This window comes from Massilia pinisoli (assembly GCF_024753285.1).
GTDB lineage: Bacteria > Pseudomonadota > Gammaproteobacteria > Burkholderiales > Burkholderiaceae_D > Telluria > Telluria pinisoli.
Window position 1 is genome coordinate 171,214 of record NZ_JANUGW010000002.1, and the last position, 115,084, is coordinate 286,297.

The 115,084-nt window shown below is 67.2% G+C and carries 96 protein-coding genes, 1 tRNA gene, 1 pseudogene and 2 riboswitches (2 of these 100 running past the window's edge); of the genes and pseudogenes, 52 read left to right on the plus strand and 46 right to left on the minus strand.

Features of this window, described 5'->3' with window-relative positions:
• A protein-coding gene (locus NX784_RS03010) for a Na+/H+ antiporter (protein ID WP_258815219.1) crosses the window boundary here: on the minus strand, positions 1-1,256 show its 5' portion. Its footprint begins 370 nt before the window's first position; only the first 1,256 of its 1,626 coding nucleotides appear in the window; the start codon lies at positions 1,254-1,256; the stop codon falls past the left edge of the window.
• Between the two features lie 89 nt (positions 1,257-1,345).
• Here NX784_RS03010 and NX784_RS03015 point away from each other — a divergent pair, with 89 nt between their 5' ends.
• Both NX784_RS03015 and NX784_RS03020 read left to right on the plus strand, forming a co-directional pair.
• Positions 1,346-2,107, plus strand: a complete 762-nt coding sequence (locus NX784_RS03015) for a creatininase family protein (RefSeq protein WP_258815220.1) — start codon at positions 1,346-1,348, stop codon at positions 2,105-2,107.
• Positions 2,104-2,232, plus strand: a complete 129-nt coding sequence (locus NX784_RS03020; protein WP_258815221.1) for a hypothetical protein — start codon at positions 2,104-2,106, stop codon at positions 2,230-2,232. Before NX784_RS03015 ends, NX784_RS03020 begins: the two co-directional genes overlap by 4 nt.
• 155 nt (positions 2,233-2,387) lie before the next feature.
• On the opposite strand, the gene NX784_RS03025 is transcribed toward NX784_RS03020, so the two are convergent.
• Positions 2,388-4,616, minus strand: coding sequence for a hybrid sensor histidine kinase/response regulator (locus tag NX784_RS03025; protein ID WP_258815222.1), 2,229 nt, complete (start codon positions 4,614-4,616; stop codon positions 2,388-2,390).
• A gap of 17 nt (positions 4,617-4,633) precedes the next feature.
• Positions 4,634-5,803 (minus strand): pyridoxal phosphate-dependent aminotransferase, encoded by a 1,170-nt coding sequence (locus NX784_RS03030; RefSeq protein WP_258815223.1) that lies wholly within the window; start codon positions 5,801-5,803, stop codon positions 4,634-4,636.
• A 221-nt stretch (positions 5,804-6,024) separates the two neighbouring features.
• On the opposite strand from NX784_RS03030, the gene NX784_RS03035 reads away from it, so the two are divergent.
• Together NX784_RS03035 and NX784_RS03040 are read left to right on the plus strand one after the other, a co-directional pair.
• Positions 6,025-6,384 (plus strand): hypothetical protein, encoded by a 360-nt coding sequence (locus tag NX784_RS03035; protein WP_258815224.1) that lies wholly within the window; start codon positions 6,025-6,027, stop codon positions 6,382-6,384.
• 52 nt (positions 6,385-6,436) lie between these two features.
• Positions 6,437-7,042, plus strand: a complete 606-nt coding sequence (locus NX784_RS03040; protein ID WP_258815225.1) for an isochorismatase family protein — start codon at positions 6,437-6,439, stop codon at positions 7,040-7,042.
• A 135-nt stretch (positions 7,043-7,177) separates the two neighbouring features.
• Here NX784_RS03040 and NX784_RS03045 read toward each other — a convergent pair whose 3' ends face one another.
• The 3 genes from NX784_RS03045 to NX784_RS03055 are packed head-to-tail and all read right to left on the minus strand — an operon-like array spanning position 7,178 to position 11,428.
• Positions 7,178-8,680, minus strand: coding sequence for a tetratricopeptide repeat protein (locus NX784_RS03045; RefSeq protein ID WP_258815226.1), 1,503 nt, complete (start codon positions 8,678-8,680; stop codon positions 7,178-7,180).
• A gap of 4 nt (positions 8,681-8,684) precedes the next feature.
• Positions 8,685-10,937 carry a molybdopterin cofactor-binding domain-containing protein gene (locus NX784_RS03050; protein ID WP_258815227.1) on the minus strand — a complete coding sequence of 751 codons (2,253 nt, stop codon included), beginning with the start codon at positions 10,935-10,937 and terminating at the stop codon, positions 8,685-8,687.
• Positions 10,934-11,428, minus strand: a complete 495-nt coding sequence (locus tag NX784_RS03055; protein ID WP_258815228.1) for a (2Fe-2S)-binding protein — start codon at positions 11,426-11,428, stop codon at positions 10,934-10,936. The genes NX784_RS03050 and NX784_RS03055 overlap by 4 nt, the downstream gene beginning before the upstream one ends.
• A gap of 159 nt (positions 11,429-11,587) precedes the next feature.
• On the opposite strand from NX784_RS03055, the gene NX784_RS03060 reads away from it, so the two are divergent.
• Positions 11,588-13,975, plus strand: coding sequence for a sensor domain-containing diguanylate cyclase (locus NX784_RS03060; protein ID WP_258815229.1), 2,388 nt, complete (start codon positions 11,588-11,590; stop codon positions 13,973-13,975).
• Positions 13,976-13,996: 21 nt separating this feature from the next.
• On the opposite strand, the gene NX784_RS03065 is transcribed toward NX784_RS03060, so the two are convergent.
• From NX784_RS03065 to NX784_RS03105, 9 genes are all read right to left on the minus strand, one after another.
• A complete protein-coding gene (locus NX784_RS03065; RefSeq protein WP_258815230.1) occupies positions 13,997-14,980 on the minus strand; it encodes a CsgG/HfaB family protein in 984 nt (327 codons plus the stop codon).
• Between the two features lie 267 nt (positions 14,981-15,247).
• Positions 15,248-16,582: an erythromycin esterase family protein gene (locus NX784_RS03070; protein WP_258815231.1), complete on the minus strand. Its 1,335-nt coding sequence runs from the start codon at positions 16,580-16,582 to the stop codon at positions 15,248-15,250.
• Positions 16,583-16,589: 7 nt separating this feature from the next.
• On the minus strand, positions 16,590-17,762 hold the full coding sequence (locus tag NX784_RS03075; RefSeq protein ID WP_258815232.1) for an SRPBCC family protein: 1,173 nt from the start codon (positions 17,760-17,762) through the stop codon (positions 16,590-16,592).
• The gene (locus NX784_RS03080; RefSeq protein WP_258815233.1) at positions 17,734-18,453 is read right to left on the minus strand and encodes a phosphoribosyltransferase; all 720 of its coding nucleotides are present in this window, start codon (positions 18,451-18,453) and stop codon (positions 17,734-17,736) included. The genes NX784_RS03075 and NX784_RS03080 overlap by 29 nt, the downstream gene beginning before the upstream one ends.
• Before the next feature lie 98 nt (positions 18,454-18,551).
• Entirely contained in the window at positions 18,552-19,019 is a 468-nt protein-coding gene (locus tag NX784_RS03085; protein ID WP_258815234.1) for an Hsp20/alpha crystallin family protein, read from the minus strand.
• 264 nt (positions 19,020-19,283) lie between these two features.
• Positions 19,284-20,126, minus strand: coding sequence for an S-formylglutathione hydrolase (gene fghA, locus NX784_RS03090; protein WP_258815235.1), 843 nt, complete (start codon positions 20,124-20,126; stop codon positions 19,284-19,286).
• Between the two features lie 73 nt (positions 20,127-20,199).
• Complete coding sequence (locus NX784_RS03095; RefSeq protein ID WP_258815236.1) at positions 20,200-20,877, minus strand: chromate transporter; 678 nt, start codon at positions 20,875-20,877, stop codon at positions 20,200-20,202.
• Positions 20,874-21,476 (minus strand): chromate transporter, encoded by a 603-nt coding sequence (locus tag NX784_RS03100; protein ID WP_258815237.1) that lies wholly within the window; start codon positions 21,474-21,476, stop codon positions 20,874-20,876. The genes NX784_RS03095 and NX784_RS03100 overlap by 4 nt, the downstream gene beginning before the upstream one ends.
• A 77-nt stretch (positions 21,477-21,553) precedes the next feature.
• Positions 21,554-21,730, minus strand: a complete 177-nt coding sequence (locus tag NX784_RS03105; RefSeq protein WP_166860340.1) for a hypothetical protein — start codon at positions 21,728-21,730, stop codon at positions 21,554-21,556.
• Between the two features lie 205 nt (positions 21,731-21,935).
• Between NX784_RS03105 and NX784_RS03110 the strand changes: the two genes are divergently transcribed.
• Positions 21,936-22,154, plus strand: coding sequence for a hypothetical protein (locus NX784_RS03110; RefSeq protein WP_258815238.1), 219 nt, complete (start codon positions 21,936-21,938; stop codon positions 22,152-22,154).
• 381 nt (positions 22,155-22,535) lie between these two features.
• Entirely contained in the window at positions 22,536-24,617 is a 2,082-nt protein-coding gene (locus tag NX784_RS03115; protein ID WP_258815239.1) for an ATP-dependent helicase, read from the plus strand.
• 389 nt (positions 24,618-25,006) lie between these two features.
• Here the strand turns inward: NX784_RS03115 and NX784_RS03120 are convergent, their stop codons facing one another.
• Both NX784_RS03120 and NX784_RS03125 read right to left on the minus strand, forming a co-directional pair.
• Positions 25,007-25,831, minus strand: coding sequence for an SIR2 family NAD-dependent protein deacylase (locus NX784_RS03120; protein ID WP_258815240.1), 825 nt, complete (start codon positions 25,829-25,831; stop codon positions 25,007-25,009).
• Positions 25,828-26,433 (minus strand): phosphohydrolase, encoded by a 606-nt coding sequence (locus tag NX784_RS03125; RefSeq protein ID WP_258815449.1) that lies wholly within the window; start codon positions 26,431-26,433, stop codon positions 25,828-25,830. The genes NX784_RS03120 and NX784_RS03125 overlap by 4 nt, the downstream gene beginning before the upstream one ends.
• A 183-nt stretch (positions 26,434-26,616) precedes the next feature.
• Here NX784_RS03125 and glpD point away from each other — a divergent pair, with 183 nt between their 5' ends.
• The gene (glpD, locus tag NX784_RS03130; protein WP_258815241.1) at positions 26,617-28,164 is read left to right on the plus strand and encodes a glycerol-3-phosphate dehydrogenase; all 1,548 of its coding nucleotides are present in this window, start codon (positions 26,617-26,619) and stop codon (positions 28,162-28,164) included.
• A 16-nt stretch (positions 28,165-28,180) separates the two neighbouring features.
• Here glpD and NX784_RS03135 read toward each other — a convergent pair whose 3' ends face one another.
• A complete protein-coding gene (locus NX784_RS03135) occupies positions 28,181-30,865 on the minus strand; it encodes a M1 family metallopeptidase (protein ID WP_258815242.1) in 2,685 nt (894 codons plus the stop codon).
• A gap of 177 nt (positions 30,866-31,042) precedes the next feature.
• Between NX784_RS03135 and NX784_RS03140 the strand changes: the two genes are divergently transcribed.
• Entirely contained in the window at positions 31,043-31,666 is a 624-nt protein-coding gene (locus tag NX784_RS03140; RefSeq protein WP_258815243.1) for a glutathione S-transferase family protein, read from the plus strand.
• Between the two features lie 13 nt (positions 31,667-31,679).
• On the opposite strand, the gene NX784_RS03145 is transcribed toward NX784_RS03140, so the two are convergent.
• Together NX784_RS03145 and NX784_RS03150 are read right to left on the minus strand one after the other, a co-directional pair.
• On the minus strand, positions 31,680-32,531 hold the full coding sequence (locus NX784_RS03145; protein WP_258815244.1) for a CheR family methyltransferase: 852 nt from the start codon (positions 32,529-32,531) through the stop codon (positions 31,680-31,682).
• Positions 32,532-32,545: 14 nt separating this feature from the next.
• Positions 32,546-37,459 (minus strand): response regulator, encoded by a 4,914-nt coding sequence (locus NX784_RS03150; protein ID WP_258815245.1) that lies wholly within the window; start codon positions 37,457-37,459, stop codon positions 32,546-32,548.
• Between the two features lie 452 nt (positions 37,460-37,911).
• On the opposite strand from NX784_RS03150, the gene NX784_RS03155 reads away from it, so the two are divergent.
• Complete coding sequence (locus NX784_RS03155; protein ID WP_258815246.1) at positions 37,912-38,643, plus strand: helix-turn-helix transcriptional regulator; 732 nt, start codon at positions 37,912-37,914, stop codon at positions 38,641-38,643.
• Here the strand turns inward: NX784_RS03155 and NX784_RS03160 are convergent.
• Together NX784_RS03160 and NX784_RS03165 are read right to left on the minus strand one after the other, a co-directional pair.
• Positions 38,618-38,833, minus strand: coding sequence for a helix-turn-helix domain-containing protein (locus NX784_RS03160; RefSeq protein ID WP_258815450.1), 216 nt, complete (start codon positions 38,831-38,833; stop codon positions 38,618-38,620). The two genes, NX784_RS03155 and NX784_RS03160, sit on opposite strands and share 26 nt — an antisense overlap.
• Positions 38,834-39,055: 222 nt before the next feature.
• Positions 39,056-41,095, minus strand: coding sequence for a prolyl oligopeptidase family serine peptidase (locus NX784_RS03165; protein ID WP_258815247.1), 2,040 nt, complete (start codon positions 41,093-41,095; stop codon positions 39,056-39,058).
• Positions 41,096-41,202: 107 nt separating this feature from the next.
• Between NX784_RS03165 and NX784_RS03170 the strand changes: the two genes are divergently transcribed.
• From NX784_RS03170 to NX784_RS03195, 6 genes are read left to right on the plus strand one after another with little or no spacing between them, the layout of a single operon-like run.
• Positions 41,203-43,428 carry a CHASE domain-containing protein gene (locus tag NX784_RS03170; protein WP_258815248.1) on the plus strand — a complete coding sequence of 742 codons (2,226 nt, stop codon included), beginning with the start codon at positions 41,203-41,205 and terminating at the stop codon, positions 43,426-43,428.
• Positions 43,429-43,488: 60 nt separating this feature from the next.
• Complete coding sequence (gene recC, locus NX784_RS03175; RefSeq protein WP_258815249.1) at positions 43,489-46,890, plus strand: exodeoxyribonuclease V subunit gamma; 3,402 nt, start codon at positions 43,489-43,491, stop codon at positions 46,888-46,890.
• Positions 46,887-50,537, plus strand: coding sequence for an exodeoxyribonuclease V subunit beta (gene recB, locus NX784_RS03180; protein WP_258815250.1), 3,651 nt, complete (start codon positions 46,887-46,889; stop codon positions 50,535-50,537). The genes recC and recB overlap by 4 nt, the downstream gene beginning before the upstream one ends.
• On the plus strand, positions 50,527-52,512 hold the full coding sequence (recD, locus tag NX784_RS03185) for an exodeoxyribonuclease V subunit alpha (protein ID WP_258815251.1): 1,986 nt from the start codon (positions 50,527-50,529) through the stop codon (positions 52,510-52,512). Before recB ends, recD begins: the two co-directional genes overlap by 11 nt.
• Positions 52,509-52,775, plus strand: a complete 267-nt coding sequence (locus NX784_RS03190) for a UBP-type zinc finger domain-containing protein (protein ID WP_258815252.1) — start codon at positions 52,509-52,511, stop codon at positions 52,773-52,775. The genes recD and NX784_RS03190 overlap by 4 nt, the downstream gene beginning before the upstream one ends.
• A gap of 35 nt (positions 52,776-52,810) precedes the next feature.
• Positions 52,811-53,338 (plus strand): DUF488 domain-containing protein, encoded by a 528-nt coding sequence (locus tag NX784_RS03195; RefSeq protein ID WP_258815253.1) that lies wholly within the window; start codon positions 52,811-52,813, stop codon positions 53,336-53,338.
• On the opposite strand, the gene NX784_RS03200 is transcribed toward NX784_RS03195, so the two are convergent.
• The gene (locus NX784_RS03200; RefSeq protein WP_258815254.1) at positions 53,339-55,015 is read right to left on the minus strand and encodes an ATP-binding protein; all 1,677 of its coding nucleotides are present in this window, start codon (positions 55,013-55,015) and stop codon (positions 53,339-53,341) included. It abuts the gene before it with no gap.
• Positions 55,002-56,516, minus strand: coding sequence for an ATPase domain-containing protein (locus NX784_RS03205; RefSeq protein WP_258815255.1), 1,515 nt, complete (start codon positions 56,514-56,516; stop codon positions 55,002-55,004). Before NX784_RS03205 ends, NX784_RS03200 begins: the two co-directional genes overlap by 14 nt.
• 161 nt (positions 56,517-56,677) lie before the next feature.
• Between NX784_RS03205 and motA the strand changes: the two genes are divergently transcribed.
• Entirely contained in the window at positions 56,678-57,538 is an 861-nt protein-coding gene (gene motA, locus NX784_RS03210) for a flagellar motor stator protein MotA (protein ID WP_258815256.1), read from the plus strand.
• Positions 57,539-57,548: 10 nt separating this feature from the next.
• Here motA and NX784_RS03215 read toward each other — a convergent pair whose 3' ends face one another.
• From NX784_RS03215 to NX784_RS03225, 3 genes are all read right to left on the minus strand, one after another.
• Positions 57,549-58,073, minus strand: coding sequence for a DUF2939 domain-containing protein (locus tag NX784_RS03215; protein WP_258815257.1), 525 nt, complete (start codon positions 58,071-58,073; stop codon positions 57,549-57,551).
• Positions 58,074-58,181: 108 nt separating this feature from the next.
• Positions 58,182-59,105 (minus strand): serine hydrolase, encoded by a 924-nt coding sequence (locus NX784_RS03220; RefSeq protein WP_258815258.1) that lies wholly within the window; start codon positions 59,103-59,105, stop codon positions 58,182-58,184.
• Between the two features lie 238 nt (positions 59,106-59,343).
• Complete coding sequence (locus NX784_RS03225; RefSeq protein ID WP_258815259.1) at positions 59,344-60,360, minus strand: sulfate ABC transporter substrate-binding protein; 1,017 nt, start codon at positions 60,358-60,360, stop codon at positions 59,344-59,346.
• A 228-nt stretch (positions 60,361-60,588) separates the two neighbouring features.
• Between NX784_RS03225 and NX784_RS03230 the strand changes: the two genes are divergently transcribed.
• The 7 genes from NX784_RS03230 (at position 60,589) to NX784_RS03260 (ending at position 64,781) form a co-directional block, all read left to right on the plus strand.
• A complete protein-coding gene (locus NX784_RS03230) occupies positions 60,589-61,116 on the plus strand; it encodes a GNAT family N-acetyltransferase (protein WP_258815260.1) in 528 nt (175 codons plus the stop codon).
• A 105-nt stretch (positions 61,117-61,221) separates the two neighbouring features.
• Positions 61,222-61,881, plus strand: coding sequence for a YcbK family protein (locus tag NX784_RS03235; protein WP_258815261.1), 660 nt, complete (start codon positions 61,222-61,224; stop codon positions 61,879-61,881).
• Between the two features lie 106 nt (positions 61,882-61,987).
• A complete protein-coding gene (locus NX784_RS03240; protein WP_258815262.1) occupies positions 61,988-62,263 on the plus strand; it encodes a DUF378 domain-containing protein in 276 nt (91 codons plus the stop codon).
• Entirely contained in the window at positions 62,264-62,722 is a 459-nt protein-coding gene (locus NX784_RS03245; RefSeq protein ID WP_258815263.1) for a metallophosphoesterase family protein, read from the plus strand.
• Positions 62,723-62,792: 70 nt separating this feature from the next.
• Positions 62,793-63,212 carry a hypothetical protein gene (locus NX784_RS03250; RefSeq protein ID WP_258815264.1) on the plus strand — a complete coding sequence of 140 codons (420 nt, stop codon included), beginning with the start codon at positions 62,793-62,795 and terminating at the stop codon, positions 63,210-63,212.
• An 82-nt stretch (positions 63,213-63,294) separates the two neighbouring features.
• On the plus strand, positions 63,295-64,107 hold the full coding sequence (locus tag NX784_RS03255) for a transporter substrate-binding domain-containing protein (RefSeq protein WP_258815265.1): 813 nt from the start codon (positions 63,295-63,297) through the stop codon (positions 64,105-64,107).
• The gene (locus NX784_RS03260; RefSeq protein ID WP_258815266.1) at positions 64,104-64,781 is read left to right on the plus strand and encodes an amino acid ABC transporter permease; all 678 of its coding nucleotides are present in this window, start codon (positions 64,104-64,106) and stop codon (positions 64,779-64,781) included. Before NX784_RS03255 ends, NX784_RS03260 begins: the two co-directional genes overlap by 4 nt.
• A gap of 30 nt (positions 64,782-64,811) precedes the next feature.
• Here the strand turns inward: NX784_RS03260 and NX784_RS03265 are convergent, their stop codons facing one another.
• On the minus strand, positions 64,812-66,488 hold the full coding sequence (locus NX784_RS03265; RefSeq protein WP_258815267.1) for an electron transfer flavoprotein-ubiquinone oxidoreductase: 1,677 nt from the start codon (positions 66,486-66,488) through the stop codon (positions 64,812-64,814).
• A gap of 178 nt (positions 66,489-66,666) precedes the next feature.
• On the opposite strand from NX784_RS03265, the gene NX784_RS03270 reads away from it, so the two are divergent.
• On the plus strand, positions 66,667-67,443 hold the full coding sequence (locus tag NX784_RS03270; RefSeq protein ID WP_258815268.1) for an SDR family oxidoreductase: 777 nt from the start codon (positions 66,667-66,669) through the stop codon (positions 67,441-67,443).
• 125 nt (positions 67,444-67,568) lie between these two features.
• Positions 67,569-67,988: an acyl-CoA thioesterase gene (locus NX784_RS03275; RefSeq protein WP_258815269.1), complete on the plus strand. Its 420-nt coding sequence runs from the start codon at positions 67,569-67,571 to the stop codon at positions 67,986-67,988.
• Here NX784_RS03275 and NX784_RS03280 read toward each other — a convergent pair whose 3' ends face one another.
• Entirely contained in the window at positions 67,989-68,549 is a 561-nt protein-coding gene (locus tag NX784_RS03280; RefSeq protein ID WP_166860391.1) for a PAS and helix-turn-helix domain-containing protein, read from the minus strand. It abuts the gene before it with no gap.
• A 159-nt stretch (positions 68,550-68,708) separates the two neighbouring features.
• Here NX784_RS03280 and NX784_RS03285 point away from each other — a divergent pair, with 159 nt between their 5' ends.
• Both NX784_RS03285 and NX784_RS03290 read left to right on the plus strand, forming a co-directional pair.
• The gene (locus NX784_RS03285; RefSeq protein ID WP_258815270.1) at positions 68,709-69,407 is read left to right on the plus strand and encodes a CoA transferase subunit A; all 699 of its coding nucleotides are present in this window, start codon (positions 68,709-68,711) and stop codon (positions 69,405-69,407) included.
• Between the two features lie 16 nt (positions 69,408-69,423).
• A complete protein-coding gene (locus tag NX784_RS03290) occupies positions 69,424-70,074 on the plus strand; it encodes a 3-oxoacid CoA-transferase subunit B (RefSeq protein ID WP_258815271.1) in 651 nt (216 codons plus the stop codon).
• Positions 70,075-70,117: 43 nt separating this feature from the next.
• On the opposite strand, the pseudogene NX784_RS28905 reads toward NX784_RS03290, so the two are convergent.
• The 4 genes and pseudogenes from NX784_RS28905 to NX784_RS03305 form a co-directional block, all read right to left on the minus strand.
• Positions 70,118-70,309 (minus strand): annotated as a pseudogene (locus NX784_RS28905) (energy transducer TonB); the annotation flags it as partial.
• Positions 70,310-70,327: 18 nt separating this feature from the next.
• The gene (locus NX784_RS03295; protein ID WP_258815272.1) at positions 70,328-70,477 is read right to left on the minus strand and encodes a hypothetical protein; all 150 of its coding nucleotides are present in this window, start codon (positions 70,475-70,477) and stop codon (positions 70,328-70,330) included.
• Positions 70,478-70,611: 134 nt separating this feature from the next.
• Positions 70,612-72,021 carry a M56 family metallopeptidase gene (locus NX784_RS03300; RefSeq protein ID WP_258815273.1) on the minus strand — a complete coding sequence of 470 codons (1,410 nt, stop codon included), beginning with the start codon at positions 72,019-72,021 and terminating at the stop codon, positions 70,612-70,614.
• The gene (locus tag NX784_RS03305) at positions 72,018-72,404 is read right to left on the minus strand and encodes a BlaI/MecI/CopY family transcriptional regulator (protein ID WP_258815274.1); all 387 of its coding nucleotides are present in this window, start codon (positions 72,402-72,404) and stop codon (positions 72,018-72,020) included. Before NX784_RS03305 ends, NX784_RS03300 begins: the two co-directional genes overlap by 4 nt.
• A 143-nt stretch (positions 72,405-72,547) precedes the next feature.
• On the opposite strand from NX784_RS03305, the gene NX784_RS03310 reads away from it, so the two are divergent.
• Entirely contained in the window at positions 72,548-73,300 is a 753-nt protein-coding gene (locus tag NX784_RS03310) for an SIMPL domain-containing protein (RefSeq protein WP_258815275.1), read from the plus strand.
• A gap of 114 nt (positions 73,301-73,414) precedes the next feature.
• Here the strand turns inward: NX784_RS03310 and NX784_RS03315 are convergent, their stop codons facing one another.
• The gene (locus NX784_RS03315) at positions 73,415-74,716 is read right to left on the minus strand and encodes a dicarboxylate/amino acid:cation symporter (protein WP_258815276.1); all 1,302 of its coding nucleotides are present in this window, start codon (positions 74,714-74,716) and stop codon (positions 73,415-73,417) included.
• 134 nt (positions 74,717-74,850) lie between these two features.
• Positions 74,851-76,140, minus strand: a complete 1,290-nt coding sequence (locus NX784_RS03320; protein ID WP_258815277.1) for a metal-dependent hydrolase family protein — start codon at positions 76,138-76,140, stop codon at positions 74,851-74,853.
• 113 nt (positions 76,141-76,253) lie between these two features.
• On the opposite strand from NX784_RS03320, the gene NX784_RS03325 reads away from it, so the two are divergent.
• Positions 76,254-76,826: a hypothetical protein gene (locus tag NX784_RS03325; protein WP_258815278.1), complete on the plus strand. Its 573-nt coding sequence runs from the start codon at positions 76,254-76,256 to the stop codon at positions 76,824-76,826.
• Between the two features lie 10 nt (positions 76,827-76,836).
• Here the strand turns inward: NX784_RS03325 and NX784_RS03330 are convergent, their stop codons facing one another.
• Both NX784_RS03330 and NX784_RS03335 read right to left on the minus strand, forming a co-directional pair.
• On the minus strand, positions 76,837-77,214 hold the full coding sequence (locus tag NX784_RS03330) for a hypothetical protein (RefSeq protein WP_258815279.1): 378 nt from the start codon (positions 77,212-77,214) through the stop codon (positions 76,837-76,839).
• A complete protein-coding gene (locus tag NX784_RS03335) occupies positions 77,215-78,009 on the minus strand; it encodes a 3-hydroxybutyrate dehydrogenase (protein ID WP_258815280.1) in 795 nt (264 codons plus the stop codon). It lies immediately after the preceding gene.
• A 154-nt stretch (positions 78,010-78,163) separates the two neighbouring features.
• Here NX784_RS03335 and NX784_RS03340 point away from each other — a divergent pair, with 154 nt between their 5' ends.
• The 6 genes from NX784_RS03340 to NX784_RS03365 all read left to right on the plus strand — a co-directional run bounded on the left by NX784_RS03340 (position 78,164) and on the right by NX784_RS03365 (position 84,217).
• The gene (locus NX784_RS03340; protein ID WP_258815281.1) at positions 78,164-79,042 is read left to right on the plus strand and encodes an alpha/beta fold hydrolase; all 879 of its coding nucleotides are present in this window, start codon (positions 78,164-78,166) and stop codon (positions 79,040-79,042) included.
• Positions 79,043-79,125: 83 nt separating this feature from the next.
• Complete coding sequence (locus NX784_RS03345; RefSeq protein ID WP_166860414.1) at positions 79,126-79,476, plus strand: RidA family protein; 351 nt, start codon at positions 79,126-79,128, stop codon at positions 79,474-79,476.
• Between the two features lie 9 nt (positions 79,477-79,485).
• Positions 79,486-81,726, plus strand: a complete 2,241-nt coding sequence (locus NX784_RS03350) for a RelA/SpoT family protein (RefSeq protein WP_258815282.1) — start codon at positions 79,486-79,488, stop codon at positions 81,724-81,726.
• Positions 81,727-81,839: 113 nt separating this feature from the next.
• The gene (locus tag NX784_RS03355; RefSeq protein ID WP_370662902.1) at positions 81,840-82,646 is read left to right on the plus strand and encodes an ABC transporter permease; all 807 of its coding nucleotides are present in this window, start codon (positions 81,840-81,842) and stop codon (positions 82,644-82,646) included.
• Positions 82,647-82,649: 3 nt separating this feature from the next.
• Positions 82,650-83,585 carry an MlaD family protein gene (locus NX784_RS03360; protein ID WP_258815284.1) on the plus strand — a complete coding sequence of 312 codons (936 nt, stop codon included), beginning with the start codon at positions 82,650-82,652 and terminating at the stop codon, positions 83,583-83,585.
• Positions 83,582-84,217 (plus strand): hypothetical protein, encoded by a 636-nt coding sequence (locus tag NX784_RS03365; protein ID WP_307735767.1) that lies wholly within the window; start codon positions 83,582-83,584, stop codon positions 84,215-84,217. The genes NX784_RS03360 and NX784_RS03365 overlap by 4 nt, the downstream gene beginning before the upstream one ends.
• Position 84,218: 1 nt before the next feature.
• Here NX784_RS03365 and NX784_RS03370 read toward each other — a convergent pair whose 3' ends face one another.
• Complete coding sequence (locus tag NX784_RS03370) at positions 84,219-85,208, minus strand: NAD(P)/FAD-dependent oxidoreductase (protein WP_258815285.1); 990 nt, start codon at positions 85,206-85,208, stop codon at positions 84,219-84,221.
• An 86-nt stretch (positions 85,209-85,294) separates the two neighbouring features.
• Positions 85,295-86,206: a cation diffusion facilitator family transporter gene (locus NX784_RS03375; protein WP_258815286.1), complete on the minus strand. Its 912-nt coding sequence runs from the start codon at positions 86,204-86,206 to the stop codon at positions 85,295-85,297.
• An 81-nt stretch (positions 86,207-86,287) separates the two neighbouring features.
• Here NX784_RS03375 and NX784_RS03380 point away from each other — a divergent pair.
• The 11 genes from NX784_RS03380 (at position 86,288) to NX784_RS03430 (ending at position 97,358) form a co-directional block, all read left to right on the plus strand.
• Positions 86,288-86,364 (plus strand) — tRNA-Val (locus NX784_RS03380).
• Positions 86,365-86,628: 264 nt separating this feature from the next.
• Positions 86,629-88,539, plus strand: a complete 1,911-nt coding sequence (gene thrS, locus NX784_RS03385; RefSeq protein ID WP_258815287.1) for a threonine--tRNA ligase — start codon at positions 86,629-86,631, stop codon at positions 88,537-88,539.
• A 53-nt stretch (positions 88,540-88,592) separates the two neighbouring features.
• Entirely contained in the window at positions 88,593-89,117 is a 525-nt protein-coding gene (gene infC / locus NX784_RS03390; protein WP_082577393.1) for a translation initiation factor IF-3, read from the plus strand.
• Positions 89,118-89,441: 324 nt separating this feature from the next.
• Positions 89,442-89,639 carry a 50S ribosomal protein L35 gene (gene rpmI / locus NX784_RS03395; RefSeq protein WP_056135342.1) on the plus strand — a complete coding sequence of 66 codons (198 nt, stop codon included), beginning with the start codon at positions 89,442-89,444 and terminating at the stop codon, positions 89,637-89,639.
• Between the two features lie 20 nt (positions 89,640-89,659).
• Positions 89,660-90,019 (plus strand): 50S ribosomal protein L20, encoded by a 360-nt coding sequence (gene rplT, locus NX784_RS03400; RefSeq protein ID WP_056135339.1) that lies wholly within the window; start codon positions 89,660-89,662, stop codon positions 90,017-90,019.
• 132 nt (positions 90,020-90,151) lie between these two features.
• Complete coding sequence (pheS, locus tag NX784_RS03405) at positions 90,152-91,180, plus strand: phenylalanine--tRNA ligase subunit alpha (RefSeq protein ID WP_258815288.1); 1,029 nt, start codon at positions 90,152-90,154, stop codon at positions 91,178-91,180.
• A 157-nt stretch (positions 91,181-91,337) separates the two neighbouring features.
• On the plus strand, positions 91,338-93,764 hold the full coding sequence (gene pheT, locus NX784_RS03410; protein ID WP_258815289.1) for a phenylalanine--tRNA ligase subunit beta: 2,427 nt from the start codon (positions 91,338-91,340) through the stop codon (positions 93,762-93,764).
• A 152-nt stretch (positions 93,765-93,916) separates the two neighbouring features.
• Complete coding sequence (locus tag NX784_RS03415) at positions 93,917-94,285, plus strand: integration host factor subunit alpha (protein ID WP_258815453.1); 369 nt, start codon at positions 93,917-93,919, stop codon at positions 94,283-94,285.
• Positions 94,286-94,309: 24 nt separating this feature from the next.
• Positions 94,310-94,717: a MerR family transcriptional regulator gene (locus NX784_RS03420; RefSeq protein ID WP_258815290.1), complete on the plus strand. Its 408-nt coding sequence runs from the start codon at positions 94,310-94,312 to the stop codon at positions 94,715-94,717.
• A 180-nt stretch (positions 94,718-94,897) separates the two neighbouring features.
• Positions 94,898-95,530, plus strand: a complete 633-nt coding sequence (locus tag NX784_RS03425) for a response regulator (RefSeq protein ID WP_036228513.1) — start codon at positions 94,898-94,900, stop codon at positions 95,528-95,530.
• A gap of 205 nt (positions 95,531-95,735) precedes the next feature.
• Positions 95,736-97,358 carry a CHASE3 domain-containing protein gene (locus NX784_RS03430; protein ID WP_258815291.1) on the plus strand — a complete coding sequence of 541 codons (1,623 nt, stop codon included), beginning with the start codon at positions 95,736-95,738 and terminating at the stop codon, positions 97,356-97,358.
• Here the strand turns inward: NX784_RS03430 and NX784_RS03435 are convergent.
• The gene (locus tag NX784_RS03435) at positions 97,312-98,127 is read right to left on the minus strand and encodes a Crp/Fnr family transcriptional regulator (protein ID WP_258815292.1); all 816 of its coding nucleotides are present in this window, start codon (positions 98,125-98,127) and stop codon (positions 97,312-97,314) included. The genes NX784_RS03430 and NX784_RS03435 overlap by 47 nt on opposite strands.
• A 444-nt stretch (positions 98,128-98,571) precedes the next feature.
• On the opposite strand from NX784_RS03435, the gene NX784_RS03440 reads away from it, so the two are divergent.
• Positions 98,572-100,239 carry a peptide chain release factor 3 gene (locus NX784_RS03440; RefSeq protein ID WP_258815293.1) on the plus strand — a complete coding sequence of 556 codons (1,668 nt, stop codon included), beginning with the start codon at positions 98,572-98,574 and terminating at the stop codon, positions 100,237-100,239.
• A 66-nt stretch (positions 100,240-100,305) separates the two neighbouring features.
• Here NX784_RS03440 and NX784_RS03445 read toward each other — a convergent pair whose 3' ends face one another.
• Entirely contained in the window at positions 100,306-100,629 is a 324-nt protein-coding gene (locus NX784_RS03445; RefSeq protein WP_258815294.1) for a DUF6677 family protein, read from the minus strand.
• A 162-nt stretch (positions 100,630-100,791) separates the two neighbouring features.
• On the opposite strand from NX784_RS03445, the gene NX784_RS03450 reads away from it, so the two are divergent.
• Positions 100,792-102,396: an MCP four helix bundle domain-containing protein gene (locus NX784_RS03450; protein WP_258815295.1), complete on the plus strand. Its 1,605-nt coding sequence runs from the start codon at positions 100,792-100,794 to the stop codon at positions 102,394-102,396.
• Between the two features lie 56 nt (positions 102,397-102,452).
• Here the strand turns inward: NX784_RS03450 and gcvP are convergent, their stop codons facing one another.
• The 3 genes from gcvP to gcvT all read right to left on the minus strand — a co-directional run bounded on the left by gcvP (position 102,453) and on the right by gcvT (position 107,008).
• Complete coding sequence (gcvP, locus tag NX784_RS03455; RefSeq protein ID WP_258815296.1) at positions 102,453-105,332, minus strand: aminomethyl-transferring glycine dehydrogenase; 2,880 nt, start codon at positions 105,330-105,332, stop codon at positions 102,453-102,455.
• 105 nt (positions 105,333-105,437) lie between these two features.
• Positions 105,438-105,818, minus strand: coding sequence for a glycine cleavage system protein GcvH (gcvH, locus tag NX784_RS03460; protein ID WP_258815297.1), 381 nt, complete (start codon positions 105,816-105,818; stop codon positions 105,438-105,440).
• A 50-nt stretch (positions 105,819-105,868) separates the two neighbouring features.
• A complete protein-coding gene (gene gcvT, locus NX784_RS03465) occupies positions 105,869-107,008 on the minus strand; it encodes a glycine cleavage system aminomethyltransferase GcvT (protein ID WP_258815298.1) in 1,140 nt (379 codons plus the stop codon).
• A 52-nt stretch (positions 107,009-107,060) separates the two neighbouring features.
• Positions 107,061-107,164, minus strand: a riboswitch (glycine riboswitch).
• 16 nt (positions 107,165-107,180) lie between these two features.
• A riboswitch (glycine riboswitch) is annotated at positions 107,181-107,266 on the minus strand.
• Positions 107,267-107,434: 168 nt separating this feature from the next.
• Here gcvT and NX784_RS03470 point away from each other — a divergent pair.
• Positions 107,435-107,992 carry an ATP-dependent Clp protease proteolytic subunit gene (locus tag NX784_RS03470; RefSeq protein WP_258815299.1) on the plus strand — a complete coding sequence of 186 codons (558 nt, stop codon included), beginning with the start codon at positions 107,435-107,437 and terminating at the stop codon, positions 107,990-107,992.
• A 166-nt stretch (positions 107,993-108,158) separates the two neighbouring features.
• On the opposite strand, the gene NX784_RS03475 is transcribed toward NX784_RS03470, so the two are convergent.
• On the minus strand, positions 108,159-108,374 hold the full coding sequence (locus NX784_RS03475; RefSeq protein WP_229421020.1) for a hypothetical protein: 216 nt from the start codon (positions 108,372-108,374) through the stop codon (positions 108,159-108,161).
• A 198-nt stretch (positions 108,375-108,572) separates the two neighbouring features.
• Positions 108,573-108,707, minus strand: a complete 135-nt coding sequence (locus NX784_RS03480) for a hypothetical protein (RefSeq protein ID WP_258815300.1) — start codon at positions 108,705-108,707, stop codon at positions 108,573-108,575.
• 31 nt (positions 108,708-108,738) lie between these two features.
• Between NX784_RS03480 and NX784_RS03485 the strand changes: the two genes are divergently transcribed.
• Both NX784_RS03485 and smc read left to right on the plus strand, forming a co-directional pair.
• The gene (locus NX784_RS03485) at positions 108,739-111,450 is read left to right on the plus strand and encodes a DUF1631 family protein (protein ID WP_258815301.1); all 2,712 of its coding nucleotides are present in this window, start codon (positions 108,739-108,741) and stop codon (positions 111,448-111,450) included.
• 402 nt (positions 111,451-111,852) lie between these two features.
• On the plus strand, positions 111,853-115,084 hold the 5' portion of the coding sequence (smc, locus tag NX784_RS03490; RefSeq protein ID WP_258815302.1) for a chromosome segregation protein SMC. Its footprint extends 293 nt past the window's final position; the window shows 3,232 of its 3,525 coding nt (coding positions 1-3,232); its start codon is at positions 111,853-111,855; its stop codon lies off the right edge, out of view.

The following is a 115,084-nucleotide window of genomic DNA, read 5'->3' on the forward strand; positions in this document are numbered from 1 at the left end:
CCGCGCAGCACGGCGGGCAGCGCGGCGCTGGCCAGCAGCAGCGAGAACACGATCACGCTGGCGGCCAGGAAGATCGCCAGCTGGCGGGCCGGGAACGGATCGCCGTTCGGCAAGGCCAGCGGCAAGGTCATGACGCCCGCCATCGTCAGCGCCCCGCGCACGCCGGACATGGACGTGGCGAGCATCACGCGCAGCCGCGGCTTGAACACCTGCCGCCCGAGCCGCTTGCGGTTCAGCAGCGTGAGTTGCAGCGAGATCCAGACCCACGCGAAGCGCAGCAGCACGAGGCCCACGCTCAGCGCAAGCGCGCGGCCGGCGAGCCACGCGAGGCCGAACGGCGCGCCGCCGTCCGGGTGCAGGGCGCCGCGCGCGATGTCGGGCAACTGCTCGCCCAGCAGCACGAACATGGTGCCGTTCAAGGTGAACTGCAGCGCGTCCCAGATGACGTTGCGGCGGATGCGCGTACTGGGCGTGGCGGCGCCGGACAGTTCCAGGTAGCTCATCGTGACGCCCGCCGCGACCGCGGCCAGGATGCCGGACGCGTTCAGGCGCTCGGCCACGAGGTACGCGCCGAACGGCGTCAGCAGGTTGATGAGCACGGGCACGCCGTCCTCCTCGCCGAAGCGGCGCTGCAGGAGGCCGTGCGCGCGCGTGATGGCAAACGTGATCGCCACGCCGGCCGCGATGCCCGCGAGCGCCATCCACAGGAACGTCAGGCTCGCGCGCGCCAGCGAGAACTGCCCCGTCACGGCGGCGGCCACGGCGAAGCGGAAGCACACGAGGCCACTCGCATCGTTGAGCAGGCTCTCGCCCTCGATGATGTGCTGCAGGCGCGGCGGCATCGGCACGCGCGCCGTGATCGACGACACGGCCACGGGGTCGGTGGGCGCCACGATCGCGGCCAGCGCGAACGCGACGGCCAGCGGCATCGCGGGGATCATCCAGTGCAGCAGCCAGCCGGCGCCGACGACGGTGAACACGACGAGGCCCAGCGCCAGCTCGAGGATCGTGGCCCTGTCGCGGAACAGCCCGATCTTCGGGATGCGCCAGCCGTCCACGAACAGCAGCGGCGGCAGGAACAGCAGGAAGAAGATGTCCGGGTCGAGCGCGACACCGTGGCGGAACACGCCCGCGATCACGGCGCCCAGCGCGATCTGGATCAGCGGCAGCGGCAGCGCGACGGGCAGCAGGCGCGCCAGGTAGGCGCTGGCGATCACGGCGACCAGCATCGCCAGCACGACTTCGACGGTCTCCATGGCACCTCCTTTCCGTGCCGATGATACGGGATGGGCTTGATGAGCGAGGTACGGTATGCTCGCATGTATTGACATCTGCGGGAGACGCCATGACATCCACGTTGCGTATGCTGCCGGCATCCGTGCTGGCCGCGCTGTCCACCGCCGCCGCGGCCCAGGTCTACCACGTGGCCGACATGAACGCGGCCCAGATCGGGGCGCTTGACCGCGCGCACACGGCCGTCGTCCTGACGGGCGGCATCCTCGAGGAACACGGGCCGCTGCTCCCGTCCGGGACGGACACGTTGATGAACGAGTGGTGGACGCAGTCGCTCGCGGAGGCGATCGTCGCGCGGCCCGGCTGGAAGGTCCTGCGATTCCCCACGATCCCCCTCGGCACGTCCGGCGCGAACGTCCTCGGCGGGCGCCACGTGTTCCCCGGCTCGTACACGGTGCGCCCGGAAACGGAGCGCGGCACCTACATGGATCTCGCCAGCGCGCTGGGCGAGCAGGGCTTCCGCTGGATCTTCGTGATGCACAACCACGGCTCGCCCTTGCACAACCTGATGCTCGACCAGGCCGGCGATTATTTCCACGACACGTATGGCGGCACGATGCTGAACCTGCCCGGCCTGCTGCTGGGCGACACGGAAGCCGCGCGGGCGCGCCCAGCTGCGGCCATGAAGGAAGAGGGACACTTCGAGGCGCATGCGGGGATGTCGGAGACGAGCCGCATCCTGTTCCTGCGGCCCGACCTCGTGGCGGGCACGTACGCGACGGCGCCCGCGAACACGGCCGACACGCCGGCCGACGCGGCGCTGTACAACCGCACGGCGCTGGCGGTGCTGGACGGGGCGGATCCGGCGCAGTGACGCGCTTGTCGGCCGTCGCGTTCAAGGATCCGGTCGTCGACGGCGTCGAGCGGGGGACGGGCGCGGAGGCGGACCGGATCGCCCAGGCGCAGCGGGAATGGTTGAAACGGCACGCGGGGCGGTGAGCTGAACGATGTGCGGTAGGGTGGACGGCTGGTCATTGAGTCGCCCGGACTCAATGACTCCACGCGTCCAGCCAGCTTGTGCGTGGCCAAGGATGACGCGCCGGCTGATCGACGGCAGGTTGAGCGCGTGGACAGCGAGCTGTCCACCCTACCGTCTACCTTCGGATATTCGCCTCGGCGGCGGCCGCGAGGATGTCGGCAAGCTGCATCGTATTCACGGGCTTGACGAGGTAGTGATCGAACCCGGCCGCCATCGACGCGTCGCGGTCCTGCTGGCGGCCGTAGCCCGTCATCGCGATCAACGTGGAGCCGGCCGCCTGGGGCAACAGGCGCAGACGGCGTGCCAGTTCGTTGCCATCGAAATCGGGCAGGCCGATGTCGAGCAGGCACACTTCCGGCACGAACGTCTTCGCGAGTTCCAGCGCGTCGGTGGCGGAATACGCGACTTCGACCCGGTGCCCGCCGGAGCGCAGGAACAGCTGCAAGGTGTGCACGGCGTCGACGTTGTCGTCCACGAGCAGGATGCGCAGCGGCACGCCGCCGTCGCCGTGGCGTTCGCCGACGACGGGCGCGGGCGCCAGCACGACGTCCTGCGTGTAGCGGGGCAGGCGCACGGTGAACGTGGAGCCCTTGCCCAAGCCCGCGCTGTACGCCTTCACTTCGCCGCCGTGCAGTTCCACGAGGCTCTTCACGAGGGCCAGCCCGAGGCCGAGGCCCCCTTGCGACCGGTCCGGCGTGCGCTCGGCCTGCGTGAACAGGTCGAACACGCGCTCGACGAGCGCAGGCTCCATGCCGATGCCGTCGTCGGCCACCGTCAGCACGTAGTCGTCGCCATCGGCGTCCACGCGCAGCTGGAGCGTGCCGCCTTCCGGCGTGTACTTGGTCGCGTTGTTGAGCAGGTTCGCGCACACCTGCACGAGGCGCTTGTGGTCGCCCTTGACGTACGCGGGCGCGGGCGGCAGCTCGATCACGACGCGGTGCCGGCGCGCGGCGATCAGGGGCCGGATCTGCTCGGCCGCATCGTCGACGACGCGCTTGAAGTCCAGCACCTGCGTCGACAGCGACACGAGCCCGCGCGTCACGCGCGACACGTCCAGCAGGTCGTCGACGAGGCTCGTCATGTGGTCGACCTGGCGCACGATGATGGAGCAGGTCTGCGTGATCTGGGCGTTATCGGAGTGCAGCAGCTTCAGGAGGTGCGCGCCCGTGCTGATCGGCGCCAGCGGGTTCCTCAGCTCGTGCGCGAGCATCGCGAGGAATTCGTCCTTGCGCTGGTCCGCGGCGCGCAGCTCGCGCTCGGCGAGCGACCGCGCGGTCTCCTTCTTTTGCAGCGCGGCCGCCATGCGGTCCAGCGCCAGCGCCAGGTTGCCGATCTCCTCGTGGCCATAGGCGATGCCGGAGCGCGCCTCGAGGTCGCCCGCGGCGATGCGTTCGGCCGTGCCCATCAGCTTGCGCACGCGCTGGACGATCAGCACGTCGCCGACGAGCCACGCGGCCAGCAGCGCGAGCAAGGTGGTGGCGCCGAGGCCCAGCAGCGACATGATCTGGTCGTGGCGCGCGGCCGAGACGATCGTCTCCGTCGGGATGCCGATCGTGACCGTGTACTCGGTCAGCGCGGGCGCGCCCACGCGGGCGAACGTGTGCAGGCGCTCGATGCCGTCCTCGCCGCGGATCGTCACGGCGCGCTGGCCCGCCGTGTTCATCGCTTCCAAGGTGGCGGGCGACAGTTTGGTGCCGAAGTAGCGTTCCGGGTCGGGGCGGCGCGAGATGATGGTGCCGCGCGCGTCCGCCGTCGCCAGCACGGAGCCGGGCGGCAGGTTGATGTCGTTGATGAAGGTGTCGAGGCCTTCCAGGTCCATCGCCGCGAACACGACGGCCAGCACCTTGCCGCTGCGGTCGATGACGGGGTAGGTGAGGTTGATCGTGTGCTTCTTGATGACGCGGCCGAACACATAGTCGCCGGCGATGAAGCGGCGCTCCGAGATGGCGCGGCGGAAGTGGCTGCGGTCGCCCAGGTTGACGGGGTGCAACAGCGGCACGGCGCTGCACGTGACGTCGCCGTTCAGCTGGATGAGGCCGAAATTGACGAAGCCTTCGTTGCGGTCGAGGACGTCGGACAGCAGCGACGTGCACTTGGCCGTGTCGCCCATCAGGTCGGGGACGCTGGCCAGGTCGACGAGGATCTGGCGCGCGCCCTCGATCGATTGCGCTTCGTTGGCGGCGGCCATGCCCGTCAGGCGGCGCAGGTTTTCTTCGGATGCCTTGATGGCATGCTCGCGTTCGCGGATGCCGGACAGGATCGTCATTACCGCCAACGGGGTGATCGCCAGCGCGACCAGCAACATGAGCCGGCTGCGCAGGCTGTTCAGCCGAAAGCGGCTCAAGCCAGATGTCATCTTATCTATTTTCTATCTGCCGCCTCGTGAGCGGCAAACGCTTCACCAAATTCGATTATCCTGCGGAAGCCTTCGCACAGCGTCGGCACGTCGTCCGAAATATAGCCGAGGCGGATGAAGCCCGGCACGCCCAGCGCCTCGCCCGGCATGACGGCCACCTTCTTTTCCTCGATCAGCGCTTCGGCGAAGCCGACGGTGTCCAGCGTCAGGCTGCGTACGTCGCCCCACAGGTACGGACCGGATGCCGGCGCATGCATGACGATCCAGGGGACCTCGGCAAACAGCCGCACCGCCAGGTCGCGCCGTTCACGGTAGTCCGCCATCATCGCGCGCGGGGCGCCCGTCGCGAAGGCGACGCTCGCCGCCACCTGCGACAAATGCGGCGCGGCCGCCGTGATCGGACCCTGCAGCGTCTGCATTGCGTTGACCACCTCCGCGGGCGCCAGCGCGAAGCCGACCCGCCAGCCCATCATGGCATAGCTTTGCGAGGCCGAAAACAGCGTGACCACGCCGATCTTCCGCCAGTCGCACAACGCCGCCAGGCTCACGTGTCCGCCTTCGAAGATCAGGTGCTCGTAGCTTTCGTCGACGATCACCCGCGCCCCGATGCGCGCCACCCATGCAGCAAGGTGTTCCAGTTCCCGGCGAGTGTACACCTTGCCGGTGGGATTGTGCGGGTTATTGATGATGACGATGTCCGGCTGGCCGAGCCCATCCAGGAAGGCGGGCGTGATTTCCTCAGGCAAGTCGGCCAGAATGGGGCGCAAGCCTAGGAGTTGTGACGTAGCAACATATGCGGGCCAATGCGGCACGAACACGAGGAGCGTGTCGCCCGGATCGGCCATCGTATAGAGCGCTTCGTACAAGCCCTGCTTCGCGCCGTTCGTCACGATGATCTCGTCGGGGCTCGCGGCGACCCCGTTTTCCGCGCGCAGCTTGGCCGCCAGGTCCGCGCGCACGTCGAGCGCGCCCACGACGCTCGTGTAGGGCATGATGCGCTGGCGCTCGACGGCCTTGTTCACGGCGTCCAGCACGGGCCTGGGCGCGGGGAAGTGCGAGATGGCGATCGAGAAATCGATCACAGGCTGGCCCTCGTTGCGCAGCGTTTCCACGCGGCCGTGCATGGCTGTCGTGGCGAGGGGACGGGAAGAGGCGATCCGGGCTGAAATTTTCATTGTTCTCTCTTGGGAATAATGTTGTAGAAAAATCAAGGCACGGTTGCAAGGGCATGGTGTTTCCTGATTGTACTAAAGCGGTAAAACCATGCCGCACGGATGAATATTCGACTGACAATGCTGGTTGCATAAAAGAAATCATTGTCCGAAAGCGGGACGAGCGACGCCGGGCGCGCGATTCTGGTACGGTGGGGGCAAGCGAATCCAAGCAGGAGGACACCATGCAGCAAGCCATCGTACGCACGTTCAAGCACGTCACCGCGGCCGAGCAGGCGCGCCAGGAATTGCTGGCCGCGGGCATCGCGGCCGACGACGTCGCGATCGACGTCCGCATCGACGAGAGCGGTCCCGTGCAGGGCAATTTCACGGTGGGCGATTCGCCCGCCGTCACGGGCAAGACCGCGTATTCGCACACGTACGCGCCCGTCGCGCAGGACGACGTGCGCGACTGCCAGGTGACGGTGAACGCGGCCGACGCGGGCCTGGCCGAGCGGGCCGCCGCGATCCTCGACCGGCTGGGCGGCCACGACCCCGACCCGGCATCCGCGGCCGCGATCGCCGCGCGCCGGACGCGCCACTGAGTTTGCGCGACAATAAGGTGTCGCGGCGCACCGCCGCTTTCGGAGAAACGACATGAGTGCGATCCACCTCGACAAGCGTGACGCCCTGCTCGTCATCGACATGCAGGCCGACTTCCTGCCCGGCGGGGCGCTGGGGGTGGCCGGCGGCCATGAAGTCGTCGCACCCATCAACCACTTGATCGAGCTGTACCGCGCGCAAGGCCTGCCCGTGTTCGCATCGCGCGACTGGCACCCGCACGATCACTGCTCGTTCCAGGCGCAGGGCGGACCGTGGCCGCCGCACTGCGTGGCCGGCACGCCGGGCGCCGAGTTTGCGGCCGAGCTGGCGCTGCCGGACGACGCCATCGTCATCTCGAAGGCCGACACGGCCGCCGTCGACGCCTATTCCGCGTTCGGCGGCACCGACCTGGCCACCCAACTGCGCGCCCGCGGCGTGGAGCGCGTGACGGTGGTGGGCCTCGCCACGGATTACTGCGTGCTGAACACCGTCACGGACGCATTGGAAGAGGGGTTCACGACACTCGTCGTGCCGGAAGCCATGCGCGCCGTCGACGTGCACCCGGGCGACGGCCGGCACGCGCTCGACCGCATGGTGGCGCGTGGCGCGGTACCGGTGCGGCTGGGCGAGTTCGGGATGGTCGCTTTGTCTGTGGCGTAGGGTGGACGGCTTTGCCGTCCACGCGGTGATACGTGACGTCAGATTCGTCGCGTCGGCGCACGGAGTGATACGTGTGGCCGATTCGTCGCGTCGATGCACGGGTTCGTTGAACGCGTGGACGGCGAGCCGTCCACCCTACGACAGCAGTACGAGGTAACCCTCGACGTCCCGCCCGTGATCGCGCCGCAGCACCGCCTGCTGCGTCGCGACGACCGCGAACCCCGCCGCCTGCGCCGTCTCCGTCACGTACGCCAGCGCGTGCGCGAACCGGTTCGACGGCTGCAGCGCATACCCTGGCCCGGCACCGTCGCCGGGCAGCGCCTCGCACGACAGCGCGAACACGCCGCCCGCGCGCAGCACGCGCCGCATCCGGGCGAACAGCGGCGCCAGGTCGCCGAGGTACACGAGCACGTCGGCCGCGACGGCGAGGTCGCACGGCGCCGTGCGCGCCGCCAGCCAGTCGACGATGTCGGCGCACGCGAGTTCGTCGTACAGCCCGAGTTCAGCAGCCTTGTCCAGCATCCGCTGCGACAGGTCGACGCCCGTCACGTGGCGCGCCAGCGGCCGCAGGAAGGGGGCGCACAAGCCCGTGCCGCAGCCCAGGTCCAGCGCGGCGTCCAGCGGCAGCGGCCCCAAGTGCGGGCGCAGCAGCGCGTCCAGCAGTGCCGGCGTGCGGTAGCCGAGGACGTCGACGAGGTGGCGGTCGAAATGGCCCGCGTACTGGTCGAACAGATGTTTCACGTAGTCGGCGGGCGCCGCATCCGGTTGGTCCGCCTCGCCCAGCGCGGCCAGCGCGAACCGGATGTCGTCCGCGTCCGCGCCCAGCGCGAGCGCACGCCGGTAGGCCGCCACGGCCGCGTCGCGCTGCCCCAGCGCACGCAGCGTGTTCGCGCGGTAGTGCTCGGCCAGCGCATAGTCGGGCCTCGAGGCCAGCGCCCGTTCGTAGCTGTGCAGCGCGCCAGCCAGGTCGCCCGATTTCTTCAGCGCGGCGCCGCGCGCGCACCACGTGTCGGCCTGCGGCGCCAGCGCGAGCGCGCGGTCGTAGGCGTCGACGCTGGCCGCGTGCCGGCCCTGCGCCTGCAGCGCGTGGCCCAGCGCGACGAGGGCGGCGGCATGCGCGGGCCGCAGCGTCAGGGCCTGTTCGGCGCTCGCGGCCGCGTCGGCGTGGCGCCCCAGGTCGTGCAACGCGATGGCGCGGTGGCACCATGCGTCGGCCAGCGCCGGGGCGATGCCGAGGGCGCGTTCGTAGCTGTCCAGCGCGTCCTGCATCCGCCCGAGCCGGCGCAGCGTGTTGCCGCGGTTGTCCCAGGCGAGTGCATAGCCGGGGTCCAGGCGCAGCGCCGCCTCGTAGCTGGCCAGCGCCGCGTCGGTCCGGCCCAGGTCCTGCAGCGCAGCGCCCAGGTTGCAGTGGGCGCGCGGTTGCCGCGGGTCGATGCGCAGGGCTTCCTCGATCAGTTCGACGGCGCGCGCGGGCCGGCCGCGCTGGCGTTCGATCACGCCCACGAGGTGCAGCGCGTCGAACTGGCGCGCATCGAGCTCCAGCACGCGCCGGTACAGCGCGTGCGCGTCGTCGAGCCGGCCCTGCTGGTGCAGGCGGACGGCCTGGCCCAGCAGGTCGGACACGTCGGGCGTCGTCACCCGCTCAGCTCCAGGACAGGTCCGCCTTCGCGAGCGGCAGTTCGCGCACGCGCTTGCCCGTCGCGGCGAAGATCGCGTTGCAGACGGCCGGCGCGAGCGGCGGGAACACGGGTTCGCCCAGGCCCGTGACGGGGTAGTCCGTCTTGAGGAAATGCGCCTCGATCTTGGTCGGCGTATCGGGCATGCGCAGCAGCGGGTAGTCGTGGAAGTTGCTCTGCACGATGCGGCCCTTGTCGATGTCGAGCGCGGGATACATCAGCGTGGACAGGCCGTCGATGACGGAGCCCTGCACCTGGTTCTCCGCGCCGGACAGGTTCACGATCTGCGCGCCGATGTCCGCGACGACGACGACGCGGTCCACGCGCAGCCGGCCTTCCCGCGACACGGTGACTTCGGCCACTTCGGCGACATAGCCCCGGTGGCTGAAGTGGAACGCGACGCCGGCGCCCTGGCCGCGCGCGAACTTGCGCTGGCCCCAGCCGGATTTTTCCGCCACCGCCTGCAGCACGTGGCGCATGCGACCCACGTTGTACGGCACGCCGCGCTCGCCCGTGCCGGCCACGAGGTCCTTGTCGCCGAGGAGGTCGAGGCGGAACGCGATGGGGTCGCGCCCCGCCGCGTGCGCGAGTTCGTCGATGAAGCTGTGGAAGACCCACGCGAACACGTTGCTGCCCGGCGCGCGCCACGGACCCATCGGGATGCGGCATTCGAGCGGCGTCTGTTCGATCAGGCAGTTGGCGACCCAGCGGCCGGGGAATTCGTCGCCGGACAGGTTCGCGCCGCTGCCCGGCTGCAGCACGCTCGCCGTGCCGCCGTCGTTTTCCTTCTTCTCGACGCGGTTGGCGAACGTGACGAAGTGGTCGTGCCACGCGACGACCTTGCCCTGCTCGTCGACGCCGCCGCGCAGGAAGTGGAAGCCGCCCGCGCGGAAGTGGTCGTGGCGCAGGTCGTCCTCGCGCATCCACGTCAGTTTGACGGGCGCCTTCACTTTTTGCGCGATGGCGGCCGCCTCCACGATGAAGTCGGACGACAGCCGGCGCCCGAAGCCGCCGCCGCTGCGCGTGATGTGGACGGTGATCTTGTCCTTCGGGATGTTGAAGGTGGTGGACACGAGCGCCTGGCCCGCGCCCGGGTTCTGCGTGGGCGCCCACAGTTCGAGCGTACCGTCGGCCGGCCTGAACCACGCCGTGCAGTTCTGCGGTTCCATGCTCGCATGCGAGATGAACGGGTAGACGTAGTTCGCCTCGACGGTGCGTGCGGCGCCGGCGAGGGCGGCTTCCACGTCGCCGTCGCTGCGCATGACGGCGGCGGCAGGCTGGCCGCTCGCCGCATGCGCCTGCGCGAGGAAGCCCGACCAGGTGTGCCGCGCGCCGTCGCCTTCGTCCCAGGCCACCTGCAGCTTCTTGCCGGCGCGGAACGCGTTCCACGTCGAGTCGGCGACGATGGCGACGCCTGGCCGCAGGCCGTTCAGGTTTTCCGTGCCCTCGACGATGAACGCGGCCTTCACGCCGGCCATCGCCTTGACGACATCCAGGTTCGCCTCGACGGGACGCCCGCCGAGGACGGGGCATTTCACGTACGTCGCGTACAGCATGCCGGGCAGGCGGGTGTCGATGCCGAACAGCGGTTCGCCCGCGACGATTGCCGGGTTGTCGACGCCGCCCACGCGCGTGCCGAGCAGGCGGTACGACTTCGGATCCTTCACGATGACTTCCGCGGCGGGCGGCACGGGCAGCGCCGCGGCCGTGCGCACGAGGGCGCCGTAGCCCAGCTTGCGGCCGCTCGCGCCATGCACGACGGCGCCGTTCTCCGTGCGGCATGCGGACGCCGGCACGTTCCACGTCTGCGCGGCGGCGCGCACGAGCAGCGCGCGCGCGGTGGCGCCGAGGCGGTGGAAGTTGTCGTAGTTCGTGGGCGTCGACGTCGAGCCGCCCGCGCCCTGCGAACCGTAGATCGGGTTCAGGTCGCCCTGCACGACGCGCACCGACTGCCAGTCGACGTCGAGCTCTTCGGCCAGCACCATCGGCAGCGACGTCTTGATGCCCTGGCCGATTTCCGGCTGCTTCGACACGAGCGTCACGCGGCCGTCCGTGCCGATACGGATGAACGCGTTCGGGACGAAATCGGCACCCGCGTCCTGGTCGGCACCGGCCGGAGCTGCGATCGCGCCATCGGGCAGGACGCCCAGCAGCAGGGCGGCGCCGGCGGCGTGGCCGAGGAAGCGGCGGCGCGAGGGGGAGGTCGGCGCGCGGCTCATGCCTTGTCCTTGGCGGGGTTGGCCGCGGCGGCGCCGGCGATATCGGCGGCGCGGTGGATGCCGGCGCGAATGCGGACGTACGTCGCGCAGCGGCACAGGTTGCCCGCCATCGCCTCGTCGATCTGTGCGTCGGTGGGGCGCGGATGCTGTTTCAGCAGCGCGCACGCCGACATGATCTGCCCGGCCTGGCAATAGCCGCACTGGGGCACGTCCAGTTCGACCCACGCCTGCTGCAGCGGATGCATGGCGTGCGCGTCGAGGCCTTCGATCGTGGTGATGCGGCGCTTGCCGATGCTACTGACCGGCAACTGACACGCGCGCGCCGGCTGGCCGTCCACGTGCACGGTGCACGCCCCGCAGGCACCCACGCCGCAACCGTATTTCGTGCCGGGGAGGCCCAGGGTATCGCGCAGTGCCCACAGCAGCGGGGTGTCCGCTTCGACGTCGACGGCGCGGGCCTTGCCGTTGACGTGCAGTGTGTATTTACTCATGTCTCGTGGGATGGATTCGGTGCCGGACTCAAACTGTGCCATGCTAAACCAAACGGCCCCGTCACGAGCAACGTTTTGGCATTTTTCGCATCAAATCCGGCCGGTGTGACATACTGGCGCGGTCCGACACGCAGCGACCCACCGTCCCGCCCCACCCTCATGCGACGACCGATTTCCTTACCGACCACCTTGCGCAGCCGCCTGGCCGGCGCCGTCGGCGTGCTGGTGCTGGGCACCACGTTGCTGGCGGGGCCGCTCGCACTAGACGTGGCCGAGCAGGATTTGCGCGCCGTGCTGGGCGGGCAGCAGTACACGATGGTGTCCGGCGCCGCCGCCTTCCTCGACGACCTGCTGGAGGCCCGCCTGCGCGAGATGGCCGCGCTGGCCGCCGCGCTCCCTGCCGACGCGCGCCGCGACCCGCGCCGCCTGCAGGCCTGGCTGGCCGCGCGCACGGCCGACGGGCCCGACGCCTTCGCCGACATCAGCGCCTTCGCGCGCAGCGGCGAACTGGTGGCGTCGGGCGCCGCCGCGCCGGGCGTCCAGCCCCTCTCGGCGGCGGGCCGCAAGTATTTCGAGGAGACGTTGGTGCGCGGACGCGGCATCGTCTCCGATCCCCTGCAAAACCGCCTGTCCGGCGCCAAGATGGTGCTCGTGACGGCGCCCGTCTTCAACGACCACGGAGAGATCGTCTACGTGCTGGCCGGCCGCATCGACCTGCAGCATGCGCGCTTCCTGCGCCAGGTCGACGCCTTGCGCCCGGGCGGCACCGGCTATCTGTTCCTGATGTCGGCCGACGGCGTGCTGATCGACCACCCTGCGCGCGAGCGGGTGATGGAGCACATGGACGACAAGCGCGGCGGCCAGCCCGGCCTGCAGGCGGCGCTGCGCGGCTTCGAAGGCTGGCTGCATGGCAGCGACGGCACCGGGCCCGCCATCGTCACCTATAAACGCCTGGCGACGAACGGCTGGATCCTGGGCGCCCATTTTCCGGAGACCGAGGCGTTCGCGCCGCTCGCGCGCGTGCGCCGCACGGTGCTCGCCGTCGCGGGCGCGCTCGCGCTGATCGCGGCGACGCTCGCGTGGTGGCTCGTGCGGCGCGGCCTGCAGCCGCTCGACGCGCTGCGCCGCAACGTGGCCGCGGTGCGCCACGGCGGGGCTGCTACCGACGTGCTTGCGCTGGGCCGCCACGACGAAGTCGGCGAACTGGGACGCGCGTTCCACGACCTCGTGCACGCGCGCGAGCGCGCGGCCGCCCGCATGCGCGCGATCGCCGACAACGTCCCGGCCGTCATCGCCTACGTCGACCGCGACGAGCGCTTCGAATTCACGAACGCCGGCTTCGACCGCATGATCGGCACGGACCCCGACTGGGCCCTCGGGCGCACGGTGCGCGAGGCGCTGGGCGACGCCGGCTACACGCGGCTGGAACCCCTGATCCGCGCTGCGCTGCGCGGCGAACACGGCCACGTCGAGGACGTGCGCAGCGACGACGCCAGGCGCCATCAGATGATCGACACGATTCCCGACGTCGATGCCGACGGCCGCGTCGCGGGCTTCTTCGTGCTCGCGATGGACATCAGCGAGCGCAAGGAAGCGGAGCTGGCGCAGGCCGCCAGCGAGCAGCGCCTGCGCCTGATCGCCGACAACCTCCCGGTGCTGATCTGCTACATCGACCGCAACCACCGCATGGGCTTCGGCAACGCCACGTTCCACGCGTGGCTGGGCCTCGACCCGGTGCACCTTCCCGGCATGCACCTGGCCGAGGTGCTCGGCAAGCCCGCGTACGACGCGGCGCGGCCCCGGCTGCGCCAGGCGTTCGAAGGCGCCGGCGCCACGTTCGAGATGCCGCTGCAGGCGCTGGGCCGGCACCGTATCCTCGAGTGGACCTTCGTGCCGGACGTGCAGGCGCAAGGCCGCGTGGCCGTCGCCGTCGCGGGCGTGTACGCGCTCGCGCACGACATGACGCGCGTGAAGGAGGCGGAGAGCCGCCTCGTGCAGATGGCGCGCTTCGACAGCCTGACGGGTATCGCGAACCGCCGGCTGTTCGGCGAAATGCTCGGGCAGGCGCTCGAACGCGTGCGGCGCCAGCGCCAGGTGCTGGGTGTCGCCTACATGGACATCGACCACTTCAAGACGATCAACGACACGTGGGGCCACGGCGTCGGCGACGAAGTGCTGAAGGAATTCGCCCAACGCCTGGCCGGGTGCGTGCGCGTGACGGACACGCCGGCGCGCCTCGCCGGCGACGAATTCGTCGTGCTGCTGGAAGACGTCAAGGGTGTCGAGGAGGCCGAGCGGATCGGCGCGAAGATCGTGGAAGCGGTCCGCCGGCCGTTCGCGACGGGGGCCGGCAACCTGGACGTGACGGCCAGCGTCGGCATCGCGCTCGTGCACGGTGTGGACGGCCCGCCGCCCACGCAGGACCAGGTGCTGGGCTGGGCGGACACGGCGCTGTATGCGGCCAAGAACGGCGGGCGCAATCGCTGCGTCGTGCGCAGGGAGGACGAGGCCGTCACGCCGCCTGGGCCGCAGGCGCGCCTGCGTTGACGGGCGGCTGATCGGCGGGGCTTATTGCGGTGCCGGCTCCGTCGCTACCAGGGTGCGCTGGACCCAGCCGCCGGCGACGTTCTCGCCATCGATCTTGACGAAACCGTCGCGCTCCTCGCCCGTCGCGATCGCTTCTTCCGAGCGCTTGAGCGTGCCCATCACCTTGCTGCCGGCGCGCGGCTCCGTGAACACCTTGACGCTCGCCAGGCGCGCGTACACGCTGGCGCCGGCCGCGACCGGCACGCCTTCGCGGGTCGATGCGCGCGCGTTCACCTTGGCCGCCCCGCTGGCGGTGCGCACGAGCGTCGGCTGGTTGCGGATCTTCAGCACGATGCGATTGTAGTTGTCGAGCAGGCTCGCCGCGACCATCTTGCCTTCCGGCGTGTTCGTGTAGCCGCCCAGGCGCGTGTAATCGCCACCGCCCCAGCTCCAGCCGGAGACGCCGAAATCCGTCTTCGTGGCGACGCCTTCTTCCGCGGCCACCTGGATGCCGGAGCGCACGTCCGCGATCAAGAGGCTCGTCTGCGCTTCCTTGAACTTGAGGTTGCCCGCGATGCCGCCCGCGATCTGGCCCAGGCCGCCCAGCAGTCTGCCGCCGTAGTTCGACAGCGCGCCGCCGATGCCCCCGGTATCCTTCGCGGCGAACTGCACGTTGGGCGTCATCACGAAGTCGGCCGCCTGCAGCTGGCCCTTGCCGACGTTGCTGCCGGCCAGCGTCTCGCCGTTCGCCGCCAGTTCGCGTTCCTGCTGCAGATTGGCCATCGCGGCGCCGCGCTCCACGACCTGGAAGCAATTCGATTGCTGCACCATGATGCGCAGCAGCGCGACCGGCGAGCCCAGCCCGTAGCTCTGCAGCGCGCGTGAACTGTCGCTCTGCGCTTCCGTCACGGCGAGCGTGCCGAGCGGACGGTCGCAATGCTCCACCTTGGAACTGGTTTCCTGCGCGTGCAGGCTGGCGCTGCCGGCGAGCAGGGCGGCAATGATCGATACCCGGATTGGTTTCATGACCCTCGATTGTGAACAAATGTTGTGAACAATTGCACTGTGCGAATCGTCATTGACGAAGCGCAACAAGCGTGCAACGAGTTTGTTCATTTTACAATCTTGAATCGAAGGCAATCTCACCAATACTCACATTGATGCGATTGCGACACACATTTCGGTGGCGTGTAGGCGCGCCGGGCGCCGCCGCGCCGGGCGCCGCTGCGCCGGGCGCCGCTGCGCCGGGGCGGCGCGACGGTCGCGGTTCGTGGGGATTGCCGGGCCAGGTGGTCAGATGCCCGTCGGGTACGTCTCCGGTGGTTCTTCCGCATGCCAGCCGCCGCCCGCGTCCAGCGGTCGCACGGCCGTCGTGTGGTCGATGTGGATGACGGCGTCGAATTGGCGCGCCATCTCGGCCGCGAAATAATGGCTGCGGCGTTCCGTGCGCGGCAGGTAGATGACGCCGATGGCTCGCTCGAGCCGGCGTTCCAGCATGGTCTGGCGGACGGCGCTGTCGCTGGCGCCGTCGCGCAGCGGCAGCAGGAAGCGGGGCAGGCCCGTCTCGTGCAACAATTCCTCGTAGCTGCCCTGCATGCCGGGCCGCACGCGCTTGTGCTCGGCCGGCGCATCCCATTCGGACGCGGCCGTCACAAAGCCGTCGAACGTGGAAAAGCCGATCAGGCGCGTCTGCCCGTCGTATTCCTTGCGCGCGAGTTCGCCGACGTTCCATTCGCCCATCTCGCCCATTTCCGTCGCGCGCGCGTCGCCGATGTGGGAGTTGTGTTCCCAGACGACGATCTTGGCCGGCTCGCCGTCCTTCGACAGGTGATGGGCGAGCGCGTCCAGGGTTTCCGCCATATGACTGTCGCGCAAATTCCAGGATGACACGCGGCCCCGGAACATCGTCCGGTAGTATTCCTCGGCATTCTTGACGAGGCGGGCGTTCTGCTGCGCATAGAAATACGCTTCCTCGTCGCCGTCGCGGTACATGTAGTCGGCGGCGCGCTGCTGCAGTTGGCGCAACTGTTCGATAACGCCTTCCTCGCACGATGCGGACAAGTCGAGGCTCGCCGTGTAGCCGTAGTGCTGGCTGTCTTCGTGGTAGTGGTCGAAGCAGGCATAGCGTTCGCGCGCCTGGCGCGCTGCCTGCGGATCGACTTCGTCGAGATAGCGCAGCACTTCCTCGATCGACGTGAACATGCTGTACAGGTCGAGCCCGTAGAAGCCGACTGGCCGGTGGGCGGCGCGCGCGTTGCGGTGGTGCAGCCAGGTGACGAAGGCCGCAACGTCCGTGTTCCGCCACATCCAGTTGGGAAAGCGCTTGAAGCCGGACAGCGCTTCGTTCGCATCGCGGTCGTCCCCGCGCCCGCGCACGTAGCGGTTGACGCGATAGGCGTCCGGCCAGTCGGCCTCGACGGCCACGGCATGAAAGCCCTTGTCCTCGATCAGGCGCCGGGTGATGCGCGCCCGCTCCGCGTAGAACTCGTGCGTGCCGTGCGTCGCCTCGCCCAGCAGTACGAAGCGCGCATCGCCGACGAGGTCGAGCAGGGCGTCGTAGTCGCGCTCGCCCCCCGTCAGCGGACGGGCGGCGGCCCGGAGCGCGTTGATCGTGTGCGCGGTTGCCATGGCTTCCTCAGTGCAGCCAGCGGCTGCCGGCACGCGGCCGCGCCGCGTCGCGCGGGACGGCGCCCCGTTCGATGAACGCCTTCATGCGCGCGAGATCGTCGTCCATCTGCGCCTTCGGATCGGACCCGAGCAACGTGGCGAGCCCGTGGCCGAGGGCGCCCGCCGGCGGCGTGTACGACATGCGCACGGTGACGCGCGTGCCGCCCCGGCGCGGTTCGAACTGGATCGAGCCGCTCTGCGGGATCTCGGCGCCGGCTTCGCTGCGCCAGGCGAGACGGTGCGGCCGGGTCTGCTCCGTGAGGACCGAATTCCATTCGAACTCGCTGCCGCCGGGGCCGCGTACGATCCAGTGCGAACGCCCGCGCCCGAGGTCGCGCACTTCGACCACGTGCGACATGAAGTGCGGGAAGTTCTCGTAATTGGTCCATACGTCGTACACGTCGTCCGGCGCCGCGTCGATGTCGATGGACTTGCTGAAGTCGATGGTCTGGTCCAGCCCGAGGCCGCGGCCGCGCAGCAGGCCGAGCAGCGATTGGTTCGTGGCGCCGCGGGCCAGCAGCGCGGCGCCGGCCAGGCCCAGCACGAGGGCCAGCGGCGAGCGCCGTGTCAGCGCGTACAACGCGAGCAGGCCACCGCCCGCGAGCGCCGAATTGCGGGCGGTGGGCGTCCACTCGTCGCCGGGGCCCGCGTGCAGCGCGTCGCGCATGCGCGCGCGCAGGCCGCTCGTCGCATCGGCCAGCGCGTCGCTGGCCTTGTCGAGACCGTTGCCGACGGAGTGGCCATCATCGGGCAGCAAGCCACGTGCCTTGTCCGCGCCCGTTGCCATGGCGTCCTTCGCCTTGTCGATCCCGGCGTCGAGCGCGTCGCTGGCGGCACGGCCCATGCGTTCCAGCGCCGAGCCGGACGTCGCGCCCGTGACGCGCGTCGCCGCCGTGTCGGCGAGGTTCGAGGCCCGCTCGCGCAACTCGTCGCCGACGGCGCCGATGCGCTCGCTCGCGCCGCGCCAGGCACTGCCCAGCGCGCCGGACGTGCGCGCGCCCGCATCGCGCACGGCTTGCGCCGACTGGGCCCGGCGGGCGCTGCCGCGGTCCGGGTCGAGCATGTACATCAGCAGGGCGCCGGCCGCGGCGCCGCCCAGCCACTTCGCGATTTCATAGCCTGTGTCCGTCGTGTTTTTCATGGTTCGCTCCTCCGGTTGGTCTGGGCCCGGCCGCCGCCTCGTCGTGCCAGGCGGTGGCCAGCAAATCCTGCACTTCCTCGTCGCTGGTCTGGTCGAACGCGTCGTACCACTGGCCGACTGCGCGGAAGTGGAGCGGGGTCGACAGGCAGACGAAGTCGTCGACGCGCGCCTCGAGCGCGGCCGCCGTATCGGGCGGCGCGACGGGAATCGCGAGCACCAGCGTGCGCGGCCCCAGGCGGCGCGCCACTTCGATGGCGGCCAGCATCGTGGAGCCCGTCGCGACGCCGTCGTCCACGAGGATGGCGCTGCGTCCGGCGAGGTCGAGGGGCGGGCGGCCGCCGCGGTAGGCGCGCTCGCGCCGCTGCAGTTCGGCCAGTTCGCGCGCCGTGACGGCTTCCACGGCCTCGGGCGTGACGCCCATCAGGCCGGGCACGCCGGGCTGCAGCACGCGGACGCCGCCGTTGCCGACGGCGCCCACCGCGAACTCTTCGTGGCCCGGCATGCCGAGCTTGCGGACGATGAGGATGTCGAGGGCGATGCCGAGCCGCTGCGCGATCGCGAACCCGACCGGCACGCCGCCACGCGGCAGCGCGAGCACGACGGCATCGGGCCGCCGCGCGTAGGTGCCGAGGCGCTTCGCCAGCTGGCGGCCGGCCTCGGTGCGGTTCTTGAATGGACGGTGATCGACCATATGCGCTGCTCCCGCGGTTCTCTGTCATGCTGCGGCGCGAGCGTGGCCGGGCGGCCCGCGGACCGCCGGACACGCCCGCAACGGCAGCGCGTTGCGGCTTACTGGATCGTCAGCTGGCGCGCCGTGCCGCCCTGTTTCTTGGGCAGCGACAGCATCAGGACGCCGTCCTCGAGGCGGGCCTGCGCATTGGCATCGTCGACCTCGGCGGGCAGCGTGAAGCTGCGCTGGTACTTGCGCGTCGAGCGCTCAGAATACACCACCTGTTCGCCCTGGCGCTGTTCGTTTGCCTGCTGGCATTCGCCCTCGATCGTGACGCGCTGGCCGTCGATCGAGACGTGCACGTCGTCCTTCTTGACGCCCGGCAGCTCGGCTTTCACTTCGAAGGTTTTTTCCGTCTCGCTCACGTCCAGGCGGGGCATGCCGACGTCGTCGCCGGTCCAGCGGCCCTGGGCGAGCGGGGCGAAGAAATCCTGGAACATGTTCTCGACCATGCGGCCGAACTGGTCTTCCATGGCGCCGGGACGGAACGTGGAGAGCGGCGTCGTGCCTCTTCTGATCAGGTTCATGATAGACCTCCCTGTTGATCTAGGAATGACGTTCAGGAATGACGTCCGGCGACGCGCCGGACGCCGTCACTCCCATTTATAGGGCGGTCGACAGGCGTTTGCAAGTCGTGTCCCGATACGTGCGCGGGCACCCCGGCCGACGTTTGATCCCGGCCAGGTGGCGCATAAAAACGGGGAATTTCGCGAACCCGCGCGGGTCCATGACAGTGTGGGCGCGCGCCGTCCGTCCGGCGATCCGCATGACGCGGAAGGGGGCCGGCGGCGTCAGCCCAGGTTGCGGCGGTGAAAGCGCAGGTGGTCTTCGACGAAGGTGGAAATGAAGTAATAACCGTGGTCGTAGCCGGGATGGCGGCGCAGCTCGAGCGGCTGGCCGACGGCCCGGCAGGCGTCCTCGAACGCGTCGGGGTACAGCTGCTCGGCCAGGAATTTGTCGGCGAGGCCCTGGTCGATCAGGATCCCTTTCGGGAACGGCGGTGCGTCGGCGGCCGCCATCAGCGCCGTCGCGTCGTACGCGTGCCATGTGTCGCGGTCCGGGCCCAGGTAGCCGCCGAACGCCTTCTCGCCCCACGGGCAGCGGGACGGGGCGGCGATGGGCGCGAACGCGGACACGGAGCGGAACAGGGCAGGATTGCGCAGCGCGAGCATCAGCGCGCCGTGTCCGCCCATCGAGTGGCCAAAGATGCCCGTGCGGGCCGGGTCGGCGGGCAGGGTGGCCAGCACGAGCTCGCGCAGTTCGAGGATGTGGCTGTACATGCGGTAGTGCGTGGACCACGGCGCGCGGGTGGCGTCGACGTAGAAACCGGCGCCGGCGCCGAAGTCCCAGCTGTCCGTCTCGCCCGGTACGCCGGCGCCGCGGGGGCTCGTGTCGGGCGCGACCAGGATCAGGCCTTCCTGCGCCGCCACCCGCTGGGCACCGGCCTTGGTCATGAACGTCTCTTCGGTGCAGGTCAGGCCGGCGAGGTAGAACAGCACGGGCAGGCGCTTGCCTTGCGCGCCGGGAGGGAGGTACACGGAATAACGCATCGGCAAGCCGATGGCGGCGGAATCGCAGCGGTAGAAGCGCTGGATGCCGTCGAAGCAAGCGTGTTCACTGAGGAGTTCGGGCATGGCTCGGTCCGTCGGAGGATGGATGGTCAGAAACACAAGTATGCCCTGTCGGCGGGCGGGCCGGCAACGCGCTTCAGATCAGCCCGAGCGCGCCCAGCACGGCCCCGGCGGCCAGCAGCCACAGCAGGTGAATGCGGGTGCGCCAGATGACGAGGCAGCTGACGATGACCGTTAGCCGCAGGGGCCATTGCGCCAGCAGGGCGCGCAGCGCATCGGCGCCTGGGCCCGCGGCGGCTGGCGCGTCGGCGACCGGTGTACCCGCCGCGATGCCGGCGCCGAGCGGTGGCGCGACGGCGGCCGCCGAGCTGGCCATGATCCACGCCGTCGACAGCAGAAGCGCGATGACGATGGGTGCCATGCCCTGCTTGAACGCGCGCACGGCGCGCAGGTCGCGGTTGCGGTGGCCCCAGCCGGCGACGGTGTACGTGATGACGGTCGACGGCGTCATGATGCCGACCATCGTCACGAGCACGCCGAACAGGGCGGCGGCCGTGCTGCCGGCGTTCATGCCGACGTGCCACCCCATCAGGGCGACGAACAGGACGTTCGGCCCCGGGGCCGCCTGGGCGAGGGCGATCGACTGGTTGAATTGTTCCTGGGTAAGCCAGTGGTGCTGCTCGACGAGGAAGCGGTGCATTTCCGACGTCGTCGAGATGGCGCCGCCGACCGACATCAGCGACAAGGTGAGGAAGTGGCCGAACAGGTTGAGCCAATCGGCCCAGTCCAGCGTGAGGTGGATGGGCATGGTCATGGCTTCAGGCGGCGGTAGGTGAGGATGCAGCCCAGCCCGCCCAGGCCGCACAGCACCCAGGCAAGTGGAACTTTGAGGAGGCCGACGAGGATGAAGCCGGCAGCGGTGATGGCCAAGCACCAGGACAGGGGCATCGGGTTTTTCTTGAGGGCGCTCACGAGGCGCAGGGCGGCAGCGGCGATGAGGCCGGCACACACGGCGGCCATGCCGTGCAGTGCGCCGGCCACCATGGGACTCGCGGCGAAACGGTCGTGCAACAGCTCGAGCGCGATGACGATGACGAGCGGTACGGCGAGCAGGCCGGCCAGCGCGGCGAGGGCGCCGGCGATGCCGAAGTAGCGGCCGCCGATCATCAGCGACAGGTTGACGACGTTCGGGCCCGGCATAATCTGGGCGACGGCCCAGTCTTCGATGAATTCTTCCTGCGTGAGCCAGCGCTTGCGGTCGACCACCTCCCGCTGGACGATGGCCAGCACGCCGCCGAAGCCCTGCAGGGCCAGGATCGTGAACGAGATGAACAGGTCGGCGAGGGAGCGGGGACGGGGACGGTCGGCGTGGTCGGGATGGTCGGTACTGGCGGGGCGGGACGGTGCGTTCATCCCTCGATTATCGCGCCGCCGCCGGGGTCTGTCCATGCGCGCCGGCGCGGGCCGGCGCGTGTACGTACGGGCGCGCGTCAGCCGCCGCCGATGCCCCGCATCACGCGGCCCGTGCCTTCGCACTCGGGGCAGGTCTTGCCGTCGGCCAGCTTGCCGCTGCCGCCGCACGTTTCGCACAGGTCTTCGCCGGCGCCTGGGGTGCCGGGTTCGGCTTCGTCGCCGGGTTTCATGTCGGGATCGGGCATCGCGCTCATGGAGTCCTCATGGTGGATGGATGGCGGGACCATTCTAGGCGCAGCGGGGCGAAGACGGCGCACGGCGCGCCTGCCCGTCCTGCCGCTGTGTGCCGGAAATTTACGAAACCATGTGGATCGATATCAAATTAAGCTTGACTTTGGCTAAACCTGGGAAATACTCGTTAGGCGGCAACCCATAATCCCATCAACGTCAGGAACTGCGATGAACGAAGATTCTCTCGAGCTCGAAGACGGTCAGGCGACCGTTTCCTACCAGCGACGCGATGCGCAACAACAGGACATCGTCGACCTGGGCATTGCCCTGCAGCAGCGCAGCAATACGATGTCGGCCGTGGAATACCTGCGTTCGCAAAACGTCGGCAATGACGTCATCGAACGGGTGCTCACGGAGCCGGGCCGCCGGCGTTCCTGGTGCCGTTGAAGGAGGCCGGCTCAGCACTTATGCACAAAATTGCTTGATAACATCTTGCATATTTTTTCGATGTGTGCGCCGGCTGAGTTCGTAAACCCTTGATTTTGCGAAGGTTGGGAGGTGCCCACGCAACGGGCAAATTGTTGAAAGCCGCATTCCTGCTTGGTTTTGCCATGTCAATAGGGTGCTTTTCCACAACCTTATGCACAGTTTTTGTGGATATCTGAACAAGCTTTGCTAATCATGCATCGATTCAGCCAGTGCGGGTGATGACTACACCCGCGCATGAGTCCGTGCGTCGCCGCTGACGTGGTTTTGCTACATCGACATCGCCCCTCTTGCTTTTAGATACTGGACAAATGTACAGTTGAGCACCAACGCCCAACCGCCATGTCCGCCGCCGCCACCGCCACCCCTGCCGATCCGTTCGCGAACCTGAATCCCGAACAACTGGCCGCCGTCGAGCACGACGTCGGCGCGGACGTCGTGCGGCCGTTGCTCGTCGTGGCGGGCGCCGGCTCGGGCAAGACGAACACGCTGGCGCACCGGGTCGCGAAGCTGATCCTGGCCGGGGCCGATCCGCAGCGCATCCTGCTGTTGACCTTTTCGCGCCGCGCTGCCGGTGAGATGGGCCAGCGCGCCGCCGGCGTGCTGCAGCGCGTGCTGGGTACGTCGTCCGCCGTCGGCAACCTGCCGTGGGCCGGCACGTTCCACAGCATCGGCGCCCGGCTGCTGCGCGAGTACGCGGGGCGGATCGGGCTGGAAGCGTCGTTCACGATCCACGACCGCGCCGATTCCGAAGACTTGATGGGCCTCGTCCGGCAAGACATCGGCCTCGGTGCCGCGGCCGGCCAGAAACGTTTTCCGCTGAAGGGCACGTGCCTGGCGATCTATTCGCGCGTCGTCAACGGCCGCGAGCCGCTGGCCGACGTGCTGCAATCGACATTCCCCTGGTGCAGCGAATGGGAAGACCCGCTGAAAAACCTGTTTGGCGCCTACGTCGACGCGAAGCAGGAGCAGAACGTTCTCGACTACGACGACCTGCTGCTGTTCTGGGCCGAGATGGCGGCCGATCCCGAACTGGGGCCGGAGCTGGGCGCGCTGTTCGACCACGTGCTCGTCGACGAATACCAGGACACGAACCGCCTGCAGGCCGCGATCCTGCAAGGCATGAAGCCGGACGGGCGGGGCGTGATGGTCGTCGGCGACGACGCGCAGTCGATCTATTCGTTCCGCGGCGCGACCGTGCGCAACATCCTCGACTTTCCGCAGCAGTTCGCGCAGCCCGCGCGCATCATCACCCTGGACCGCAACTACCGCTCGACGCAGCCGATTCTCGATGCGTCGAACGCCGTCATCGCCGCCGCGCTCGAGCGTCATGCGAAGAGCTTGTGGACCGATAAAGTGGCAAGCGCGAAACCGCAGCTGGTACTGATTCCGGACGAGGCCGAGCAGGCACGCTGGGTCTGCAACCGCGTGCTGGAGCAGCGCGACGCGGGCATCGTGCTGAAGCAGCAGGCCGTGCTGTTCCGCGCCGCGAGCCACAGCGCGGCGCTCGAACTGGAGCTCGTGCGGCGCAACGTCCCGTTCGTGAAATTCGGCGGGCTGAAATTCCTCGAGGCCGCGCACATCAAGGACGTGCTCGCGATGCTGCGCTTCGCCCAGAATCCGGCAGGCAGGGTCGCGGGCTTCCGCGTCGTGCAACTGATGCCCGGCGTCGGCCCGGCGACGGCGGCCCGCTTCCTGGACGCCGTGGCGGAAGCGGCGGACCCCGTCGCGGCTGCCGACGCCTTCCCCGCGCCCCCGCGCGCGCAAGGCGAGTGGGAACAGTTCACCGCATTGTTCCGCACCTTGCGCACGTCCGGCCTGCGCTGGCCGCTGGACGTGGAGCTCGTGCGCGACTGGTACCAGCCGCACCTCGAACGCCTGCACGACGATGCGCCCGTGCGCGCGGCCGACCTCGACCAGCTCGTCGCGCTGGCCGGTGGTTACGGTTCGCGCGAAAGCTTCCTCACCGAGCTCACGCTCGACCCGCCGGAAGCGACGAGCGACCGTGCGGGCCCGCCGCTGCTGGACGAGGACTACCTGATCCTGTCGACGATCCACTCGGCCAAGGGCCAGGAGTGGAAGGCCGTGCACGTGTTGAACGTCGTCGACGGCTGCATTCCGTCCGACATGGCAACGGGCAGCGCGGAAGACATCGAGGAAGAGCGGCGCCTGCTGTACGTCGCGATGACGCGTGCCAAGGAGCACCTGCACCTCGTCGTACCGAACCGCTTCTTCATCAAGCAGCAGGCGCAGATGGGCGACCGCCACGTGTACGCCCAGCGCACGCGTTTCGTCACCCCGGCCATGCTCAAGCATTTCGAGGAATGCGTGTGGACGACTGCCGATGCGCAGCACATCCGCAAGCCGGTGCCGGACACGGTGCGGATGCTCGTGCGTGAACGGGCCCGGAACGCGTGGCGTTGAGGCCGGCGCCCAAGTTTGGGAAAAATGACGGCAAGATGACAGAACAAGTGGACAGAAGCGGCACCGGGTGGCCAAGTTATGCCCGTCATCGATTTTTTGTAGGAATTTGCCTCATTCGCATCACGTGCTTAAAACAAGTGCACACGCAAGTCATTGATTCTTAACGACTTCGATTTTGCCTTTTCGTTGTGCAGTTTGTTGAAACCCGCACCAATACTGCGGTTCTGGCTTGTCAAGAGGCGCTTGTCCACACAGTTATCCACATTTCTTGTGGATATTAAAATTAATCCCGTCGAATCAATATCTTAGGTCATCTACTTGAGGCGGCGTCGAGTTGTTCGCGCCGATCAAGACGTGTTAACGCGTGCAATGTTTGCCTGGCGGCTTGGTCAGTCCAGCAAGGCACGCAGCGTCTGCAGGGCGGCGAGCGCACCCAACGCAACGCCGACGCCCGTGCCCGCCGCCACGTCCGGCTCGCGCGGGTTGATGCGCACGAGCGGCGCACGCTGGCCCTCGCACAGGCGGCGCACGGAGGGGACGTCCGTGCCCGCGCCCAGTTCGACGACGACGAGGCGCCGCACCTGCCGGCGCCAGCGTTCCAGGCGCTTGTACTGATGGGCCGTGCGGTCATCGAGCCAGCGGCCATCGCCGAACATCAGGATATTGGGCCGCGCGAGCCGGCCGCAGTGCGGGCAGCGGGGCAGCGGCGGGGCCATCAGGCACGTCGCCGGGTCGACGATCGGGTCGACGGCGTCGGCCGGCCTGATGCCGCCCCCGCACGGGCCCGTGCATTGCAGGTGGTGGATCGAGCCATGGCATTCGACGATGCGCTCCGGGTCGAAGCCGGCGCGCTGGAACTGGCCATCGACATTGCTCGTGAAGACGAAGGCGCCATGCGGCAGGCGGGCGCCGATGTCGCGCAAGATCGCGAAGCCCGCATGCGGCACCGTGCTCCGGTACAGCGCGAGGCGGTGGCCGTAGAAGCCCCAGGCGAGTTCCGGTAGTGCGTCGAAGCTGTGCGGATTCGCGATCTCGACGAAGCGGATGCCGGCGGCGGCCAGCGGCGGATACGCACGCCAGAACCCGTGGTCGCCACGGAAGTCAGGCAACCCCGAATCGACGCCGATCCCGGCGCCGGCGCCGATCAGGAGGCCGTCCGCCTCACGCAGCAAGGCGGCCGCGCGGGCGAGGGCGGCATCGTCGTCCGGACTCATGGGGAGTCTACGTCGATGCGCCGCTGCAGGCGTTCCAGTTCGGCGAGGAAGCGTTCGGCGGCCAGCGCGGGCGCCCACGGTTCCCACGGCGGACAATCGTAGACCTCGACGAGCGGATCGCGCTCCAGCACGGGCGAGCGGATTTTCAAGGTGGTGCGCACTTCGCGTTCCGACCAGCCGGCCACGTGCACGGCTTCGCTGGCGGCCGCGAGGCGGTCGGCGCGCTTGTGCAATTGGTGCTCGGCCGGCGTCCACGCGGGCAGCCGGTAGCGCAGGAACACGGCCTGTTCCAGGCGGCGGGTGAGGGCGCGGAAACCGTCGCCGAGGAAGGGCTTGATCGGCGACACGGCGTCGAAGCCGAGCAGGCCTTCTTCCGCATCGTGCAGCAGCTCGCGCAATTCCACGACGGGGGCAAGCGGCGCGGGCGTGGCGGCGCGGCGGAGCAGCATCACGGCGATCGAGTGCTGCGCGACGGACAGCGGCAGCGGCCACGCGGAGTGGCCGCCCCAGCGGTAGGTGCGCGCGAGGCCGAGGGCGAGGTCGCTGTCGTCCCAGTCGAACGGAGTCGGGTTCAACAGGTCGAGCCGCTTGCCGGACGGCATGCGTACCCAGGCGCGCATGTCGGGCGCCATCTCAACGGATTCTCGCAACGGTGCTCATGTGGCGATTTTACACGGCCCTGCAGGCCGACCCCGGCAGGATTGACGTGGCCGTACACAGGGCACCGTCCGCGGTTTATAGTAGGCTGCTGCCGGCACGGGCCGGCCGAAAGGAGCGCAGCGAAGATGGGAGAGATTGCCAAACGGATCGATTGCGACGTGCTGGTCGTGGGCGGCGGCATCAATGGTGCCGGCATCGCGCGCGACGCAGCGGGGCGCGGCCTGTCCGTCGTGTTGTGCGAAAAAGACGATCTGGCCCAGCATACGTCGTCCGCGTCCAGCAAGCTGATCCACGGCGGCCTGCGCTATCTGGAGCAATACCACTTCGGCCTCGTGCGCAAGGCGCTGGCCGAGCGCGAAGTGCTGCTGAAGAGCGCGCCGCACATCATCCATCCGCTGCGTTTTCTGATGCCGCATGCGCCGGGGCAGCGGCCCGCGTGGATGATCCGCGCCGGCCTGTTCCTGTACGACCACCTGGCGCCGCGCGATTTCCTGCCCGCGTCCGGCGCCGTCGAGCTGCGCGCGACGCCCGCAGGTGCCGCGTTGCAGCCGCAGTTCACGCGGGGGTTCGCGTATTCCGATGCATGGGTCGACGATGCGCGCCTCGTCGTGCTCGCGGCGCTCGATGCGCGCGAGCGCGGCGCCACCGTGCTCACGCGCACGCGTTGCGCGCGGGTGCGGCGCGATGCCGCGCGCTGGGATGCCGAGCTGCATGGCGCGGACGGTGTCATCCACGTGCACGCGCGCTGCCTCGTGAACGCGGCCGGGCCGTGGGCCGGCAGCTTGTTGCACGAGACGGGTGTGGGTCCGGCACGGTCCATGCGCCTCGTGAAGGGCAGCCACATCGTCGTGCCGCGCCTGTTCGACGGGCCCGACGCGTTCCTGCTGCAGCAGCCGGACGGCCGCATCGTGTTCGCACTGCCGTACGAGGGTGCGTTCACGCTCGTCGGCACGACGGACGTCGACCACGACCCCGCCGACCTCGACCGTGTCGCCATCAGCGCCGCCGAGACGGCGTACCTGTGCGACGCCGTGAACCGCTGTTTCACGCGCCGCATCGCCCCGGCGGACGTCGTATGGAGCTATGCGGGCGTGCGTCCGCTGATCGACGAAGGCGGCAGCAACGCATCGTCCGCCAGCCGCGACTACCGGTTCGAGCACGACACGGCCGGCGGCGCGCCGCTGCTGTCCGTGTTCGGGGGCAAGGTCACGACGTTCCGCAAGCTGGCCGAGCAGGCCGTCGACTGGATCGGCCCCCGGCTGGGCCGCAGCATGCCGCCCTGGACGGCGCATGCGTGCCTGCCCGGCGGCGACTTGTACGGCAAAGTGCCGCTCGCGCGGGCCGTGCTGGAATACGACGGCTGGGTGCGCACACGGCGCCAGCAATTCGCGTGGCTGCCCGAGTCCTTGCTGGTCCGCTACGCCCGCAGCTACGGCACGCGGCTGTCCACGCTGCTGGCGCATTGCCGGTCGCGCGCCGACCTTGGCGAGGAAATCGTGCCCGGCCTGTTCGAGGCCGAGGCCCATTATCTCGTGCGCCAGGAATGGGCCCGGTCCGCCGACGACATCCTGTGGCGTCGCACGAAGCTGGGGCTGCACGCGCCGCCGGGTGCCGCGCACCGCCTCGACTCTTGGCTGGCCAGTCACCACGGCACGGCGGTCACCGTGCCGTGATGCGGCCAGCGCCGCGTCAGCGTGCGTTCTTCGCCAGCCAGGCGTCGATCTCGGGCAGGCGCGCCGCGTTGACGCGGATACGATCCTGAATCGCGGCGACGGCCGCCTCGACGTCGCCGCGCGACGTGGGCGCCAGGTTCGCCTCGGCATACGCACCCAGCTTGTTCACCATCGCCGGGTCCGCCGACGCCATCGCGAGGCGCGCCAGGTAGCGGCTGCGCGAGCTGGCGTCCACGCGCTCGTTGATCTTGGCGAGGTGGGCGACGGCGAAGTCGAACGCCATGTCCGGATAGCGCATCGCCACTTCCGAAATCATCGTCGCGCTGATCGTCAGGCCCGGTTCGTCCGTGAGGGCGAGTTCCAGCGCGCGCATGGCGAGGGCGCGGTCGTCCGTGGCCGCGAGCAAGGTGTAGCGCTGGTCGCGCACGAGCGGGGACGTCTCGTTGCGCGCGGCCGCGTGCAACTGGTCCCACATGGCGGCATCGGCATGCTGGGCGACAACGCCCATGACGGTCTTGCGCAGCGGCCCGGGCACCGCCTGCGGGTCCGTCGTGAGGGCGGCGTAGCGGCGGCGCGCTTCGGCGATGGTGGTCGCGTCGCCCAGGTCGCTCAGCACGACGATCAGCTGTTCGCGCAAGTTCGCGACGGCCGACGCCTCGTCCGGTCGCGCCGTCCAGCCCACCTGCGCCATCAGCGGCGCCAGGCGGCCGATGGCAAACGCGGCGAAGCGGCGCTGGCGCGTCGTGTCGCCGCCGCGTGCCTCCTCGCGGTAGCGTTCATGGAGGCCGTCGAGCAGCCCCGCGATGCGCGACCACACGGCCGGATCGGCGCCGGCCGGCGTCGCCTGCACGAGGTCCAGCACGTCCGACGCCGGCTGCAGACCCGCGAGGCCCAGTGCGCTGCTGTCGGCCAGCAGGCCGATCTGGTCGATCGGGGCGATGCCCGCGAACTGCTGTGCGAGCTGCGCGAAACCGGCCGACGTGTACAGGGTGCGGTAGTAACCGGTCTGGCCCGCATTGACGATCACGGCGCCGCAGCCCGGCACGGTGACGGCGCCCTGGCCGCCCGCGACGAGCGTCGTTCCCTGTTTCGCACTGCCGGCGATCTGCGCGATGACGGGCACGCGCCACGCGAGCGGCGCCTTGCCCGCGCGGTCGCGCGTGAATTCCGCCTGCGTCAGCGGCACCGTCGATGCGGCGTTGCTGCACGCGGCGTCGCCGACCTTGATGAGCGGGATACCGGGTTGCAGCGTGAAGTCGTGAGCGATGGCGGTGACGGGCTTGCCGGCCGCCTTCTCGATCTGCTTCCACAAGTCGTCCGACACCGTGTTGCCGTACGCGTTCGCCTTCATGTACGCGCGCACGCCGCTCTTCCACGCGTTCTCGCCGACATACGCTTCCAGCATGCGGATGACGGATTCGCCCTTCGAATAGGTGATCTCGTCGAATGCCTGGTTCGCCTGCTCGACCGTTTCCACGTGCTGCACGACGGGGTGCGTGCCGGCGACGGAATCGCGGCGCATCGCCGTCTCGCGCGTGGCGACGGTGCCCAGGCGGGTATTCCATTCCGGATGCAGGCGGGCCGTCATGCGGCTTTCCATCCACGACGCGAAACCCTCGTTCAGCCACAGGTCGTCCCACCAGCGCATCGTGACGAGGTCGCCGAACCACTGGTGCGCCATCTCGTGCGCGGCCGTGGAAAAGATTTCCTCGCGGTCGTGCTGGGTGGCGATCGTGGGGTCGAGCAGCAGTGCATATTCGAACGTGAAGATGGCGCCCCAGTTTTCCATCGCGCTGAAGAACTGGCTGCGGCCGGCGCCCGCCACGTTGTCGAGCTTCGGCAGCGGGTAGCGCACGCCGAAGTAATCGTTGTACTCGCGCAGGATGGCCTGCTGGGCGTCGAGCGCGAACCGCGCCTGCGGCAGCGCGCCGCGGCGCGTGACGACGCCGACTTCCGTGCCGTCCACCTTCGCCGCTGCCCGTTCGAAATCGCCCAGCGCGAGGAACAGCAAATATGTCGACATCTTCGGCGTCGTGCCGAAGGTCACGCGGCGGCGGCCGTCCGGCAGAGCCTCCGTGCGCGCGGCCGGCATATTGCTGACGGCCATCTGGCCGGCCGGCACGACGACGTCCAGCGCGAAGCTGGCCTTGTACGCCGGCTCGTCCCACGACGGGATCATGCGGCGCGCGTCCGAGTTCTCGAACTGGGTGTACAGCGCGCGCTGCTTCTTGCCGTCCGCGCCCGGATAGTCGAGCGAGAACAGCCCGACGGCCTGCGTGCCGATCACGCCCGTGTAGTCCATCGCCAGGTGGTACATCCCGGGCGCGACGGGCTGCGCGAACGTGAAGGTCGCCGTCTGCGCGGCGGCGTCGACGGCGACCGTCGCATCGCGTCCGGCGCCGCCGGCGGCCGGCGTCAGCGTCACTTGCGCGAACGTCAGGTCGGCCGCGTTCAAGGTCAACGTGCTGCTGGGCTTCGTGACGTTGATCGTGACGACGGCGCGGCCACTGAACGTGCCCGTCGCGGCGTCAGGGGTCAGCGAGATCCGGTAATGCGTCGGGACGGCATTGCGGGGCAATTGCGTCGTGGTGTCGCCGGCCGCCGTGCCCGCGGGCGCGCGGGTGGGCGCGGCGCTGGCGTGAACGGCGGGCGCGGTCGCCAGGGTGAGGGCGACGGCGGCGGAAAGCAGGCTGCGGTGCATGGAAATCCTATCGAATATGTACGTCGGACCCGCGCGCGCGGCGGGTAGGGCGCGCGCGGCCAATCCGCCAATCTACGGTCAAACGGCGCGCCCTGTCAAATGACCAGGCAGACAGACGGCGGACGTGGCGCGGCGATGGGCGTATGATCGGCGACGCACACGACCAAGGAGGGATCGATGAAACTGTACACGAGCAGCCGCGCGCCGAACCCGCGCCGCGTGCTGATGTTCATGGCCGAGAAGGGCGTCGCCGACGTCCGTACGGTGCAGGTCGACCTGGGCAAGGCCGAGCACCGCAGCGAGGCCTTCATGGCCCTGAATCCGATGGCCCAGGTGCCCGTGCTGGAACTGGACGACGGCCGCACCCTGGCCGAGACGCGCGCCATCTGTACTTACCTGGAAGGCGTCCACCCGAATCCGAACCTGATGGGCGAAGGCTTCGAGGAACGCGCATTCATCGAGATGATGGACCGGCGCTGCGAGCTGCAGCTGTTCCTGCGCATCGCCAACTGCGTCCGGCATACGCATCCGGGCCTCGCACCGCTGGAACAGCCGCAGTTCGCGGAGTTCGGCGCGGCGCAGGGCGAGAAGGTGCGCGAGTCGGCGCACTGGCTGGACGGGGTGCTGGCGGACCGCGACTACGTGGCCGGCGACCGCTTCACGATCGCCGACATCACGGCATTCTGCGCATTGGAATTCGCGCGAGGACTGATGAAGTACCGGCCGGCCGACGACGGCCTCGCGAACCTGCAGGCGTGGCGCGACCGGATCGCGCAGCGCCCGAGCGCGCAGGCCGTGTAGCTACGGCATCGCGTCAGCCGACGCGCTTGTACCAGGGGCGGTCGCCTTCGATCGCCTGGTACGTGCCGGCGTATGCGTCCGACACGGCAAGCGGCCGGTCGAGGCACAGCACGCCGAAGCGCGCCAGGCTGTCGTGGAACAGCCGCAGCACGCGCTGGCGCAGCACGGGACCGAAGTCGGACAGGACGCTGCCGCACAGGATCGCCTGGAACTCGTTGAACGAGGCGTCCGTCACAAGGCTGTACTGCGACCACGTGATGCGCCGCGCAAGCTGCGGCTGCAGGCGCGCGAGGCCGTCGCGCACCTCGAAGTACGCGGACAGCGCCGCGCGGCCGCCGCTCGCGGCGTAGCGCGTCTGCGCGGCGTCGAGGTCGGCCACGGGCAGCCACGCGTCGTGGTATGCCGTGACGAGTTCCTCGTTGGCGAGCGTGGCGTGGATGTCCAGCTTGCCCAGCACGCCTTCTTCCGCCAGCACGATGGCCAGCGTCCACGCCTCGCCCACACCCGCACATTCCGCGATCCAGACCCGCGGCAGGGGCCACGCGCGCAGCGACGGCGCCAGCACGCCGCGCAGGCGCTGCACGTGGGTCGTGTCGTCGAACAGCGCGGCCTGTTCGGGCGCCAGCATGCGCAGCAGCGCCGTCGCCACGACCGGATCGTGCAAGACCTTTTCCTGCAGGCCCGACAACGTGGCGGCGCCCCGCGTGCGCATGGCGGCGGCCAGCCGGCGGCGCAGGGCGGCGCGGTCGTAGGCGCGGAAATCGTGGCCGAAACGCTGGAACAAGGCCTCCAGCAGCAGCTCCGTTTCCAGCTCCTCGACCGCGAGCCCGGCCGCGAGACCGGTCCACGCGTTCGGCACTGCCATCGCTTCAGCCGTCATCAGTGCAACCACACCCGCATCATCGACAGCAGCTGCGCGACGTCGACGGGCTTCGTGATGTAGTCGGACGCGCCGGCGGCGATGCACTTGTCGCGGTCACCCTTCATCGCCTTCGCCGTCAGGGTGATGATCGGCAGCGACTTGAATTTCGGGATGCGGCGGATGGCGCGCATCGTGTCGTAGCCGTCCATCTCCGGCATCATGATGTCCATCAGGACGATCTCGATGGTCGGATCCTTTTCCAGCACCTCGATGCCGTCGCGGCCATTCTCCGCGAACAGCACCTGCATCTGCTGGCGCTCCAGCAGAGACGACAGGGCGAAGATGTTACGCAGGTCATCGTCGACGATGAGGACCTTGCGTCCGGCCAGGCCGCCGTCCGCCGCGTGGATCTCTTCCAGCATGCGGCGCTGCGTCTCCGGCAGGCTGGCCTGCGAGCGGTGCAGGAACAGCGCCGTCTCGTCGAGCAGGCGTTCCGGCGAGCGCGCGTCCTTGACGACGATGGTCTTGGCGTAGCGCTTCAGCTTCGTGACTTCCTTGCGCGACAACTCCTGCGCCGTGTAGATCACGATCGGCAGGTCGCGCAACTGCGGCTGCTTGCCGATCTGGTCGAGCAGGTCGAAGCCGGAGATGTCGGGCAAGGTGAGGTCCAGGACCATGCAGTCGAAGTGCTGCTGCGCGAGCGCCTCCAGCGCCGCTTTGCCGTCTTCCGCCGTCACGATGCGCACGTCGGAATCGCCGATCAGGCCGACGATCGATTCGCGCTGGGCCATGTCGTCTTCCACGACGAGCAGGCTGCGTTTGCCGCCCATGAGGAATTTCTGGATGCGCTTGAATTCCTCCTGCAGCATCTCGCGGCTCACCGGTTTGTTGATGTACGAGATCGCGCCCTGGCGCAGCGCGCGCTCGCGCTCGCGCAGCGACGACATCACGTGCACGGGGATGTGGCGCGTGCTCGGGTCGCGCTTCAGGCGGTCGAGCACCGTGAAGCCGTCGATGTCGGGCAGGTCGATGTCGAGCAGGATCGCGGACGGCAGGTAGTCGCGGGCCAGCGACAGAGCGGAATCGCCGCGGTGCGTGACGATGCCCTTGAAGTTCTTTTCGCGGGCGAATTCCAGCACGGTCTTGGCGAAGCGCTCGTCATCCTCGACGATCAGCACGGACGGGTCGCCCGGCACGATCAGGCCGCGGTCGTCGAGCATCGTCGCGTATTCGACGAGGCTGTTCGACGGGTCGGGCAGGGCGACGCTGGTGACGGCTTCGGGCTCCGCTTCCAGCAGCATCGTCGGGGCCGGGCCGGCCGATTGCTGCGGCTGCGGCGGGGCCAGGCGCGCCGGCTGCGGCTGGCGGGTCTGTTCGTAGTTGATGAAGCCCGCGCGGTTGTACGGCAGGTACAGCGTGAACGTGGAGCCGATGTTGACCGTGGATTCCACGCGGATTTCGCCGCCCAGCAGGCGCGCCAGTTCGCGCGAGATCGACAGGCCCAGGCCCGTGCCGCCGTATTTGCGGGCGGTGGAGCCGTCGGCCTGCTGGAATGCCTCGAAGATCAGTTGAAGCTTGTCGGACGGGATGCCCACGCCGGTATCGCGCACGGAGAACGCCAGCACGGCATCCGCATGCAGCAGGTGCGGGTGGTCCGCGGTCCAGCCGCTCGTCACGAGGCTGATCGTCAGCGACACGTTGCCGTGGCTCGTGAACTTGAACGCGTTCGACAGCAGGTTCTTCAACACCTGCTGCAGGCGCGTCGTGTCCGTCATGACGGCGGTCGGCAGGTTCTCGGCCAGCTCCACCGCGAAGCCCAGGTGCTTCGCTTCGGCCATGTGGCGGAACGTGCGGTCCACGTAGTTCCGCAGGTTCGAGAAGCGGTATTCCGACACGTCCAGCGTGACGGTACCGGACTCGATCTTCGACAGGTCGAGAATGTCGTTGATCAGCGTCAGCAGGTCGGAGCCGGAGCCGTGGATCGTCTTCGCGAATTCCACCTGCTTGGACGACAGGTTGCCTTCCGGGTTATCGGACAGCTGCTGCGCGAGGATCAGCAGCGAGTTCAAAGGTGTCCGCAATTCGTGCGACATATTCGCGAGGAACTCGGACTTGTACTTGGACGACAGCGCCAGCTGCGTCGCCTTTTCTTCCAGCGCCAGCTTCGCCTGCTCCACCTCGCGGTTCTTGCGTTCCACCTCGATGTTCTGCTCGGACAGCAGGCGCGCCTTTTCCGCCAGCTCCTGGTTGGTCTGCTGCAGTTCCTGCGCAAGCGACTGCGACTGCGTCAGCAGCGATTCCGTCCGGCTGTTCGCCTCGATCGTGTTCAGCACGACGCCGATCGATTCCATCAGCTGGTCGAGGAAGGAGAGGTGAGTCTCGGTGAAGCGGTCCAGCGACGCGATCTCGATGACGGCCTTGACCTGCTGTTCGAACAGGATCGGCAGCACGACGATGTTCGTGGGCGGCGCGGAGCCGAGGCCCGACGACACGACGATGTAGTCGCGCGGGACGTCCGTCAGCCAGATGCGGGTCTTCTCCAGCGCGCACTGGCCCACCAGGCCTTCGCCCGGCAGGAACGACGTCGGCAGCTTGCGGCTCGAGCGGTAGCCGTAGCTCGCGATCATGCGCAGGCGCGCGTCGGCTTCCTGCGAATCCATCATGTAGAACACACCGTGGTGCGCCGAGACGAGCGGAGCGAGCTCCGACAGGATCAGCTTCGTCACGGCCTGCAGGTCGCGCTGGCCTTGCAGCAGACGCGTGAAGCGCGCCAGGTTGGTCTTCAGCCAGTCCTGCTGCGCGTTCTTCTGCGTCGTCTCCTTCAGGTTGCGGATCATCTCGTTGATGTTGTCCTTCAGGTAGGACACTTCGCCGCGCGCTTCCACCTGGATGGAACGGGACAAGTCACCGCGCGTCACGGCCGTCGCCACTTCACCGATCGCGCGCATCTGGTTCGTGAGGTTTGCCGCGAGCTGGTTGACGTTCTCCGTCAAGTCCTTCCAGGTACCCGCGACACCGGACACGTTCGCCTGGCCACCGAGCTTACCTTCCGTACCCACCTCGCGCGCCACGCGGGTCACTTCCGATGCGAACGACGACAGCTGGTCCACCATCACGTTGATGGTGTCCTTCAGTTCCAGGATCTCGCCCTTCACGTCCACGGTAATCTTCTTCGACAAGTCGCCGCGCGCCACGGCGGTGGTTACCGCCGCGATGTTACGCACCTGGCCCGTCAGGTTCGACGCCATGAAGTTCACGTTGTCGGTCAAGTCTTTCCACGTACCGCCGACGCCGGGCACGTATGCCTGGCCGCCCAGCTTACCCTCGGTACCCACCTCACGCGCCACGCGGGTCACCTCGGAGGCAAACGAGGACAGCTGGTCCACCATCACGTTGATGGTGTTCTTCAGTTCGAGAATCTCGCCCTTCACGTCCACCGTGATCTTCTTCGACAAGTCGCCGTTCGCCACGGCGGTGGTCACCTCCGCGATGTTACGCACCTGCGCCGTGAGGTTACCCGCCATCGAGTTCACGCCGTCCGTCAAGTCCTTCCACGTACCCGCGACACCAGGCACGTTCGCCTGGCCGCCCAGCTTGCCCTCGGTACCCACTTCGCGGGCCACGCGCGTCACCTCGGACGCGAAGGAGTTCAGCTGGTCCACCATCACGTTGATGGTGTTCTTCAGTTCGAGAATCTCGCCCTTCACGTCCACCGTGATCTTCTTCGACAAGTCGCCGTTCGCCACGGCGGTCGTCACGTCCGCGATGTTACGCACCTGGCCCGTGAGGTTACCCGCCATCGAGTTCACGGAGTCAGTCAAGTCCTTCCAGGTACCGGCAACGCCCTTCACCTGCGCCTGGCCACCGAGCTTGCCTTCCGTACCCACTTCACGCGCCACGCGCGTCACCTCCGATGCGAACGAGGACAACTGGTCCACCATCACGTTGATGGTGTTCTTCAGTTCGAGAATCTCACCCTTCACGTCCACCGTGATCTTTTTCGACAGGTCGCCGTTTGCCACGGCGGTCGTCACCGCGGCGATGTTACGCACCTGGCCCGTCAGGTTCGACGCCATGAAGTTCACGTTGTCGGTCAAGTCCTTCCAGGTGCCGCCGACGCCCGGCACGTACGCTTGGCCGCCCAGCTTGCCCTCGGTACCCACTTCACGGGCCACACGGGTCACCTCGGACGCGAAGGAACGCAGCTGGTCCACCATCACGTTGATGGTGTCTTTCAGCTGCAGGATCTCGCCGCGCACGTCCACCGTGATCTTCTTCGACAAGTCGCCGTTCGCCACGGCGGTGGTCACTTCCGCGATGTTACGCACCTGCGACGTCAGGTTACCCGCCATCGAGTTCACGGAGTCCGTCAAATCCTTCCAGGTACCGGCGACGCCCGGCACGTAGGCCTGGCCGCCCAGCTTGCCCTCTGTACCCACCTCACGCGCCACACGCGTCACCTCGGACGAGAACGACGACAACTGTTCCACCATCGTGTTCGCGGTGGTCGCCGCGCGCAGGTACTGGCCTTTCAGCGGGTGGCCGTCCACTTCCAGCGCCATCGTCTGCGACAGGTCGCCCTTCGCCACGGCGCCGATGACGCGCGCCATTTCCGTCGTCGGGCGCACGAGGTCGTCGATCAGCGTATTGACGGAGCTGATGATGGTGGACCAGCCGCCGACAACGCCGGGCAGCGTGGCGCGCTGCGTCAGATGGCCTTCGCGGCCCACGACGCGCGACACTTCCGTCACTGCCTCGACCATCTTTTCCTTGGTCTCGATGATGTCGTTCAAGGTATCGGCGATCTTGCCGGACACGCCGGTCCAGTCGGACGGCATGCGCACGGAGAAGTCGCCCTTTTTCAGCGCCATCAGCGTGGACAGCAACAGCTTGACGTCGAGCTGTTCAGCCATGTCGGTCATGTTATTCATTGACTAGAAATCCTCGAGGTAGAAAAAGTAGTACGGAAGGGCGGGGCACCGGCGGGCGCCGGGAGGTTGCGGACGTGGAGACCGCAGGATCGGATGTGGACGCGTGCAAGCAAAGTTTGACGGACACGTATTGTTAAATGCCTGGAAGATGCAACGATACACCGGCGTCCAGTCAAGTCAAGCGTAGAAAGTGCCTACGCGACAAGAATGTTACGGGCGCCACATAAACTTGCATTTTTGAAATTTTAAACGGACAATTCGCGCGAGGATAATCGAAAACCGCAGAGGCCGGCGCACGATACGCGGACAGGCGTTTTCGAAGGTGTATCGGAACGACAACTGAGCAAAAGCACGATCTCGCCCAAAATGAATAAAACGCTAATTTTTCGTGCTTTTTGGTTACAACTCAACTAGCATATCGAGTGTCATTACAACAAGAGCGCGAGGAAGCCATGAGGACCGTCGATTTAGACGAGTTGTTACATACCGACACCGCGTCCAGTTGGGGTGAAGCGCTGTTCGCCCTCGGCCGGCAGTATAGTTTTGACAAGGTCTTGTTCGGCATGTCGGGTTCGCGTCACGCCCGCCTCGAAAATGCATTTATCCAAAGCAATTACCCGACGAAATGGCGAGAACGTTACGACGCCGAACGTTTCGCGTACGTCGATCCCATCGTCAGCCATTGCATGTCCAGCACCTTGCCGCTCGTATGGCAGCCCGACATGTTTCGCAGCCCGGCCCAGCGCTCCCTGTACGAGGAAGCCTGCAGCCACGGCATCCGCGCGGGCGTGTCGTTTCCCATCCATGGTCCCAACGGGGAATTCGGCTTGTTGAGCTTTGCCGTCGACACGGCGGCCGACGGCGCGTTCGTGCGCGACGTGGCGAGCATGCTGCCCGACCTGGCCCTCGTGCGCGACTATGCGTTCGCGTCGGGCGTGCGGTTCTGCCCCCCGCCGGCGCAGGAGGCGGCCCCGCGCCTCACCCCGCGTGAGCTGGAAGTGCTCAACTGGGTGATGGTGGGCAAATCGTCGTGGGAAATTTCAAAGATCACCGGCTGCTCCGAGGCGACGGTGAACTTCCATATGGGAAATATCCGGCAGAAGTTCAACGTCAACACCCGGCAACAGGCGGTTGTGAGGGCAATTTCCTTGGGGCTGATTACCCCAGAAGATCACCATCGTTGAGTTTGCCGTTGACATAAAGTTTCAACAGCAGGGCGACCGGGGCCGGAATGGCGAGGCCCGTTTCGAAGCGGCTGCCGCTCGATTGGGTGACGCCGAAGCGGCCCCAGAATTTTTCCTGGCTCTCCCGTTTGCTGATCCGATATTTCTTCAGATCGCTGACGGAGGGCGCCAGGGATGCGGGCGTTTTCATCAGGGTACCTGCCAACGGTTCCCGCAGGCTTGCTTCGGTAACGAAATCATTAGCCATCGCCGCTCCTTCATGGAAAGATGTGTAGGAGACAAGTATTCCATGCAACATTCATTTGGCGTCCTAGCAGACCTGCTAGTTCACGGCCACATCTTCCGGTAGCTGGAAATTGAAAACTGATGGTTACATGCGAAATGTCCTGGCAACGCGTCAAAAACCTCGCTTTTAGTTGAGCTGGTTCAACATGAATGCGTACGTCAGGGCCCACATCGTGGCCGTTTGTTCATTGTTCGCGGCACCCGCGTGACCGCCTTCCGTGTTTTCCCAGTACAGCACGTCGTGGCCCTGGTCGCGCATCCGCGCCGCCATCTTGCGGGCATGGGCCGGGTGGACGCGGTCGTCGCGGGTGGACGTCGTGAACAGCACGCGCGGGTAGTGCCGGCCAGGGGCAACGTTGTGGTACGGCGAGTAGCGGGCCAGGTACACCCACTCGTCGGGATCGTCTGGATCGCCGTATTCGCCGATCCACGACGCGCCCGCCAGCAACTCGTGGTAGCGGCGCATGTCCAGCAGCGGCACTTGGCAGGCGACGGCGCCGAACAGCTCCGGTCGCTGCGTGAGCGCGGCGCCGACGAGCAGGCCGCCGTTGCTGCCGCCCATGATGCCCAGGTGGCGCGGCTGCGTGATGCCCCGGCGGACGAGGTCCTCGGCGACGGCCAGGAAATCGTCGAACGCGTTCTGCCGGTTTTCCTTCAGGGCGGCCTGGTGCCAGCGCGGGCCGAACTCGCCGCCGCCGCGGATATTCGCGAGCACGTACACGCCGCCCTGCGCGAGCCACGCCTCGCCCGTGACGCCGCTGTAGAACGGCGTCAGCGACACTTCGAAGCCGCCGTAGCCGTACAACAGCGTCGGATGCGTGCCGTCCAGCGGGACATCCTTGCGCATCACGACGAAGTACGGGACGTTCGTGCCGTCCGGCGAGCGCGCCGCGAACTGGCTCACGGCATACGGCGCCGCGTCGAAGAACGCGGGCATGGACTTCAGCAGGGTGCGCGCATCGCTGCCGGCGTCCATCAGGGACAGGCTGCTCGGCGTGAGGAAGTCGGTGACGGTCAGGAACAGCTGGTCCGATTCGTATTCGTCCACGGCGGACACGTGCAGCGCGCCCATCCCCGGTACCGCCACGTCGCGCCGCTGCCAGCGGCCGTCGGCGCGGTGCCACTCGACGACGCGGTTCTTGACGTTGTCCAGGATCGTCAGGAACAGCGCCGAGCGCGTCGCCCCGATGCCGTCCAGCGACGTCGTCGCCGACGGCGCGAACAGGACGTCGAAGTCGCGCGCGCCCGCCATGAAGCGGTCGAATCCGATGGCGAGGAGGGCGCCCTGCGGCCAGGTGCGGCCGGCTATCGTCCAGTCGGAGCGCAGTTCGACGATCAGCTGGTCGCGCAGCGCGAACGCGTTCGCGTCGGCCGGCTTGGCGATCGGGATCAGGCGGCCATCCGACGGATCGCGCAGGAACAGTTCGCTCGTGTAGAAATCGACCTGGCGCAGCACGAACTGGCGTGCGTAGCCGGGTGTCCGGTCCGCCCAGGCGGATGCGGACAAGTCGTCCGGCTGCGCCGCGTAGACGAGCGTTGCCTCGTCCAGCGGCGTGCCGCGGCGCCAGGCTTTCACGATGCGCGGATAGCTTGACGCCGTCATCGAGTCCGGCCCGAAGTCCGTGGCGACGAACAGCGTGTCCGCATCGATCCAGCCGACGCTCGTCTTCGCTTCCGGCACGGTGAAGCCGCCGTCGACGAACGCAAGCAGCGCCACGTCGAATTCGCGCACGACGTGGGCGTCGCCGCCGCCGCGCGACAGCGAGACGAGGCAGCGCGTGCCGTGCGGTTCCAGGAATGAAACGCCCGCCCAGACCCAGTTCTCCGCTTCGCTGCGCGCGAGGGCGTCCAGGTCCAGCACCGTTTCCCACGCCGGCTGCGCCTTGCGGTACTCGTCCAACGTGGTGCGGCGCCAGATGCCCCGTTCGTGGTCGGCATCGCGCCAGAAATTATAGAAGCGCCCGTCGTGGTGGCCGACGTACGGGATGCGGTCGCGCGCGTCGAGGATCGTCTTCAGCCGCTCGCGCAGCGCGGCATAGCCGGGCAGGGCCGCCAGTTCGTTTTCCGTTTCCGCGTTGCGGTCGCGTACCCAGCCGAGGGCCCGCTCCGAATCGACGTCTTCCAGCCACAGCCACGGGTCGTCCTCGCTTCTATCCGCCATGCGCATCGCATTCCTTATTGTTGAGCTCGCAAATTCGGCCCGATTCATACATACTAGCAAATACTTAAAAATTTCCGTGCGACAATACTTGTTATCGGATCGGGGCCTACGACATGGCTGACATCGCATCGCGTAACACGGGACTGGGCGCCGCGTTCTGGGCGGGAGGCTGCGTGCTCGCCGTGGCCGTGGGGACCGGCGTCTACCTGGGGGCGGCGCATGCGGTCGACCTGGCCGCGCGGGCCCGCTTCGACCACCTGGCGCGCACCGGCACCCTGCAGCTCGATGGCGCCGTGCGCGCGTACGCGGACGTCGTGCGCGGGTTGGCCGGCCTGTTCGAGGCCAACGGCGGCACGGCGACGCGCCTGCAGTTCCACCGCTACGTCGAGGCGCTCGGTGTGGCCGAACATTATCCCGCGCTCGAATCCGTGAACTTCGCGGCCTACGTCGAGGATGGGGCGCGCGACGCGTTCGTCGCGGCCGTCCGCGCGGATCGCAGCCTCGACCCGGCCGGCTATCCGGACTTCGCGATCCGGCCCGCCGGGCACCGCCCGTCGCACACGGTGCTCACCTACCTGGAACCGCTGCTGCCGGAAAAATTCGGCGTCGACCTGACGGCCGGAGCGCCCGTCGTCGCCCAGACGATGGCGCGTACGCGCGACAGCGGCGGCATGGCGGCGTCCGGGAAGCCCGTCGTCGTGGAGCGGCCCGTGCGCCACCTGGGCATGGGTTTGCGCGCGCCTGTTTATCGAATCTCGGCCGGCGGCACCGTGCCGCTCGACGTCGAAGGGCGGCGCGCGGCGTACGTGGGATCGGTGGGCATCGGCTTTTCCGTGCCGGCCCTCGTGCGGGGCGCCGTGCCCGATGCGGGCGCCCGTCCCGTGGCGTTGCAGTTGTACGCGGCCGCATCGGCCGACGCGGCCGGCCCGCTGTCCGTGAACGGGGCCGACAGCCAGCTGTACGACGGTGCCGGCCCCGCACTGGCGGCGCTGGCGGGCGGCGACGACCTGCTGGAAACCGTGCTGCCCGTGCGCTTCGACGACAATCTGTGGAAGGCGCGCTTCGTCGCCCGCCGCGCCGACCTGGAAAATGGCATGTTGCCCTGGCTGGCCGGGGCCGCCGGCTTCGGCGCGACGCTGCTGGCCTGGGCGTTTGCCGTACGCCTCATGCGCGCGCGGCGCGCGGCCGAGGCACGGAGCGGCCTGCTCGACCTCGTGCTGGACCACGTCGACGCCGCCATCTGGCTGCAGGACCGCGATCGGCGCTACCGCTACGTCAACGCGAAGATGGCGGCTTTGTGCGGCCTGCCCGCGGCGCAGGTGGTGGGGCGGCGCGACCGTGACGTATGGCCGGCCGCGCAGGCCGACGCGCTGTGGGAGTCGGACCGCGCCGTGCTGGCGCTGGGCGAGAAGCGCGCCGCGCAGGACACGGTCGCCGGACGTCCGCTGTGGCGCGTGACGGTGCCCGTCGGCGCCGGCGTGGAACCGGACGCCGTGCTGTGCGTCGCGACCGACGCGGACGATGGTCCCGCGCCGCGGGCCGGTACCCCAGCGTGGCCGGAGACGCGCGCGCCGCGTCCCCACGCTGCCGGCGCGCTCGACGGCGTCACGGTGCTGCTCGTCGAGGACGACGCGTTCCACCAGTTGGTGGCGCGCGAGCTGCTCGAGGATGCGGGCGCGCAGGTCGTCGGCGTGGACGACGGCGCCGACGCGCTGGCCCGGCTGGCACAGCAACGCGTCGACTGCGTATTGATGGACCTGCACATGCCGGACATGGACGGTTACGAGGCGACCCGGCGCATCCGTCTCGACCCCGGCCTGGCGGGCCTGAAGGTGATCGCACTGACGGCGAACGGCGCCAGCGACGAAGAGGCTCGCTGCGTGGCGGCCGGCATGGATGGTTTCGTGGCGAAGCCGGCGGCGCCGGACGCGCTCGTCGCGACGGTCGCGCGCGTGCTCGGGCGTGGGGGCGCGGCGGACGAGCCGGCGGGCACGCTGCTGGACATGCGCGTGCTGTCCGACGCGTTCGGCGGCCAGCCGGAGCGGATGCGCAAGTTCGCGTTCCTGTTCCTGGACGCGGCGCGCGACGGCCTGCGCGAAATCGACCGCGCGCTCGCGGCGCACGACGTGGCGCGGGCGGCTGCCGTCGCGCACCGGCTGAAATCGGCGGCGCGCACGGTGGGCGCGCTCGCGTTCGGCGACGTGTGCGCGGACCTGGAGCGTCTGGACGCGCCGGACGCGGCCCGCGCGCTGGCCGCCCGGCTGCATGGCCTGCTGGCGCGGCTGGAACACCACATCGCCGCCGAGCTGGGCGCGCGCCGCCAGGATCACAAGGCTTGAACTCTACCGCCGGGCGGCTGGAAGTAGTATGCTGCGCGAGTCTCCTCGCCACCCGTCGTCATGCCATCCCCGATCCGCCCCGGCCTCCTCATCCTGCACGGCAACCAGATGGAATTGCTGCGCGCCGCCGTCTTCGACTGGCTGCGCGACAATCCGCTCGGACCGCTGGAGGAAGAGATCATGCTCGTCCAGTCCAACGGCGTGGCCGAGTGGCTCAAGATCGCGCTCGCCGAGGAACTGGGCGTGTGCGCGGCCACCCGCGTGGCGCTGCCGGCGCGCTTCCAGTGGGAAGCCTACCGCGGCATGCTGGGCCCCGAACGGGTGCCGCGCCGCTCGCCGTTCGACAAGGATGCCCTGACGTGGCGCCTGATGCGCCTGTTGCCCGAGGTATTGGACCAGCCCGCGTTCGCGCCGCTCGCGCGCTTCCTGGACGACGGTGACGCCGAGCGCAGGCTGCAACTGGCCGAGCGCCTCGCCGACCTGTACGACCAGTACCAGGTGTACCGCGCCGACTGGCTCGCCGACTGGGCCGACGGCCTGGACCAGTTGCGCCGCGCCGGCGCCGACCCCGTGCCGCTGATGCCCGACCAGCGCTGGCAGGCGCAGCTCTGGCGCGAGGTCCACGCGAGCCTGCCGCCCGAGCGGCGCTGGTCCGGCCGCGCCACGATCCACCAGCAGTTCATGGCGGCCGTGCTGGACGACCGCGCACCCGTGCTGCGGCTGCCGCGCCGCGTGATTTTGTTCGGCATGTCCACGTTGCCGTACCAGACGATCCAGGCGATGGCCGGGCTGTCGCGCCACACGCAGGTGCTGATCGCCGTGCCGAATCCGTGCCGGTTCTACTGGGGCGACATCATCGAGGGCCGCGAGCTGCTGCAGGCCGCGTACAAGCGCCAGCAGCACCGCAACGGCAGCGACCTGTCGGCATTGCCCGTCGAGCAGCTGCACGCGCACAGCCATCCGCTGCTCGCGAGCTGGGGACGGCAAGGCCGCGACTTCGTGCGCATGCTGGACGAATTCGACAACGGCGAGGGCGCGCAATTCGGCAACCTGCGCATCGACCTGTTTACGGACGACGAGGGCAACACGCTGCTCGAACAGGTGCAGGCCGCCGTGCGCGACCTGTTGCCGCTTTCCGAGCACCCGCACGTGCCGCCTCCGATCGAGGACCGCTCGATCGAATTCCACATCGCCCACAGCGCGCAGCGCGAAGTCGAAGTGCTGCACGACCAGCTGCTGTCGTGGTTCGCGGAAGCGCGTGAAGGCGATGAGAGAGGCGCCTTGCGCCCGCGCGACGTCGTCGTGATGGTCCCGGACATCGAGACGTTTTCCGCCGCCGTGCACGCCGTGTTCGACCAGCACAGGCGCAGCGACCCGCGCTACATCCCGTTCGAGATCGGCGACGTGAAGGACCGCAGCCGCAACCCGCTGCTGGTCGCGCTGGAATGGCTGCTGCGGCTGCCGCAGCAGCGCTGCCGCCAGAGCGAGGTGCGCGACCTGCTGGACGTGCCGGCCGTCGCCGCGCGCTTCGGCCTGATCGATGCGGACCTCGCCATCCTCGGCCACTGGATCGAGGGCGCCAGCGTGCGCTGGGGCCTCGACCAGCGCCACCGCGAGGGTCTCGGGCTCGGCTCGGCCGGCGAACAGAATTCCTGGCTGTTCGGCGTGCGCCGCATGCTGCTCGGCTATGCGGCGGGCCACGGCGCGAGCTTCCGCGACATCGAACCGTATCCGGAAGTGGGCGGCCTCGATGCGGCGCTCGCGGGCTCGCTGGCGGAACTCGTCGAGGCGCTGCTCGCATGGCGCGACGACCTCGACCGGACACTCCCACCGATTAAATGGGGCGATTGCGCCCGCGCGCTGCTGGCGCGCTTCTTCCGCGCGACGAGCGAGGAAGACCGCCTGATGCTGCACCAGCTGGAAGAAGCGCTGCAATGCTGGCTGGAGATCTGCGAGAACGCGCTGTTCGACGAACCCGTGTCGCTGGCCGTGATGCGCGAGGCGTGGCTCGGCCAGCTCGACCAGCCCGCGCTGTCGCACCAGTTCGTGTCCGGCGGCGTCACGTTCTGCACGCTGATGCCGATGCGCGCCGTGCCGTTCCGCGTCGTCTGCCTGCTCGGCATGAACGACGGTGACTTCCCGCGCCGCGGCCACCAGTCCGACTTCGACCTGCTGGCGCTGCCGGGCCTCGGCCGCCCGGGCGACCGCTCGCGCCGCGACGACGACCGCTACCTGATGCTGGAAGCGGTATTGGCCGCGCGCGAAAAGCTGTACGTGAGCTGGGTCGGACGCAACGTGCGCGACAACACGGAGCAGCCCGCGTCCGTGCTCGTGTCGCAGCTGCGCGACTACCTGGCCGCCGGCTGGGACCTCGACCTCGCCGAACGCACGACGGTGCACGCGCTGCAGCCGTTCTCGCGCCGCTACTTCGAGCGCGGCGGCCTGCTCACGTACGCGGGCGAATGGCGCGCCGCGCACGGCGCTGGCGCGGCCGGGACGGACGACGACGCGCTGCCGCCGTTCGAGCTCGACCCCGACTACCGGCTCACGTTGGGCGAGCTCGCGAGCTTCCTGCGCCAGCCGGCGCGCTTCTTCTTCCGCCGCCGCCTCGGGGTCACGTTCACGGATCTGCAGGTCGTCGGCGAGGACGAGGAACCATTCTCGCTGGACGCCCTCGAGCGCTACTTCCTCGAAGACACGCTGCTGGACGACAGCGGCACGCCGGAAGCGCCCGGCGAGGTGCGCCAGGTGCTGGAGAACCGTGCCGCGCGGCTCGCGCGCGAAGGCGTGCTACCGATCGGCCTCGTGGGCCGGCAGTGGCAGCAGCAGCTCGTCGACGACCTCGTGCCCGTGCGGCGCGCGTGGCTGGAGCTGGGCAGCCGCTATCCGCGTCCCGCGCCCAAGCTCGTCGTCGCCATCGACGTGGACGGCGTGCGCATCGAGGACTGGATCGACCGCCTGCGCAGCAACGACGACGAGACGGTGTGGCTGCTGCAGATGTCGTCGAAGGTCCTGGACCGCAAGGGCGAGCCGCGCGGCGACAAGTTGCTCGGCCCGTGGCTGCGCCAACTGGCGGCCGCCGCGATGGGCGAGGCCGTCGGCGGCGTGCTCGTCGCGCGCGACGCGAGCCTCGCGCTGGCGCCGCTCGCGCAGGACGCGGCGCGCGCGCAGCTGGCCAACCTCGTCGCGCTGTGGCGCGCGAACCTCGACCGGCCGCTTCCCGTCGCGTGCAAGACGGCGCTCGCGCACCTGGCGGGCGGCGACGCGCGCGAGACGTATGACGGCGGCTTCGAGATCGACGGCGAAGTGCTCGATCCTTGCCTCGCCCGGCTGTGGCCGGAATTCGCGCTGCTGCGCGCCGGCGGCGGCTGGCCGATGGTGGCCGAGGCGCTGTATGGCCCGCTCGTCGCGTGGCTGAAGGAAAGCATCGTGGTGACGCGCTTCGACGGAGACGCGCCATGAGCCAGTTGCTCGACGCCCTGACATTCCCCCTGCACGGCTCGCGCCTCATCGAGGCCAGCGCGGGCACCGGCAAGACGTGGACCATCGCCGCGCTGTACCTGCGCCTCGTGCTGGGCCATGGCGGCGAGAAGGGTTATGCGCGGCCGTTGATGCCGCCCGAAATCCTCGTGATGACGTTCACGCGCGCGGCCACGCGCGAGCTGTCGAACCGCGTGCGTGAACGCCTCGTGCAGGCCGCCGCTTGCTTCCGCGGCGAGGCGGACGCGGACGACCCGTACCTGCAAGCGCTGGCCGATGCGTACGACGACGAGGCCGCGCGTCTCGTCGCGGCGCACCGCCTCGTGCTCGCGGCCGAGACGATGGACGAGGCGGCGATCTTCACCATCGACGCATGGTGCCAGCGCATGCTGCGCGAGCACGCGTTCGACAGCGGCAGCCTGTTCGACGAGGAACTCGTCGGCGACGAGCGCGCGCTGTTCGAGGACGCCGCGCACGATTACTGGCGCCAGCACGTGTACCCGCTGAACGGGGCCGCGTTGGCGAGCCTGCTGTCGTGCTGGAGCGACGTGGAAGCGCTGAAGCGCTCCGTGCGGGAACTCGTGCAGCGCGCCGGCCGCATCGACGACGGCAACGAACGGCCGCTGGGCGCCGTCATCGTCGACGCGGAACGCACGCAGCGCGATGAACTGAAGCGGCTGAAGGACGGCTGGCATGCGCGCGCCGACGCGATGGAGGCGTGGATCGCGGCGCAGCGCGGCGCGAACCCGAAGGCGTTCAACGGCAACAAGATGCGGCCGGACTCGCTGGCGAAAGCGTTCGATGCGCTGCGCCGCTGGGGCGACGACCCGCAAGCCCATTATCCGCAACTCACCGACGCGTTGTGGCAGCGTTTGACACCGGCCGGCATCGAGGACGCGTTCAGCAAGGATTACAGCGCGCCGGTGCCCGACTGCTTCGAGCACACTGAGGCATTGAAAGCGGGGCTCGATGCCATCGCGCCCGTGTCGCACGCGCTGCTGCGCCACGCCGCCTGCGCCATCGCGCACCGCATGGCGGAGCTGAAGCGCCGCAACCGCCAGTTCGGCTTCGCCGACATGCTCGTCCGCCTGAAGGACGCGCTGCAAGGACCGAACGGCGAGGCGCTGCGGCGCCGCATCCTCGACCAGTATCCGGTGGCGCTGGTCGACGAATTCCAGGACACGTCGCCCGACCAGTACCGCATCTTCGACCTGCTGTACCGCGTGGCCGACAACGATCCGGCGCGCGGGCTGTTCCTCATCGGCGACCCGAAGCAGTCGATCTACGGCTTCCGTGGTGCCGACATCCACAGCTATCTGTCGGCGCGGCGGGCCACGCACGGCCGCCACTACCAGCTGGGCACGAACTACCGCTCGACACGCCAGCTCGTCGCGGCCGTCAACCAGCTGTTCCGCCACGCGGAAGGCAACTACGCGGCCGGCGCCTTCCGCTTCCGCAAGGGCGAGGAGAATCCGCTGCCGTTCGACGCCGTCGACGCGGCGGGGCGCAAGCAGCAACTCGTCGGCGTCGACGGCCCGTTCCAGGCGCTGGCCGTCGGCCTCGCGCAGGCGGACGACTTGCGCGCGGACGACTACCGCGAATTCTTCGCCCAGCACTGCGCGGAGCACATCGTCCGCGTGCTCAACGACCCGCACGTCGGGTTCGCGGACGACGCGGGCCGTTTCACGCGGCTGCTGCCGGCCGACATCGCGATCCTCGTGCGCGACCGGCGCGAGGCGGCCGCGGTGCGCCGCGCGCTCGTGCAGCGCAAGGTCGCGAGCGTGTACTTGTCCGACCAGGACTCCGTCGTGGAAAGCGCGGAGGCGGGCGACGTGCTGCGCTGGCTGCAGGCCGTCGCGAATCCGCTCGACGTCACGCTCGCGCGCGCCGCGTTCGCCACCGCCACCTGCGCGCTGCCGCTGGCGGAACTGGCGCAGCTCGCGAGCGACGAACTGGCGTGGGAAGCCCGCGTCGAGCAATTGAAGGCGCTGCACCAGGCCTGGCAGCGCCAGGGCGTGCTGGCGATGCTGCGCCGCTTCATCCACGAACTGGAGCTGCCCGCCAAGCTGCTTGCGGCCGCGGGCGGTGAGCGCCGCCTGACGAATCTGCTGCACCTTGCGGAACTGCTGCAGGAAGCGAGCCGCGAACTGGATGGCGAGCAGGCGCTGATCCGCTGGTTCGCCGAGCAGGTCGAAGGCGTGGGCGAGGGCCGGGGTGACGACAACAGCGAACGCGTGCTGCGGTTGGAGTCCGACGCGGAACTCGTGAAAGTCGTCACCGTCCACAAGTCGAAGGGCCTGGAGTATCCGCTCGTGTACCTGCCGTTTGCCGTCACGGCGCGCAAGACGGACCGCCGCAACCGTGCGTTCTTCGAATACGTGGAAGAGGGCGGCGAGCGTCGCATCGACCTCGCGCTGTCCGATACGGCGCTGGAAGCCGTCGACCGCGCGCGGCTGGAAGAAGACCTGCGCCTGCTTTACGTGGCGCTGACACGCGCGCGGCACTTCCTGTGGCTCGGTGTCGCGGCCGTCGCGGCGCGCAAGAAGGGCGAGAACCAGTTGCACGAATCGGCGCTCGGCTACCTGCTGACGGGCGGCACGCCGGTGCCGGGCGACGCGGTGCGCGACCGGTGGGAGGCATTGCGCGCTGGTGTCGACGGCATCGAGCTGCACACATTGGCCACGCCGGACGGCTGCACGGTGTTGCGCCGCGCGGACGTGCGGCCGGAGCTCGTGGAACCGCCCCGCTTCGACGCGCGCTTCGAACGCAACTGGGCCGTCGGCTCGTTCACGTCGCTGACGAAGAACACGGTGACGGTGGCGCCGCCCACGCGGCCGCAGGAAGAAAACCTGATGGAAGAGGAAGACCCCGGCGTGGTGCCGGTCACGCACAGCGAGGACGCGCCGTGGCACCGCTTCCCGCGCGGCGCCGGCCCTGGCAACTTCCTGCACGAGCAGCTCGAGTGGATGGCGCAGGATGGCTTCGGGCAGGTCGACGACGAAGGCTTCCGCGGCCGCCTCGCGCAGCGCATCCAGCGCGCCGGCTGGGGCAACCGCCTCGACGATGCGCTGGCGTGGCTGCGCATGATCGCCGTGACGCCGCTGCCGCCCGTCGGCTGCGCGCTGGCGGACATCGACGCGCCGCTGGCCGAGATGGAGTTCTGGTTCCCCAGCCGCCAGCTGGACGTCGCCGCGCTCGACCGCCTGTGCCGCCGCCGCATGCTGGGCACGACCCCGCGCCCCGTGCTGCCGGAACGCCAGCTCCACGGGATGCTGAAGGGCTTCACGGATCTCGTGTTCGAATGCCACGGCCGCTACTGGGTGCTGGACTACAAATCGAACGCGCTGGGGCCGGGCGACGCCGCGTACACGCAAGGCGCGATGGCGGCCGGCATGGCCGAGCACCGCTACGACATCCAGGGCGCCATCTACATGCTGGCCGTGCACCGCCTGCTGCGCGCGCGCCTGGGTGCCGCGTACTCGCCGCAGGAACACCTGGGCGGCGCCGTGTTCCTGTTCCTGCGCGGGATCGGCAACCCGGCCACGCACGGCTGCTACCTGCTCGAGCCGGACCTGGAACTGCTGGACGGCCTCGATCGCCTGCTGGGAAAGGAGACGCATGAAGCCTGACGCGCCCTTCGATGCCGAGGCTCAGTTGGCCCAATTCTGGTCCGAGGTCGAACGCCTGACGGAAGCGGGCGAGCTGCGCCGCCTGTCCGGCGCGTTCGCGCGTTTCGTCGGCACGCTCGGTACGGGCGCCTGCGCGCGGTCGGTACCGCTGCTGCTCGCGTCCCTCGTGCTGTCCGAACTGGAAGGGCGGGGCCACAGCTGCCTGCTGCTGGACGACCTGGCGGGCGACCCGGTTGCGCTTCTCGGCTGGGCCGACGAGGATTGGAAGGTGCTGGCGAAAGCCGCGAAACCGCTGCCGCGCGGCGTCAAGGGCTGGATCGCGCAACTGGCGGCGTGCGAGCAGGTGTGGCGCGTGGGCGACCTCGATTACGACCAGCCCCTGGTGCTGGACGACAGCCGGCTGTACCTGCGCCGCTACTGGCGCGACGAGACGCTCGTCGCCACGTGCGTGCGCACGCGTGCGCAGGAGCGGCGCGACGTCGACCTCGAGCAGGCGCGCACGTGGCTGGAAATCCTGTTCGGCGCGCAGCGCGCGGGCGAGTCGCCGGACTGGCAGCGCATCGCCTGCGCCGTCGCGCTGCGCGGCGCGTTCGCCATCATCACGGGCGGCCCGGGTACGGGTAAGACGTACACGGTGGCGCGCCTGCTGGCCCTCCTGTTCGCGACGGCGCCCGACGCCGCGCGCCAGCGCATCGCGCTCGCCGCCCCGACCGGGAAGGCCGCGGCGCGCCTGAAGCAGTCGATCGACAAGGCACTGACCGAGCTGGCCGACCGCGTCGGCGGCGCCTTGCCGCTGCGCGAACTCACCGCGCGCATGGGCGCCGCGCGCACCTTGCACAGCCTCCTGGGGGCGCGCCCGGACACGCGCAGCTTCGCGCACCACCGCGGCAATCCGCTCGACGTGGACGTATTGATCGTCGACGAGGCGTCGATGGTGCACCTGGGGATGATGGCGTCGCTGCTGGACGCGCTGCCTGCCGGCGCCACGCTGATCCTCCTCGGCGACAAGGACCAGCTGGCGTCGGTGGAAGCGGGCGCCGTGCTGGGCGATCTGTGTCACGATGCGCAGGCCGGGCACTACGACGCGGCCACGTTTGCCTATGTGCACGCAGCCAGCGGCGAGACGATCCCGCCGGAGTACATGGGCACGGGCGGCCCGCTCGCCCGGCAGACCGTGATGCTGCGCCACAGCCGCCGCTTCGGCGGCCCGATCGGCAAGCTGGCGCTGGCCGTGAACGCGGGCGACGTCGACGGCGCCGCCGCGGCGCTGCGCGCGCCGGAGGCGGCCGGTGTGCTGCGCTGGATCGATCACGCGCACCAGCACCACGTGATCCAGCTGGCGAACGAAGGCTACCGGCCGTACCTGGAGCTGCTGCGCGCGGGAAGCGCAGGCCATGGTAGCCACGAGGACTGGGTGCGCGCCGTGCTGCAGCGCTTCGAAGCGTTCCGCGTGCTGTGCGCCGTGCGCGAAGGCGAGTGGGGCGTCGAGGGCTTGAACGGCGCGATCGAGCAGCGCCTCGCGCACGCGGGCCTGATCGCACGCGGCGACTGGTATGTGGGGCGCCCCGTCATGGTCACGCGCAACGACTATCCGACCAAGACCTTCAACGGCGACATCGGCCTCGCGCTGCCGGACCCCGCGCGTCCGGGCTCGCTGCGCGTGTGGTTCCTCGAAGGCGACAACGTGCGCAGCGTGCTCGCGACGCGCCTGCGCCACGTGGAGACGGCGTACGCGATGACCGTGCACAAATCGCAGGGTTCCGAGTTCGCGCACACGGTGCTCGCGCTGCCGAAAGAAGGGGGCGCCGTGCTGGCGCGCGAGTTAGTCTATACGGGCATCACGCGCGCGAGCCGGCAATTCACGTTGACGACGCCGGCACCCGCCGTGCTGGGCGAGGCGATCCTGCGCCGCACGCACCGGGCCAGCGGCTTGCGGGGGATGGTGGACAAGGGACACGACGGGAGAAACGCATGAGCAACGACTGCACGCATTTCCATCAGATCGCCACGCGCGATGGCAACACGGACGGCTGCGAGGAATGCCTCAAGTTGGGCGACACGTGGGTACACCTGCGCGTGTGCCTGACGTGCGGCCACGTCGGGTGCTGCGACGATTCGAAGAACAGGCACGCGACCAAGCATTTTCATGCGACGGCGCACCCGGTGATCCGCTCGAAGGAGCCGGGCGAGACGTGGGGCTGGTGCTACGTCGACCGCATCGTCAAGGATCCAGTGTAGCGCCAGGCCGCGTGCGTCCATGCCAGAATGGGCGCATGGACACCGTCTGCACCGTCGGCCATTCGAACCGCACGATCGAGGACTTCATCGGCCTGTTGTGGCAGAACGGCATCGCCTGCCTGCTCGACATCCGCACGGTGCCGAAGTCGCGCCACAATCCGCAGTTCGGCCAGGACCAGCTCGCGCAATCGCTGGCCGACGCGGGCATCGAATACCGCTACCTGCCGGGCCTCGGCGGCCTGCGCCGCCCGCGCAAGGACTCGCCGAACGCGGGCTGGCGCAACACGTCGTTTCGGGGCTACGCCGACTACATGCAGACCGAAGAATTCGCCGCGAACGTCGACACCGTGATCGCGCTGGGCCGCGACCGACCGTGCGCGCTGATGTGCGCGGAAGCGGTGCCGTGGCGCTGCCACCGCTCGCTCGTCGCGGACGCGCTGCTCGTGCGCGGCGTGCCCGTCGACGACATCATCGATGCGCGCCAGCGCCGTCCGCACAAGCTGACGCCGTTTGCCCGCGTCGACGGCCTGCGCATCACCTATCCGCAGGAAGACGCGGCGTAGTCACGCCAGGTTCACGACGCGGTTGACGGCCGCGCTCAATTCGGCGAGCTGGAACGGCTTGCGCAGCACGGCGTGCGTGCCGATCGCATTCTCGATGGCATCCATGTCCGCATACCCCGTCGCCACCAGCACGGGCAGGCGCGGGAACAGCTCGCGTGCGCGGATGGCCAGCTCGACGCCCGTCATGTCGGGCATCAGGTAGTCCGTCAGCAGCAGGCCAGGCTCGCTGCAGGCCAGCGCGGCCAGGCCCTGCACGGCGCCGCCCGCCTGCGACACGTTGCAGCCCAGGGCCAGCAGCGCATCGACGATGCCGGCGCGGACGTCGCCGTCGTCCTCCACGACGAGCACCTTCAGGCCGGCCAGCCGCTGGCGGTCGACGGCGACCAGTCCTTCGTGCGACCCGTCGCCGTGCGCGGCGCGCAGCCAGATCTCGACCGTCGCGCCCTGGCCCGGCGCACTGCGGATGAAGGCACCGCCGCCGGATTGCTGGGCCATGCCATAGACCTGGCTCAGTCCGAGGCCGGTCCCCTTGCCGACGCCCTTGGTCGTGAAGAACGGTTCAAAGACCTTGGCCGCGATTTCCGGCGACATCCCGGGCCCGTCGTCGGAGACGGTGACGCACACATACGCGCCCGCGGCGAGCGTCCCGGCGGGCGGCTGCGCACAGGCGGCGCGCAGGTCGATCGCGCCGCGTCCCTTCATCGCGTCGCGTGCGTTGATGACGAGGTTGAGCAACGCCATCTCCATCTGGCTCGTGTCGGCCAGGACGGCGTCGACGTCGGCGCCGATCGACGTGGACAACGTGATACCGCTGCCGAGGATGGGTTTCGCGAGCTCGGCGACGTTCTCGAACAGCGTCCTGACGGGCAGGGGATGCAGGTCGAGCACCTGGTTGCGCGCGAACGACAGCAGCTGGCTCGTGAGTTTCGCGCCGCGCCGGCACGCGGCCTGCGCCGTCCTGGCGCGCTCGCGCGTCATGTCCTCGCGGGAGAACAAGCCGATGAGCTCCATATTGCCCTGGATGACGTTCAGCAGATTGTTGAAGTCGTGTGCGATGCCGCCCGTAAACCGCCCGAGGAACTCGAGCTTTTGCGCCTGCGCCATGGCTTGCTCGGCGCGTTCGCGTTCCATGATTTCCGCCGTGAGCCGGTCGTTGGCGCGCGCGAGGGCGCGGGTGCGCTCGGCGACGCGCGCTTCCAGGTGCGCGTTCAGCGACGCGAGTTCCTGCGCGACCGCCGCGCGCTGGGCCAGCACTTCGCGGGCCTCGTACTGGCGCCGCCGCGCGCGCAGGGCCGAGGCGGCCGCGGTGGCCAGCGTATCGGCACTCAGCGGGCGTTCCAGCAGGATCACGTTGCCGAGCACGCCCAGCGTCGCCTTCAGTTGCGCCGGGGCCGTGCCGAACCGCTTGGCCAGCAGGACGACGAACGGAAAGTCCGACCACGATTCCTGTTTCCCGAGCCATTCGGACAGGCGCGCCAGCGCAGGCGGCGACAGCGCTTCCTCGGCGACGATGGCCGCCGCGGCGCCGTGCCCGACGGCGTCGACGAGCGCGTCGGCATGGGCGACGACTTCGCAGTCGACGCCGTCGCGCGCCACGACGCCCGCGATCACGTCGGCGTCGCGTCCATGCGGCGCGACGATCAGGACCCGCTGCTCGCGCCGGTCAATCGTTGGCATCGGTCGCGAGCATCATTGGGGTCCCCCCGCGGTAGGCCGGCAAGCCCGTCAGCACGCCTTCGAAGCCTTCGAGTGCCGCGCCGACCTCGATGCCGCCGGCGCCGAGCAGCAGTTCGTGAATGGTCAAGGCGTGGCTCGTCGTCCTGCTCTTGGACACGGTGATCGCGCGCCGAAGCTTGCCGCCCGCTTCGAAATACCGCAGCAGCATCGTCGAGTCGCTGAGGTAGCTGAGATCGACGTCGCGCACGACTTCGCCGATGATGCCGTGCTCGCCGAGGATCAGCGCCGTCGTGACGCCCTTCTGGTTGAGATAGGCGAGCAGCTCGTGCATCTGCAGGACGAGGAATTGCTCGCCCGGCATGGCTTGCAGATAGGCGTTGAGGCTGTCGATGGCGATGAACACCGCGCCGTCGACTTCCACGGAATCGCGCAGCATCTGCGCGAACTGGCCGGGCGCCAGTTCGGCGGGATCGATGTGGCGCACGGCGAGCAGGCCCGTCTCGAGGTGCGGCCGCAGGTCGAGGCCGAGCGCGGCCGCGCGGGCGAAGAACGTGCCCAGGCCTTCGTCGAACAGGTAGTACGACGCCTTCTCCCCGCGGTTCAGGGCCGCCAGCATGCAGCGCACGACCACGGTCGTCTTGCCGACGCCGGACGGGCCGACGAACAGCGTGTTCGTGCCGGACACGAGGCCGCCGCCGAGCAGCGCGTCGAGTCCGGACGAACCGGTGGAACGCGTGGTCGGCTTGAATTCCATCGTGTGCTCGGCCGCCACCAGGCGCGGGTAGATCTGCAGGCCGCCCGTGTCGAGGACGTAGTCGTGATACCCGCCGCGGAAGGCGATGCCGCGCATCTTCATCACGTTGACCCGGCGCCGTTCCTTGCCGAATTCCTTGGCCAGCTGTTCCAGGCACACGACCCCATGGGCGATGCTGTGCAGGTGCTGGTCGGACTGGCTGCTCTTGTCGTCGAGCATCAGAACAGTGCATGCCCGCGACGCGAAGAACTGCTTGAGCGCGAGGATCTGGCGGCGATAGCGCAGCGGGTTCTGGGCCAGCAGGCGCATCTCGGACAGGCTGTCGAACACCACCCGTGCCGGCTTCGTCCTGTCGACCTGCTCCATGACGCCGCGCGCCGTTTCGCCCAGTTCGATCTCGGCCGGGTGCAGGATCGATTGCTGCGTTTCCGGGTCGAGCGCCTCGTCGCTGGCGAGCTCGAAAATCGACAGCGCGTCGAGCGACCAGCCGTGGCTCTCGGCCACCGCGCGCAATTCGTCCGCCGTTTCCGACAAGGTGATGTAGAGCCCGTGTTCGCCCTTGGCCACGCCGTCGAGCAGGAACTGCATGCCGAGCGTCGTCTTGCCCGTGCCGGGCGTGCCTTCGATCAGGTACACCCGCTCGGCCGTCAGGCCGCCGCCCAGGATGTCGTCCAGGCCGGGGACGCCCGTCGAGATGCGGCGGGAAGACTTGCGGGGTGGTGCGGTCGGGGACAACGGTTCAGACATACTGGATTCCGAAGAATAGCGGCAGGGGCGGAATGGTCCGGCCGCATGACGATTATAAGACGAACCTCCTTCTCATCGGCGCGTCCCATGCATTCGGCTTTGCTTTCTCTGTGGCAACAATGTTAAAGTTGTGGCCTGAGAAATATTATCGGAGCGGTGTCATGTTGATTGTCGTGGGTTTCGTGATCGTGCTGCTGGCCGTGTTCGGCGGTTTCGTCCTGCAGGACGGGCACCTGGCCGCGCTGTTCCAGCCGTACGAACTCTTGATGATCTTCGGCGGCGCGCTGGGCGCCTTCGTCATCGCCAACGACCGCAAGGCGATCAGCCTCACGTGGCACAGCCTGCCGATGCTGTTCCGCGGCTCGCGTTACACGCGCGGGCTGTACATGGCTTTGATGGCCCTCATGTTCGACTTGTTGACGAAAGTGCGCCGCGAAGGCCTGATGGCGCTGGAAAACGAGATCGACGATCCGTACGCGAGCGCCATCTTCACGAAATACCGGGCGATCCTGATGGATGACCACCTGCTGGAATTCATGACGGACTACCTGCGCCTGCTCGTGTCGGGGACGATGAACAGCTACCAGCTGGAAAACCTGATGGACAACGAGATCGAAACGTACCAGGAGGATTCCGATATCCCCGTGCAAGCGATCCACAAGCTGGCTGACGGCATGCCCGCGTTCGGCATCGTGGCCGCCGTGATGGGCGTCGTGCACACGATGGGCGCCATCGGCCGGCCTCCGGCCGAGCTGGGCAGCCTGATCGCGGCCGCGCTCGTCGGCACCTTCCTCGGCATCCTGCTGTCGTACGGCCTCGTCGCGCCGCTCGCGAGTCTGCTGCACCGGCGCCACCAGGAAGTCGTGAAAGCGCTGCAATGCGTGAAAGTCACGCTGCTGGCGTCGATGAACGGCTACGCGCCGACGATCGCCGTGGAATTCGGTCGCAAGGTCATCTCGGCCACCGAGCGCCCGACCTTCGCCGAGCTGGAAGGCTATGTGCGCCAGCTGAAGTCGCGCTGAGCGGGCCCGTTCAGCTTCCGTGTGCGAGGTCGATGCCGGCCAGCTTCCACGTCCACAGGCCGTCGCGCCGGAAGATGAAGCTGCCGCCGTCGCGCGCCGTGACGGCAAAGCTGTTCCAGCCGCGGTAGGCGAGGGCGTAGCGGGGCTTGTCGCGTTCCGGTTCGGTGTCGGGCGTGTCGGCTGCGGGCGCCGGTTGCCCGATCCTGATCCGGCCATGCTCGACCATCGTCGCGACGCCTTCCGGCGACACGGCCGCGTCGACGAGCGGATCGACGACGGCCATCGCCATCTTCCTGCCGAATGCGGCGAACGGATTGCCGCCGTCGGTTCCGCCCGCCTTGCCGCCCAACGCCTCGAGCGCCTGCTCCTTCACGCTGGCGCGCAGCGCGGGGAAGTCGACTTGGCCGGCGACCGCGTCGGCGTCGTGGCGCGCGACGGCTGCCTGCAGGCGGTGCAGCGTCCACCAGGGGCTGGCGGCACTGGTGGCGGCGATGGCGAGGAGGGTGACGGTGGCGAGGGTGCGGAAGCGGTTCATCGTTGATTCATGTTAAAAAAACGCCATGATACCGGACCGCTACGCCAGAAACGACGAGGCCGGAACGGTTGCCCGTCCCGGCCTCGCGTGATGACCGATGCCGCGTGCTCAGTGATGGCGGCGATGGCGCGTCACGATCATGTGCCGGCGTCCGTGGCGCGTGGTGCCGCCGACGGAGGCGCGGATGCGCGGACCGCCCACGGACGCGCGCGCCGATTCCGGGCTGGTCGAGACGGGACCGGCGTCGCCCAGCACGTGGCGGCGGATGTTGAGGGCGTCCAGCACGCGCACCGAGGATGCGCCCGCGTTCAGCAGCACCATCGTCGCGTTCTTGCCGGCCGCTTTCACGCGCATGATCAGGCAGCGGCCCGCTTCCTGCGTGTAGCCCGTCTTCGACAGGCCGATATCCCAGCCCTTGGCGCCGACGAGGCGGTTCGTGTTGTGGTACTCGACTTCGCGGCCCTTGATGTTGATCAGGTCCTTCGAGGACGTCGTGATGCGGGTGATTTCCGGATAGTTCGACGCAGCGGTCGCCATCTTGACGAGGTCGGCGGCCGTCGAGCGGTTGTTCGGATTCAGGCCCGTCGGTTCCTCGATGGAGGTCTGCGTCATGCCCAGCGCGGCGATCTTGCGCTTGACGGCCACGCGGAAGGCTTCGATGCCGCCCGGGTACGTGCGGGCCAGTGCGGCGGCGGCGCGGTTATCCGACGACATCAGCGCCAGTTGCAGCACGTCGCGGCGCGGGATGGTCGCACCGACGGGGACGCGCGACGTGCTGTGCTTCAGCATGTCGACGTCTTCCTTCTCGATCTCGATCGGCTCGTTCATGTCCTGGTGGGCATCGAGCACGACCATGGCGGTCATGAGTTTGGTCAGCGAAGCGATCGGCGCGACGGTGCTGGCGTTCTTTTCGAACAGCACCTTGCCGGTGTCGTCTTCGACCACCAGCACCGATTGCGATCCGAACGGCACGGCGAGGGCCGCCGCACTGGAGATCGTCATCACTACGGCGGCGAGGAATTTTTTGATCATGGATGGTGTCAGAGTACGGTTAATGGTCGGGCGCCGGACGGCGGCGGAGCATCAAAACGTCGGAGTCGGCAGATAGCGTCTAGCTATACGGCAACATTTATATGAACGATAGCATCAAAGATTGACATGTGTCTATGTCGGTCTGTGAAATATCGAGTCCACCAGCAAGATTCTACAAGAAAAAAAAGCCCCGCGTTGCCGCAGGGCCTTCTTTTTGAACGGATTTTTCCAGAGTGTCTTATTTTGATTGGTAGATTTTGTCGAATTCACCACCGTCGTCGAAATGGCGCTTCTGCGCAGCCCGCCATCCGCCGAATACCTCATCCACGGTGAACAGCTGGACCGGCTTGTAGTTGGCGGCGAACTGTTTCATGATTTTCGGGTTGCGCACGCGCAGATAATGCTTCGCGCCGATCTCCTGGCCCGTCTCCGAATACAGGAAGTTGAGGTAGGCCGTGGCCTGCTTGCGGGTGCCCTTGCGGTCGACGACCTTGTCGACGACGGCGACGGGAGACTCGGCCAGCACGGAGATCGCGGGATACACGACTTCGAAATCGTTGCCGAACTCGGCGCGCACGAGGTTGACCTCGTTCTCGAACGTCACGAGGGCGTCGCCGATCTGGCGCTGCGTGAACGTGGTGGTGGCGGCGCGGCCGCCAGCGTCCAGCACGGGCACGTTCTTGAAGATCTTGCCGACCAGGTCGCGCGCCTGGGCTTCGGTACCGCCTTTCTTGAGCACGGAGCCCCAGGCGGCCAGGTACGTATAACGGCCGTTGCCGGCGGTCTTCGGGTTCGGGATGACGACTTTCACACCTGGCTTGGCGAGGTCGGCCCAGTCGTGGATGCCTTTCGGATTGCCCTTGCGCACCAGGAACACCATGGTCGAGTAATAGGGTGCCGCATTGTCCGGGAATTTCTTCGCCCAGTCCTTCGCGACGAGGCCGCGGTCGGCCAGCATGTCGATGTCGTTGGCCTGATTCATCGTGACGACGGACGCTTCCAGGCCGTCCGCGACGGCGCGGGCCTGCTTGCTGGAGCCGCCGTGCGACTGCTTGATCGTGATGGTCTCGCCCGTCGTCTTCTTCCATTCGGCGACGAAGGCGGGGTTGATGTCCTTGTACAGCTCGCGTGCCACGTCGTAGGACACGTTCAGCAATTCCACGTCGGCGGCCTGGGCGCCGAGGGGAAGGAGGGCGCTGCCGAGGGCCAGCGCGAGCAGCGCGCGGCGCAGGGAGGAAACGGATGGGATCGCCATATTATTGTTCCTTGTGAAGACTCTCTAGGGGTGATGGATGTTCCGTTAAAAAATAGCAAAACAAAAGTACATTTTTATCATATGCTTAGACGCCCCATGAGGCATGCATACGTTTGGAGGCCGCGCAAAGCAGGCGTAGCGCGTTTGAGTTATAGTCCGGCCTTCCGCTGTTCGGACCGGTTGACGGTTCGCTGATTCATCGTTTGTACTGGGTTGACGTTGAAAACCATGGGTATCGAAATTCGCCAGGCTATACCGAATGACGCGCAGGCTGCGTGCCGGCTGCTGCGCCATTCGATCGAGGAAGGGTGCATGCCCGACCACGGCGGCCGGCCCGACATCCTGCAGGCCTGGCTCGGCAACAAGACGACCGACAACGTGCTTGGCTGGCTGTCGTCGCCCAGCAACTACGCCGTCGTTGCCGATCGCGACGTCGACGGCGTGCGCGAAGTGATCGGTTTCGCCCTCGTGAACCAGGCCGGCAAGGTGCCGCTGTGCTATGTCCGTCCCGATCTGTTGCGTAAAGGCGTCGGCACGGCGTTGCTGTGCGCGCTGGAAGCGCAGGCGCGCGCGTGGAATATCCGCAAGCTGCATATGCAAAGCCCGGGCTCGGCGAGCGGCTTTTTCGAACGCCAGGGCTATGTCAATGCGGGCAAGGACAAGGCTTGCTACGGGCTCGAATGCGATTTTCTCTGGAAGCAGCTCGACGCGGAATCGGCCCCGGCCCGCAAGCGATTTTGCAATTGCAGCCAGTAAGCTGCCTCATGCCTTGATCGTTGTGTAACATTACGCAACGTGAACTCATCTTTTTTCTCGCCAGCGCATGCGCTATAGTAGGCGGCTTCCAATGATGAGTTCGTTATGGCTTCCCGCAGAGACTTTCTTCACCAAGGCTTGCGCCTGACCGCGCTGGGACTTGTCGCCGTCCCGCTCGCGCAAGCCGAAGCGGCCCGCGCCGGCCGCGACCAGGTCGATGCCCCCGGCACCACGGAGCTGGAACCACCTCCCGACCTGTTCGATGCCCAGGTCGTCGACATCGACTTCTGGGTCAAGCCCCGCACCTTGTCGCTGATCCGTCCGCAAAGCGGCGAGCGCACCAGCGTCCTGTACTGGAAGGACGGCGAGGTGATCGACGCCGCGTACCAGGAACTGTGCCATCTGCTGCGCGACGTCAACGGCAAGGCATCGATCGCCATCGACCCCAAGCTGCTCGAGACGTTGTGGGCGTCGCAGGCCTTCGTCGCACGCTACGGCCTCGACCGCCCGCTGGAAATCCTGTCCGGCTACCGCACGCCGGCGTCCAACAACCGCCTGATCGAGCAGGGCGTGCCCGCGGCGCGCCAGTCGCTGCACATGTCCGGCAAGGCGGCCGACGTGCGCATAGCGGGCCTCACGGAGGAAGTGCTGGGCGGGCTCGTGAAGAGCTTCCGCCAGGGCGGCGTCGGCTTTTATTACCGCTCCGGCCCGAAAGGCGGCTGGATCCACACGGACACGGGCTTGAACCGGACCTGGAAGGGCTGAGCCGAGGATAGGCGGCGCACGCGTTCGCGCGTTTTTGCTATCTTGAGTGAACGGCATGCACCGCAGGCCGTAACAATCTTTCCTGAAGGAGGACATGATGGCAACCATGGACGCACCGACAATGGAACGACGGCACCTGCCCGAAAGGCGCGCCGCCGTGCGCGAAGGCACGACGCTGATGACCGGTCTCGATTTCCTCGCGATGGCCTTGCTGATCGTCGGCGGCCTCAACTGGGCGATGGTCGGCTTGCTCGACATCGACGTCGTCGCCACACTGTTCGGCCCGGGCAGCCCCGCGAGCCGTGTCGTGTACGTGGTCATCGGCCTGGCCGCGCTGTATTCCATCTATACGGCGATCAAGCTGAGCCGCCACCAGCACTGAATGCGCGTCGGCCTGATTTCCGACACGCACGGCCTGCTGCGGCCCGAAGCGCTCGACTTTCTTGCGGGCGCCGACCACATCGTCCACGGCGGCGACATCGGCAGTCCGGACATCCTCGAGCGCCTGGCGGCGCTCGCGCCGCTGACGGTCGTGCGCGGTAATAACGACACGGCGCCTTGGGCACATGAGATTCCCGCGACGGCCCGCGTCGATCTCGGGCGCGTCGCCCTGTACGCCATCCACGACTTGAAAGAACTCGACATCGCCCCGCGCGCGGCCGGCGTGCGGATCGTCGTGTCCGGCCACTCGCACCGGCCCGCGTGCACGGAGCGCGACGGTGTGCTGTACGTGAATCCGGGCAGTGCGGGTCGGCGCCGCTTCAGCCTGCCGATCGCGGCCGCTGAACTCGTCATCGACGGCGATCAGGTGCATGCGCGCATCGTGATACTCGTCCCGTGAGCGTGTGCTGGCCGCGGGACGGGAAATGCCGTAGCATACGCGCCGTCCTCAAGCTTGATCGATCTCACCCATGACGCACGACGCCAACCAGAACAACGACACCGAACGTCCCCGTTTCCGCCCCGTCCCGTGGACGTCGCTGGAGACCCCGCAGGACGTCGAGCTGTGGATAGCCGAGCACGACCGCGCGATGCACGAGCTCGTCAAGCCGCACGAGACGGGCGTCGGCGTGCGCTTCCGCCTCGCGCCCGGCGGCGACATCTATATGCAGACGGCGGCCGACGCCGTCATCCTCGACGTCGAGCCGGACGCCGGCTGGGTCGCGCCGCTGATCATGGCCGCGACGGGCGCCGAGCAGCCGGCCGGCACGACCTGGGTGCTGCCGGACGACAAGCTCGTGCAGTTGCTGCTGGGTTTGTCGACCCTCGTCGAGAGTTCGCTGATCGTCACGGGGCACAACTTCGGCAAGCATGGGCGGCGACAGTTTTAGCATATATTTACGACAATATTTCCTTTGCGCATAGGCGCGATTCGGTGTTAAATCAGCGATGTCCGAACGACGAGCTGAGCCGATGCACATTCGATTCCTGAACACCACGCGGCGCGCGCTGCTGTCCACTGCGGCGCTGGCCGCCGGCTTGGCGGTCGTGGCCGCACCCGTCCGCGCGGCGGACCTCATCGACACGGTCAAGGCGCGCGGCACCTTGCGCATCGCAATGGAAGGGACGTATCCGCCGTTTAATTTCAAGGATGCGAAGACGGGGCAGCTTGCGGGCTACGACGTCGACGTCGCCAAGCTCGTGTGCGCGAAGCTGGGCGTGCAGCCGGAATTCGTGACGACGGAATGGGCGGCTATCCTCGCGGGCCTCGCTGCCGGCAAATACGACGCCATCGTGAGCCAGGTCGGCATCACGCCGCGGCGCCAGCAGGCGTTCGATTTTTCCCAACCTTACACGTACTCCGCGCCGCAATTGATCGTGCGCCGCAACGAGGAAGCGACCTATCGCAGCCTCGCCGACCTCAAGGGGCGGACCGTCGGCGTGGGGCAGGGCAGCGTGTTCGAGCAGCAGGTGCGCGCCGTGCCCGGCATCGAGGTCAAGCATTATCCGGCCGCGCCGGAGAACCTGCAGGACCTCGCGTTCGGCCGCATCGATGCCGCCCTCAACGACAGCCTGATGGTCGCGTATCTGCTGAAGAATTCGCAGCTGCCGATCCGCGCGGGCGCGCGCGTGGGCGATGTCGAGCGCACGGGCATTGCCTTCCGCAAAGGCAATCCGAAATTCCATGCGGCCATCGACAAGGCCCTCGACGAGGCGCGCGCGGACGGCAGCCTGAAGCAGGTGTCGCTGAAGTGGTTCGGCGTCGACGCGACGCACGCCCCGTGACATCCCTGGCCGCGCTCACGGAACTCGTCGACCTGCTGCGCGAGGCGGCCCCCGTGCTGGCGAAAGGGGCCGGCACGACGCTCGCGTTCGCGGTGGCGTCGATGGCCGGCGGGCTCGTGCTGGGCTTCCCGACCGCCGTCCTGCGCGTGGCGCCGTGGGCGCCGCTGCGCTGGCCGGCCGCGCTGTACGTGAGCGCGTTCCGCGGCACGCCGCTGCTCGTGCAGTTGTTCGTCATCTACTACGGCTTGCCGGGCATCGGCATCGCCTTCACGCCGGTCACGGCCGGGGTCCTCGCGCTGTCGCTGAACGCGGGCGCGTATCTGTCGGAAAGCCTGCGTGGCGCCATTCTCGGCGTCGGGGCGGGCCAGTGGAATGCCGGGTTCAGCCTCGGCCTCACGTACCGCCAGACGCTGGGCCTCGTGATCCTGCCGCAGGCGCTGCGCGTGGCCGTGCCGGCGATGAGCAATACGTTGATCAGCCTGATCAAGGACACGGCCCTCGTGTCCGTCATCACCGTGAGCGAGCTGATGCTCGCGACGAAGGAATTGATTGCCGTGACGTTCCGGCCATTGCCGCTGTACGTGGCGGCCGCCGGCGTGTACTGGCTGCTGAGCCTGTTCTTCGAAGCGGTGCAGCGGCGCGCGGAGCGCCACGTCAACCGCGGCCACCAATGAAAAACGGCGGATCGCTCCGCCGTTTGCTCATCACATGTTCGGGTAATTCGGCCCGCCGCCGCCTTCCGGCGTGACCCAAACGATGTTCTGCGTCGGGTCCTTGATGTCGCACGTCTTGCAGTGCACGCAATTCTGCGCATTGATCTGCAGGCGATCGTTGCCCTCGTCCGTCTTCACGAATTCGTACACGCCGGCAGGGCAGTAGCGCTGTTCCGGACCCGCGAACTTGGCGAGATTGATCTCGACCGGCACGTTCGGATTTTTCAGCGTGAGGTGCACGGGCTGGTCTTCCGCGTGGTTCGTGTTCGAGATGAACACGGACGACAGGCGGTCGAACGTCAGCTTGCCGTCCGGCTTCGGATACACGATCGGCTTGAAGTCGGACGCCGGGCGCAGGCATTCGTGGTCGGCGTGCTGGTGGCGCAGGGTCCACGGCGCCTTGCCCTTGAACAGGATCTGGTCGATGCCGGTCATCAGGGTGCCAAGGACGAGACCCTTGCTCATCCACGGCTTGAAGTTGCGCGCCACGTGCAGTTCCTCGTGCAGCCACGACTGCTCGAACGCGGCCGGATAGCTCGTCAGTTCGTCGTGCTGGCGGCCCGCGCCCAGTGCGGCGTAGGCGGCGTCGGCCGCGAGCATGCCCGTCTTGATGGCGGCATGGCTGCCCTTGATGCGGCTCGTGTTGAGGAAGCCGGCGTCGCAGCCGATCAGTGCGCCGCCCGGGAACACGGTCTTCGGCAGCGATTGCAGGCCGCCCGCCGTGATCGCGCGCGCGCCGTACGAGATGCGTTTGCCGCCTTCGAAGAAGTGGCGGATCGAGGGATGCGTTTTATAACGCTGGAATTCCTCGTACGGCGACAGGTACGGGTTCTGGTACGACAGGCCGACGATGAAGCCGACGGCGACCTGGTTGTTTTCGAGGTGGTACAGGAACGAGCCGCCGTACGTGTCGTTGGGCAGCGGCCAGCCGGCCGTGTGGACCACGAGGCCCGGCTGGTGCTTGGCCGGATCGATTTCCCACAGTTCCTTGATGCCGATGCCGTACGTCTGCGGATCCTTGCCCTTGTTCAGGTCGTATTTCGCCATCAGCTGCTTGCCGAGGTGGCCGCGCGAGCCTTCCGCGAACAGCGTGTATTTCGCGTGCAGTTCCATGCCCAGCTGGAAGGCGTCCGTCGGCTGGCCGTGGCGGTTGACGCCCATATTTCCGGTCGCGACGCCCTTCACGGAACCGTCGTCGTTGTACAGGATCTCCGCGGCCGGGAAGCCCGGGAAGATCTCGACGCCCAGCGCTTCCGCCTGCTGACCCAGCCAGCGCACGACGTTCGCCAGCGAGATCACGTAGTTGCCGTGGTTGGTCAGCATCTTCGGCATCATGAACGACGGCGTCTGGTAAGACTTCGTCTCCGTGAGGAACAGCATGCGGTCTTCCGTAACGGCCGTGTTCAGCGGCGCACCCAGCTCCTTCCAGTTCGGGAACAGCTCGTTCAGCGCGCGCGGGTCCATGACGGCGCCCGAGAGGATGTGCGCACCCAGCTCGCCGCCTTTTTCCAGCACGCACACCGACACGTCCTGGCCTTTTTCGGCAGCGAGCTGTTTCAGGCGGATCGCGGCCGACAGGCCGGCGGGGCCGCCGCCGACGATGACCACGTCGTATTCCATTGCTTCGCGGGGGCCGTATTCTTCGAGGAGGGTGTTGGGCTGAGTCATGTCTTATTGGAGTGATTAAATTTAAGCACGAGTGTGCACTTTTTTGCGCTCGTTGGCAACGTCGAGCGTCATTGTAGGGCAACTATTAGACGCGCCAATCTAATCGGCGTGAAATAGGTGAAGTGTGCAATCATTATGGCTTCGCAACAGAATTTAGTTCGGGGACAGGGGGCGTAACGTGGGTATTGAAGTCAATTTCGAAGGAAAGATCGCGATGGTCACGGGCGCGTCGAGCGGGTTGGGCGCGCGTTTTGCCAAGGCGCTGGCCGGTGCCGGCGCCCAGGTCGTGCTGGCGTCGCGCCGCATCGAACGCCTGAAGGAATTGCGCGCCGAGATCGAGGCCGAGGGCGGCGCGGCCCACGTCGTCGCGCTGGACGTGACGGACCTCGCGAGCATCAAGTCCGCGATCGCCCACGCGGAGACGGAGGCGGGGCCGATCGACATCCTCGTCAACAACTCCGGCGTGTCGACCACGCAGCGCCTGCTCGACGTGAACGAGGAAGACTACGGCTACGTGATGGACACGAATCTGCGCGGCGCGTTCTTCATGGCCCAGCAGACCGCGAAGCGCATGATCCAGCGCGCGAAGGGCGATCCGAAGAAGCAGCACCGCATCGTCAACATCGCGTCGGTCGCGGGCCTGCGCGTGCTGCCGCAGATCGGCGTGTACTGCATGAGCAAGGCCGGCGTCGTGCAGATGACGAAGGCGATGGCCGTCGAATGGGGCCGCTACGGCATCAACGTGAACGCCATCTGCCCGGGCTATATCGCGACCGAGATGAACGAGGATTATTTCGACACGGAGCAGGGCAAGAAGCTGATCGAGATGCTGCCGCGCCGCCGCACGGGCCGGCCGGAAGACCTCGACGGCCTGCTGCTGTTGCTCGCCGCGGAAGAAGCCCATTTCATCAACGGCGCCATCATCACGGCCGACGACGGCATGACGGCGCAGTGAGCCTCGCCGTCGAGTCCTTCCTCTAGGACGCGGGGCCCGAAGCCCCGTATCATTCCGTCCGCATGACACGGCCCGCCGCGCCCGCGCGCGGCGGGGACGATTTTCCTTTATCGAATCAAGCAACAATGAGTGAAAAGAAGCAGGTTCACGTCATGCGCCAGGCGATCCGCTGGGGCGACATGGACGCATTCGGCCACGTGAACAACACGGTGTATTTCCGGTACATGGAGAGCGGGCGCATCGCCTTCCTCGAACAGGCGGCGGGCGACCTCGACATCCAGGGGCAGGGACCGGTGATCGTCACCGCGCACTGCTCGTTCATCAAACAGCTGAAGTATCCGGGCGAGATCGAAATCCGCACGTTCGCAGGTCCTGCGGGGCGCTCCAGCTTCGACGTGACGCACGAGATCCGCATGGTCAATGCGGACGGCCGTGCCGACGTCGTTGCCGCGGAAGGTGGCGGCAAGGTCGTGTGGATCGATTTCGCGGCCGAGAAATCGGTGCCGTTGCCGGCCCGACTGCGCGAGATACTGCCTCCCGGCTGATCAGCGCGCCATGCCGACGAGCTTGTGCACGAGTTCCGACGACGTCGACGCCGAGAACTTGCGCATGAGCTTGGCCCGGTGCATCTCCACCGTGCGCGGCGACAGATCGGTCTCGCGCGCGATTACCTTGCTCGTCTTGCCTTCGACGAGCAGCGCCGCGATCTCGCGCTCCCGCGGCGTGAGTTCGGCCGTGACCGGACGCTTTTCGCTGACGTCCTCGAACGTCCACACGCCGGCGCCCAGCGGCTCGGCCGGGTCGAGCGCGCGGCCCGTCACGTGGCACCAGAACAGCTCTCCATTTCCCCGCCGCATGATGCGCTCGTCCGAGTAGCGGCCCTTCGCGTTCATGATGGGAATGATGCGGTCGCCCGTGCGCAGGAACTCGTCCATGGTCGGATACAGTACCGAGAACGACTGGCCGTCGAGCTGCGTGCGCTGGTAGCCGAACATCGCCGCCAGCGCGTGGTTGCACGACTGGATCACGCGGTTCACCGAGATGCACATGCCGACGGGCGCGTGCTGGAAAATCAACTCGTAATCGATGGCGTATGATGCGTTCATTTGATGGTGGTCGACTGTTCCCGCGCGAGGCGCTTGCCGGTATTTCTACGGTATTGTGCTTTGGAGGGCCGTATTCTATTCTCGAATTCTACTCTGCTGTACAGAAAGAGCTCCTGTCGGCTCATCCACGCTTGAAGCTTAACGATTAAAGGGACGGGTATGAACAAAGTGTATCCAGATGCGCGCTCCGCGCTGGAAGGGGTTGTCGCCGACGGCCAGACGATCGCCGTGGGCGGTTTTGGCCTGTGCGGTATTCCGGAGGCGCTGATCCTCGCGCTGCGCGATTCCGGCGTCAAGAACCTGACGGCCATCTCGAACAATGCCGGCGTCGACGACTTCGGCCTCGGCCAGCTGCTCACGACGCGTCAGATCCGGAAGATGATCGCCTCGTACGTGGGCGAGAACAAGGAATTCGCGCGTCAGTACCTGGCCGGCGAACTGGAACTGGAATTCACCCCGCAGGGCACCCTGGCCGAGAAGTTGCGCGCCGGCGGCGCTGGCATCCCCGCGTTCTTCACGAAGACCGGGTACGGCACCATCGTCGCGGACGGCAAGGAAACCCGCGAATTCGATGGCGAGATGTATGTGATGGAACGCTCGCTCGTGCCCGACGTCTCCCTCGTCAAGGCCTGGAAGGCCGACCGTGCCGGCAACCTCGTGTTCCGCAAGACGGCACGCAACTTCAATCCGAACGTCGCGACCGCGGGCAAGGTCTGCATCGTGGAAGTCGAGCAGCTGGTCGACATCGGCGAGATCGATCCGGACCAGGTGCACACCCCGAGCATCTTCGTGCACCGCATCGTTCACAACCCGACGCCGGAAAAGCGCATCGAACAGCGCACCGTGCGTCAAGCATAAGACCAGGGAGACAGACATGGCATGGACTCGTGATGAAATGGCTGCGCGCGCGGCCAAGGAACTGCAGGACGGTTACTACGTGAACCTGGGCATCGGCCTGCCCACCCTGGTGGCGAACTACGTCCCCAAGGACATCGAAGTGTTCCTGCAGTCGGAAAACGGCTTGCTGGGCATCGGCCCGTTCCCGACCGCGGACGAGGTCGACGCCGACCTGATCAACGCCGGCAAGCAGACCGTGACGGCGCTGCCCGGCGCCGCTTACTTCAGCTCGGCCGACTCGTTCGGCATGATCCGCGGCGGCAAGATCAACCTGGCGATCCTCGGCGCGATGCAGGTGTCGGAAAAGGGCGATCTCGCCAACTGGATGATCCCGGGCAAGATGGTGAAGGGGATGGGCGGCGCAATGGATCTCGTGGCCGGCGTCAAGCGTGTCGTCGTCGTGATGGAGCACGTGGCCACAGGCAAGGATGGCTCCGTCAGCCACAAGATCCTCAAGAAATGCGACCTGCCGCTGACGGGCGTCGGCGTCGTCGACCGCATCATCACCGACCTCGGTGTCATCGACGTCACCGACAAGGGTCTGAAGCTCGTGGAGCTGGCGCCCGGCGTCACGAAGGACGAGGTCGTGGCGGCCACGTCGGCCGAACTGGACGTGTCAAGCGTTTGACGTCCTCCGGACGGAGCCGCGGCGCCGTCCGGTCGTTCCTTCGCTAGCGGAGCGTCCACACGTACTTGACCGCGGCCCATTGCCGAACGGCCTTGCCGTGTTTGAGTGCGGGCTGGAAACTGCACTGCGCCAGCGCCGAGCGCGCGGCCTCATCCAGCGTGGGGAACCCGCTCGACGCCTTCACCTTCGAATCCTTGACCTTGCCGTTCTCGTCGACGAGAAAGCCGAGCGTGACCGTGCCTTCATGAACGGCCTACACGTCGGCGTGCGGGTACTGCGGCTTTGCACAGCTCTTGAAGTCGACCTCGGCCCTGCTGTCGCCTTGCGGTGCCGCGTGGGCGGACGCGGCGCAGGCGAGGGCGATGGACAGACATTGCAGCGTGGTGCGGATGATGCGGGACATGGTGCTCTCCTTGTGGTGGGAACTGATGACCTTCAGTTCATGAGGGCGTAAGGGCGCCGCGCGCCGTCTTGCGCGAATGCTTCGTCGATGAATGAGGGCGTGACCGCCCGGCCGCTCAACGCGGCGACGTCAGGTCACGCGAGCGTCCAGACATACTGGACCGGCTGCCACGCCGGGACGGGCTGTCCGTCGCGCAGTGCCGGCACGAACCGGCACCGGTACAGGGCGGCCCGCGCCGCCTCGTCCATGCTGGCGTAGCCGCTGGACTGCAGGATGGTCGAGGCCGTGACGAAGCCCGTGGCGTCCACACGGAAGTTCAACGTGACGGTGCCCTCGTGGTAGGCCGCGATGTCGGCCTGCGGGTAGTGCGGTTTGCTGCACGTCGAGAAGTCCGCGACGGCGGGCCGCGTGAGGCCGGCCGTCCGGACGACCGGGGCGTCGCGCGTCGCCAGCGCGTGGGCGCTCGCCGCGCACGCGAGGACGAGGCCGAGCACCGGAATCGCGGCGCGCCAGTCCAGCGCCTGAGGATCCGGACGGACGAGGCGGCGGATGCGCGCCATCAGGTCGCCGCCCGCCGCGGCTTGGGCCAGGTGGTGGCTGGAAAACTGCAGGCGTTCCAGTTCCGACAGGGCCCGTGCCAGGCGGCGCGGTTCGCCCAGCCGGCGGGCGGCGAAATCGTCGGCGATCTGCTCGCGTTCGTGGCGGATGCGGCGCGAGAGCCACCACACGGCCGGGTGATAGAACAGCAGGGCCTCGATCACGGTCTGCATGAGGTTGACGAGATAGTCGTGGCGCCGGACGTGGCCAAGTTCGTGCGCCAGCAGCGCTTCCAGCAGTTGCGGCGGCATGCCCGTCACGAGGGCGGCGGGCACGAGCACGATCGGGCGCCAGCAGCCGGCCGTGACGGGGCTGGCCAGGCTGTCGACGATGCGCAGGCGCACGGTGCGATCGATGCCGTAGCGGGTGGCCAGCTGGGCCAGCTTGGTTTGCCAGACGCGTTCCTCATTGCTCTGCGCCACGGCAGCCCGTCCGTGCGATGCGCGCCCGACCCACACGAGTCCGAGCGCCATGCGCAGCCCGAACGCGGCGGCGCAGGCTGCCCACGCGCCGACGATCCCGTCGAGATGCCGCTGTAGCCAGGCGAGCAGGCCAACGGCGTCGCTCGACGCGGCCGCGGGTGCCGACGCCAGCGGCAACATGCGCGCAGCTGCCACGTCGCGGCCGTCCAGCAGCATCGTCACGAAATCGACGGCGGGCCAGGCGACGCACAGCAGCAGGGCCAGGCACGCCACGGCATAGCGGCGTTCGGGACGCGCATTGCGCAGCGCCACGAGCAGCACGGCCGTCGCGCACCCGATGAGCGCGCCCTGCCACACGAAGTGCAGCAGCGTCCATCCGAGGCTGGGCACGAACCCGCTCGACAGCGCCGACAGCAATCTGGTCAGCGCATCAGTCCACGCATCGGGCAAGGGCGAGGGCAGCGGCGCGAGCAAGCTGGTCGGCAGCAAGCCCGACAACAGTCCGTTGACGAGCCCGGCGCTCATTGGTCGTCTCCATCTTTCAGCAGTTGTTCGATCTCCTCGCGTTCCTTTTTCGAGATGCCGCTCTTGAGCGCGGCCAGCACGAGCGCCTTGGCCGACCCTGCGAAGGCGCGCTGCATCAGGTCTTTCAACAGATTCGACTGCAGCGATTCCTGCGGGTGCGCGGGCGCGTACACGTGTGACCGTTCGCTCTCGTCCCGGATCAGCAAACCTTTGCCGTGCATGATCTGCATCAGGCGCAGCACGGTCGCATACGTCACGTCCGGGCGCTCCTTGACGATTTCCTCGTGGACCCGGCGCGCAGTGGCCGAGCCGAGCGGCCACAGTGCCTGCAACAGGTCGAGTTCGGCGGGCGTGGGCTTGGGGAGAGCGGGCGATTTGGCCATGGCGGTCTTCGGAACGTGGTCGATAAATCTAGACTAGCTCGTCTAGATCAAGTTGTCTACAAGATTATTTCAAGCGTCGCCGCTTGCGCCGATAAGCCATCCGCTTCTAACATAGACATCATTGTCTAAAAAAGGGAGTGTCCATGCTGAAAACCCGCCTGCGGTCCGCCGCCCTCGTCCTCTTGCTCGTGTCAAACGGCGCCGGCGCGGCGTCCGTCCCCGACTACCCGTTCGTGCACGTCACGGGGAGTTCGTTCCAGGCCGTCGTGCCCGACATTGCCAGTCTCGACTTCGAGATCGTCGTGCCCGACGCCGACCCGGCCGCGGCCCGCGCCGTCCTCGAGGCGCGGGTGGGCGAGGTGCGCGACCTGGCCCGGCAGCTCGGCATCGAGGCGGGCGACGTTGTCGTGCGCGAGGTGCGCCAGGGTATCCGCAAGGATGAGCGCGCGGCGAACGGCGCGCCGGTGTACGAGCTCCGCTGCGACGTCCATATCAACGTGCGCAACGTCGCCAACTGGGCCGCGCTGGCCGGCGGCCTGCTCGGCAAGGCCAACCTCGACGGCTTCGCGTCCGCCTTCGATCGCAGCGACATGGACACGATCCACGACGAACTCGTGACCCAGGCCATCCAGGATGCACGCCGCCAGGCCGACGTGATGGCGGCGGCGGGAGGACGGCGCGTCGGCGGGCTGATGGGCGCGACGCCGGAAACGCTGAAGAACCTCAGCACGGCGATGGGCCTGGAACGCGCCGAGTTCCTGCGCGGCGGCGGCGCGGACCGGGCGCGCGCGCAGGACGTCGATCGCGAGCAATTGCTGGCGGTGCCCGCGTTGAAGCTGCGCCAACCTGTCGACGTGATCTTCCGCCTGGAAAACTTGCCGCGGCGCACCCGCTGACACGCACGAGGAACCGCTGCGGAGACAGGCGGGCAGGCGCGGCTGTGGCTGCTGCACACAAAAAACGCCGGGCGAACCCGGCGTCTGAACGAGGAATCGTTCCGGTCGTGTGGCTTACGCGGCTTCGCGGACCGGATGCAGGTCGGACGTCATGTCGTCCGGGCTCGGATTCTTCAGTTCGGCGGTCAGGCGTGCCTGGTCCAGTTCGCCTTCCCATTTCGACACGACGATCGAGGCGACGCCGTTGCCGATGATGTTGGTGAGGGCGCGGCATTCGCTCATGAACTTGTCGATGCCGAGGATCAGCGTCATGCCCGCAACCGGGATCGTCGGCACGACGGCCAAGGTGGCGGCCAGGGTGATGAAGCCGGCGCCGGTGATGCCCGAAGCGCCTTTCGACGTCAGCATCGCGACGAACAGGATCGTGAGTTCCTGGGTCAGCGTGAGGTCCGTGTTCGTGGCCTGGGCGACGAACAGGGCGGCCATCGTCATGTAGATGTTGGTGCCGTCCAGGTTGAACGAGTAGCCGGTCGGCACGACGAGGCCCACGACGGATTTCGGGCAACCCATCTTTTCCAGCTTGCGCATCAGGGCCGGCAGGGCGCTTTCCGACGAGCTCGTGCCCAGGACGATCAGCAGCTCTTCCTTGATGTAGGCGAGGTAGCGGAAGATCGAGAAGCCGGTCATGCGGGCGATCAGGCCCAGCACGATGACGACGAACAGCGCGCAGGTGAGGTAGAACGAGCCGACGAGCGAGGCCAGCGGGATCAACGCCTTGACGCCGTATTTGCCGATGGTGAAGGCCATGGCGCCGAAGGCACCGATCGGGGCGGCCTTCATGATGATGTTCACGACGCCGAAGATGGCGTGCGACATGTCGTCGATGAAGCGGGTCAGCGGACGGCCGCGTTCACCCATCATCGACAGCGCGAAGCCGAACAGGATCGCGATGAACAGCACCTGCAGGATTTCGCCCTTGGCGAACGCATCCACGAACGTGTTCGGGATGATGTTCATGAGGAAGTCGACCGTGGACAGCGACTTGGTCTTGTCCGTGTACTGGGCGATCGCGTGCGTGTCCAGCGTGGCGGCGTTGACGTTGAAGCCGGCGCCCGGCTTGATGACGTTGGCGACGATCAGGCCGATGGCCAGTGCGAACGTCGAGACGATCTCGAAGTAGATCAGGGCCTTGCCGCCCACGCGGCCGACCTTCTTCATGTCCTGCATGCCGGCGATACCGGCGACGACGGTACAGAAAATCACCGGGGCGATGATCATCTTGATCAGTTTGACGAAGCCGTCTCCCAAAGGCTTCATCGCCGTTGCGATGCCCGGATCGTAGATGCCCAGCAGGACCCCCACGATAATCGCAAACAATACCTGGACATAAAGGACTTTATAGAATGGTTTTTTCATGGCTAGGCTTCATGCGCTATTAGTAACACGGTCATCATCACGCAAAATATCTGCACGGGCTATTGTGGAAAACCGCAACGCCGTGCCTGATACCAACACCTGGGTTTGCTGAATAACCTGGGCCGCCAATCAACCTATGGCCGGCGGTAGACGGTGCCGCCCTTCATGACGAACACGACCTTGCGCAGCGCGGCGATGTCGGACGTCGGGTCGCCGTCGACGGCCACCGCGTCCGCCAGCATGCCGCCGCGGATCGCCCCGAGATCGTTGCGGTCGAGGATGCCCGCCGCGACGACGGTGGCCGCGCGCAATGCCTCCGTCGGGGTCATGCCCAGGTGGACCATCCACTCCAGCTCGCGTTCGTTCGTGCCGTGCGCGAACACGCCGACGTCGCTGCCGTTGCCGATCGTTACGCCGAGCCGGCGCGCGATGCGGAATGCGCGCTCGGCCTGCTGCATCGCGGGCGTGGGCGTGCCGCCGCGCACGTAGTGCTGGAAGTATTCGCCGATGGCTTCCGGCGCCGTCAACGTGGGGACGTACGCCGTCTTGTGTTCCAGCATCAGGCGGAACGTCGCTTCGCTGGCGCCATAGCCGTGCTCGACGGTATCGACGCCGGCCAGGACCGCCAGCCGGATCGCGTCGTCGCTGCTGGCGTGCGCGGCCACCTTGCGTCCGCTCGTGTGGGCGGCCGTGACGATCGCCTTCATCTCGTCGAGCGTGAACGTGGGCCGCGTGCTGCCATCAGGACCCGTGCGGTAGTCGGCATAGAACTTGATCCAGTCGGCGCCGTGCGACGCTTGTTCGCGCACGGCCTTCGTCGCTTCGTCGACACCCGTCGCCTGCTGGGCGCCGTATGGGATGTCCATGTCCGGCCGGTACGAGCGCTCGGCCGGACCGTAGCTCGCGGTCGCGACGATGGCGCGCGTGGCCACGAACAGGCGCGGGCCCGGCACCTGTCCCTCGTCGATGGCGCGCTTGATGCCGACGTCGGCATACCCGGCGCCTTCCGTGCCGAGGTCGCGCAACGTGGTGAAACCGGCCTGCAGCGTGTCGGCCGCGTGGCGCACGGCGAGCGCGATGCGGTACGCGGGCGCTTCCTTCAGCACCTGGTCGTCCCACGTCGTTTCGTTATAGGGGTGCAGCAGCACGTGCGAGTGCAGGTCGATCAGGCCCGGGATCAAGGTCTTGCCGGGCAGGTCGATGCGGTCGACGTCGGCGGGGATGGCCAGGGTGCCGGTCGGCCCCGCCGCCTGGATGCGGCCTTGTGACACGAGCACGCTCCAGCCGCCGTGCGGCACGCCGTCGCCCGTCCAGACGCGGTCGGGTGTCAGCAGGACGGGGCGCTGGTCGGCGGCGTATGCGCCGGGCAGCATGCCGGCCAGCAGCGACAGCGCGGCGATGAAGGTCTTCGTGCGGTTGCGCATCGTTCGTCCTTTCGTGGCGTGATGATCGAAAGGCGATCATAGCCGAGCAGGCGAGCCGCGCGGCGGCCGGATGATCTATCATTGCCTGTCATTCCGAATATAGGGGCCGACCGATGACTCTGCGATTCCTTGTCCTGCTGGTGGCGGTGTCGTGCGCGTGCGCCGCGTCCGCGCAGGAACCTGCCCGGCTGATGGCAAAGATGGCGGGCGTGTACAAGCACCGCTTCATGAGCGCGACGATCACACCCGGCAAGGCACCGGGCGAGGCCGACGTGCCGTACCAGGCCGAAGACGTGATCGAGATCGTGCCTTACGATGCCGACCATGTGTACGTGCGTGCGCACCTCGATTTCTACAACGGGCACATGTGCGACATCGCCGGAATGGGCCGCTATGAACACGGCGCTTTCGTGTACCACGATCCCGCGCCGTCGTTCGTGCCCGACGCGCCGCCATGTGCATTGAAAGTGAGCGTGGAGCATGGCGAGCTGACACTCACGGACCGCGCCACGCCCGATGCGCCGGCAAGCTGCCGGGCGTATTGCGGCGTGCGCGGTGCTCTCGAGTACGCCATCGGCATGGACAGGCGCCGCACGATCCGCTACCTGGACCGCATCAAGGCATCGCGGGAGTACAACAAGGCGATCGACGACCTCCATGCGACCGAACCGCAGTCGGCGCCGTGACCGCCCGCGCTCAGTTGAGATCCTGCAGCGCCTGCGCGATGCCCGTCTCCACGTCGTGCAGGAACGCGGCGCCCTTGGACGACAGCGCGATACCGGGCACGGCCAGCTCGACCAGGCAGGCGAGGGCCTGGCGGAACCATTCCATGTCGGTGCCCATCAGCGGCAGCGCGTGGGCATCGACGAGGTAGTGCACAGCGCGCGCGAGCAGTGCCGTGTCGCGACCGGCGTTCCCCACCAGCAGCGCGAAGTCGGCCGCCTCGCGCTCGAAGCGCGCGGCCAGCGTTTCCAGGATGTCGCGCGACACCTCCGGCTGCCCGGCCGCGAGCACGACGTGGGCGAGCTCCAGGCAAGCGTCGTGCAGGCCCGGGATCTCGATGTCGTCATCCATTTACTGTGCGACCCAGCCGCCGTCCATGTTCCACGCGACGCCGCGCACCTGGTTCGCGGCGGGGCTGCAGAAGAACACGGCGAGCGCGCCCAGCTCCTCCGGCGTGACGAATTCGCCGGACGGCTGTTTTTCCAGCAGCAGGTTTTTCTTCGCCTGCTCGTTGCTGATGCCGTCGCGCGCGGCGCGGTCGTCGACCTGCTTCTGCACCAGGGGCGTCAGCACCCAGCCCGGACAGATCGCGTTGCACGTGATACCCGTCTGCGCCGTTTCCAGCGCCGTCGACTTGGTGAACCCGACGAGGCCGTGCTTCGCCGCCACGTACGCGGACTTCTGCGCCGATGCGACGAGGCCGTGGGCCGATGCGAGATTGATGATGCGGCCCCAGTTCTTCTGCTTCATCGAGGGTAGGACGAGGCGGGTCGTGTGGAACGCGGAGCTGAGGTTGATGGCGATGATCGCATCCCATTTCTCGACGGGGAAATCCTCGACGTTCGCGACGTGCTGGATGCCCGCGTTGTTGACGAGGATGTCGACGCCGCCGAATTTCTCGCCCGCGAACGCCATCATCGCGGCGATCTGCTCCGGCTTCGACATGTCGGCATTGTGGTAAGCGGTCTGCACGCCGAATTCCTGGCCGACGTCCGTGTACAGCTTCTCGATCTGCTGGGCGTCGCCGAAGCCGTTGAACACGATGTTGGCGCCTTGCTCGGCCAGCGCGCGCGCGATGCCGAGGCCGATGCCCGACGTCGAGCCCGTGACGGTTGCAGTCTTGCCGCTTAACATGGTGGATTTCATGCGTTCCTCTTTCTCGTGGTCAGTTTTCTATGAGCCCGGGTGATCCGGGGCGAGACTTGGTAGAATTGTAATCGCACCAACGGGTAAAATGTTGGCGCCCGCCCGGACCCTTGATGTTTGCGGTGGTTGCATGGTGATCGTCGGAACTTTGAAAATGAGCGAACCGAAGCTGAAATCCGTGCTGTGCAGTTCGCCCGCCGGCCTGCACCGCATGGCGTACAAGGAATGGGGTGATCCCGCCAACACGCGCGTGCTCGTGTGCGTGCACGGCGTGACGCGCGTGTCCGGCGACTTCGACGCGCTGGCGCGCGCGCTGTCCGACCGCTACCGCGTCGTCTGCCCGGACGTCGTGGGCCGCGGCCGCTCCGACAAGCTGCGCGATCCGAAGCTCTACGTCATCCCGCAATACGTGGCCGACATGGTGACGCTCATTGCACGCGTCACGGCGCACGGCGACGACGAGGGCGTCCACTGGTTCGGCACGTCGATGGGCGGCCTGATCGGGATCGGGCTCGCGTCGCTCGAGGGCAGCCCCATCCGCCGCATGGTCATCAACGATATTGGGCCCGTGCTGGACCCGGCCGCGATGGCGCGCATCGGCGACTACATCGGCCAGGACATCCGTTTCAAGACGTTCGACGAGGGCGTCATGTACGTGCGCATGGTCTCCACGCCGTTCGGGCCGCACAGCGACGCGGAGTGGGACAAGCTCGCGCGCGACGTGCTCGTGCAGCGGTCCGACGGCCACTGGGCGCTCCATTACGACCTCAACCTGGCGGCCCCGTTCAAGGCGCTGACGCCGGAACAGGTGGCGCGCGACCAGGCGCAGTTGTGGGCCGCCTACGATGCGATCCGCTGCCCGACCCTGCTCGTGCGCGGCGAACAGTCCGACCTGCTGTCGCGCGCGACGGCGGAAGAGATGACGCGGCGCGGACCGCGGCCGGAGATCAAGGAGATCGCGGGTGTGGGCCATGCGCCCACGTTCGTGCAGCCTGCCCAGATCGCGATCGCGCGGGAATTTTTGACCGGCTGAAGCAAGCCGGAGGTGTTCGGCCACGGCCGGGCGAAGCGGCCGCAAGGCCTGGTTTTACGACTTATCAAGCGATAGAGAAAAGCATGGAAATCAAACGACTGCACGTAGGCAAACGACTGTCCGAAGTCACCATTCACAACGGTACCGTGTACCTCGCCGGCCAGATCGCCAGCGACAACAAGGCGGACATCGTCGGCCAGACGCGCGAAGTGCTGGGCCATATCGACCGCCTGCTGGCGGAAGCGGGCAGCGACAAGACCCGCATCCTGTCGACGCAGATCTTCATCACCGACATGGCCAATTTCCCGGCGATGAACACGGTGTGGGATACGTGGGTCGTGCCGGGCGCGACGCCGCCGCGCGCCACGGTCGAAGCCAAGCTGGCCGATCCGGCCTGCCTCGTCGAAATCGTCGTCGTGGCCGCCCAGGCGTAACGCAGCGCGATGGTATCGATTGTCGCGCTCGGCGACGCCACCACCCAGCTGGTCCACGGACTCGGCCCTGACGACTGCGCGCGCGTAAGAGGCGCGCTCGACTTCGCGGTCGCGTCGTATGGCGAACGCACGGCCAGCACCGGCCAGAGCGCGTTCGAGTTCTCGCTGGGTGTGGCCGGCACGCTCGCGCTGCTGCGCAGCGATGCCGAGACCCGCATCGCCGGCTTGCTGTTCGAGCTGGCCATCGCGGAGCCGGGCGTGACCGAGGCGCTCGAGGAGCGCTTCGGCAAGGAAGTGGCGGACATGGTGCGCGGCGTGCACCAGCTGATCCGCCTGCGCGACCTGACGGCGGCCCAGGCCCCCGTCGGGCGCGGCAAGAATGCGGCCCAGGAGGCCATGGCGCAGGTCGAAACCCTGCGCAAGATGCTGCTGGCGATGGCCAGCGACATGCGCGTCGTGCTGATCCGCCTCGCGTCGTGCGTGGCGAGCCTGCGTTTCTTCGCGGAGCACAAGCGCTTCGATGACGTGACGCGCAACTACGGCCGCGAAGTGCTGGACCTGTACGCGCCGCTCGCCAACCGCCTCGGCATCTTCCAGCTGAAGTGGGAACTGGAAGACCTGTCGTTCCGGATGATGGAGCCGGACACGTATAAACGCATCGCCAAGATGCTCGAAGAGAAGCGCATGCTGCGCGAGAGCTTCGTGCAATCGTCGATCACGCGCCTGCAGAAGGAATTGTCGACCGCAGGCATCAAGGCCGAGGTCTTCGGCCGGCCGAAGCACATCTACAGCATCTGGAAGAAGATGCGCGGCAAGGAGCTCGACTTCTCCGAGCTGTACGACGTGCGCGCGTTCCGCGTGATCGTCGACGATATCAAGACGTGCTACACGGTGCTGGGCGTCGTCCACAACATCTGGACGCCGATCCCGAAGGAATTCGACGACTACATCTCGCGCCCGAAGGCGAACGGCTACCAGTCGCTGCACACGGTCGTCACGGCCGAGGACGGGCGGCCGCTGGAAGTGCAGATCCGCACGCAGGAGATGCACAATTTCGCTGAGTACGGCGTCGCGGCGCACTGGCGCTACAAGGAAGAAGGCGGCTCGAATTTCAAGAGCCAGGAATACGACGAGAAGATCGCGTGGCTGCGCCAGCTGCTGGCGTGGAAGACGGAGGTCGCGAGCGCCGTCACGGGCCAGGAAGAGCTGCAGCGCGAATGGGTCGAGAAACTCAAGTCGACGACGCTGGACGACCGCATCTTCGTGCTGACGCCGCAGGCGCGCGTGCTCGAACTCCCCGTCGGTGCCACGCCGATCGACTTCGCGTACCACCTGCACAGCGAGGTCGGAAACCGCTGCCGCGGCGCGAAGGTCGACGGCGTGATGGTGCCGCTGAACACGCCGCTGAAGAACGGCCAGACGTGCGAAGTCATCACGGCGAAAGGCCCGGCCGGCAGCCAGGGACCGTCGCGCGACTGGCTCAGTCCCGGCTACGCGGTGTCGAGCCGCACGCGCTCGAAGATCCGCGCCTGGTTCCACGCGCTGGAACTGGCCGAGACCCTGGCCCACGGCCGCGCCCTCGTCGAGAAATCGCTGCAGCGCGAAGGCAAGACGGCCGTGAATCTCGACGCGCTCGCGCACAAGCTGGGGTTCACGAAGGTCGACGATCTGTTCATCGCCGTCGGCAAGGAAAAATTCAGCCTGCGTCACGTGGAAGCGGCGCTGCACGATGCGGCGCCGGCCGCGCCGGTGCCGGACGAAGCCGTCGTGAACAAGAGCCGCGCATCGAGCGTGGAGCAGGGCGCCAAGTCCGGCGTGCTCGTCGTCGGCACGGAAGGCCTCATGACGCAGCTGGCGCGCTGCTGCAAGCCGGCGCCGCCGGACCCGATCGTGGGCTTCGTCACGCGCGGCAAGGGCGTGTCGATCCACCGCGCGAGCTGCAAGAATTTCGCCGAGATGGCGGCCAAGAGCCCGGAACGCGTGCTCGAGACGGAGTGGGGCGCGACGGGGCAGGAAACCGTGTTCCCCGTCGATATCTTCATCCTCGCGACGGATCGGCAAGGCCTGCTGCGCGACATCTCGGAAGTGCTCGCGATCGCCAAGATCAACGTGATCGGCGTGAATACGCAGAGCAGCAAGGGGTTCGCGAAGATGGTGTTCACGGCGGAGATCGGCTCCACCGGCCAGTTGCAGAAGGCGCTCGCGGCGATCGCCGAAGTCAAGGGTGTGCAAGAGGCCAGGAGGACGTAGGGTGGACGGGTTCCCCGTCCACGCGGTGATTGTTACCGGCCCCGGATTCGCGCACGACATCGTAGCCGTTGCGTATCACCGCGTGGACGGCAGAGCCGTCCACCCTACATAATATGTCGATGACTTCACTTCTGTACGTCAAACCGCGCCTGTGGGGCGTCCTGGCCGCGCGCTACGCCGCCAGCTGGTGGGCCATGCTGCACCTGGGCGCCGTCGCGCTCGTGATGGCGCTGTCGCCGTCGACGTACCACCGCGCCAACCGCCTCGCCACGTCGCGCTACATCTATGCGAGCACGTGGCAGGTGCTGCCCTGGTTCACGACGTTGACCGCGCTGCTGAGCCTCGTCATCATCCGCATCGTCCTGGTGACGGCGCAGAGCTACGGCCTGTCGCGCTACGCGCTCGAGATGGTCGTGCGGGTGCTCGTGCTGGAGCTGCTGCCGCTGTCGGCTGCGATGTTCGCCGCGCTGCGGGCCAGCATGGCGTTCGACGCGAGCGCCATGGGCCTGGCGCGCGTCGGCGTCCCGGCCGGGGAGGCGACGGCCGAGACCCTGCGCCGCCTGCGCCGCGACCTCGTCCCGCAGGTGATCGCCAACGCATTTTCCGTGCTGAGCCTCGCCATGGTGTCGAGCACCATCGTCCTCGTGCTCGCGTACCTGAACGTGTACGGCCTGTCGCCGTGGGGCCTGCCCGACTACACGCGCACCGTGGGCCGCGTGTTCGATCCGGCGGTGACCCTGGGCTTCGTGTTCAAGACGGTGCTGTTCGGGCTCGCCGTGGCCGTGATCCCCAGCGCCGCCATCCTGGAACTGCTGCGCCGGCCGCGTCTCCTGCGCACGAACGTGCAGCCCGGCGCGCTGCGGCTGTTGTTCGTGCTGCTGCTGATCGAGGCCAGTTCGCTGGCCGTCAAATACATTTAAACGATGAACGACAAAGACATTCCTCCCGACGAACCGAAACACGTGGAAGCGAAGGCGCTGTTCCTGCTCGTGCTGATCGGCGCGCTGATCGTCGCCTTCTTCCTGTACGTGATGTACGCCCGCGGCGTGTTCGAAAAGAAGCAGGAACTCGTGCTCGTGGCCGACGATTCCTCGGGCGTGATCCCCGGCATGGACATGAGCTTTGCCGGCTTTCCCATTGGCCGCGTGCGCCAGGTGGAACTGGGCAAGGACGGCAAGGTGAACATCATCGTCGACATCGCGCAGAACGATGCGAAATGGCTGCGCACGACGAGCGTCTTCACGCTCGAGAGCAGCGTCGTCGGCGAGACCCGGCTGCGCGCCTACAGCGGCGTGCTGACCGATCCGCCGCTGCCCGACCATGCCCAGCGCCCCGTGCTGCGGGGCGATGCGGCGGCCGAGATCCCGCGCCTGCTGGCGACCGCGCGCACCCTGCTGGAAAACCTGGAGACGATGACCCGCCCCGACTCCCACATCGGCAACACGCTGGCCAACGTGGACGCGCTGTCCGGTCGCCTGTCGGGCCGCTACGGCGCCCTCGGCACGGCGTTGGGTAGCGACGCCGAGGCGGAAAAGCTGCTGCAGACCCTGCACCGCGTGGACGTCTTGCTCGCGAAGGCGGACCAGCGCGTGTTCGGCAAGAACGGCGTGATGGACGATACGCAGGGTGCGATCCGCGAACTGAACCACCTGCTGGCGGACGCGCGCGGCACCCTGCAGAAGGCCGACGGCGTGCTGGCCGAGGCGCAGGCCGTCGCCAAGAACGCGCACGCCGCCACGGACGACCTGGGTCGGCTGCGCGGCGAGGTCGATGCGAGCCTGCGCAAGGTGAACCGCCTCGTCGACGAGATCAACCGCAAATGGCCGTTCAAGCGCGACACGGAGATCAAGCTGCCATGATGACGAAACCACTCCTCGCCGCAGTCGTCGTCGCCGCGCTGTGCGGCTGCGCCAGCAAACTCCAGCCGCCCGCCTGGGAAGGCGATGCGAAGAGCGCGCTGGACGGGTTCACGGACGACTTCCTGCGCGGCGACTCGGCCGCCGCCGACGCGGAGTTCGCGCGCGCCCGCCGCGCGAGCGCGAGCACGGGACGGTTCGACATCGTCGCCCAGGCGGAACTCATGCGCTGCGGCGTGCACGCGGCGGCGCTCGACTACGACTGCGCGGGCTTCGCGGCGCTGGCGGGCGACGCCACGCCGGCGCAGCGCGCCTACGCCGCCTACCTGGACGGCCGCTGGCAGGGGCTGGACGCGGCGTTGCTGCCGGAACAGCACCGGGCCGTCGTCGCGAGCGGCGCGCTGGCCGGCGTCGCCGATCCACTGTCGCGCCTCGTGGCGGCGGGGGCACTGATGAAGGCCGGCCGCATCACGCCCGCGGACATCGCGGCGGCCGTCGAGACGGCGTCGACCCAGGGCTGGCGCCGCCCGCTGCTCGCGTGGCTCGGTGTGCAGGAACAGCGCGCACGTGCCGCAGGCGATGCCGCTGCCGTGGAACGCATCCGGCGCCGCATCGCGCTGGCGGAGCAGGGCTGAACTAGCCGCTCGTGCCGGGTGCCGCTTCCAGGTGCTGTCGCGGCGGACGCAGCGCGGGCGGCAACTGGTTGTGGATGCGCACGGCGGCACGCGCCGCCTGGCCCGTGGCGACGGCGATCTGGTTCAGACCCACGACGACGTCGCCGATCGCGTACAGCCCGGGCACCGTCGTCTCCTGGTGCTCGCCCACCACGATCTCGTCGCACTGCGCCGTGCGCGCGCCCAGCTTGGCGGCAAGCCCTGAACGCGCCGTCTCGCCCAGCATTGGATAGAACACGTCGGCCTCGTGGTCCTGCCCATCTTCCGTGTGCAGCACGGGTTTCATCGACGCGTCCAAGGTGACGGACAGCAGCGGCGAATCGACGACGCGCACGCCGGCCGCATCCAGGCGGCGGCGGTCGTCGTCGGTCAGCATCGACGGCGAACCCCGCTCGAACAGCGTGACGTCCGCGCTGAACGTGCGCATGAACAGCGCATGGCCGACGGGATTGACTTCGGCCGTGGCGACCGCGATGCGCTTGTCGATCACGTCGAAGCCATCGCACACAGGGCACAGGCGCACGGACCCGAAGGCCACGGCTTCGCGCCAGTTCTCGATCGGCAGGCCGCAATCGGCGACGCCCGTCGCCAGCAGCACCGTGTGGGCGCGGATCTGCACGATGCCGTCCTCGCCGTCCGGCGTGTAGTCGCCGACGAACAGGCCATCCTCGATGCGCACGTCATTGACTTCGCCCGGCATCACGCTGCCGCCGTAGCGCTGCAACTGCGTCGCGAGGTTGCCCAGCAGGATATGGCCCGGCACGCCCTCGGGAAAGCCGGGATAGTTGTGCGAGACGGGAATGAGGCGCAGGCGGCTGTTGCCCTTGTCGACGACGGCGACGTTGCGCGTGAAGCGGCGCAGGTAGATGGCGGCGGTGAGGCCGCCCGGTCCGCCGCCGACGATCAAGGTGTCGTAGACCTGGGCGGTGGCGAGGTCGGATGGGGTAGGCATGACCCGATTATCCGCAGGGTGGCCGCGGCTGGGCTATCGGCGCGTGTCCCGAGGCCGGGTCGGACCCGGCTTACAGCGCGGCCGGATCAGTGGTGAGGCTCTGGCTGCAGCGTGACGTGGTCGATGCCGTGCTTGTCGAGCAGCATCGCCTTCACGGCGCGCAGCACGTCGGGCCAGGTGTTCAAGTCGTCGATTTCCAGGTGGCCGATCAGCGCGGGCTCGCCGGGCGACATGTCCCACACGTGCAGGTCGTGCACGGAGCGCACGCCGGCGATGGCCGCGAGGTCGGCGCCGATCTGCAGGTAATCGATATGGTGCGGCACGCCTTCCATCAGGAAATGATAAGACTCGCGCAGCACGCTCACCGTCGACTTCAGGATCAGCGCCGAGACGAACAGCGACAGGATCGGGTCGATGCGCACCCATCCGGTGAAGTGGATGATGGCGCCCGCGGCGATGGCGGCGATGGAGCCCAGTAAATCGCCCAGCACGTTGACGAGCGCGGCGCGGGTGTTGATGCTCTGCTCGTCGCGCGACAGCACCCACGCGACGGTGATGTTGATGCACGCACCGATCGCGGCGACGATCAGCACCGTCTTGCCGCCCACGTGTTCCGGGTGCGCGAGGCGCTGGGCGGCCTCGAACACGATCCAGCCGACGAGCACGACCATGGCCAGGCTGTTGACGAACGCGGCGAGCGCCTCCGCGCGCACGAAGCCGAACGAGTGGCGCGCGGACGGCGGACGGCGCGCGATCAACTGCGCCATCAGCGCGAGGCCGAGGGCGGCGGCGTCCGTCACCATATGACCCGCATCGGAGATCAGCGCGAGCGAATTCGACATGAATCCGCTGACGGCCTCGACGACGGCGTACAGCAAGGTGAGGCCGAGGGCGATCGCGAGCGCTTTCTGGCTGCGGCCTTCGATCGTGTGGGCGTGGCGGGCGTCGCCGTCGAGGTGGGCGTGCAGGTGGGCGGAGGAGCCGGCTTGGTCGGACATGAAAGATTGGGAAGAGAGAAACGAGCGAGAGTATACCCGTCCTTGCGTAACACTAGCCATCCCCTTATAATGGCGGCATACGGGCGGTTAGTTCAGCTGGTTAGAATACTTGGTCGACATCCAAGGGGTCGCAGATTCGAATTCTGCACCGCCCACCAGAACACCAAAGACAAGTGCGGGGAACTTCGGTTTTCCGCTCTTGTCGTCAGTAAGAGCGAGAAAGGCATAAACGGTTATGACACCGCGAACTACAACGACGTTGTGGGGGAATCGCTAGACGCGGTAGGGTGTCATATTGTCTTTCGCAGCAACTCGACGACACTGAAGAAAACGCGCCTGGTGCGCGTTTTTTTTCGTCCAAAATTTTCTTGTTTCTCATTTCTAACCTCAACGGGCGCAACGGCGCCGAGATGGAGCTCACAATGTTGAATGTTCGCCTCCCGGACGGCTCGAGCCGTCAATTCGAAGGTCCGGTGACGGTCGCCCAGGTGGCGTCCAGCATCGCCCCGAGCCTCGCCAAGGCCGCGCTGGCCGGCAAGGTCGACGGCAAGGTCGTCGACACGTCGTTCCTGATCGAGAAGGACGCCGACCTGGCCATCGTGACGGACAAGGATCCGGAAGGCCTGGACGTCATCCGCCACTCGACCGCCCACCTGCTGGCGTATGCCGTCAAGGAATTGTTCCCGGAAGCGCAAGTGACGATCGGCCCCGTGATCGACAACGGTTTCTACTACGACTTCTCGTACAAGCGCCCGTTCACCCCGGACGACCTGCAAGCCATCGAGAAGAAGATGGCCGAGCTCGCCAAGAAGGACGAGCCGGTCACCCGCAAGGTGCTGCCGCGCGACGAGGCCGTCGCGTACTTCAAGTCGATCGGCGAAGACTACAAGGCCGAGATCATCGCGTCGATCCCGGCGAACGAGGACGTGTCGCTGTACACGGAAGGCAAGTTCACCGACCTGTGCCGCGGCCCGCACGTGCCGTCGACGGGCAAGCTGAAAGTCTTCAAGCTGATGAAGCTGGCGGGCGCATACTGGCGCGGCGACTCGAAGAACGAGATGCTGCAGCGCGTCTACGGCACCGCCTGGGCGAAGAAGGAAGACCAGGAGCAATACCTGCACATGCTGGAAGAGGCCGAGAAGCGCGATCACCGCAAGCTGGGCAAGCAACTGGACTTCTTCCATTTCCAGGACGAGGCGCCGGGCCTGATCTTCTGGCATCCGAAAGGCTGGACCATCTGGCAGCAGATCGAGCAATACATGCGCAAGACCTACCAGATCACCGGTTACAACGAGGTGAAGGCGCCGCAGATCATCGACGTCAGCCTGTGGCAAAAGACCGGCCACTGGGACAATTATCGTGAAAACATGTTCACGACCGAGTCGGAAAACCGCACCTATGCGCTGAAGCCGATGAATTGCCCGGGCCACGTGCAGATCTATAACGCGGGCCTGCGCTCGTACCGCGACCTGCCGCTGCGCTACGGCGAATTCGGCCAGTGCCACCGCAACGAATCGTCGGGCGCGCTGCACGGCCTGATGCGCGTGCGCGGCTTCACCCAGGACGACGGCCACGTCTTTTGTACTGAAGATCAAATTGCGCCGGAAGTCGTGGCCTTCCACGCCCAGGCGATGAAGGTGTACGAGGACTTCGGTTTCGAAAACATCGACGTCAAGATCGCGCTGCGTCCGGACAACCGCATCGGCTCCGACGAAGTGTGGGACCAGGCGGAAGAAGCGCTGCGTTCCGCGTTGCGCGGCTGCGGTGTGACCTGGACGGAGCTGCCGGGCGAGGGCGCGTTCTACGGTCCGAAGATCGAATACCACCTGAAGGACAGCCTCGGCCGTCCGTGGCAGGTCGGCACGATGCAGGTCGACTTCTCGATGCCGGGCCGCCTGGGCGCGGAATATGTCGCGGAAGACAACAGCCGCAAGGTGCCCGTGATGCTGCACCGCGCGATCGTGGGCTCGATGGAGCGCTTCATCGGCATCCTGATCGAGAACTATGCGGGCGCGCTGCCGCTGTGGCTGGCGCCGGTGCAGGTTGCCATCTTGAACATCTCGGAAGCGCAGGCCGACTACGTCAAACAAGTCGAAGCAAAGCTGAAGGCGGCCGGGCTCCGTGTACACGCTGATTTGCGGAACGAGAAGATTACCTATAAAATTCGGGAGCATTCCGTCCAAAAACTGCCGTACATCCTAGTTGTCGGCGATAAAGAGCGGGATGCCAACACTGTGGCCGTTCGCGCCCGTGGCAATGTCGACCTTGGTGTCATGTCGGTCGATGCGCTGCTGGAACGCCTCCAAGGCGAGGTAGCATCCAAGGCAAAGTAATCCGCACTCCGCCTTGAGACGGCCAAACCCATCTTACATTCAAAGGAAACAACATAGCTACTGACAAGTCGTCACATCGCATCAATGGCGAAATCAACTACCCCGAAATGCGTCTGAACGGGATAGACAACGAGCCGCTGGGCATTGTGAGCCTGGCCGAGGCGTTTCGTCTGGCCGAAGAAGCGAACGTGGATCTGGTGGAAATCGCGCCGAACGCGGTTCCCCCGGTCTGCCGCCTGATGGACTATGGCAAGTTCAAGTACTCGGAGCAGAAGAAGGCCCACGAAGCGAAGCTGAAGCAGAAAATCATCCAGGTCAAGGAAATCAAATTCCGTCCGGGTACGGACGAGGGTGACTACAGCATCAAGCTGCGTAACCTGATCAAGTTCCTGGAAGAAGGCGACAAGACCAAGATCACGCTGCGCTTCCGCGGTCGCGAGATGGCTCACCAGGATATCGGCCAGCGCATGCTGGAGCGCCTGCGCGGTGACCTCGAGCCGTATGGCCAGGTCGAGCAGTTCCCGAAACTGGAAGGCCGCCAGATGATCATGGTGGTCGCGCCGAAGAAGAAGAAATAATTCTTCGACAGCTTCATTGGCGGGTTCGTATCTCGCAGTGACAGTCAAGCCGGGCCAGGCCCGGGCCCCGGGTTCGTCCCGCGGCCCGGGCCTGGCCTATTCCGCTTCTATGTTATCTGTGATGCATGGTGGGCTCCCAGAGCCCACCAAACGGCCGAAACTGTGCTAGAATCTGCGGTTCCCATGTTCGCAAGAACGGGAATGCAACACTGTAGTGGACCCGCATCCGCTGCAGAGACAAGTGAAAGTAGGCATCCAAGAGCAGCGTTGCTGCCACCTGCAATCCTGTCACATATGAGGCTGCCTGTAAGAGGGCAGAAGACTATGCCGAAAATGAAAACCAAAAGCTCCGCGAAGAAGCGTTTTCGCGTGCGCCCGGGTGGTACCGTCAAATCGGGTATGGCGTTCAAGCGTCACATCCTGACCAAGAAGACCACCAAGAACAAGCGCCAGCTGCGTGGCACCCGTAACATCAATGCGTCGGACGTCCAAAGCGTCTACCGCATGATGCCGTCTGCTTAATCTCACACTAAGGAGCTAATATGCCTCGAGTAAAACGTGGGGTTACTGCACGTGCCCGTCACAAGAAGGTTCTTGCGCTTGCCAAAGGCTATCGTGGCCGCCGCAGCAAAGTATTCCGTATTGCCAAGCAAGCAGTCATGCGCGCTGGCCAGTACGCATACCGCGACCGCCGCAACAAGAAGCGCGTTTTCCGCGCACTGTGGATCACCCGTATCAACGCAGCTTCGCGTTCGCACGGCATGACCTACAGCGCATTCATGAACGGCCTGAAGAAAGCCGCGATTGAACTGGACCGTAAAGTCCTGGCCGACATGGCTGTCAACGACAAGCCGGCTTTTGCCGCTATCGTGAACACCGTCAAGGCAAAGCTGGCTGCTTAATCAGTCTGCGAAGAAGTACAGCGTCGCGCTCGCAAGACGCGCGGCGCGCAAAGGACGGGGCAAAGGTTTCACGACCGATGCCCTGTTTTTGTTTCTGGCCCCTCCCGCCGTCAAAACAGGAAAAGAACAAGCATGGATTCCGCAAACCTCGCGCTGGAACAACTCGTCGTCTCGGCCCAGTCTGACTTTGGCGCCGCACAAGACGCTGCCGCGCTGGAAAACGCAAAAGCGAAATACCTGGGCAAGACCGGCCAGGTGACCGAATTGATGAAGGGCCTCGGCAAGCTCGAGCCTGAACAGCGCAAGGCGCAGGGCGCCTTGATCAATGCCGCCAAAGAAAAAATCGAACAGGCGTTGACGGCCCGCCGCGAGGATCTCGCCAACGCGCAACTGACGGCGCGCCTGAATGCCGAATCGATCGACGTCACCCTGCCGGGCCGCGGCCGGTCGATGGGCGGCATCCACCCCGTCATGCGGACCTGGGAACGGGTCGAACAGATTTTCCGCTCGATCGGTTTCGACGTGGCCGACGGCCCCGAGATCGAAACGGACTGGACCAATTTCACCGCGCTGAACAGCCCGGAAAACCACCCGGCACGCTCGATGCAGGACACGTTCTACATCGAAGGCAACGACAGCACGGGCAAGCCGCTGCTGCTGCGCACCCACACGAGCCCGATGCAGGTGCGCTACGCGCGCACGCACACGCCGCCGATCAAGGTGATCGCGCCGGGCAGGACTTACCGCGTCGACAGCGACGCCACGCACTCGCCGATGTTCCACCAGGTCGAAGGCCTCTGGATCGGCGAGGACATCAGCTTTGCCGACCTGAAGGGCGTGTACCTGAATTTCGTGAAGGCGTTCTTCGAGACGGACGACCTGCAGGTCCGCTTCCGCCCGTCGTACTTCCCGTTCACGGAACCGTCGGCGGAGATCGACATCGCCTTCGGCTCCGGCCCGCTGAAGGGCCGCTGGCTGGAAGTGTCGGGCGCCGGCCAGGTGCACCCGACGGTCGTGCGCAATTTCGGACTCGATCCGGAAAAATTCATCGGCTTCGCGTTCGGTTCGGGCCTGGAGCGCCTGACCATGCTGCGTTACGGGATCAACGATCTGCGCCTGTTTTATGAGGGCGACCTGCGTTTCCTGAAGCAATTCAACTAAATGGCGTCATAAACCTACTGCGCGTTGCAGGTTCGATCTGCGATGCTCGCTGTACTCAAGTACAGCTGCGCTTCTCGATCAAACCTGCGGCCGCTCGCTACGGTTTCTGAAGCCATTTGAAAAGCCAATAACCCAAAAGCAGCAAGAGGCAAACGATATGCAATTCTCTGAAAACTGGCTCCGTTCCATGGTCGATCCGAAGATGAATTCGGACGAACTCGCGCACCTGCTCACGATGTCCGGCCTTGAAGTGGAAGAGGTCGAACCGGTCGCGCCGCCGTTCTCGAACGTCGTCGTGGCGGAAGTCAAGGAAGTGGCGAAGCACCCGAACGCGGACCGGCTGAACGTGTGCCAGGTCGACGTTGGCACCGGCACGTTGCTCAACATCGTCTGCGGTGCGCCGAACGTGCGCGCGGGCATGAAAGCGATCTGCGCGATGGCCGGCGCCGTGCTGCCGCCGGGACCGGACGGCAAGCCGTTCGAGATCAAGGTCGGCAAGCTGCGCGGCGTGGAATCGCAGGGCATGATGTGCTCGGCAAAAGAGCTGAAAATCTCGGAAGAAAGCAACGGCCTGATGGAGCTGCCGCAAGACGCGCCCGTCGGCCAGAATATCCGCGACTACCTCGGCCTCAACGACCTCAAATTCACGATCAAGCTGACGCCGAACAAGGCCGACTGCCTGTCCGTGCTGGGCGTCGCGCGCGAAGTGTCGGCGCTGACGGGCGTGCCGCTGGCGCTGCCGGCCTCCCGCCCGGTGCCCGTGAATACGGACGAAGTCCTGCCCGTGAAGATTTCCGCGCCGGACCTGTGCGGCCGTTTCGCCGGACGCGTCATCCGCGGCCTGAACGCGAAGGCGGCGACGCCGGAATGGATGAAGCGCCGCCTGGAGCGCAGTGGCCAGCGTTCCGTGTCGGCCCTCGTCGACATCTCGAACTACGTCATGCTGGAAGTCGGCCGTCCGTCGCACGTGTTTGACCTGGACAAGATCCACGGCGGCATGGACGTACGTTGGGGTCGCAAGGGCGAGTCGCTGAAGCTCCTCAACGGCAACACGGTCGAGGTGGACGAGTGGGTCGGCGTCATCGCCGACGACAAGGAACTCGAATCGCTGGCCGGCATCATGGGCGGCGACGCGACGGCCGTGTCGCTCGATACGACGAACATCTACCTGGAAGCCGCATTCTGGTGGCCGAACGCCATCCAGGGCCGCGCCCGCCGCTACAATTTCTCGACGGATGCTGCGCACCGCTTCGAGCGCGGCGTCGACTATGCGACGATCGCCGAGCACATCGAACGCCTGACGTCGCTGATCGTCGAGATCTGCGGCACGGCCGAGACGAAGGTCGGCCCCGTCGACGACCAGGCCCCGAACCTCCCGCAACGCAAGCCGGTGACCTTGCGCACCGCGCGCGCCGCCAAGGTGATCGGCGTGCCGGTCACGGACGACATGGTCGCGGACATCTTCACGCGCCTGCAACTGCCGTTCGAGCGCGAGGAGGGGCTGTTCCACGTGACGGCGCCGTCGTACCGCTTCGACATCGAGATCGAGGAAGACCTGATCGAGGAAGTGGCGCGCGTGTACGGCTTCGAGAACATCCCCGCGCTGCCGCCCGTGGCGCCGTCCGCGATGCTGATCGAGCCGGAGAACACGCGCTCGCTGTTCGCCATCCGCCACCAGTTGGCCGACCTGGGCTACCAGGAAGTGGTGAACATGAGTTTCGTGGAACAGCAGTGGGAAGCGGATTTCGCGAACAACACCGATCCGATCCGCCTGCAGAACCCGATCGCGAGCCAGCTGAGCGTGATGCGTTCCACATTGATCGGCAGCCTCGTCGGCAATGTGCGGTACAACCTGAACCGCAAGGCGGGCCGCGTGCGCGTGTTCGAAGTGGGCGGCGTGTTCTTGCGCAACCCGGATGCCCAGGACGGTCCGCTGGCCGTCGCCGGTTTCGACCAGCCCAAGCGCGTCGCCGCCATCGCCTACGGCCCGGCCGTCGATGAGCAGTGGGGTGTGCCGACCCGCGCTGTCGATTTCTTCGACGTCAAGGCCGACCTGGAAGCGCTGTTCGCATCCCGTGCGGTGCGTTTCAGCAAGCTCGAGCATCCGGCGCTGCATCCGGGGCGCGCGGCCTCGGTGGAGGTCGACGGCAAGATCGTCGGCGTCATCGGCGAGCTGCATCCGCGCTGGCTGCAGAAATATGACCTGCCGCAGGCCCCCGTGCTGTTCGAGGTCGATGCCGAGGCGCTGCGTGCGCGCGACGTGCCGCGCTATGCGGAAATTTCCAAGTTCCCAGGCGCCACGCGCGACCTGGCGCTGGTCGTCAAACAGGACGTTCCGGCCCAGGCATTGCTCGACGCTTTCCAGGCGGAACTAGCGTCGAACCCGTCGGGGAAACTCGTGCAAGCCGTTGTTTTGTTTGATGAATATCGCGGGAAAGGTTTGGAACAAGATGAAAAAAGTCTTGCTTTCCGCTTTGGCTTGCAAGATACTCAATCGACGCTGCAAGACGATGCGGTCGAGGCCATCATGGCCGCGCTGGCATCCGCGGCGCAACAAAAACACGGCGCAAAACTGCGTTCGTAATAAGAAAGGCTACGTGCCTGAAGGGGCATCGGGATACCGTTTCGGTTACTCGAGCCCCCACCAATCTAGATCTGAAGGTGGCTTAAATTAACAACAACGACGTTGATTCCGCCGTGCTCCAGGAAGCGCTGGCCGCTGACCTGCATCGTGCGATGCAGGTGGCCCGGGTACGGAAGGAAGCGGAACAGGAGTTGCCGACCCTGACCAAGGCGGAACTGGCGGAGCTGCTGTTCGAGCAGGTCGGCCTGAACAAACGCGAAGCCAAGGACATGGTCGAAACCTTCTTCGACGAGATCCGCAATGCGCTCGAGCGTGGCGAGGCAGTCAAGCTGTCCGGCTTCGGCAACTTCCAGTTGCGTGACAAGCCGCAGCGTCCCGGCCGCAATCCGAAAACCGGGGAAGAAATTCCCATCACGGCGCGCCGCGTCGTGACGTTCCACGCCAGCCAGAAACTGAAAGGCATGGTCGAGGAGGCCAACCCGGCCAGCCCGGGCAGTCCTTCGCTGGCGCGGGCAGCCTGATAAAGCCGTAACGGCTCCTGAGCGATGAACGACCGACCGAACAAGATGGAACCGACCGTGCTGCCGCCGATCCCGGCCAAGCGCTATTTCACGATTGGTGAGGTCAGCGAATTGTGCGGGGTCAAGCCGCATGTGCTCCGCTACTGGGAGCAGGAATTTACCCAACTCAAACCGGTCAAACGCCGTGGAAATCGCCGCTATTACCAGCACCACGAGGTGCTGCTGATCCGGCGCATCCGTGAACTGCTGTACGAGCAGGGCTTCACCATCAGTGGTGCGCGCAACCGCCTGGACGGCCGGGGCCAGCACGAGGTGGACGCGTTGCCGGAACCACCACCCGAACCGGCCGTGCCGACCATCGAGCCGGAGGTCCTGCGGGCCGAGCTGCACGCGATCCTCGCGCTGCTCAAGCAAGGTTCGGCGCCGGCCTGACGGGCCGTCGTCCCCCTCCGCTCCAGGCTCAGCCAGCTCAGGCGTGCGCGCCTGTTGTTCTGCACCCCGGAGGTGCTAAAATGTCACTTGCAGTTTGCTGACTCAAACGCATGACCTGACCGGAGGCGTGAGGGGCCAGCCTCGGCTCTTTCCTGTATCGGGAAAACTTAAGGGAAGACAATGATACGCGTTGCCATTTGTGACGATCACCAGATAGTTCGAGCAGGTTTCAAACAGATTTTTTCGTCGTCGGGCGAGTTCGAGGTCGTGGCCGAAGGTGCGACCGGACGCGAAGCCCTCGACATCGCACGCCGCGAGATTTGCGACGTGCTGCTGCTGGACATCGCCATGCCCGACCAAAGCGGCATCGATATCCTGCGCACGATCCGCCAGGGCCAGCCCAATCTGCCGGTCCTGATCCTGTCCGGCTATCCGGCCCAGCAATATGCGCTGAACCTGTTCAAGATGGGCGCCAACGGCTATCTGAACAAGGAATGCGATGCCGACGAATTGAAGACGGCCGTCCGTACCGTGTACCAGGGCCGCCGCTACGTGAGCTCGCAGGTCGGCGAACTGCTGGCCCAGAGCTTCGATCGCGATCCGAACACGGCGCTGCACACGGAATTGTCGGACCGCGAATTTCAGGTTTTCCTGCGCCTGGCCAAGGGGGCGACCGTGTCCGACATCGGCAACGCGCTGTCGCTGTCGATCAAGACGGTCTCGACGTACCGTACCCGCATCATGGAAAAGATGGGTTTGCAATCGAACAGCGACCTGACGTACTACGCCATGAAGAACAACCTGCTCGACTGAGCAGGACGGAAAAAAGGCAGCCGATCGGCTGCCTTTTTTTCTGCAACATGTCCTGGCAATTCTGTCATTTGCTATGTAGAATTGTTAATTGCGCGTCGTCATCTCGCCACATTTTTTCGCTCGCAGGCCCCTTCAAACTCCGTGGCAACTTTTCCCGGTCTATAATGACTCGAGAGGCCACGCTGCGCGAAAGGAACAACCGAGGATGTATTTCACCACCGACCCCAAGTTCAGGCGGGTTCGCAGCCTTCCGTTGTACCAGACCCTGCTGTGTGTCGTGTGCGTCCTGATCCTGGTCCTCAACGGCGTCAGCCTGGTCCGCAACCTGGACGGGCTGAAGTCCGCCAACACGCGCCAGGCCCAGGCCGATCGCGTGACGGCCAAGCTGCAATACCTGAACCTGCTCGTGACCGATGCGGAAAGTGGTCTGCGCGGCTATTACCTGTCCGGCTCGGAAACTTATCTGGGGCCGTTGCGTACGGCCGAGCGTGAACTCGACGGCCAGTTCAGCAGCCTCAAGGCGCAACTGGCCGACAATCCCTCGCAGCTGAAGAACCTCGCCCAGCTGCAAACCCTCGTCACCCGCCGCATCAACCTGATGAACCAGGGCCTGGACGTGTACCGCCATGGCGGCCTGAACGACATCGTCGCCATCGCCCAGGCGCAGGAAGACAAGACGCACATGGACGAGATCCGGCTGCAAGTCGTGATCATGACGGGCGAGCAGAATGAATTGCTCGCGGCTCGCTCCGCCGCGTTCTACGACCGCTACAAACTGGCGGCGCTGCGCGGGCTCGGCATCAACCTGGCCGCGCTCGTCGTGCTCGTGCTGTTCTATAACCTGATCCGCCGTGGCTTCCGCGCGCGCCTGAACGCGGAGCGCGCCCTGCAGCAGACCAATGACCACCTGGAATCGCTCGTGTCGGAGCGTACGGAGCAATTGTCCGTGCTGTCGCGCCACCTGATCCGTGTGTCGGAAGAAGAAAAAGCGAAGCTGGCGCGTGAGCTGCACGACGAGCTGGGCGCCAACCTGACTGCGATCGGCATGCACCTGGCGTCCGTCGGCGACCAGCTCAAGGACTCCCATCCGGAGCACGCCGCCACCTTGGGCCGCGCCCGCGGCACGTTGATCGAGACGGTGGAACTGAAGCGCCGCATCGTCGAGGATTTGCGTCCGAGCCTGCTCGACAATCTCGGGCTGTCCGCCGCCCTGCAAAGCTATTGCGAAGACTTCGGCCGCACGACGCGCGTCGATTGCGAGGCATTGATCGAGGGCGACGTCGATAGCGCCGCCCCGACGCAGGCCATCGCGCTGTTCCGCATCGCGCAGGAATCGCTGAACAACGTGGCCAAGTATGCCCAGGCCAAGCACGTCGTCGTGCACCTGGCGCGCGAAGGGGAAGCATTTACGCTGGAAGTCAGCGACGACGGCGTTGGCATCCCGCCGGACGCGATGCGCCGTCCGAAATCGCATGGCTTGCTGGGGATGCGCGAACGCGCGCTGCTGTTGGGCGGTACGTTGCGGGTGGATCGTGGCGCGAACGGCATCGGCACGACGGTTCACGCCTGCGTTCCTGTCGTGGCGCAGAGCGCCGAGTCTGGCGGGGCCGCGTCCAGCGGTGCCCTCACCATGCCGGGACTGTCCGAGGCGGGACCGGGGGAACCCGTACGCGATGCCGGACGGGACCATGCCGAGTTCGCTCTACATCAATTACATCAACATTTGCGGGCTGCCCAGGCCATGTCGCCACCGGCGACGGCAGCCCGGGACGCCGCTGCGCTCATGCGCGCGACACATCCATCAGCAAACGGTCATACTCGCTTTTAGCGACCTTGTAGCACTCGCCCGCGTAGTCTTCCAGGCCCTGGCGGTTCAGCACGGTGATATTGCCGCGGCGGTACTGGATCAGGCCTTCGTCCTGCAGCTTGCCGGCGGCGGCCGTGATGCTTTCGCGGCGCACGCCCAGCATGATCGAGATGAGTTCCTGTGTAACTTTCAGTTCATTGCTCGGCGAGCGGTCGAGGCGGTCGAGCAGCCAGCGACACAGTTTCTGCTCGATCGAGCTGTGGCGGCCGCCGACGGCGTTCTGGGCCATCTGGGCGAACAGGGCATTCGTGTAGCGCATCAGCAGCTGGGGCAGGGCGCCGCCCTTGTTGAAGGCGTCGCGCAGGAATTGCGTCTTGAGGCGGTAGCCGTAGCCGGCGCTCTGGACGACGGCGCTGCAGGTGGCGCGCTCGCCCATGAACAGCGACACGCCGACGGCGCCTTCGTGGCCGACCACGGCGATTTCCGTCGTGGCACCGTCTTCCATCACGTACAGTAGGGAGACGATGGCGGTGGTCGGGAAGTACACGTACTCGAGTTTGCTGCCGTATTCGAACAGTTCCTTGCCGAAGGGCAGCGGGACCAGTTCCAGGTGCTCAAACAGGGCTTCCAGGTCTTGGCGCGGCAACGCCGCGAGCAACTCGTTTTGTTGGGTGCCGCTGTAGCTGACAACCGGGCGGGCGGCCAGTTTGATTTCTTCACTGGTCGAGGGAATCTGATTCACCGATTGCGCTTTTTTCTGGGCAGCGTTACCGAGTTGGGCGTTATTCATATTTTCCTCGTTATCTCTGACATACATCACTGGGGCGATTGCTTGGATGGGTTTCCTCATCGCGATGTGTGTACATTAATGCCATAGTCTCCTGCCGAACATAAGACTAGCTGTCGCCCCCATGTAGGTTCGATGCATGATGTTTTGTCAGTCCAGTCCTACTAGAGAGAAACTTTCAGTCGAGCTCCTTTTTTGTAATTGCGGCAATGGTTTGGCGGCACTAAAACGTTTGAATGCCCGGCCGTTGCGGCTTTTTTGGCCACATCCATACGCCCGCGGAGGCCGGCGCTATTGCATCTGATCCCGTCGGAGTTGCCCGTGCTCACATCCCGGGCCCGAATGCTCCTACATGGGACGCCGTGCAGTGCGCCAGGAATTGGTCCACACAAGGTACGCTCAACCCGGTAAAATCGAGAGTTTTTGCAAGCGCCCCAGGGCGAGACCATGTCCAACGAAACCGCCGCAACCACCACCGACATCCAGGACGGCCAAGAGGCTGCCTTAACGAGCAAGCCTGCCGCCACGATCGCGCGCGAAGTCGCGCGCCGCCGCACCTTCGGCATCATTTCCCACCCCGACGCCGGCAAGACGACGCTGACCGAAAAACTGCTGCTGTTCTCGGGCGCGATCCAGCTGGCCGGCACCGTCAAGGGCCGCAAGAGCGGCCGCCATGCGACGTCGGACTGGATGGACATCGAAAAGCAGCGCGGCATCTCGGTGGCGTCGTCGGTGATGCAGTTCGAGTTCCGCGACCACGTCATCAACCTGCTCGACACGCCCGGCCACCAGGACTTTTCCGAGGACACGTACCGCGTGCTGACCGCGGTCGACTCCGCGCTGATGGTGATCGACGCCGCCAAGGGCGTGGAAGAACAGACGATCAAGCTGCTCGACGTGTGCCGCATGCGCGCCACGCCCATCGTCACCTTTATGAACAAGCTCGACCGCGAAACGCGCGACCCGCTCGAACTGCTCGACGAAGTGGAATCCGTGCTGAAGATCGAGTGCGCGCCGGTGACGTGGCCGATCGGCATGGGCAAGAACTTCCGCGGCGTGTACCACCTGCTGAACGACGAAGTCATGCTGTTTAAGGCCGGCGAAGAGAAGGCCGATGGCGCCTACGAGATCATCAAGGGCATCGACAACCCGCGCCTGGCCGAGATGTTCCCGCTCGAGATGGAGCAGCTCAAAATGGAAGTGGAGCTGGTGCATGGCGCGTCGCATCCGTTCGACCTGGAGCGCTTCCTGTCCGGCGTGCAGACGCCCGTGTTCTTCGGCTCCGCCATCAACAACTTCGGCGTGCGCGAGATCCTGTCGGCGCTGATCGACTGGGCGCCGGCCCCGCGCGAGCGCGACGCCACCGTGCGCGCCGTGCGCCCGGACGAGCAGCCGTTCTCCGGCTTCGTCTTCAAGATCCAGGCCAATATGGACCCCGCGCACCGCGACCGGATCGCGTTCCTGCGCGTGTGCTCGGGCCGGTTCGAGAAGGGCATGAAGGTCAAGCACCTGCGCCTCGGCCGCGACGTCAAATTGTCGTCCGTCGTCACGTTCATGGCGTCGAGCCGCGAGCAGGTCGAGGAAGCCTACGCGGGCGACATCATCGGCTTGCCGAACCACGGCAACATGCAGATCGGCGACAGCTTCTCGGAAGGCGAGATGTTGACGTTCACCGGCATCCCGTACTTCGCGCCGGAGCTGTTCCGCACCGTGCGCATCCGCAATCCGCTGAAGACCAAGCAGCTCCATAAAGGCTTGCAGCAGCTGGGCGAAGAAGGTGCCGTGCAGGTGTTCAAGCCCGTGATGGGCAGTGACCTGATCCTCGGCGCCGTCGGCGTGCTGCAGTTCGAAGTGGTGGCGAGCCGCCTGCTGAACGAATACGGCGTCGACGCCGTGTTCGAGGGCACGAACACGAGCAGCGCGCGCTGGGTGTCGAGCGACGACAAGAAGTCGCTGGCCGACTTCGAGACGCAGCTCGCGCACAACGTGGCGTACGATGCGGCGGGCAACCTCGCTTATCTCGCAACGTCCGGCGTCAACCTGCGCCTCACACAGGAGCGCTGGCCCAAGCTGCAGTTCCACGCCACCCGCGAGCACGCGGCCAAGCTCGATTAAGCGATCCGCACGCATGGTGGGGCATTTCAAGCCGGGGGCTTGAAATGGCCCACCAAACGCACGCGTTCACGCGGCCGGTTTGACGACCAGCGCCTCCACGATACTCCCCACGTAGCACACGACGAACACGATCCCGGCGAGCTTCACACCGATCGGCGTCGGCGCATTCTCGATCTGCGCCTCGATCGCGGCCGGATCCGTCGTCTTGCCGCTCAGGACCTGGTCCACCACGGTGTTCGCCTCGCCCAGCGCGAAATTGAAATACAGCAGACCGGCGATGGCGGCCGGCGCCAGGAACAGCAGGCCGCGTGTGCGCCGCCCCAGGTAGTACTGGCCCACGCCAGGAAACACCAGGGCCGACAGCAATGCGCCCACGCCTTTACGTCTCATCCGAACTCCTTTTCTCACGGTTGCGGGCTTGACCCATCACAAGGGACACGCCGCGGGACGGCGTACATTCACTCGATGCACGCCGGAAATTTTAGTTCAGCCAGGAGGAGACCATGACATCCGCATTGCCCCTCGACCTACCGCACCGGGCCGCGTCCTAGCATGCTGGCCCGCCTGCGCATCGGCTCCAAGCTGCTGCTCGCGCCCGGCGTCGTGCTGGTGCTCCTCGTGCTGCTGTCCGGCGCCAGCTATTACGGAATGGTACGCCAGAACGCGTCGCTCGACAGTATCGTGCAGCGCCGGGCCGCGAATATGCGCGCCGCGGCCGACCTGTCCACATCGGCGCGCGCCGCGCACGCACAGGCTTACCAGGTGCTCACGTGGATCAGCGGCAGCTTCCCGCGCTTTCGCGTCGACCGGCTCGCGCACGACCTGCAGTCGCGCCAGGCCGCCGTCGACCGCGACCTGGCCCGGCTCGCGCGGCAGACGGCGGACAGTCCGGACGAGCAGCGCTACGTCGAGCAGGCGCGTGCCGCCTGGGCGCAATATGTGCCGGCCGTGCGCGACGTGATCGAGATCGCCCGCATCGACCAGTCGATCAGCGCCAACGCCATGGTCAAGGCAGAGCGTGCGTTCGCCGTCGTCGCCCAGCGCCTGACGGAACTCGCGCGGCGCGAGCAGGCCGCGTCCGAGCAGGCATCGTCCGACGTGGCGGCCGACGTCCGGCTGTTCGGGATCGCGGTGCCCATCGTGATCGCGCTGTCGATCGCGGCGGCGCTCGCCATCACGACGGCAGTGCGGCGCGCGCTGCTGGCGGACATCGGCGCGATCGGCGCCGCGGCGAGCGGCCTGGCCAGCGGCGACTTGACGATCCGCGCCCGCGCATACGGCGACGACGAGATCGGCCAGACGGCCCGGTTGCTCGACACGGGTATCCGCGGCTTGAACGGCCGGTTGCGCACCGTGCTGGATTCGGCCCGTTCGATCGGCGCGGCGTCGCGCGAGATCACGCTGGGCCGCGCCGCGATGCCGCCGCGCGCGCACGTGCGCGAGGCGCTGGAGCGCACGACGGTGTCGCTGCGGGCGATGGCCGACGCCTTCGACGCAGGGGCCGCCGGCGCGCGCGCGGCCGGCGCGCTGGCGGCGCGCGCCGACACTGTCGCGGACGAGGGCAACGCGAGCGCGCACCGCCTCGTGGCGACGCTGGCCCGGGTGCGCCGCGCGGCCGTACGCATGGAGCGCCTGAATGCCGCGCTCGAAGGCACGCTGGCCCGCGCGGCGGACGGGGAGGACGGTGCAACGGCGGCACGCGCGCTGACCCGGCGCGCGCGCCAGGCGGCCCGCGACGCACGCATGCTCGCGCGCGCGACCGTGGCCATCATCGACGATGGCGGTGTTTGCGCGCAGGGCGTCGGCGCGGCGATGGCCGGCCTGGCGGAAGTCGTGGACGATTTGGGCGGCATCGTCGACCGTATCGGCGACGCCGGCCTGGAACGGTCGCGCGAGCTCGCGGGCGCGACGCAGGCGATCATGCGCATGGACGAACTCACGCAGCAAGGGTCGCGCATGGTCGAGGAGGCGGCGCTGGCCGCGCGTGCGCTGCAGCAGCAGGCGCTCGGCCTTGCGCGCACGGTGGCCGCGTTCCGGCTCGACGAAGCCGTACAGGAAGCAAACGAAACGGCCCCGCCGGGAACGCATGCGCTGCGTCCCGGCAGGGCCGGGCGACCCTACCTCCGGCTGGCCAGCAGCCGAGGCAAGAATCGATGATGACTTGTAGGGTGGACAGCAGAGCTGTCCACCCTACCTTACTCGCAGACCTGTCGTTATTCGTAATCTTCGATGGGTGCGCAACCACAGAAGAGGTTACGGTCGCCATACGCGTTGTCCGCGCGGCCGACCGGCGGCCAGTACTTCTTCTTGCGCAGCGACGGCACCGGGAAGGCGGCCACTTCGCGCGAATAGGTGTGCTGCCAGTCGTCGGACGTCACGACTTCCGCCGTGTGCGGCGCGCCCTTCAGCGGGTTGTCCATGCGGTCGTACTCGCCGCGCTCCACCTTCACGATCTCGGCGTGGATGCAGATCATCGCCTCGATGAAGCGGTCCAGCTCCGCCTTCGCTTCCGACTCGGTCGGCTCGATCATCAGGGTGCCCGGCACCGGGAAGCTCATCGTGGGCGCGTGGAAGCCGAAGTCCATCAGGCGCTTCGCCACGTCCTCGTTGCTGATGCCGGTGGCGTCCTGCAGCGGGCGCAGGTCGATGATGCACTCGTGCGCGACGAGGCCGTCGTGGCCCGTGTACAGCACCGGGTAGTGCGGCGCCAGGCGGCGCGCGATGTAGTTGGCGTTGAGGATCGCCACTTCCGTCGCGGCCGTCAGGCCTTCCGCGCCCATCATCGCGATGTACATCCACGAGATCGGCAGGATCGATGCCGAACCGTAGGCGGCCGAGCTGACGGCGCCGATGCCTTGCTCGTTACGCTGGTAGCCGGTCGAGGCCTGGTTCGGCAAGAACGGCACGAGGTGTTCGGCCACCGCGACCGGACCGACGCCCGGACCGCCGCCGCCGTGCGGGATGCAGAAGGTTTTGTGCAGGTTCAGGTGGCTGACGTCGCCGCCGAACAGGCCCGGACCCGCGACACCGACCAGCGCGTTCATGTTGGCGCCGTCGACATAGACCTGGCCGCCGTGCGCATGCACGATCTCGCACAGTTCCTTGATGCCTTCCTCGAACACGCCGTGCGTGGACGGGTAGGTGACCATCACGCAGGCCAGGTTGGCGCTGTGCTCTTCCGCCTTCTTCTTGAGGTCCTCGAGGTCGACGTTGCCGTTGGCATCGCACGCCGTCACGACGACCTTCATGCCGACCATGTTCGCCGACGCCGGGTTCGTGCCGTGCGCCGACGACGGGATCAGGCAGATGTTGCGATGGCCTTCGCCGCGCGATTCATGGTACTTCTTGATGATCAGGAGGCCCGCGTACTCGCCCTGCGAGCCGGCGTTCGGCTGCAGCGACACGCCCGCGTAGCCCGTCACGGCGCACAGCATCGCTTCTAGCTGGCCGATCATCTCCGTGTAGCCGACGGTCTGGTCGCTAGGGGCGAACGGGTGGATGTTCGAGAATTCCGGCCACGTCACCGGGATCATCTCGGACGTCGCGTTCAGCTTCATCGTGCACGAACCCAGGGGGATCATCGTGCGGTCGAGGGCGAGGTCCTTGTCCGCGAGCGCGCGCAGGTAGCGCAGCATCTCGTGCTCGGCGTGGTAGCGGTTGAATGTCGGGTGCGTCAGGTAGGCGCTCGTGCGCGACAGCGCGGCCGGGTACGCGTCTGCCGCGTCCTTGTCCAGGGTGTCGAAGTCGATATCCGCGCCGCCGAAGATTTTTACCAGCAGGGCGATGTCGTCGCGGGTGATCGTCTCGTCCAGCGAGATGCCGACGTGGCGCGCATCGATGCGGCGCAGGTTGACGCCGTTCTCGTTCGCGACGCGGTGGATGTCGTCCGCATTGTCGGCGATGACGGTCAGCGTGTCGAAATACGTGTCGTTCGCGAGCTGGAAGCCGAGGCCCTTCAGCGCGGCGGCCAGGATGCCCGTGTAGCGGTGCACGCGGCGCGCGATCTGCGCGAGGCCTTGCGGGCCGTGGTAGACGGCGTACATCGAGGCCATCACGGCCAGCAGCACCTGCGCCGTGCAGATGTTCGATGTCGCCTTTTCGCGGCGGATGTGCTGTTCGCGCGTCTGCAGCGCGAGGCGGAACGCGGGGTTGCCCTGGGCGTCGATCGTGACGCCGGCCAGGCGGCCCGCCATGCTGCGCTTGTACTCGTCGCGCGTGGCCAGGTAGCCCGCGTGCGGGCCGCCGAAGCCCAGCGGCACGCCGAAGCGCTGGCTGTTGCCGACGACGACGTCGGCGCCCCATTCGCCCGGTGGCGTGAGGACGGTCAGCGCCAGCAGGTCGGCAGCGACGACGACCATCGCGCCTGCCGCATGCAGCTTCTCGCAAGCCGCGCGGTAGTCGCGCACGTCGCCGTTCACGCCCGGGTATTGCAGCAGGACGCCGAAGCACGATTCGGTCAGATTCTCGATGTCTGCGGCGGCGACGGTGCGCACTTCGACGCCGATCGGCAGGGCGCGCGTCTGCACGACTTCCAGCGTCTGCGGCAGCACGTCGTCGGCGACGTAGAACACTTTCGATTGCGATTTGCCCACGCGCTGGATCAGGGTCATCGCCTCGGCCGCGGCGGTGCCTTCGTCCAGCATCGACGCGTTGGCGATGCCCATTCCGGTGAGGTCCGTGATGACCTGCTGGAAGTTCAGGATGGCTTCCAGGCGGCCCTGCGAGATCTCCGGCTGGTACGGCGTGTATGCCGTGTACCAGGCCGGGTTTTCGAAGATGTTGCGCAGGATGACGGGCGGCGTGTGCGTGCCGTAGTAACCCTGGCCGATCAGCGACTTCATGACTTTGTTCTGACCCGCGATGCCTTTCAGCTTCGCGAGCGCGGCCTGCTCGGGGAGCGGCTCGAAGAACTGGCCCAGGTCCAGCTTGTCCTTGCGGCGGATGTTGGCGGGAACGACGGCGTCGATCAGCGCGGCGCGCGACGCGTAGCCGAGTACGGACAGCATCGCCGCCTCTTCGGATGCGGACGGGCCGATGTGGCGCGGGATGAAGCCATCGCGTGCTTCGAGTTGGGTCAGGCTGGTGCGGGTCATGATGGGCACGAAAAAAGTGAGTGGGGCGTGACGCGGGAGGGACGGCGAGTCGAACTAAGACGTACGGGCAGGCGCGCCGTGCGGGCGCGCCTGCGAAACGAACGATCAGCCTTCGGTGGTCTTGCCGTAGGCGGCTGCGTCGAGCAGGTTGTTGAAGGCGGCCGGATCGGACGGCTGCAGCTTGAACAGCCAGGCGTCGTACGCGTTCGCGTTGATCGAGTCCGGCGCGTCGGCGGTCGCCTGGTTCACGGCCGTGACGGTGCCCGACACGGGCGCGTAGATGTCGCTGGCGGCCTTGACGGATTCGACGACGGCGGCGTCATCGCCCGCCGTGAAGGCTTTGCCGACCTGCGGCAGTTCGACGAACACGATGTCGCCCAGGGCGTCCTGCGCGTATTCGGTGATGCCCACGGTCAGGGTGCCGTCGGCCTCTTGACGGACCCATTCGTGGGATTCGGTGTACTTCAGGTCGGCTGGGATGTTCATGTACGTAACTCCGTAGTGATGGATGGTGCGGTAAGTATAGTGTTGTTCGATCAGGATGCCAGGATCTTGCCGTTACGCACGAACGGCAGCTTGACGACGGATGCGGCCAGTTTCTTGTCGCGGATTTCGACGTGCACGGTGTCGCCGACGGCGACGTCCAGCGGCACGCGCGCGAGCGCGATCGCCTGCTGCATCGACGGGCTGAACGTGCCGCTCGTGATCTCGCCGGCGTTGCCCGAGGCGGCCACGACCTTCTGGTGGGCGCGCAGGATGCCGCCTTTTTCGCGCAGGATCAGGCCGACGAAGTTCTGCTTCTGACCTTGCTGCTGCAGCGCGGCCTTGCCGATGAAACCGTCCGGGGCGCCGGCGCGCTCGGACACGAGGTCGACGGTCCAGGCGAGGCCGGCGTCCAGCGGCGACACGGTATCGTCCATGTCCTGGCCGTACAGGTTCATGCCCGCTTCCAGGCGCAGCGTGTCGCGCGCGCCGAGACCTGCGGGTTTCACGCCGGCGGCGGCGAGGGCGTTCCACAGCGCCTCGACCTGGCTCGCGGGCACGCCGATCTCGAAGCCGTCCTCGCCCGTGTAGCCGGTGCGCGCGACCATCAGTTCGCCGAACGGCGTGCCGTCCACGATGACGGCGTTGAACGGCTTCAGGCCTTCCGACGGCGCCTGCGTCTGCGGCACGACCTGCCACACTTTCGCGCGGGCGTTCGGGCCCTGCACGGCGACGAGGGCGATGCCGTCAGCGCTCAGGTCGGCGCGGCGCGGCGTGATGGTCAGACCGCTGTTGGTGGCATCGTTCTGCTGGCGGATCCAGGCGATGTCCTTCTCGGCCGTGCCCGCGTTGACGACGAGGCGGAACCAGTCGTCGGCGAAGTAGTAGACGATCAGGTCGTCGATGACGCCGCCCTGCGGATTCAGCATGCACGAGTACAGGGCCTTGCCCGGTGCCTGCAGCTTGTCGACGTTGTTCGCGAGGAGACCGCGCAGGAAGGGGCGCACGTTGGCGCCTTTCAGGTCGACGACACACATATGGGACACGTCGAACATGCCGGCATCGCCGCGCACCGCATTGTGTTCCTCGATCTGGGAGCCGTAGTTGACGGGCATGTCCCAGCCGCCGAAGTCGACCATCTTGGCGCCAGCGGCACGGTGTACGGAATTGAGCGGGGTCGCTTTGAGCGTCATGGATGGATCCTCGGCAGAAAATGGGGTCGCGCACGCGGTCGCCCGCATGCTTTCGTACCCCTCTGTCCTCGGTACCTGAGAGATAGCGGCGCATGCTCGATGCTGTCCGCCTGCCCCTTCGGTGGGCCGCACGGGCCGCTCTCCAGAGTTGGTCCGCCGCGCATTGCGCAGCAGCCCTCGACCGGTCCGGTTGCCTGAGAGTTTTTGGGTGATGCCCCTTCGGCGGCAGCCTGCGCTGCGCTCTCCCGGTCAAGACTGCGAAGTCTATGTCAGAGGTGACGGGAAGTCAATCCGGCAAGTGGGCCAGCAAGGGGCGCCCGGCACGGGCGCGCGAAGGGCGCGCACTATTGCAGTGTGGCACGATGAGCGTGCGGACGGGTTTTGTTACACTTGCCCCAACGACCTTGCGATAGAAGAGACCCCACTATGAGCGAAGATCAAGCAAAACCGAAGGAAGGGTATTTCACCCTGTCCGGCGACGTGAACAGCGACATGGTGCACCGCGTCTTCGAAGCGGTGGCCGGCATGAACGACGACGGCCTCGAGACGGCGCACATCCTCGTGCAGTCGAACGGCGGCTACGTCAGCGACGGCCTGTGCCTGTACAACTTCCTGGCCAATGCGCCCGTCGAGTGCATCATGTACAACGGGGGCGCCGTCGCGTCGATCGCCGTGATCCTGTTCCTGGCGGGTAAACAGCGCTATGCGAGCGAGACGGCGCGCTTCATGATCCACAAGTCGCATGCGACGGCGTCGCCGGGGTCCCGTCCGGATGCCCTGAACATCATCGTCGAGGGTTTGCGCGCCGACGACGCGCGCACGGAATCGATCCTGCGCAAGACCGTCGAGCTGACCCCCGAGCAGTGGGGCATCCACCAGTACGGCGACCTGCACCTGAACGCGCGCGACGCGAAGGTGGCGGGCATGATCGACGACATCCGCGACTTTGCGCCGCCCAAGGGGTCGTACCTGCGCAATATCTGATTACGGGTCGCCGTGCCGTCTGCCCGGGCGGCGCCCCCGCGTCCACGCTTCGCCAAAACAGACAGAGCCTGTAGCGGTGTCCCGCTTCAGGCTCTTTCCGTACTTCCTGTGTGGCTACCGTTGATGACCGGGCCCGGAAATCGGACCGGTCCGGCGTGCACCGCGATCAGCGCTTGTTGTCGTTCTTGTGGCTTTGACGGCCGGCCTCGGCATGCTGCTCCGGCGTGCCGCCGCGGGTGCCGCCCGAGCCGCCCGAACGCGAGCCCGAGCCGGAGCCCGACTGTTTGTTACCGTCGTTCTTGTGGCTTTGCTGGCCAGCCTTGACGTGCTGTTCGTGGGAGCCGCCCTGGTTGCCCGAGCGCGAAGAATTTTTGTTCGCCATGATCATTCCTTTCGATAGTGGAGATGTCGTGCTTGCCGAAAAGTTTCTACCAAACATTGATATTTGGTAGCGATGTCGGTGTTGCAATCATGAGAGCCCGGCAGTTGAACGGGTATCGGATCAACTCTTGGACTGTTGTAGGACTAGACGCATTTCGAAAGCAATAATTTTCTTCTCTAGAGCATTATTCGCATAATCTTATTCGCCAGCAATCGTATCTTGCGGCGCAACATAGCGTTTTACCGCATCCAGAAGGCTCTTTAATAGCATAAGCATTTTTCGCTGTTCCGTTAGATCGGCGCCGTCCGTCACGCCGAGGCGGTTGATTTCCATTGCCACTTGGAAATTATGTGCCACAATAGGAATGCACCCCATTCCAACGCGCACGATGACCTCAAGCCATGTCCAGACGCCGGCCGCCAAGACTGCGTCCCCGCAGCAGGAGACGCTGGACGCGCTCGCCGGTATCGTCGCCGACTACGTCAAGGAACACTTGACCGCGATGACGGCCCGCATGGCCGCGGCGCTCGGCGACGTGGGGCAGCAGCAGGGCGATCCGCAGCAGGTGTACCATCGCGTCAAATCGGCACGCCTCCTCAAGGACAATGCCTACGCATTCTTCCACCTGGCGTCCGGCGCCATCGACGCGGCCGTGCGCCGCGAACTCGACCGGCTGTCACCGCAGGCCGCCGCGCAACGCCCGTCGGCCGCCACGCTGACCCTCGTCCCGCTCGAAGAGATGGACAGCCGCCTCGCGCTCGGTGCGCTGGCCCGGCCGTTCGACATTACCCATTCCGATGCGCTCGCCACACTGGCCGTGCGGCTCGGGATGCTGCTGGGGCGCGGCGTGCTTCGGGCCGACAGCAATCCGTTCCGGCCCGACGTCTTCCTCGGTGCCATCGACGACGCATGGCGCGAGTTCGAGCCGGAAGCCGAGGCCCACGGCCTCGTCCAGATCCTGCTGCGCCCGGAGATCCTGTTCGACTTTGCCCCGCTGCTCGACGCGCTCGTCGCCGCGCTGCGCAAGGTGGGGCAGCCGGGCTCCGTCGACGCCTACCGCATCCAGAAGACAGACGGTACGGCCGCCGCGAAGGCGGCCCGCGCGGGCCAGCGCGCCGCGCTCGCCGAACAATTGCGCAGGCTGTTCGGCGACGATGGCGGCGAGGATGGCGTGCCCTTGATACCGGATTTGCCCACGCTGCCGTCCAGCGGCGGCGGCTGGCGCCCCAGCGGGGCAGGCGCATTTGCGGCGCCGCCCGCGCAGCCGGCCACTGTATCGGACGCGGCCCAGGCGGTCGCCGGCGCCAGCGGTGTGGGCGGGCTGTCGGCCGGCACCGTGCCGCACGGCAGCGCGATCGGTTTCGCTGCGGCGGTGCAACCGGTCGGGGTGGCGCCGAGCCCGGGCGCGGCGACTGTCGCGGCAGGCGCGCCTGGCGTCGCGGCGCCCGGTGCGCAGGCGGCATCCGGATTCATGGGCCCATCAGGCTTGCCTGCCCACACTGCGGCCGGCTTTGCACCGGCCGCAGCGGGCGCCCCGCACGGTGCGCCGACCGCCGGTTTCGGGCTGGGCGCGACCGGGCAGGGCGCACACACGGCGGTCGCGCCAGGTGCCGGCTTCGGACCGGCCGCCGCCGGCGCTGGATCGGGCCTGCCGCCGCAGTTCGCTCCCGGACACGGCCAGGCCCCGTCCGCCGAAGCGGTCCAGGTCGGCTGGTCGGCAGCCGTCCAGGGAACGCTCGCGCAATATGGCGGCGCGGCGCCGCTGCTCGATGTGCTGGCGCGTATCGAGCCGGTGCTGGCGCATGCCGCCGAGGGCGGGGCCGCCGCGCCGTCCGACTGCGCAACCGGTGCGCCGCCGCACAACGTGTTCTACCTGCCGCGCCTGAAGCAGAGCTTGCCGCAGGGCAGCCTGCCGCGGCGCGACGAGCGCACGCTGGACTTGCTGTCGCGCGTGTTCGAGACCGTGCTGCTGGACGACAGCATCCCGCCCCGCGCGCGCGAATTGCTGCAGGTGCTGCAAGTGCCCGTGCTGAAGGCGGCCTTGCTGGACAAGAATTTCTTCTTCGAGGAAGCGCATCCCGCACGCCGCCTCGTCGACCTGATGTCGCGCGTCGGCTGGGAACAGCACGAGAACCCCGACGATCCGCTGTTCCAGGCCATGCAGCGTAGCGTCGCGCGCGTGGGGGAGGCGCAGCCGGACGCGTTCGCCGATGCCGTCGCCGAGCTGGAAGCGGGCATCGCCGCCGACGAGACGGCGCAGGAAGAAGCGCTCGCCGCGCCCGTCGCCAGCGCCCTACGGCAGGAAAAACACGATGTGGCGGCGCGCCAGGCCCGCGACGCCATCGCGCTGCGCGTGCAGGGCGGCGGCGTCATCGACGTCGTCAGCGGCTTCCTGGAGCAGCGCTGGGCGACGGTGTTGACGTTCGCATACACGATCGAGGACACGCGCCCGGGGGCCGTCGGCAACGCGACGCGCGCCATGGACGACCTGATCTGGAGCGTCAAGCCGAAGGCCACGCAGGAGCAGCGCAAGTCCCTGATCGCGCGGCTGCCGCGCCTGCTCGCCACGTTGAACAAGTGGCTCGATGCGATCAAATGGCAGGATGCGGAGCGGCTGCAGTTCTTTGCCCGCCTGGCGGAGTACCACGCCGCGATCGTGCGTGCGCCGATCGAACTGTCGCCGGAGCGCCAGCTGGAACTGGCCGTCGAGGCCGCCCAGCAGGATGCGCTGCGCCGCGTCGAACTGGAGAACGCAGCCCTCGACCGGGCGGCGGCGCGCGAGGCCGAGGTGTCCGCCGTCGACGGCCTCGAGCGGGGCATGTGGCTCGAATTCCGCACGGCCGAGGGCGCGCGCAAGGTCAAGCTGGCGTGGGTGAGTCCGTTGCGCACGCTGTTCATTTTCTCCGGCGCAGGCCGGCGCGAAGCGTTCTCGCTGCCCGCCGAGAAATTGGCCGCCGCGCTGAACGGCGGCAGCGCGCGGGTGCTTGCCATCGACGGCGTCGTGGGGCAGGTGTTGTCCGAGGCGATGGCGCAAGGGGCCGTCAACGACCCGTCCGTTGCGCTCGCGATGCCGTAACGTCCGCATTCGCGCGGCCACGTGTCATTGGATCGATGCCCCCGGCATCAATCCCCCCGGCCTCGAATGTCCACCCAACGGCAATGCGAACATCGTAGCGTGGACACCCCTGTGCCCACGCGGACGCCTGCGGTTTGTTGGCGTTACGTGCGGACACAGGGTGCGCGCCATGTGTTGGTACCCGTCACCCGGCCGGGTTATAGTCGAGCCGTCACCCATCCTTGTACCCACGCGGCATACCCCTGATGGCCATGGGCGGACTCAAGGTCCGCTCGCCGCACCGCCGCGCTTTGGCGCCCTCCGTACCTGACAGGCACGCACACCGGCCAAAACTTGGCCGAAAAGCAAGGCACAGATGGTATGATGCAGCCTTTATCGACTTCCCCCTGACCATAAGCGAACGTGCGTCTATCCTCCATCAAATTGTCGGGATTTAAGTCTTTCGTCGATCCCACCAATTTCCAGGTGCCGGGGCAGCTGGTCGGCGTGGTTGGCCCGAACGGATGCGGCAAATCGAACATCATCGATGCCGTACGGTGGGTGCTGGGCGAATCGAAAGCGTCGGAGCTGCGCGGCGAGTCGATGCAGGACGTGATCTTCAACGGCTCGACGAACCGCAAGCCCGCCGGCCGGGCGTCCGTGGAACTCGTATTCGACAACAGCGCGGGCAAGGCGGCCGGGCAGTGGGGCCAGTACGCGGAGATCGCCGTCAAACGCACGCTCACGCGCGACGGCACGTCCACGTATTTCATCAACGGCCAGCCCGTGCGCCGGCGCGACATCCAGGACATCTTCCTCGGCACGGGCCTCGGCCCGCGCGCCTACGCCATCATCGGCCAGGGCATGATCTCGCGCATCATCGAATCGCGCCCGGAAGAGCTGCGCGTGTTCCTCGAGGAAGCGGCGGGCGTCTCGAAGTACAAGGAGCGCCGACGCGAGACGGAAAACCGCCTGTCGGACACGCGCGAGAACCTGCTGCGCGTGGAAGACATCCTGCGCGAGCTGAACGCCAACCTGGAAAAGCTCGAGGCGCAGGCCGCGGTCGCCAACCGCTTCCACCAGCTCCAGGCGGACCAGGAAGAAAAGCAGAAACTGCTGTGGCTCCTGCGCCGCAACGAGGCGAAGGCCGAGCAGCTGCGCTGGTTCCAGGAGATGGAGCAGGCGCAGACCGGCCTGGAAGAGCAGAACGCCAAGCTGCGCAGCCTCGAGCTTGACCTGGAACGCATGCGCCAGGCGCACTACGAAACCGGTGACCGCCTGCACGCCGCGCAGGGCGCGCTGTACCAGACCAATTCCGAGATCGGCAGCCTGGAAGCGCAGATCAAGTTCGTGTTCGAGTCGCGCACGCGGCTGCAGAACCAGATCGGCACCCTGACCGCGCAGCGCGAGCAATGGCTGAACCAGGCGAACGAGACGCAGGAGCAGATCGAAGAGGCGGAGTTCCGACTCGAAGAGCTCGCGGCGCGCGTCGAAGGCGCGCAGATCGCGGCGGAAGCACAGAACGAGCGCCTGCCCGATCTCGAAGCGGCGTGGCGCGACGCGCAGAGCAAGTCGACGGAATCGCGTGCGCGCATCATGCAGATCCAGCAGCGCATCGAGCTGTCGTCCGCGCACCAGCGCAACGCGTCGAACATCCTCGCGAACCTGGCCACGCGGCGCGAGCGCCTGCAGCAGGAGCGCGGTGGCCTGAACCTGCCGGACGCGGGCCACCTCGACAACCTGCGCCTGCAGCTGGAAGAAAAGCAGCAGGCGCTGGAAGAACAGAACTTCATGCTGGAAGAGGCGGCGAGTCGCCAGGAAGCCGTCGAGCAGGAACGGCGCGACGCGCATGCGCAGGTCCAGCAGGAATCGAGCGCGAGCGCGAAGCTGGAAGCGAGATTGTCCGCGTTGCGCCAGTTGCAGGAACGCGTGCAGACGCAAGGCAAAGTCCAGCCATGGCTGCAGAAGCACGAACTGGACAAGCTGCCGCGCCTGTGGCAGAAGCTCGACATCGAAGCGGGTTGGGAAACGGCGCTGGAATCGGTGCTGCGCGAGCGCACGGGCGCGCTGGAAGTGTCGAACCTGGACTGGGCGCGCGGCTTCTTCGGCGATGCGCCGCCCGCGCGCCTCGCGCTGTATTCTCCTGCGACGGGCAGTGCCGGCACGCCGGATCATCACGGCCTGAAACCGTTCGCGAGTCTCCTCAAATTGAACGACCCGGGCCTGCGCGGCCTGCTGGACGACTGGCTGTTCGGCGTGTACGCGGCCGACGACCCCGGCACGGCGCTCGCGCAGCGCGGCAAGCTGCCGCAGGGCGGGTGCTTCGTCACGCCGCAAGGCCATATGGTCACGAGTGCCAGTGTGCGTTTCTACGCGGCCGACGCCGAGCAGGACGGCGTGCTCGCGCGCCAGCACGAGATCGACAACATCGGCAAGCAGCTGCGTGCGCAAGCGCTGCTGCTGGACGAGGTCCGCACGCGCGCGACGCGCGCCGACGCGGCGGTCGCCGACCTACAGCGCCGCTTGCAGGATGGCCGCCAGAAGGTCACGATGTTGCAGCGCGAAGTGCATGCGCTGCAGATCGACGTGGTGAAACAGGCCGAGGTCGAGGCGCGCTTCAACCAGCGCAGCGGCCAGATCGCGGCGGACCTCGACGAGATCGCCGCGCAGGAAGCGGAGCAGAGACAGGCGAAGGCGGAAGCGGAAGCGCAGTTCGAGGAGCTCGACATCGAACTGGCCGAGCTGCAGGGCGCGCACGAGGATGGCCAGGTCGAGTTCCAGGAACAGGAACGCGTACTGGCCGAGGCGCGCAACCGCCTGCGCGACCTGGAGCGCGCCGCGCAGGAAGCCGTGTTCGCGGAAAAGACGCAGCGCACGCGCATCGAGGAATTGCGCCGCACGATCGCGACGGCGCAGCAGCAGGCCGCGCAGGTGTTGGACAGCATCGCGGCCGGCAAGGTGGAACTGGAAGCGCTGGAATCCGGCGCGGCGGCCGAGGGCTTGCAAGGCTTGCTGGCGCGCCGCACGGAACAGGAAAAAGCGCTGGCCGACGCGCGCCACGAACTGGACCAGCTGACGCAGCAGCTGCGCGCGGCCGAAGAGGCGAAGCTGCAGGCGGAGCGGGGCCTGGAGCCGCAGCGCGGGCGCATCACCGAGATGCAACTGAAGGAACAGGCCGCGCGCCTGAACCAGGAACAGTTCGCGGAAGCGCTGTCCGCCACGGGTGCCGACGAAGCGGCGCTGGCCGAAAAACTCGACCCGGACCTGAAGCCCGCCTACCTGCAGGGCGAGGTGACGCGCCTGACGAATGCCATCGCGGCGCTCGGTGCCGTCAACCTGGCGGCCGTCGAGGAACTGGCACAGGCGACGGAGAGAAAGCGCTTCCTCGACGCGCAGAACAACGATTTGCAGGAAGCGATCGGCACGCTGGAAGGCGCGATCGCGCGCATCGACCGCGAGTCGCGCGACCTGCTGCAGGACACGTTCGACCGCGTCAACCACCATTTCTCGGAACTGTTCCCGATCCTGTTCGGCGGCGGCCAAGCGAAGCTCGTGATGACCGGAGACGAGATCCTCGACGCCGGCGTGCAGGTGATGGCCCAGCCGCCGGGCAAGAAGAACGCGACGATCCATTTGCTGTCCGGCGGCGAGAAGG

Bases quoted from the DNA above. Each gene is read 5' to 3' on its own strand.
- NX784_RS03050 (WP_258815227.1), bottom strand. From the start codon at position 10,937: ATGAGCCGCGCGCCGACCTCCCCCTCGCGCCGCCGCTTCCTCGGCCAC.
- NX784_RS03340 (WP_258815281.1), top strand. From the start codon at position 78,164: ATGAGCGAACCGAAGCTGAAATCCGTGCTGTGCAGTTCGCCCGCCGGC.
- NX784_RS03030 (WP_258815223.1), bottom strand. From the start codon at position 5,803: ATGAAAATTTCAGCCCGGATCGCCTCTTCCCGTCCCCTCGCCACGACA.
- glpD (WP_258815241.1), top strand. From the start codon at position 26,617: ATGGGAGAGATTGCCAAACGGATCGATTGCGACGTGCTGGTCGTGGGC.
- NX784_RS03440 (WP_258815293.1), top strand. From the start codon at position 98,572: ATGTCCAACGAAACCGCCGCAACCACCACCGACATCCAGGACGGCCAA.
- NX784_RS03320 (WP_258815277.1), bottom strand. From the start codon at position 76,140: ATGCGCAACCGCACGAAGACCTTCATCGCCGCGCTGTCGCTGCTGGCC.
- NX784_RS03360 (WP_258815284.1), top strand. From the start codon at position 82,650: ATGAACGACAAAGACATTCCTCCCGACGAACCGAAACACGTGGAAGCG.
- NX784_RS03325 (WP_258815278.1), top strand. From the start codon at position 76,254: ATGACTCTGCGATTCCTTGTCCTGCTGGTGGCGGTGTCGTGCGCGTGC.
- pheT (WP_258815289.1), top strand. From the start codon at position 91,338: ATGCAATTCTCTGAAAACTGGCTCCGTTCCATGGTCGATCCGAAGATG.
- NX784_RS03475 (WP_229421020.1), bottom strand. From the start codon at position 108,374: ATGGCGAACAAAAATTCTTCGCGCTCGGGCAACCAGGGCGGCTCCCAC.
- NX784_RS03355 (WP_370662902.1), top strand. From the start codon at position 81,840: ATGTCGATGACTTCACTTCTGTACGTCAAACCGCGCCTGTGGGGCGTC.
- pheS (WP_258815288.1), top strand. From the start codon at position 90,152: ATGGATTCCGCAAACCTCGCGCTGGAACAACTCGTCGTCTCGGCCCAG.
- NX784_RS03450 (WP_258815295.1), top strand. From the start codon at position 100,792: ATGCTGGCCCGCCTGCGCATCGGCTCCAAGCTGCTGCTCGCGCCCGGC.
- NX784_RS03230 (WP_258815260.1), top strand. From the start codon at position 60,589: ATGGGTATCGAAATTCGCCAGGCTATACCGAATGACGCGCAGGCTGCG.
- NX784_RS03350 (WP_258815282.1), top strand. From the start codon at position 79,486: ATGGTATCGATTGTCGCGCTCGGCGACGCCACCACCCAGCTGGTCCAC.
- NX784_RS03085 (WP_258815234.1), bottom strand. From the start codon at position 19,019: ATGAACCTGATCAGAAGAGGCACGACGCCGCTCTCCACGTTCCGTCCC.
- NX784_RS03015 (WP_258815220.1), top strand. From the start codon at position 1,346: ATGACATCCACGTTGCGTATGCTGCCGGCATCCGTGCTGGCCGCGCTG.
- NX784_RS03335 (WP_258815280.1), bottom strand. From the start codon at position 78,009: ATGAAATCCACCATGTTAAGCGGCAAGACTGCAACCGTCACGGGCTCG.
- NX784_RS03065 (WP_258815230.1), bottom strand. From the start codon at position 14,980: ATGAAACCAATCCGGGTATCGATCATTGCCGCCCTGCTCGCCGGCAGC.
- NX784_RS03110 (WP_258815238.1), top strand. From the start codon at position 21,936: ATGAACGAAGATTCTCTCGAGCTCGAAGACGGTCAGGCGACCGTTTCC.
- NX784_RS03080 (WP_258815233.1), bottom strand. From the start codon at position 18,453: ATGGTCGATCACCGTCCATTCAAGAACCGCACCGAGGCCGGCCGCCAG.
- NX784_RS03165 (WP_258815247.1), bottom strand. From the start codon at position 41,095: ATGCGCATGGCGGATAGAAGCGAGGACGACCCGTGGCTGTGGCTGGAA.
- NX784_RS03170 (WP_258815248.1), top strand. From the start codon at position 41,203: ATGGCTGACATCGCATCGCGTAACACGGGACTGGGCGCCGCGTTCTGG.
- NX784_RS03035 (WP_258815224.1), top strand. From the start codon at position 6,025: ATGCAGCAAGCCATCGTACGCACGTTCAAGCACGTCACCGCGGCCGAG.
- gcvH (WP_258815297.1), bottom strand. From the start codon at position 105,818: ATGAACATCCCAGCCGACCTGAAGTACACCGAATCCCACGAATGGGTC.
- NX784_RS03145 (WP_258815244.1), bottom strand. From the start codon at position 32,531: ATGGCAGTGCCGAACGCGTGGACCGGTCTCGCGGCCGGGCTCGCGGTC.
- NX784_RS03040 (WP_258815225.1), top strand. From the start codon at position 6,437: ATGAGTGCGATCCACCTCGACAAGCGTGACGCCCTGCTCGTCATCGAC.
- NX784_RS03235 (WP_258815261.1), top strand. From the start codon at position 61,222: ATGGCTTCCCGCAGAGACTTTCTTCACCAAGGCTTGCGCCTGACCGCG.
- NX784_RS03155 (WP_258815246.1), top strand. From the start codon at position 37,912: ATGAGGACCGTCGATTTAGACGAGTTGTTACATACCGACACCGCGTCC.
- gcvP (WP_258815296.1), bottom strand. From the start codon at position 105,332: ATGACCCGCACCAGCCTGACCCAACTCGAAGCACGCGATGGCTTCATC.
- NX784_RS03115 (WP_258815239.1), top strand. From the start codon at position 22,536: ATGTCCGCCGCCGCCACCGCCACCCCTGCCGATCCGTTCGCGAACCTG.
- NX784_RS03480 (WP_258815300.1), bottom strand. From the start codon at position 108,707: ATGGAAATCAACCGCCTCGGCGTGACGGACGGCGCCGATCTAACGGAA.
- NX784_RS03330 (WP_258815279.1), bottom strand. From the start codon at position 77,214: ATGGATGACGACATCGAGATCCCGGGCCTGCACGACGCTTGCCTGGAG.
- NX784_RS03485 (WP_258815301.1), top strand. From the start codon at position 108,739: ATGCACCCCATTCCAACGCGCACGATGACCTCAAGCCATGTCCAGACG.
- thrS (WP_258815287.1), top strand. From the start codon at position 86,629: ATGTTGAATGTTCGCCTCCCGGACGGCTCGAGCCGTCAATTCGAAGGT.
- NX784_RS03250 (WP_258815264.1), top strand. From the start codon at position 62,793: ATGACGCACGACGCCAACCAGAACAACGACACCGAACGTCCCCGTTTC.
- NX784_RS03265 (WP_258815267.1), bottom strand. From the start codon at position 66,488: ATGACTCAGCCCAACACCCTCCTCGAAGAATACGGCCCCCGCGAAGCA.
- NX784_RS03255 (WP_258815265.1), top strand. From the start codon at position 63,295: ATGCACATTCGATTCCTGAACACCACGCGGCGCGCGCTGCTGTCCACT.
- NX784_RS03205 (WP_258815255.1), bottom strand. From the start codon at position 56,516: ATGTCTGAACCGTTGTCCCCGACCGCACCACCCCGCAAGTCTTCCCGC.
- NX784_RS03285 (WP_258815270.1), top strand. From the start codon at position 68,709: ATGAACAAAGTGTATCCAGATGCGCGCTCCGCGCTGGAAGGGGTTGTC.
- NX784_RS03370 (WP_258815285.1), bottom strand. From the start codon at position 85,208: ATGCCTACCCCATCCGACCTCGCCACCGCCCAGGTCTACGACACCTTG.
- NX784_RS03435 (WP_258815292.1), bottom strand. From the start codon at position 98,127: ATGAATAACGCCCAACTCGGTAACGCTGCCCAGAAAAAAGCGCAATCG.
- gcvT (WP_258815298.1), bottom strand. From the start codon at position 107,008: ATGACGCTCAAAGCGACCCCGCTCAATTCCGTACACCGTGCCGCTGGC.
- NX784_RS03120 (WP_258815240.1), bottom strand. From the start codon at position 25,831: ATGAGTCCGGACGACGATGCCGCCCTCGCCCGCGCGGCCGCCTTGCTG.
- NX784_RS03415 (WP_258815453.1), top strand. From the start codon at position 93,917: ATGCAGGTGGCCCGGGTACGGAAGGAAGCGGAACAGGAGTTGCCGACC.
- NX784_RS03075 (WP_258815232.1), bottom strand. From the start codon at position 17,762: ATGAAAAACACGACGGACACAGGCTATGAAATCGCGAAGTGGCTGGGC.
- NX784_RS03425 (WP_036228513.1), top strand. From the start codon at position 94,898: ATGATACGCGTTGCCATTTGTGACGATCACCAGATAGTTCGAGCAGGT.
- NX784_RS03220 (WP_258815258.1), bottom strand. From the start codon at position 59,105: ATGATCAAAAAATTCCTCGCCGCCGTAGTGATGACGATCTCCAGTGCG.
- NX784_RS03290 (WP_258815271.1), top strand. From the start codon at position 69,424: ATGGCATGGACTCGTGATGAAATGGCTGCGCGCGCGGCCAAGGAACTG.
- NX784_RS03430 (WP_258815291.1), top strand. From the start codon at position 95,736: ATGTATTTCACCACCGACCCCAAGTTCAGGCGGGTTCGCAGCCTTCCG.
- motA (WP_258815256.1), top strand. From the start codon at position 56,678: ATGTTGATTGTCGTGGGTTTCGTGATCGTGCTGCTGGCCGTGTTCGGC.
- rplT (WP_056135339.1), top strand. From the start codon at position 89,660: ATGCCTCGAGTAAAACGTGGGGTTACTGCACGTGCCCGTCACAAGAAG.
- recD (WP_258815251.1), top strand. From the start codon at position 50,527: ATGAAGCCTGACGCGCCCTTCGATGCCGAGGCTCAGTTGGCCCAATTC.
- NX784_RS03135 (WP_258815242.1), bottom strand. From the start codon at position 30,865: ATGCACCGCAGCCTGCTTTCCGCCGCCGTCGCCCTCACCCTGGCGACC.
- NX784_RS03095 (WP_258815236.1), bottom strand. From the start codon at position 20,877: ATGACCATGCCCATCCACCTCACGCTGGACTGGGCCGATTGGCTCAAC.
- NX784_RS03060 (WP_258815229.1), top strand. From the start codon at position 11,588: ATGCGACGACCGATTTCCTTACCGACCACCTTGCGCAGCCGCCTGGCC.
- NX784_RS03295 (WP_258815272.1), bottom strand. From the start codon at position 70,477: ATGTCCCGCATCATCCGCACCACGCTGCAATGTCTGTCCATCGCCCTC.
- NX784_RS03195 (WP_258815253.1), top strand. From the start codon at position 52,811: ATGGACACCGTCTGCACCGTCGGCCATTCGAACCGCACGATCGAGGAC.
- NX784_RS03225 (WP_258815259.1), bottom strand. From the start codon at position 60,360: ATGGCGATCCCATCCGTTTCCTCCCTGCGCCGCGCGCTGCTCGCGCTG.
- NX784_RS03200 (WP_258815254.1), bottom strand. From the start codon at position 55,015: ATGCCAACGATTGACCGGCGCGAGCAGCGGGTCCTGATCGTCGCGCCG.
- NX784_RS03100 (WP_258815237.1), bottom strand. From the start codon at position 21,476: ATGAACGCACCGTCCCGCCCCGCCAGTACCGACCATCCCGACCACGCC.
- NX784_RS03310 (WP_258815275.1), top strand. From the start codon at position 72,548: ATGCTGAAAACCCGCCTGCGGTCCGCCGCCCTCGTCCTCTTGCTCGTG.
- NX784_RS03470 (WP_258815299.1), top strand. From the start codon at position 107,435: ATGAGCGAAGATCAAGCAAAACCGAAGGAAGGGTATTTCACCCTGTCC.
- NX784_RS03160 (WP_258815450.1), bottom strand. From the start codon at position 38,833: ATGAAAACGCCCGCATCCCTGGCGCCCTCCGTCAGCGATCTGAAGAAA.
- NX784_RS03345 (WP_166860414.1), top strand. From the start codon at position 79,126: ATGGAAATCAAACGACTGCACGTAGGCAAACGACTGTCCGAAGTCACC.
- fghA (WP_258815235.1), bottom strand. From the start codon at position 20,126: ATGCCCGAACTCCTCAGTGAACACGCTTGCTTCGACGGCATCCAGCGC.
- NX784_RS03055 (WP_258815228.1), bottom strand. From the start codon at position 11,428: ATGAGTAAATACACACTGCACGTCAACGGCAAGGCCCGCGCCGTCGAC.
- NX784_RS03300 (WP_258815273.1), bottom strand. From the start codon at position 72,021: ATGAGCGCCGGGCTCGTCAACGGACTGTTGTCGGGCTTGCTGCCGACC.
- NX784_RS03150 (WP_258815245.1), bottom strand. From the start codon at position 37,459: ATGAATAACATGACCGACATGGCTGAACAGCTCGACGTCAAGCTGTTG.
- NX784_RS03280 (WP_166860391.1), bottom strand. From the start codon at position 68,549: ATGAACGCATCATACGCCATCGATTACGAGTTGATTTTCCAGCACGCG.
- NX784_RS03245 (WP_258815263.1), top strand. From the start codon at position 62,264: ATGCGCGTCGGCCTGATTTCCGACACGCACGGCCTGCTGCGGCCCGAA.
- NX784_RS03365 (WP_307735767.1), top strand. From the start codon at position 83,582: ATGATGACGAAACCACTCCTCGCCGCAGTCGTCGTCGCCGCGCTGTGC.
- NX784_RS03375 (WP_258815286.1), bottom strand. From the start codon at position 86,206: ATGTCCGACCAAGCCGGCTCCTCCGCCCACCTGCACGCCCACCTCGAC.
- NX784_RS03105 (WP_166860340.1), bottom strand. From the start codon at position 21,730: ATGAGCGCGATGCCCGATCCCGACATGAAACCCGGCGACGAAGCCGAA.
- rpmI (WP_056135342.1), top strand. From the start codon at position 89,442: ATGCCGAAAATGAAAACCAAAAGCTCCGCGAAGAAGCGTTTTCGCGTG.
- recC (WP_258815249.1), top strand. From the start codon at position 43,489: ATGCCATCCCCGATCCGCCCCGGCCTCCTCATCCTGCACGGCAACCAG.
- NX784_RS03240 (WP_258815262.1), top strand. From the start codon at position 61,988: ATGGACGCACCGACAATGGAACGACGGCACCTGCCCGAAAGGCGCGCC.
- NX784_RS03070 (WP_258815231.1), bottom strand. From the start codon at position 16,582: ATGGCAACCGCGCACACGATCAACGCGCTCCGGGCCGCCGCCCGTCCG.
- NX784_RS03445 (WP_258815294.1), bottom strand. From the start codon at position 100,629: ATGAGACGTAAAGGCGTGGGCGCATTGCTGTCGGCCCTGGTGTTTCCT.
- NX784_RS03275 (WP_258815269.1), top strand. From the start codon at position 67,569: ATGAGTGAAAAGAAGCAGGTTCACGTCATGCGCCAGGCGATCCGCTGG.
- NX784_RS03305 (WP_258815274.1), bottom strand. From the start codon at position 72,404: ATGGCCAAATCGCCCGCTCTCCCCAAGCCCACGCCCGCCGAACTCGAC.
- recB (WP_258815250.1), top strand. From the start codon at position 46,887: ATGAGCCAGTTGCTCGACGCCCTGACATTCCCCCTGCACGGCTCGCGC.
- NX784_RS03125 (WP_258815449.1), bottom strand. From the start codon at position 26,433: ATGCCGTCCGGCAAGCGGCTCGACCTGTTGAACCCGACTCCGTTCGAC.
- NX784_RS03190 (WP_258815252.1), top strand. From the start codon at position 52,509: ATGAGCAACGACTGCACGCATTTCCATCAGATCGCCACGCGCGATGGC.
- NX784_RS03420 (WP_258815290.1), top strand. From the start codon at position 94,310: ATGAACGACCGACCGAACAAGATGGAACCGACCGTGCTGCCGCCGATC.
- NX784_RS03140 (WP_258815243.1), top strand. From the start codon at position 31,043: ATGAAACTGTACACGAGCAGCCGCGCGCCGAACCCGCGCCGCGTGCTG.
- NX784_RS03215 (WP_258815257.1), bottom strand. From the start codon at position 58,073: ATGAACCGCTTCCGCACCCTCGCCACCGTCACCCTCCTCGCCATCGCC.
- NX784_RS03315 (WP_258815276.1), bottom strand. From the start codon at position 74,716: ATGAAAAAACCATTCTATAAAGTCCTTTATGTCCAGGTATTGTTTGCG.